The organism is Subtercola frigoramans, from assembly GCF_016907385.1.
Taxonomy (GTDB): domain Bacteria; phylum Actinomycetota; class Actinomycetes; order Actinomycetales; family Microbacteriaceae; genus Subtercola; species Subtercola frigoramans.
Genome location: NZ_JAFBBU010000001.1, coordinates 1,084,670 through 1,199,059, shown reverse-complemented (window position 1 = coordinate 1,199,059; position 114,390 = coordinate 1,084,670). Strand labels below are relative to the sequence as shown.

Here is a 114,390-nt window from a genome sequence, read left to right as displayed (position 1 = left end):
CTCAACCGTCGGGGGCTCACGACGAGCACACGCTTGTTCTGGCCGGTCAGTGAGCCGATCGCATTCACGATGGTCTGCGTGCCACCGGTCCCCGGCAGGGTCTTCACCACGAGCGAGTTTCCCGCAGAGATCTGTGCGATCACGTTCTCCTGCTCGGCATCGGCGTCGAGCAGGAGCGTGTCGGTCGACGGCGGCCGGGCATCCTGCGGCGTGGCGTCGACGGGGTGGTACGACTCCTGCACGGCGCGCCTGGCGGTCAACGACCCCGCCAGTGCATCGAGCACCGGATGATCGAGCTGCCGCGCATCGGAGACCATCGAATTGGCGACATCGGCGAACGACGACACGACGAGCCTCGGCTGAACACTGAACCACGGCAGGTGCGAGGTGAGGCCGCGCAGGTGGTCGATGACCGGCTGCGGTTTGAATACGCCGTTCGTGGCGGCGAGTGCGACCATCGCGTCGGCGTCGAGGGTGATCTGGAACTGTTCCTGTAGTGCACGGGCGAGTTCGGGATTGACGAACGGCAGGCCGCGGAGCTTGAGCTCGAAATCGCGGCCATAGCGGCGGATCAGCAGCGGGCGCAGCAGAACCGGTGCCGTGAAGTGCGTGTCGTTCTGCTCGGCGTCGGTGATCTTCCACTGGGCGAGACCGATGGCCAGGTGAACGGAGTCGATGCCCCGCACCGAACGGAGTTCGACGCCCTTGTCGGTGATTGCTCCCGCCGCGATGCGCGCGCTTCGGAGGGCGAGTTCGTCACGGATGAGGCTGGAGAGCAGGGTGGCGTTGCCGGTGATGAACTGGGCGAGGCCGCTCGGGTGGGTGGTGGTCAGGTCGACTCGCGACCGCGGGGCGTCGTCGAAGTGGAGGAGGGAGGAGACGCCGCCGAGCTCGCGGAGCTCTTCGCGCCAGCGTTCCCGTGAGGGCTCGACCAGATCATCGGGCGAGATGACCAGGCCCGATTTGCCGCCCTCGCCCGGCCCTGCACCTAGCCCTGAACTCGACCGGCCATGGACAGCATCAAAGTCGCCGCGTCGACCCCAGATCGTCGCAGCCCTTTCGTCGTCAGGCACAGTGCTGTCAGCCATTCTGCTGTCAGCCGCTGTCGGGTCTGACTCTCGTTTCTTATCGGCGCGCCACACACCGACACCCTATGCGGAGACTCGCCGTAAAGCCGGTAACCGTGCGGCGAGTTCTGCGGCTCGGCTGGGTTTATGTCACAGCGCTGGGTTTGTGTAACGGGGTTCCTGTGGTGCATGGCAAAATTGCGCTATGACCGAATCGGCGAACCCCACGCCACATTCTGCAGGAAACTCGGCGGATCACCCTTCGCCGCACTCCTTCGTGCCGCCCGCGCTGGTGGGCAACCGGGACAGCGGCGACGGGTGGGTCGAAGACGGTACAGGTCGCCGGTTCTGGGGCCGGTTCGGGGCAGCGGGCCTGCTCGCCCACGATGCGGAACGCGGCATCCTGTTGCAGCACCGGGCCAACTGGAGCCACTTCGGCGGCACCTGGGGGCTGCCCGGCGGCGCTCGCCATCACGACGAGACCTCGGTGCAGGGGGCCATCAGAGAGGCACACGAAGAGGCCGGCGTTCCCTCTGAGGCCCTCACCCTCCGGTTCACCTCGACCCTCGACCTCGGGTTCTGGAGCTACACGACGGTGGTCGTCGACGTGGTGACACCCTTTGACGCCGTCATCGCCGACGCCGAGAGCATCGAGGTGCGCTGGGTGCCCATCGACGAGGTGTCGACGCTGCCCCTGCACCCGGGTTTCGAATCGGCGTGGCCGGCGCTTCGAACAGGGTTGGAGCGCAGCACCGTTCTCATCGTCGATGCGGCGAATGTGGTCGGTTCCAAGCCCGACGGCTGGTGGAACGACAGGCTCGGCGCAACAGAACGCTTCGCCACCGAGTTGGCCGGCCTCGCCCTGCAGGGGTTTCCTGCGGAGGCACTCGGCATCACGCACGGCAGCGAACCGGGCAGCGAACCGGGCAGCGAACACGGCACCAAAAGTGGCAGCGAGCGTGGTAGCGAGCGCGGCAGCTCCACCTGGTGGCCCTCGATCCTGCTCGTCGTCGAGGGCCAGGCGAGGGGCACGGTCGTTGGAGACCCACTTCATCCCGGGCAGGCACCCGCCGATCCGGATGCCCGTCCCGGCGCACCCGCGAAGGCACACGACCTCGCCACTGCCCTCTCGATCGTTCGCGCCGAAGCTGACGGCGACCAGACGATCGTCGACACCGTCGAGCGACACCTGTCACCACGCCTGTCGCCACGCCTGTCACCAGGATCTCCCGGCACCCCGAGCCATCGGGTGCTGGTCGTGACTGCCGACCGCGAACTCCGGAGCAGGGTCGAATCTCTCGGGGCGGCCGTGCGCGGGCCCAACTGGTTGTGGCAGCTGCTCGAGTCGCCCGCGGGCCACTCAACCAGCGGCTGAGCGATCGCACCACTCGATCTACACTGGGCGCATGGGTATCCTCGCAACAGTCTTCGTCGCTCTCGCGGCTCTGCTGCACGTCTACATCTTCGTCATGGAGAGCATGCAGTGGCGCCGCCCGTCAATCTGGAAGCGCTTCGGGCTGACCAGCCAGGCTGACGCCGACACCACCGCGCCGCTGGCCTACAACCAGGGCTTCTACAATCTCTTTCTGGCTGTCGGAGCCGCCATCGGGCTCGTGCTGTACTGGATCCCCGACCTCCACCAGGCCGGGTTCACACTCGCACTCTTCACGATGGCGTCAATCGTGAGTGCCGCCCTCGTCCTGCTCTCGACCGGCCGAGAGCGGCTGCGCGCGGCAGCACTGCAGGGCACCCCTGCGGTGCTCGGGCTCGCCTTTCTGCTGATCGCGCGATGAGCAGGGCAGACGAGTCGGACACCCCCCTCCCCAACGTCGATGTGCCGGACACAGGCATGCCGGGCATAGGTGTGCCGGGCATCCACCTTCCCGATCGCCGCGGACGAACCGGCCTCGACCAGGCCGGCCGCGATCTCGCGGGAAACAGCAACGTGATCGTTCGAGACGTGACCCTGCTGTCGTCGAACTGGTTCGTTCTGCGCACGACGACGCTCGACTTTCGGCACCGCGACGGCCATTGGTCGACGGAACAGCGTGAGACGTACGATCGCGGCAACGGCGCGACGATCCTGCTCTTCAACGTCGAACGCCGCACGGTGTTGCTGACCAGGCAGTTCCGATTCCCGGCGTATGTCAATGGCCACCCCGACGGGTACCTCGTCGAGGCGCCCGCCGGTCTGCTCGACTCCGATGACGCCCTCACCGCGATCACCCGTGAGACAGCGGAGGAGACCGGGTTTGCGATCACCGACGCCCGCCACCTGTTCGACCTCTTCATGAGCCCCGGTTCGGTCACCGAGAAACTGCACTTCTACGCGGCGGAATACAGCTCCGACACGCAGGCCGGCGAGGGCGGTGGCCTGCACGATGAAGGCGAAGACATCGAGAACATCGAGCTCGACTTCGATGCAGCCCTCGGCCAGATCGGTAACGGAATCGTCGACGCGAAGACAGTGCTGTTGCTGCAGTGGGCTGCGATTTCAGGGCTATTCGGCGCCGGGCCATACAGCACAGGGCCATACAGCGCCGGGCCATCCAGCGCGGGGCCATCCAGCACAGGGCCGTTCGGCGCAGCTCATACCCCGTTGACATGACCCCACCGTTCCCGCGTCGGGCGACTACTGTGCTGCACATCTCCGCGACCATCGACGCGGTGGATGCTGTGCTCAACCTGCTCGATGAAGCTCAGGCCTCTCCTGCGACGGCCAGCACGCCTCGGCCGGAGGGCCCTGTCATCCTGATCGACGGCCGATCCGGCTCTGGTAAGACCGACTTTTCGAACGCGCTGGCTGAAGCGCTCACCGAACGATGGCACTCCCCTGTCACTCTCGTTCACTTGGACGACATCTACCCCGGCTGGAGCGGACTCGAGTCGGCCAGCCGGCACGTGCATGATTCGCTGCTCTCGCCCTGCGCCAACTCGACAAGCGATCATCCGGCTGCCCCGGGCTGGCGCCGTCACGACTGGGCAACCGGCCACGCGGCAGAGTGGGTCACCGTCGACCCGTCACTCCCCCTCCTCGTCGAAGGCACCGGCAGCCTCAGCCGCCAGAATGCGGCCCTGGCGACGCTCACCGTGTGGGTCGAACTCGACGACGCAACGAGGCGTGATCGTGCGCTCGCGCGAGACGGCGAAACGTATGAGCCCTACTGGGAGATGTGGGCTGAACAGGAGAACGACTTCATCGCGCGGGAGGGTCCACGCTCCCTGGCCGACGTGGTCATCGATCTCACCCGGTCCACTGCATAGGGCGCCCGCTCGCCTCACGCAGTACCGCTCACCTCACGCAATACCGCTCGCCCTCACGCAATACCGAGTGCCGTCACCGCCGCGATAGCCGCGTCCCTCCGCAGGTCGATGATCCGCCCGATGTCTCGCGCGATGCCGGGATTGGCGTCGATCAACTCATCGACGACACTGGTCGGGATGAGCAGAACGGTGGTGGTTCCCTTCGCCACGGCCGAGTTCGCATCGACCTGGCGGCTGAGCGCGAGCATCCCGAAGAACTCGCCCTGCTGAAGGGTCTGAAAGGCGACGTCGCCGAATTCTGTGGGAACCGAGAGGATGACCTCCCCCTCGATCACGAACCGGAACGCGTCGGGAATGGTGTGCGAGCGATGCAGGACTTCACCGTGCCCGTAGCGCTCAAGGCGAACCCTGGCAGCCAACCATCCGTAGTCCCCGGGAGCCAGGCGAAGTACCCGGATCATGGCAGCGACGGCCTCATCGCGACGCTCGGGCGTGGCAATCGGGTCTGTCGAATCGTTGTCGAGCGCAAGACCAGCGCGCCGGGCGGCATACCAGAGCCACGCCAGAAAGAGCGCCGTCGCGTTGCCTGCGTCGGCGGGCCCCACCACGGGGATCGAGATCGAATATGTCGCGCTTCCGGCATAGGACGCGTCAATCGATTCGCTGCGTTCGAGCATCGGCAGGGCGTTGGCCACGCTCTGCAGGAGCTCGAGAACCTGGTGCGGCGGATCATCCGTCGAGAATTTGACCGTCGCGGTCGCGCGAAAGGCACCGGGTGCCTGGCTCAGGTTCGTGAACGACGACCCTGCGAGAGACGCGTTCGGCATGATCTGGATTCCGTTGCCGGTGTCGATGTGAACGGCCCGCCAGTTGACCTCGACGACGCGCCCCTGTACACCGCCGGCATTCAGCCAGTCACCGATGCGGAACGGCTGCTCGAACAGCAAGAGCAGGCCTGAGATCACCGAGCCGACCGCGTTCTGCAGTGCCAGGCCGATCACGATCGATGTCACACCGAGGGCGGTGATCAAGCCGCCGACGTCGGCATCCCAGACCCAGGAAAACAGCAGCGCCAGGCCGACGAGAATCAGGCCGAGCCGGGCCAGGTCGATGAAGATCGACGGCAACCGCTCACGCCAGCTCCCGTCTGCCGGGTTGCCGAACAGCACCACGTTCACACTCGAGAGCAGCAGGAGAATGACCAGAAAGCCGAAGACCGTTGCCACTACGCGAACCCAGGTGATCTCCACCCGCGACGTGCTCGCCAGGCTCAGCAACGCCAGCAGTGCACCGACGGGCAGAACGAGGTTGCGCAGCAACCGCACAGGCTTGGCTGCCGGATGCTCGCGCCTCACCAGGTACGCGAGCAACTCGGTGAGAATCACCAGCACAATGGGCAACCCAATGGCGATGGCCAGCGCGAGGCCGAACCACGGTTCGCTCCAGATGTCAGCCATGAGCGGCAGCCCTACTGGATCTTCCAGACGGTCTGTTCACCGTCTGCGGTCTCGAGCGTGCCTGCTTCGACGAACACGACGGCGTCACGCATGCGGTCGCGAACGGACTGGCTCACGAAGATTCCCGCCGCACCCGAGACGCTCTGCACCCGGTTCGCAAGGTTCACTGCCTCTCCCCACATGTCGTAAGCGAGGCTCGACCGGCCGACCAGACCGCTGCTCACCGTGCCGGCATCGATTCCGATCCGAATGCTGAGCGACGTGGAGTGCTGGCCGTTGAACCGTTCGATGATCTTTCTGAGTTCGAGGGCAAAGTCAACCATGCGCCGAACGTTGTCGATACGGGGAACCACCAGGCCGCAGCTGGCCAGGTACCCCTCGCGCAGGGTTCGTACGGTCTCGACTCCCATTCGAGTGGCTGCCTCGTCGAAACTCGCCACGATTCCGTTGAGCAGGGACAACTCCTTCTCCGCTGGGAACGAGGCCGAGAAGTCGTTGTACCCAATGAGATCGGCGAAGAGAACCGAGACGTCCTGGTGAACGTCGGCAATCGTCTCCTGGCCCTCTTTGTATCTTCGAGCCACATCAGCGGGCATCAGCGTGTTCAGAAGTTTCTCGTTCTCGGCCGACTGCTCGTCGATCAGGGACTGTTTGATGCGCAGCGATCTGGCCATCTCGTTGAAGGCTGTGCCGAGGTCACCGAACTCGTCGCGGCCGCCCTGGGGCACCTCCACCGCAAGGTCACCTGCTGAGACTTGGCGCACGGCCCCCACCAGGCGGCGGACCGGCCGGGCGAAGACCTGAGCGAGAACCAGTGAGAGCAGCGAGACCACGATGATCAGCGCGACGATCGCGAGAATGAGGTTTCTGGTGAAATCGCTCACCGCGGAGAACGCCTCGCTGGTATTGATCTTGGCGACGATCACCCACTGCAGGCCTTTGATGTCGAGCGGAGCGTACGCCGACAGCGTTTCGGTCCCGAGGTAGCTGGTGCCCTGCACGAGGCCCGTCTGCCCGGCGAGTGCATCCTTCACTGGGGCGGTCCGAGCGGGCTGGATGAGAATGGTGCCCTTGACCGCGACAGCGCGTGCTGCGTCTTCAGGCGCGGTTCCCGCCGAGATGGCGTCCTTCTGGTACTGCTCGGGGTTCTCGATGAGCTCACGCGACACTGAGCGCATAAGCAGGTCGGGGCCCGCAAGATAGGTCTCGCCCGTCGCTCCAAGCCCGTCTTCAGCCCATCCGTTGTCTGCCGTCATGATGGCATTGATTTGCGAGATGGGCACCTGCAACGCCATCACGCCGCTGGTGACACCGTTCTCGCCCACCGGAGACATGATCCACGCGACGGGGGCACCGAGCGCAGGCTGGTATCGCTCGAAGTCGGTCAGCTTCACAAAATCGACCACATTCGAGTTCAGGGTCTCGGTGTACCCGCTGGCGAGGCTGGTCCCTTTGTACGGCCCCGTCAGAAGATTCGTGCCGAGATCGACATTCTTGTCTGCCGAATAGACGACATGACCTTCGGTATCAAGGAGCAGGGCATCCTCATAGCCGAAGCGGTCGATGATCTCGTGGAAGTAGTCGTGATACCGGGCATTCGCGGCAGACCACGCGCTCCCGTCTCCGGCATCGTCGACCGAGATGCTCTTGGTGGTGTCGAGCCCGGGGTCGGTGTAGGTGGCCTGCAGGTACCGCTCGGCCGGGTCTGTGGGTATGAATGCTGCAGCCGAGGTCTCCGAACCCGTGCGCTTCGCCAGTGCCGGCGCGAACGTCGAGGTGTAGAACTCGTCGAGTCCCGAACTCTGGTCGGCACTCAGCTGGCTGCCCTCGAGAGCCTTGTACCCCGCGGTGAAGTCGGTGACGGCGTTGATCGCCGTCGTGCCCCTCGTGTAGACGACGAGCGAATTCTCAGTGGTTGTGAAGAAATTGGTGATCTCCCGCGCCCGGGATTCGCGGGTCTCGGTCAGCTGCGCATAGGCGGCCTGCCTCAGCGAGTCAGAGCCTGAGACGTAGCCCACCAGCCCCACGACCACCGAAGAACCGATACTCACACCGAGCAACATGACCAGAAGCTTCGTCTGGATGCTGAACCCAGGTCGCCTCGAATCCGCAGACACCGTCATACCGAACCGGCTCGCCACTGTTTGCCTCTCCCCACGCCCCACCAAGACACGCCACGCTGATTCACGCCACGCTGATACATGCACGCTGATGCACACACACACACCGACACACGCCAAGCGTCGCGAGCGCACACCACCAGAAACGATTATGTCGTGGTCACTCGTCGGCGGGAAAGCTGGATCGGGTGAATCCGATTGTGAAACCGCGATTGCTCGTGCGGAAGTGACTGTTCTACGCGGACTGCAGATGGTCGAACCGGCGAAGAATGAGTCCTTCGCGAAGTGCCCACGGACAGATCTGCAGCGCATCGACCCCGAGCCCCGCCATGGCGGCTTCGGCCACGAGCGCTGCTGCCAGAAGCTGTTTCGCCCGAACATCCGATACGCCCGGCAGTTCTGCCCGGTCTTCGGCCGTCATCGCAGCGAGGCGGTTTGTCCAGAGAGTGAGGTCGTGCAGCAACAGCTCGCGCTTGACGTAGGGGCCGGCCGCCCGGGGAGCTGCGCCGGTGATGCGGGCCAGCGACCGGAACGACTTCGAGGTACCGGCGACGATCGTCGGCGTTCCGAGTTCGGCGAACGCGGCGATCGGTTCGGCAAGCACCTGCCGAATGTACTTGCGCGCCGCTTTCACGCTCTTGGCCGTCGGCGGGTCTGCGTCGAGGTGATCCCAGGTGAGACGACCGGCCCCCAGTGGCACCGACACAGCGAGCTCCGGATGCTCGTCGGCACCCATCGCGAGCTCGAACGATCCGCCGCCGATGTCGAGGTTCAGAATCGTGCCGGACCCCCAGCCGTACCAGCGCCGCACCGCGAGAAACGTCGAGGCCGCTTCATCGGCGCCGCTGAGTTCGGTGAGCACGATACCGGTCTCGACCCGCACGCGCTCGAGCACCTGCGGGCCGTTCGCCGATTCGCGAATGGCCGAGGTCGCGAAGGCCAGCAGGTCTTCGGCGTCGTTGCTGCGCGCGAACTCCGCCGCCTCGGTGATGAAATCGATGAGTTCGCGCTGACCCTGTTCGGAGATCGCGCCCGCCTCGTCGAGGAACGCCACGAGCTGAAGCGGCCTCTTGTGTGAGCCGAACGGTATCGGCCGTGCGCCCGGGTGAGCGTCGACAAGAAGCAGATGAACCGTGTTCGAACCGATGTCGAGTACTCCGAGCCGCATGGGGTCGAATCTATCGCAGTGCTACACCGCTGCGACGCACGCCAGTGCTCTACCCTGCTCCCGTGGGTCAGTGCGGGGCGCCCGCGCGCCGGGCATCCACCGCCTGAGCCATCTGCGCGAGAAAGAGGTCGCCCTCCGTGACTCAGATCGGCGCCCGTGACGCACAACCGAACGCCGTTACGCTTGAGCGATGGAGTACAGACGGCGCACGACGATGACGGCCGGGTCGGTGGTCGACTCATGACCAGCGTGCAGATGAAGGCAGTCGCGCTCTTGCTCCGAGCCACAAAGAGACCTGGGTCGACGACGATTGGGCAGGTGCAAGCCGCCCTCGCCAAGCAGAAGCCTCAATCGACACCGCCACAATCGCTGCGCACTCGCCACATCGTCATCGACCAACGATTCGGCGACTTCACGAACTACTCCGTCCGCCCGCGACGCGAGAATCCTGCTGCGAGCTCCGGAATGCATCCCGATGTGCAACCGCCCCAGCGCCGCGCCGTTCTCTACCTCCACGGCGGCGCATACGTCAACGGCATGGCTCCACAACACTGGTCGTTGGTCTCCCAGATGGTCGATGCCGGGCTTCGCGTCGACGTATCCGACTACGGGCTCGCGCCGCGATACACCCACCGCGACGCCTACCCGTTCGTGACCGAGGTCTATCGTGCACTACTCGACGAAGAAGGGTCACAGAACGTCACCATCGTCGGCGATTCTGCCGGTGGCGCACTGGCCCTCGGCCTGGCCCAGACCTTCAGGGCTACACCAGCACCCACACCCACACCCACACCCACACCCAGACCTGGCCAGGTGCCCGCCCGAGTCCACCCGCCGATGCCTCGGCAACTCCTCCTCATCTCCCCGTGGCTCGATCTGACCCTCACGAACCCCGAGATCGACGAATTCCACCGTCACGACCCCTGGCTCAGTGCCGTTGCGCTTCGGGAGGAAGGCCTCGCCTGGGCCGGAGGCGACGACCCGACAGACCCGCGGCTCAGCCCGATTTCCGGCAGCCTGCAAGGGCTGCCACCCACGCACATCTACATCGGCACGCGCGACATTCTCTACCCCGACGTCCAGGTGCTTCACGAGAGATCCGGGCGAGTCGACTGGCACGTGACCGTCGACGTGTGCCCGGGAGCGGTACACGTGTATCCGCTGGTCCCTGCGCCCGAAGGCAGGCGCGCAGCCAGGGACATCGTGGCCCGCTGCGTTCATGGATGATGCACTCACGTCGACGCCGGCCCCGAGTTTAGTCAGACCGGCACTGTCAGTCAGACCGGCACTGTCAGTCAGACCGGCAGAGCGAGCTCAGCCGTGAACTCCCTCACCCAGTCCGTTGCGCGACGAATCTCCCCGTCGATCAGTGGTCCACCGTACCCGTGAACGTGGAACGACTGGGGCTTGATGCGCACGTCGAAGCCGAGTGAGCGAAGCTCGTGGCGAGCACCCTTGGCGGCCGAACCTGGCAGGCGGGGAGCATCCACTCGCGTGTCAAAGGTGATGGCCGGCAGGCGCTGTTCAGAGAGATGGAGTTCGTCCGCAGGCAGCTGGGCGATCCATTCGCGGATACCCCGCTTCGGTGCCCTCGGCGCGCCGTTCTGTTTCACCGCTCCTTCGCGGGTGGCCTCCCGCGTCATGGAGAAGGCATGGGTCGGCCCTCCGACAACCAACAGGTCGTAGCCGTCGACAGTGGGCGGTGCCGCGTCGGAGTCGACCAGCTCGACGCTCATCGTCGACTCGAGCGCGCTTGCAATTGCTCGTGCGACCTGTTCGGTATTGCCCCACAGTGATTCATAGACGACCAGCGCTCGCATGATGACTCCCGTTCCCTCTTCTTTTATTCCCTGTCTATTCCATATCGTTGCCCGTTGCCCGTTGCCCGGGAAGAGTCGAAGGTCCCGCGGCTCTGCCGGGGATGGGTGGGCCAGCGTTGCTATGCGCGAGTGTCACGCGGGAGTGCCACGGGAGCGAGCGCTGCATCCTAGGATGAGCGCATGGCGATGCCTGTTCTGGCTACAAAGCTCTTCGTGCCGCGACCGCGACCCCAGGCGATCTCACGGCCCCGCCTCGTCGACCAGCTGGGCGCAGGCGTTCGGGCCGGGCGAAAGCTGACCCTCGTCTCAGCGCCGGCCGGGTTCGGAAAGACCACGCTCTTCGCCGAGTGGATCGACCACACGCGCCAGCGGGATCCGCGGGTGCGCATTGCGTGGCTGTCACTCGACGAGCGCGACAACGACCTCGCCCGGTTCCTCAGCTACCTGGCCGCAACCCTGCATCAGGCCGAGCCGGGCATCGGCATCGGCATCGGTGACGGCACGGGATCGGGCACGGGCACGGGAACAGGTGAGGTCGACCCCAGCGCATCTGCCGAAGCAACCCTGACCGCGCTCATCAACGCGATCTCTGACGGCACCGCCGTCTCCCACGGGAACGCCAGCACAAACCACAAGCCCAGCCCCCTGATCCTCTTTTTCGACGACTTCCACCTCATCGAAGACGCCAGGGTGCGTGACGCGGTCGTCTTTCTGCTCGATCATCTTCCCGCCACGATGCACGTCGCTCTGTCGAGTCGCTCCGATCCCCTCCTCCCGCTGGCACGGATGCGGGCGGGCGGCAACCTGACCGAAGTGCGCGCGGCCGATCTGCGATTCACCCCCGACGAGGCAGCCGCATTCCTCGCCCAGGTGACGGGTCTCTCGCTCACCCCCGAGAATGTCGTGGCCCTCGAGACGCGCACCGAGGGCTGGATCGCCGGGCTCCAGCTCGCCGCGCTCTCGTTGGGTTCGTTACGCGACAGCACCGATGCGCCTCGCATGATCGACACGTTCATCGACGCCTTCACCGGCAGCAACCGGTTCGTCATCGACTACCTCGCCGAAGAGGTGCTCCACCACGTTCCCGATGAGGTCCGCGAGTTCCTCGGCCAGACTGCCATCCTCGAGCGTCTCAGCGGCCCGCTCTGCGACGCCGTGACCGGGCACACCGACAGCGCCGCGATGCTCGAGTCGCTCGAACGGGCGAACCTCTTCATTGTGCCTCTGGATGACCGGCGGCAGTGGTATCGGTATCACCACCTCTTCACCGATGTGTTGCGCTCGAGGTTGCTCGCGAATACCCCCTCCCCGACCCATGCACCCGACGACCGCGAACTGCACGCACGCCAACCGGACGTCGGTGAACTGCACATTCGCGCCAGCACGTGGTTCGAGCTGAACGGATCACCCGAAGAGGCAATCAGGCATGCTTTCGAGGCACCCGATTTCGAACGAGCAGCTCGTCTGATCGAGCTGACCATCCCGGGCGTGCGGAAGAGCAGGCAGGATTCGACTCTCCTCGCTTGGTTGGCGCGGCTTCCCGACGAGACCAAGGAGCGCAGGCCCGTGCTGCTCGTGTTCTCCGCCTGGTCATCGCTGGTCGCCGGTGACATCGCTTCGGTCGAGCGTCAGCTGGTTCAAGCGGAACAGCTGCTCGCAAGCAATGCCGATGGCAATGGCGATGGCAATGGCGATGGCGACGCACACGCCCACAGCTCAGAACCCGGCGGGGAGCTGGAGACACTGCCGGTGACGATCGAGCTCTACCGGGCATCCATCGCGTTGGCAACCGGAGACCAGGCTGGTCTCACGCTGCACGCCCAGCGAGCCTTCGATGCGACGGGCCCCGACGATCACCTGGGCCGGGGCGCGTCGGCCGGCCTGCTGGGTATCGCTTCGTGGGCGAGCGGTGACCTCGAGGCGGGCGTGAACGCGTTCGGGGCGTCGGCGACCAGCTTGCGCCTGGCGGGAAACCTCACGGATGCCCTCAGCACGACCATGGTGATCGCCGACATGCTGCTTCCCCTCGGCCGACTGCGCGAAGCTGAGAGAAGGTACGAGGATGCACTGCAGCAGTCGATCGGACATGCTCATGGCAGGCAGGGCAACGGCAGGCGTGACAGCGGCGGGCAAGGCAACAGCGGGCATGGCACCAGCGGGCAGCCCACGGCCGACCTCCACGCGGGCCTCGCCGATGTGCTGCGCGAACGCAACGAACTCGCGCTGGCGAAACACCACCTGGCGGCGAGCACCGAGCTCGGCGACGCCGCCCTCTCGCACGAACACCGCTACCGCTGGTTCGTGGCCACGGCACGAGTCCACGAGGCCGAAGGTGACTACGGGCTGTCTCTCGATGCGCTGGTAGAGGCAGAGCAACACTACCGCCGCGGGTTCTTTCCCGACGTTCGCCCGATCGGCGGGATGCGCGCACGCATCCACCTCAGGCAGGGGCTCGTCCCCGAGGCCCGCGCGTGGGTCGAGGAACAGGGTCTGGATGTCACGGATGAACCGCACTATCTCCGCGAGTTCGGGCACGTCACCCTCGCCAGGCTTCTGCTGGCCGAGCACTGGTTGAACCCTCACGGCGACTCCCTCGACAGTGCGCGGGTGTTGCTCGCTCGACTGCTCAAAGCGGCTGAAGACGGCCATCGGCTGTGTGTAGCCAGCGAAATCCTCGTGCTTCAGGCCCTCTCTTTCCAGGCCCTCTCTTTCCAGGCCCCCGCGTTCCAGGCCCCCGCTTTCCAGGCCCCCGCGTTCCAGGCCCCCGCGTTCCAGGCCCCCGCTTTCCAGGCCCCCGCGTTCCAGGCCCCCGCGTTCCAGGCCCCCGCTTTCCAGGCCCCCGCGTTCCAGGCCCCCGCTTTCCAGGCCCCCGCGTTCCAGGCGCAAGGCGAAACCTCGCTCGCGCTCGAGTCGCTCGAACGCGCCCTCGCGCTCGCCGAACCCGAAGGTCACCTGCGCCTGTTCCTCGACGAGGGAGCCCCGATGCTGGCTCTGCTCCGCGTTGCGGCCGACGCAGGCATCCGGCCTGATTTTGTTCGCCAGCTCACCATGGCTCTGCGCGAAGGCCCGGCCGTCACGGGCAGTTCAGTCAGTTCCGTCAGTTCGGTCAGCTCAGTCCTTCCGCCTCCTTCCGGCCAGACTGCACTAAACGGGATGCAGCGTGGGATACAGAGTGGGGTAGAGAGTGGGGTAGAGAACCGGATACAGAACGGAATACTGAGCGAACGCGAGTTGCACGTCCTGCGACTGCTGGCCACCGAGCTCTCGGGCCCCGAGATCGCCCGCGAGCTCTACGTCTCGCTCAACACCATGCGCACCCACACGAAGCACATCTTCGTGAAGCTCGAGGTGAACAGCCGCGCTGAGGCCGTTCGCCGAGGCGCATCGCTGGGCCTCCTTTAGCGCCCTGCTACCGCCACTCCACGTTCCCCCCTATAAGTTTTCCACCCACGTTCCCCACACAGCAGTCACCACACCACAATCACCACATGAACTCCCGATGTGGTGATGCCCCGTCACCACACGCATCCGTATCTTTCGAGTGTGCCCAGGCAAACACGCCCCGGCCATCTCGACTGAAGGAGCGTCACCCATGAACATCACCCCGCCCGCGATCACCCCCTCAGGCAGCACCCCCACCGCCTCCCCTGAAGCCGCCACCGCCGCATCCTCCCCCCAGGGCGCCTCCCCCAAGCGCACCTCGCCCAACACCTCTCCCAAGCGCACCTCCCCCAAGGGCATCACCCCCGCCGCGCTCACCCGAGTCAGCGCCATCGCGGCCGCCCTCGCCGGGCTGATCTACATCGTCATCCAGTTCATCCACCCCGCCGATGTTGTTGCGTCTCTCTCCACACCGCAATGGATGATCGTGCACGTCCTCAGCTTCACCGAAGCCGTTCTCGCGCTCATCGGCATCACGGGCATCTACCTCAGCCACGTGCGAAAACTTGGCGTACTCGGGCTCATCGGCTACCTGATGTTCGCTTCATTCTTCATTCTTCAATCGGCATTCAATTTCGCTGAGGCGCTCATCGCACCGCTGTTCGTCACGGCCGCGCCGCAGGTTTCCGTCGACTTCGTCGGCCTCTTCGGCCGCTACCCCGCAGTCACCGACCTCGGTCCCTTGGCTGCACTCCCCCAGGTCGGAGCCGTGCTGTACGTCGGCGGTGCGCTGCTGTTCGGTATTGCGATCATCCGGGCCGGTGTGCTTTCCCGTGGTGCAGGCATCCTGCTCATTGCTGCTGCCGCCATCACCCCCGTGGCTGGCGCACTGCTCCCTCACACGCTGGAACGCATGGCCGCCGTTCCCATGGGCCTCGCACTGGTGTGGCTCGGCATTTCGCTCTTCTCGAACGTCACGAAGATGACTGCCCAGAACGCTGACCAGGTTCATCTCGACCTCACGGTGCGATGAAGCCCAGCGCAATGGACCACAGTGCAAGCAACCACAGCGCAACCCACCACAGTGCGATGAGCGCCTACGAGATTCGCCTCGAAGGGCAGCTTGATCCCCGATGGAGCGACTGGTTCGAGGGCTTCACACTCACGAACGGAGCAGACGGATGCACCACCCTCACGGGTACCGTCGTCGATCAGGCTGCCCTTCACGGGTTGCTCCGGCGCGTCCGCGATCTGGGCGTGACACTCCTCTCCGTCAACGCGTTGGCCGGCGAGGAGTTCGCGCAGCTGTGATCACTCAGTAGTGATCAACGAGTAGCGATCACTCAGTAATGATCAACGAGCAGCGATCACCGACCAGCAGTCGCGCTCCCACCTATCCACGACCATTCGCCTCGCAGAAGGAGAACGTACGATGCCCGTCAACACCACTCGCGGTACCACCCCCGGAACGACCCCCAACGCGGCCCAAGCAACTCAAACAGCCCGAACGCGTTCGTTCCAGGCATCCACACCGGCCTCCCGATGTTCGTGGCTCGCCCCCGCCGGGCTGATTCTACTCAGCCTCATCCCTTTAATCGCGGGCGCTGTGCGAGTCACCGAACTGAGCGGAGGTGCCGCTGAGACCGTCGCAAACTCACGGTTCATCGACTCGCCCATCCCCGTGTTCGTGCACATCGTGAGCGTCACAATCTTTAGCCTGCTCGGCGCGTTCCAGTTCGTTCCTGCACTGCGACTCGCTCCCACACTGCGACGCGCGGGGCACCGCTGGCACCGCGTGTCCGGCACCATCCTCATCCCGGCAGGGCTCCTGACGGCGCTCTCCGGAATGTGGATGGTCGTCTTCTACCCCCACCCGGTCGGCGACGGCCTCGCCCTCTCCGCCCTCAGGATCCTGTTCGGTTCCGCCATGGTGGCGGGCATCCTGCTCGGTATTCGTGCGATCACTAGACGAGACTTCGTCTCCCACGGCGACTGGATGACGCGTGCCTACGCCATCGGAATGGCCGCCGGCACCCAGGCCATCCTCCTCATCCCGGGCGCGCTCATGTTCGGCAAGACCCACGAACTCTCGCGGACGATTCTGATGGGCGCAGCCTGGGTCGTCAACCTCGCAGTGGCTGAGTTGATCATCCGTCGTCGCGCTCGCAGGGCGAGAGGCGTAGCGTTTACCCATGTGCCGGAACATCCATACACTGCATAATTTCGAGCCCGCCGCCACCGACGACGAAGTACACGCCGCTGCACTGCAGTACGTGCGCAAGATCAGCGGGGTCACGAAGCCGTCGAAGGCCAACACCGAGGCATTCGAACATGCTGTCGCCGAGATCGCTCACCTCTCGCGTCATCTGCTCGAGGATCTCGTGGCGACGACTCCGCCAAAGAACCGCGAGATTGAGGCTGAGAAAGCCAAGGCCCGATCGGCGAAGCGGTTTGCCACGGCGTGAGCAAACGCGTCACAGCGCTATCGCGTGCTCGCGCCTGTCACAGCTTCGTGCGTGTCACAACGTCCGCGTGCACGTCACTGCGTGGGCGTGCACGTGCGTGTGCACGTCAGAGCGTCAGAGCGTCAGCAGACGTTTGACGTAAATCAGACCTCGACGGCCAGCTCGTACACCTCGTGGGTAGGATGCCCGGCCTTCTCGTGCACGCGCATCACAGCCTCTTTGGAAGGGCCCGTCGAGAGGCAGAAGACCTTGCCCGACTTCGGGTCGAGCCATGCCTTCTCGAAGTGCACACCCTCCGCAGCTTCGACGTCGAGATCAGCCTGGTGAGCAGCGGCGAGCTGATCTTCTGTGACTCCGACGAACCCGTCGTGCACGTCCATGAACTGTGGCATCGTCGAACCTCCTTGTTCTGCGGCCCAGTGTTATGCGGCCCAGAATACTCCCGCCATTCCGCCGCCGCCAGCACCGATAACTGAGGCAAAAGATTCAATCCAGCACGTACATCCGAGCCTCTAGACTGTGCCGATGAAGGTGGCACCCGCTGTGCGACTGCGCCGTGAGGCGTAGGGGTTCGCAGCCGGATCACTGCTGTTCCTGCTGGGTGCGGTTCCGTTCTTCCAGCAGGCAGTCGGTGACATTGTCGTGAACGCAACCTTCTTCGCCGGGTCGCTCTTCTTCACGACAGCGGGTTTCATCCAATTGAGCCTCAGCGGAAAGCGGCCTCCCTCACGATCCGTGAACCGACCCGACACCTTCGACTGGTGGGCAGCCGCCGTGCAATTCGCTGGCAGCCTGCTGTTCAACGTCAGCACGGTCTCCGCGCTCATCGTCTCCGTGAACGCCGCATCACGCCTTCACGGAGGATGGCGCCCCGACGCATTCGGGTCAGTTGCCTTCCTCGTATCGAGTGCGCTGGCCGTCGTCGCAACAACAGAGCGCGATTCCCTCTGGGATCCCCAAGCCAGAGCGTGGCGATGCACCTGGCTGAACATGTCCGGCTCTGTGCTCTTCGGCCTGTCGGCCATCGGCGCGTACGTGCTCCCCTCTACCGATGACCTGCTGAGCCTGTTCTGAGCAAACGCCGGCACCTTCGCTGGCGCAGCATGCTTCTTCACCGCAGCCGTGCTGAGCCGACCAGGTCGGAGCTCAGCCGAATAATGGCATCACAGCTGCGTTCATCGTCATCGTCATTGTCATTGTCATTGTCGTGTTCGTCGCCCGGTGCAGGGTCGGGGTGTTTGTGTCCAGTCGATCTCGGGCGGCGGGATGATGTGCGGTGCGCCGGCGCGCATGACGAGTTTCCATCGGCTCTTATGCACGTTCGAGTGATGAAAATGACACAGCAGCACCCCATTGTCAGTATCTGTCCGGCCGGGTAAGTATCCCTTGTCGCGCCAGTCGACAACATGATGGGTTTCACACCACGACGGAGGTCTCCCGCAGCCCGGCCACACACACCCGCCGTCCCGGGCGGCGAGGGCCCGGTTCTGCGCCGGAGTGAACAACCGTTTCGTCTTCCCGTGCTGCAACACCCGCCCCTCACGCATCAGCGTCGCAATCACATCCCCGTGACACAACAGCTGCTCAACGGTTGATACCGGGACGGGCTGGTCAACACCGTCGACCCAGCCCACACCCCGACCCTCGACGATGTTCTCGAGGGTGACGTGCACGTTGACCGTCGGACGCGCCCCACACAACACCGGCATGTCGGGTAACCCCGCGACCCGGTCGATGTACGCCGTAAACCCATCAGCGAGCAACTGCTCACGACTACGAGTGTCCGCCAACACCGGGCTCACCTCATCGTTGGTGTCGTTGGTGTCGTCGGTGTCGTCGGCGTCGAAACGCGGGCCAGAAGATTCACCACTGCGCGAAGGAGCGCCACCGCCGCTAGGCGCACGATGGTCATTCGGAGCATCGCTGTCACAGTTCTTGTCATCGGGGCCGCCGAATCGAGGCAATCTCGGGCTCAGGATGGTTTGGGCGATGGCCTGCCACTTCGCACCCTGCACCGCCGTCAACAGACCACCGACCTTGAAACTCCCGTCAGCCTGCTGCCGCAACCACAAGCCGCGCTTGTCCTCCAACTCCTTCGCGGTCGGCTCGGCACCATCAGGATCCAGATGCCCCTGCCACTGCGCCACCATGATCGCCACCTGATCCGCCGACAACCCCAGACCCACATCTGTCGTCGGGTCAGCGGCGAGCACCACCATCCGTTCACACTCATGAAGATCCGCACCGAACCCCACCCGTTTTGCCGACTCCCCGAGCATGCGAGTGATGACGTGGGCACTGTCAACGCCGAGCCGGCCAGAACGCAGAGCCTCCTGAACGGAAGGGAAACTACTCTCATTCGGCAACCCCACCGCAGACATCGAGGACCTAACCGCCGTACCGAGTCGCACCCGGCCTGCCGCGGTCTTCTTCGACACTCCCGTCAAGCTACTGATCAGCGACACGACATCTGCGCACCCGTGCTTCACCGTCAACCTGTCATCACCGTGTTCATGTTTGGATCGTTCGGCAAGCTCCCCGGCCGCCTCGACAACGATCCCCTCCGCACATCGCATCAACGCCTCACCAGCCACCGCCCAGGCAAGGAGCTCCTCCCCGGCAAGCCCACACGGCGCGGCAGCCCCAAACCCACCAGACAACACCACCGCCTCCACCGCCGACCGCAACGCAGAAGCCCGAGGGTCATCCAAGCCCTCAGGCGACGACCCGGAAGATCCGGCAGCTGGTGTGTTCATACCCCCATTCGAACACCAGCCACTGACAATCCCTCACTAAACGACGGCCTCCACCAACACCAGTACACAACTACTTCCCCACCCCAAATGTGCAGGACAAGACTGCGTTTTCACAAGGTGAGCGCCACACTTCAGCTCCGCACGGCGTCACTCACTCCCGAAGGCCGACGCACGAGCCGCTTGAGAAGCGCCACCGCGAACGCCACGACCCAGCCCACAGCAAACAACAACACGACACCGACCGAGACCGCGAGATCCGGCGTGCTGTTCCACCAGCTCGGCTCAAAAAGCGATGCCCCGGTGCGCCCTGGCACCACGACCACGGCTATGAAGACAGTGGCAATCGTAACGAACCCTCCCACAAGGAGCGGCATCCACCTGCCGACACGCGACGGGCGAGGCCGTGCGAGAGCGAACACGAGCCACCCGAACATCAGTAGCTGAACAATCGGAAGCGCGACCATCAACAACGGCGCTGCCGAAGTGAGCGCGTCGACCGAAGCCGGCGAGTCGGTCGTGCCGACGATCTTGTGAAGCAGCGCCGTCGTGAAGCGCGACAGTTTGTCCTGGTCTGTACCGAGGGCGTAATTGCTCAACACAACAACGCCGAGGCCCATCGACGGCGCGAACGCCAGATACGACATCGACCGCTCCGTACTACCCGGGTGCTCCCACAACGTCGGCAGGCTGGGGTCCAGACCGTTCTCGTCATTGTCGTGCAACTCCCAGAAGGGGCGAACGTACCAGCCGCTCGCGTACTGGCTGTACTGGTCCACCCGGGTCAACGGCGTGCGAGACGCTTCGAGCGTCGACGCGTCGATTCCGGATGATGCACCCAGCTGTGCCTGCAAGACACGTGTGAGATCCGTCGCGGTCGAGGTGATGAACGCAGAGGGTGCACCCATCGGCCACCATGCTCCTGGGGTTGCGGTGCTGAATGCGCCGAACCACGGGTAGTACCCGTCAGCCAGCCCCCTTGATTGAGCGACACGTTCATCACTCGTGGTCGACGTCAACCGGAGAGGCACCACCACCAGAGTCTGGAGCGCGTCTTCGAAGGACAGTCCGGTGATGTGATCGATGATCGCGCCGAGAATCGTATAGTTGGCGTTTGAGTACTCGAAGTCAGCCCCCGCCGGCCCGACAGGTTGCGATTGCAGCACTCGTCGGGTCTCGTCGTCGATTGACGTTACCGACGGCCACGGGTTGAACTCTTCATCGCCCTCGTGCGTACTGATTCCTGAAGTGTGGCTGAGCAGCTGTGCAATGGTTACGCCCGCGAACGGACTGCTCCCGCCGCTCAGCTCGGGTAGGAGCGCGCCGACCGTGTCCACAAGAGTGACTCGGCGCTGCACGATCAGCTGCTGCACGGCCAGAGCAGTGAACTGTTTCGACGTCGACCCCAGCGCGAAGGGGGTGTTGATGGTGACCGGCCGACCGGCGGGCCCGGCGCTCCCATAGGCTCCCTCGAACATGACCACGTTCTTGGAGAGCACGACGACCGCGACACCCGGCAGACCGAGATCAGATCGTTGCTGCTGCACAAAACTGTCGAGCTCAGCAGCGGTCGCAGGTGACGTAGACCTATCCACTGCGAGGCTCGGCGCAGCGAACGACGTGAGAACCAGCCCCGCCAAGGCGGCAGCGAACACCCGGCGTCGAAGGCCTCGACGACGCGACACGTTGTGGCGGGCTGGCGACCGCATTCCACAACTGTAATCAATTGCCGCGGAATTCTCACCGTTTCGAACGAGTCGACCCTGCAAACACCAACCCCACCCATTCAGCCAGGGCAGAGATCCTGCTTCGTTACCGAGGCCGCGTCGTGTGATCGGCACGAGGGCAACGCCGTTGCTCTTTGGGGCGGGCAGGGCATTTAGCCCTAGCCACCCCAAAGAGCGGCGAATGAGTTCTACATTAGGGTGCTCAGGATCGTCGCCATTTCCGTGATTTCAGCAGACTGACTGGTGACAATCGAGCTGGCAAGGTTGATCGCGTCCGGGTTCTTGCCCTGATTGATTTCGGTTTTCGCCATGCTGATGGCACCTTGATGATGGGTTGTCATTTGAGTGAGGAACAGTTTCGCTGCGTCGGTGCCGGAGGATGCGTCGAGGGCAGCCATCTCGCTGTCAGACATCATGCCTGAGTCCATGCCCGACATGCCCGACATTGAATCCATCGGGCTTCCCCAGGTCGTAAGCCACGCAGTCATCTCGGTGATTTCCGGATCCTGTGCCGCTTTGATGCGGGTTGCGAGATCGGTTACCTTCGGATCGATTCCGCTCTTCCCGAGGATTGTGTCGGCCATATCGATGGCCTGCTTGTGATGAGGAATCATCCCCATCGCGAACGCGACATCGGCGTCGTTGAAGGCTCCTGTGTTCCCAACTGATACGGAGGGTGTGGACGAGGGTGTGTCCATCATCCCGCCGCTCATCGTCGTATTCGTTTCTGTCGTTGCGCAGGCGGATAGAGCAATCGTCGCGACGAGAACGCCGACGAGGGCGAGGCTTGAACGTACTTTTAGCATGAGTTGTTTTTCCAATCAGTAGAGGGGTGATTTTCAGCGCGCGGAAGTTCCCGGATTGCGGGCGTGCTGAATCAGGTCCTACTGATGGAAAGTGCGTTCAAATCTGGTGGCGGCATCCCGGCCACGGCGGTCGCGGCGAGAACGAGCCACCGACCGCGTAATCGTGTACGAAAACTCGACCATCGCCGGGACGTCGTGATCGCAAACATCAGTCCGGAGATGAGCAATGCGAGCACGCATGCCATACCCGCCATGGCGTGCGTCGGGTCGCACATTCCATCGCAATCAGTGGCTGTCATCGCCTGGGTGGGAGCGGCCATGCCGTGATCGATTGCGTGCGCACCTATGTCAGTGGACATGGGCACCGCAGTGTACATGTGCCCGTCGGAAGCCGACGAGAACGTGTGCATCGCCAACAAGCCAACGAGTATTGCACCGACGAAGGTCAGCAACATGAGTGTGCGTCGAATCGCAAGTCGATGGAGGGTGAGCTTTCTGAGACTGCTCAGCGTCATCAGCACCACAATCGACCACCGGCGCAGCGAGGGATCTCCGCCCTGGTCATACTCATCGTTACCCCACGACCAGGGTGTAACCCGCTTCGACGACAGCATCGCGAACCTGTTCGACTGGCACTGGGCGGTCGCTGACGACCATGATTCGGGAGGCCGCGCCCGCCTTCAGGTCAACGCTCACGCTCTCGACACCGTCGATGGCCGAAACCTCTTCCGTCACGCTTGCGACGCAGTGGCTGCAGGTCATGCCCTCGACGAGGTAGTGCTCACGCGTGACGTCGGTTCCGACCGGCGCGAGATGCGTACTGCTGGTTGCTGCAGCGTGAGAATCAGGGCCACACGCGCACTCGTGGTTCTTGTCGGTCAGACCAATGTCGTTGCTCATATGGCTGGTACTGCACATGATCGCTTCTCCTCATAGATGTTGGTTAGTGCTGGATGCTGTCAGGACCGCACCAGTCGTGCGATAGCGGCGGACGCTTCGCGAATCTTGTCGTCAGCGACCGTGCCGCCTTCGCGGGCAGCTTCCGCGACACAGTGCGCCAGGTGGTCGTCCAGTAGTGCCAACGCTACGGTTTCGAGCGCCTTGGTTGCAGCAGACACCTGGGTGAGAATATCGATGCAGTAGGTGTCTTCTTCCACCATCCGGTGGATGCCCCGCACCTGGCCCTCGGCCCGTCGAAGCCGCTTCAACAGATCCTCTTTGTTGTGCGCGTAGCCGACCATCCGAAACCTTTCAACATACCCCTATGGGGTATTCAATCTATGCTTGAGATAGTGACTTGTCAAACCGTGACTCGCGTCAGCCCGGACGCCCTGCACGCACTGGCTCTTCCTCTTGGTCATCCCTTCGTGAGGCCGGAGTCTGTTCGGCAAATACTTCACCTGCACTGATTTCAGGGCGGAGATCAAGACGTCGAAGAAGCTGAGCGTTCAGGGCAACGACCACAGTGGATGCTGACATGAGCAGGGCCCCGACAGCCATCGGGAGGATGAATCCGATCGGCGCGAGAACACCCGCAGCCAACGGCACCGCGATCATGTTGTAACCCGCCGCCCACCAGAGGTTCTGCTTCATCTTCCGATAGCTCTTTTGGGACAGTTCGATCACGGAGAGGACCGACCGGGGGTCGTCGCTGGCGAGGATGACACCGGCAGATGCGATGGCAACGTCGGTGCCAGCGCCGATCGCGATTCCGACATCCGCCTGGGCCAGTGCGGGCGCATCGTTCACCCCGTCGCCGACCATCGCGACTTTGCGGCCCTCTTTCTGCAGCTCGATGACTTTCGCGGCCTTGTCTTCGGGATGGACGCCTGCGAACACCCTGTCGATGCCGAGTTGGGCGGCGACGGACTGGGCGACAGCTTCAGCATCTCCGGTGATCATGACGACCTGGATACCCAGCGCGTGAAGCGCATTGACCGCCTGCCGCGATTCCGGTCTGATTTCATCGGCCAGCGCGATGGCGCCCACGACCTGGCCATCGCGAAGAACGTGCAGGATGATCTCCCCGTCGTTCTCCCACGCTGAGGTCGCCGCCATTGGTGCGGCAGCGTGGGAACCTAGCATGCTCGGCCCGCCAACGCTGATCTTCTTACCGTCGACGGTTCCCGTGACTCCGACCGCGGTCGAGGCTTGAAAGTCTGTGGCCCGAAGACTGGTGAGGTTGCTCGTCTTGGCCGCGGTGATGATTGCTTTGGCAAGCGGGTGTTCGCTGTCGCCCTCGACCGCGGCTGCCCAGGAGAGCAGTTCCTCTTCTGAGACTCCATCCACGACGGCGACCTTCGAAACGATGGGCTCGCCGCGGGTCAAGGTGCCTGTCTTGTCAAAGAGCACGGAATTCACCGTGCGCATACCCTCCAAAGCAAGCCGGTCCTTGATTAGCACTCCACCCTTGGCAGCGCGCTCCGTCGCAATCGACACAACCAAAGGGATGGCTAGACCCAGCGCATGCGGGCAGGCGATGACCAGGACTGTCACCGTGCGGATGACCGCGTCATCCGGTGCGCCAAGTGACGTCCAGACAATGGCTGTGATGGCGGCTGATCCGAGCGCAAACCAAAACAGCCATCCTGCAGCGGTGTCGGCCAGTCGCTGGGCCTTGGACGTGGAATTTTGGGCTTCGCTCACAAGATGTTGGATGCCCGCCAAAGCAGTATCGTCGCCGACAGCCGTCACGCGCACGCGCAGCGCATTGTCGGTCGCAACCGTGCCAGCAACGACATGTGAGCCGACGCTGCGACTAACAGCCCGCGACTCACCCGTGATCATCGATTCATCGACGTCAGCTGTGCCTTCGGTCACCTCACCGTCGGCAGGAACCCGCCCTCCTGGGCGCACCACCACCAGATCACCCACCACAAGCTCGGATGACGATACCGTGACGGTACTCTCGCCATCGACCCTCTCCGCTTCGTCCGGGAGAAGCGCAGCCAGCGATTCCAACGCAGTCGAGGTCTGGGCGAGGGAACGCATCTCGATCCAGTGCCCGAGAAGCATGATCACGATCAGGAGCGCCAGCTCCCACCAGAAGTCGAGCTGGTGATCCAGCAGCCCCAGGGTCGCACCCCACGAGGCAAGAAACGCAACCGTGATCGCCAGCGCGATGAGCAGCATCATTCCGGGCTTGCGAGCCTTCAACTCCGCGACCGCGCCCACCAGGAACGGGCGTCCGCCCCAGACGTACATCACCGTTCCGAAAACGGGCGAAATCCAAGCCACGAATGGGAAGTCGGGCAACTGATAGTTCAGGATCATCGCAAACATGCTGCTGAAAACAACAACGGGCACGGCAACGATGAGCATGACCCAGAACAGGCGCCGGAACTGACCGACGTGATCTCCGTGACCGGAGTGACCGCCATGACTCGAATGATCCATGCCGCCCTGACCGCTCATCTTGTGCTCTGCCATTGCTTCGTGGTGGTGAACCTCGGGCGCATCGATTGAGTGCTGGTTGTGTTGACTCATGCACTCACTGTATACCCCGTGGGGGTATCTGTGAAGAGCGGCAAACAGATCGCTAACATGCCTTTGCAGGTCAGGCGGAACCCAAATGCTTGACGCGTTCGAGGTACTCCTCGGTTGCGATGTCGCCCCTGGCGTAGCGCTCATCTAGAACCTGGCGCGGGGTCCGAGTACCCACAGGCGAAGGAGGGGCGGCCTCGGCGTGATGTGCCCGCCCGGGAACAAGCCGTACAACGACGATCACCGCAACGACGATCAGAACCACGAACGCTGCCCCGACGAGCCAGCCCCAGCCCATCATGTTGTATCCGTATCCCCACATGGCCACGTCTCCTCGTCTTCGCAAGCGTGTGCGTTTGCGAGCTTCTTCCAGGTTTCCAACCATCCAAAGACCGTGCCAGAGTCTTTGGTCCCGATCCATCGCGACTGCTACGGGTCGGGCGCTGATCGAGGTCCCCTTGCCTGACCGTTTCTCAGCCGAGCACTGCCTCGGCTATCGAAACACCCTGGTCAGGATGCGTTCTGAACAATGGGCAGAAGGGCGGCGGGCGGAGATTCTTCCCAACAATCGGTCCGCGAGACAGCACTGAAATGTTCCGGTCGACCTTCCGATCGCTATTCCGGTTAGTGCCCCTGGAGGGACTCGAACCCCCAACCTAATCCTTAGGACGGACTTGCTCTTCCATTGAGCTACAGAGGCTGACCGCATGAGTTTACAGCCCGCCGGCCCCGAGTCGAGAATCGGGGCCAGACCGGCCCGGGCATCCGGATGACACGGCAGCACCCCTCGGGTTGACGAAATGCCGCGGCACGCTCCCGCCTCTCACCCACGGGGATGTTAGACATGTGACTGGAGTTGCGGCTGTAATGCTGCGTGCCGAGCCCTAGAGGATCTATGAAGACACCATCCCGCAGAAGACCCACTCGTCTCACGCGACTCCGGAACACAACCGTCGGGGTCATGGTCATCGTTCTCACCGTCGTCAGCACGGTTCTCGGCGCCCCCGCTGCCTATGCGACCGACTACCCGAGCTGGGACGACGTGCAGGCCGCACGGGCAAGCGAATCGGCAAAACAGGGCGAAGTCGATGCGATCACCAAACTGATCGCCGACCTCCAGGCGAAGGCTCTGGCTGCACAGGCGCTCGTGGCACAGCGTACAGACGAAGACGACAAAGCACAGGCCGCCCTCAGCGCGGGCCAGAGCAAGGCAGACTCCCTTGCCGCGAGCGCCGCATCGTGGAAGACGAAAGCCGACACCTCTAGTCGCCAGGCCGCCCTCATTGCCGCCACCTTCGCGCGCTCGGGCGGCGGCAACAACATCACCAGCCTCCTGCTCGGCAGCGATGCGACCCAGGCCAGTGACCTGCTCTCGCAGCTCAGCTCGATGGGCAAGCTCAGTGAGACCATCTCGAACATTTACAACCAGGCCAAACAAGACGCGAACACGGCCCAGTCGATCAGCGAGCAGGCCACAGTGGCGAAGGATGCCCTTGCCGGCCTCGCAGCGGCAGCCCAGGCTGCGCTCGAGCAGGCTGGGCAGGCTCAGCGCGACATGATCGCCGCGCTCAACGAGCAGACGGCGCACGAGGGTGAGCTGCAGGCGCAGTTGGCTTCTCTCCAGTCGAACGTCGCGACCACAGAAGAGCAGTACCAGGCCGGCGTTGCAGCGGCAGCCGCCGCGGCGGCGGCCGCCGCTGCCGCTGCTGCAGCCGCCGCCGCTGCCGCCTATGAGAACGGTGGTGTCGTGAGCGTCGGCCCCGTCTCGGGCGACGCTCAGGCCCTGGCCGAAGAACTCATGGGCTATGTGAGCGCGGGCCGGTTCCACGGTTCGTACCCCGACCACATCTTCGAGATCGCGTGGATCGCACAGGGCAAGTCCGTGGCGAACTGCGGCATCGACGTGGTCATCCTCCAGGCGATGGTTACCGCCGTGCGAACGTTCGGCAGCGCAGGCGTGAGCGACATCAGCCGCCGCTGCACCGGTCAGATCGAGGGCGCTGGTACAGCATCCGCTCATTACCGCAACGGTGGCGGCCACGCCGTTGACTTCACTTCCGTCGGCGGGTCAGGCGTGACGGGTGCGAACAACGCATCGATCAACCTGATCAAAGCACTCGACCCGATCATGCCGTACGGCTCAGGCCTCGGGCAGCGCAATTGCCGCGTGAATGCGGGAACAGAGATCGGCTTCCGCAACTTCTCAGACTTCTACGATACCTGCGACCATTTGCACATCGACGACTTTTAGCCCGACACGCACCGCACGATATCCGGCCCGACCACAGGCTCGCTCACCGGCAAAAAAATACCGAGATACACGAAACGCCGGTGTGTTGCTACTGTTAACGCTGATGTTGGTGTTATAGGAGTTGCGAGTGTGACTTCTGTTACTCCTGTGACAGTTGTTACTAGTCTCGAGGCCCGATGAAGTCACCCGCCACACCGCCCACGATGAAGACCGTGGCGCCCTGGCGGGTTCTGCTCGTCGGTCTGGCCGTCACGGGTCTTGCCGTGGCGAGCAGCCTCACAGCCGGCAGCCCGGCATTCGCAACGAACTACCCGAGCTGGAGCGACGTCGTCGCAGCTCGTGACAACGAAGCCGCCAAGCAGGCGGAGATCGCGCAGCTGCAGTCGCTGATCTCGGGTCTTCAAACGCAGGTCGACGCAGCCCAGGCCGTGGCAGACCAACGCTGGTCAGAGAACCAGCAGGCGCACGATGCCCTCGCCGCGGGAACTCTCAAGGCAGATCAACTGAAGTTGCAGGCCACGGATGCCGCCACGAAGGCCGCGACCTCACACAAGCAGGCGGCCGCACTGACCGCCCAGTTCGCCCGATCGGCAGGCACCGACCTGTCGATGCAACTGCTGGTCTCCGGCGACAAGAGTGACAACTTGCTCTACCAGCTCGGTGCGATGAGCAAGCTCAGCGAGACGTCGAAGAAGATCTTCAGCCAGGCCACCCAGGACGCAAACTCTGCACAGTCCCTGAGCGACCAGGCCGACGCCGCAGAGCAGGCACTGACTGTGCTGGCGGATGCTGCACAAGCCTCTCTCGCGGACGCCGTCGCCGCCCAGCAGCAGGTCAAAGCCACCTTGCTCGAGCAGTACAACCACGAATCCGAGATGACAGTCCAGCTCGCCGCGCTCACCACCGGGGCGATCACCACCGAAGCGGACTACAACGCCGGGGTCGCCGCCGAGGAGCAGCGCAAAGTCGAAGCCGAACAGGCTGCGGCCGCCGCGGCCCAATCTGCCGCTGCCGCACAGGCAGCCCAGGCCGCGCAGAACCCGCCGAGCTCGAACACCGGTGGCTCCAGCGATTCGGCAGGCAGCTCCGGTGGCTCCAGCGGTGGATCGTCAGGCGGATCGTCAGGCGGCGGCTCCACGGCGCCCGTCACCGATGCCCCCACGCAGCCGTTCGACGGTAATGCCGTCGTCGCCTACGCAGAACAGTACGTCGGTGTCGTTCCCTACAGCGCGGGAGCCTCCCCCAGTGCTGGATTCGGTTGCGACGGCCTCACCCAGTGGGTGTACGGGCACTTCGGCATCTCCCTACCGAGACTGGTGAGCCGCCAGACCGCGATGGGTGTTCGCGTCTCCTCCTCTGAGGTTCGCGCGGGCGACCTGGTCGTGTGGCCAAACGCCCACATCGGCATCTACGACGGGCACGGCGGCGTGATCCATTCGCCCGATTGGGGGCGTTACGTCACGCACGCGCACGGCCTCTGGGGAAGCTACTTCTTCATTCGAATCGTGTAGGGCCGTGCATCCTGCAGTGCCGTGCATCTTGCAGCAACCGCGAACTCAGGCAACTGCGAACTCAGGCAGCTGAAGCTCAGGCAGCTGACTGCAGATAGCCTTCCCACTCCGGTAGCGCGCGTTCGACGCCACGCACGAACCAGCCGGCGTGGTGCGGCATTCTGGGCTGCGAGTTCATCGACCAGCCCATCTCTGCAGGCGTCTTGTCACTCTTGATGTTGTTGCAGCGCAGGCAGCAGGCGACCAGGTTCTCCCAGGTGTCTTTGCCCCCCCGCGAACGCGGCTGAACGTGGTCAACCGTGGTGGCGCCCTGGCCGCAGTACACACAGCGCTGGTTGTCGCGGCGAAGCACTCCGCGGCGACTCACCGGAACCTGCCGTGACGACGGGATCTTCACATAGCGCGTGAGGAGGATGACCGAGGGGCGCTCGTACGCACCCGACGCTGCCCACACCGGCGCGTCTTCGTCACTCTCAACGATTCGCGCCTTGTCATTCATGACGAGCACCAGCGCCCGGCGAAATGAAACGACCCCCAGCGGTTCGTAGCCCGCGTTCAGTACCAACGTTCGCATGTTCTCCCTTTCGAAAAGGCCTGGCCGGCTGCCAGACATTCGATGTTGCGAAGATCGTTCATCGGGGTCTACGGGGTGATGATGCGCGCCGAACGGGCACAAAAAAAGGCGCTGTCACAATGACAACGCCTTACCCACACGCACGGTGGCAGTGGTTTGTATCCGATGCTGAAGCACGCAGGTGAGTATTCGCGCGCGAAGAAGGCGGTCACCCGTGGTTGGGATGCTGCCTTGACCGTTCACGAACTCTCCCGTGGACTCGAGAAAATATCTTTGGCACAGGCTAACAAACAAATCGGTCGCTGCCGTACACATCGCGGGTTCTGTCGGCAAGCTGTAACCGCGTGTTCACGAACGGCCCATCGCACGGCTGGACGAAAAAACGCTGCCGTTGCCCGAGCAGAAGGTGCTCAGACCCCGCTCAGCTGCGCACCACGCGCACTGATGAAGTCGATGTGCAGGTGGCTGCACGAGTCAGCGAACTCCGAGATATTGACGAACCCCGAACCGGATGACCGGCACCCCGCCTGACCCACGTTGGTGTTTGCGGGCACCAGCGGGTCGAGCAGTCGCAGCAGCTTCATGGAATCCGAGTCTCCACCGGTGAGTGAGTGACCGTTGAGAATGTAGAAGTCCAGGGCATGACCACCGCCGGAGCGGTAGTGCGGGGAATTCGTGCCTGCACCCTCGATTTGACCGGTACACAATCTGTTGATGTCGCTCACCCCGACCTTGTCGAAGTTGTCGACGGCGACCTTGATTGTCTGCAGGACGCGGAAGTCCACACCGCAGTTCGCAACGGCCTGTCCGCTCGCGAGATAGCCGATCTCCTTGATGTGATCGGGCCGGGATCCGACGAGCTTTCCCGAGGCGACTGCCGCCATGAGGTATGAGGCGAGTGCCTGCACTTCGGGCGACACCACTGCTGGGTAGGCCGAAGCCGTGACGGCACCGGTCGACGAGAGTTGCAGGGTCGCGGCAAGCTTGGCGGCCGCTGCTGCAGCTTCGGCAGCCTTCTTCGCCTTGAGTTCTTCCTGGCTCGGCGCCTGGTAGTTGTCTCGGCTGATGATGAGTGAGCTGCCTGCGCCGCTCTCCATGCTCTGTTGGCCGGCGGTCAGGGATGCAGCGCCTTCGTACGGGTCGAAGGCGCCGTTGGTTGTGAAGGCGTAGGCCGGGAGTGACATCGTTGCGATAAGGGCAGCGGCAAACGTCATGACGACGGCGCTGACCAGCGAACGCTTCGTGACGGTAGGCCTCTTGATGCTGGGCTTCGTGACGCTGGGCCTCGTGACGCCGGACTTCGTGACGCTGACCTTGTTCGCGGTAACCCTCGCTGCTACAGGGGTGCTCGACGAGACATGGACGCTCGGGGAAACGGTCTCAGCCCGAGTGACTGGCACGCCCAGCCCGATGGGAGCAACGGTAGCGATCTGAACGACGGGAGCCGTTGGGACTACAACATGGTGTGCAACCACCGGCGTGTCTGTGGAGTCCGGCGTGGTGCTCAGAAGCTGACCCAGCGCGGCGGCGGCCGCCTCTGCCTCGCGCCGCTCGCGGCGCGTTGCGAATCCGTCAGTCACAGATCAACCATACGAGTGAGGGGACGGATGGCTCAGATACCCAGACGAACGAAGTAGTAGCTGCCCCACACCGGTCGGTACTCAACGAAGCGACCCCAGTCAGGCGAGTCGATCATCTTGCCGCCGCCTGCATAGATTCCCACGTGTCCGATCGAGTAGATCATGAGGTCGCCCGGCTGCGCATCTGCTGCCGAGATACGGGTTCCCGCAGCGGCCTGGTTGCTCACCGTGCGGGGAAGATTGATACCGAACTGCTTGAAGACGTACTGGGTGAGCCCATCGCAGCCGAAGCTCGTATCGGGGCTGGCGCCGGAGCCGTAGGGGACGACGCCGACGAACTGCATGGCGTACGCGACAACCGCAGCGCCACTGTAGGGGCCTGACGGCGGATTGAAGGCGACACCAGACGCCGTCGTCGCTGCGGTGCTGGTCGTCGACGAGACGGCAGCGACCTTGAGTGCGGCTGCCTGTGCCGCAGCAGCTGCCGCCGCGGCAGCAGCTGCTGCGTCTTTGGCGGCCTGGAGATCTTCTTTGGTGGGTGCCTGGTAGTTGTCGCGGTTCACCGCAGCGTCTGTCGCAGTGGCATCGACTTCGAGGGTCTGCTGGCCCGAAGCAAGAGCCGCCGTCTTGGCAGTCGAGGGGTCGAAGGCGCCGTTCATGCTGAACGCGTACGCGGGCAACGCCATCGTTGCGACGAGTGCCGCTGCGGCCGTCATGACCACAGTGCTGATGATCCCGCGCTTGGTCGGTTTGCCGATGCGGTGCTTCTGACGCGGCTGCACTGCGGCGATCTGCTGGGTCGAGCTAGCCGGCCTCGCAGCCATCGCTGAACCTGCAGGTTTTGGACCTGCAGGCGCTGAAAGGGCGGGTGCTGAAACGGCAGGTGTTGAGAGGGAGCGAGTCTCGGGGCGGTGCCCGTTCGTCTCGGCAGAGGCGGCTTCGCGAAGCGAGCGCCTGGTCTGCGGCAGACTGGCTGAGCTGGTACGTGGCTCAGGGTTTTTCGGGTTGTTCTTCTGCTCGTCTGAGCCAAGCTGGTCGCTCGAAAAAGTCAAAGTGTGTTCCTCCGGCACTATGCGGCATCTAGGTATGTCGCCTCGCCATGGCGGTGTCGCTCTTCGGGAAAAGAGCACCGCTTTCGGCTAGTTTTCTGTGTCTCGATAATGTCGTGTGACCGTTCTCACGGCCCTCCGGACTTGTTCGAGGATACGGGAGGCACCAGCGTTTGTCACCCCGAAACGGCGAATTGCAACAAATTGGTAACGAACACTTTTCGTTCAGATGCCGACGAAGATGTGGCTCGCCACTTCGTTCGGCAGCTCGAGGCCCTGCGAAAATCCTTCGACCTCGACAAGTACATAGGAGCCCGCGGCAGAGAACGCTGCGCGATTGCCCGGCACGACGCCCGACTGTTTCAGTTGCAGAAGCAACTCGGGGTCGACCTGAGCCGGTTCGCCCAGCCTCTTGATCGTCTTCGTCTGCGCGCCCACTGCGCCGTGGACGAGCGTCACGATGTTGACGACTCCCCGGGTGAAGGGCACAGCTTCGACGTCGCCGAGCTCTTCGAGGCCGGGAATCGGATTGCCGTATGGCGATTCGGTCGGATGATCGAGCATCTCCAGAATCCGTCGTTCAACCTGCTCGCTCATCACATGCTCCCACCGGCATGCCTCCTCGTGCACGAACTCCCATTCGAGCCCGATCACATCGCTCAGCAGCCTTTCGGCCAGGCGATGTTTGCGCATCACATGGATCGCCTTGCGTCGGCCGACGTCGGTCAGCTCCAGGTGGCGGTCTGTCGACACCACAACGAGTCCGTCGCGTTCCATTCGCCCAACGGTCTGCGACACCGTCGGACCGGAATGACCCAGGCGCTCTGAAATCCGGGCGCGCAGAGGATTGATGTTCTCCTCTTCGAGCTCAAGGATCGTGCGAAGGTACATCTCGGTGGTGTCGATCAGGTCTGCCAACGGCCGCTCCTTGCTCTACGTGGCGCGCAGAGTACAAGCCTACTGTCACGGTTGAATCCGAAGTGCCTGCGATCGGTAGACTTCGGGTCATGCCTGACGTGACCATTCCCTCTTCGCTCCTGCCCGCCGACGGTCGATTCGGCTGCGGCCCGTCGAAGATCCGCGCTGAACAACTTGCTGACTTCCAGGTTCGCGGGGCATCCATTCTCGGCACCTCTCATCGTCAGGCACCGGTCAAGAACCTCGTCGGCAGCGTTCGCTCGGGGCTCACGACTCTCTTCTCACTGCCTGACGGGTACGAAGTTGTGGTCGGCAACGGCGGCTCGACGGCGTTCTGGGACGCCGCGGCCTTCGGCCTCATCGACCAGCGCAGCGAGAACCTGACCTTCGGCGAGTTCGGTGCGAAGTTCGCGACCGCCGCGGCCGCACCGTTCCTCACAGCACCCCACGTGATCAAAGCCGAAGCCGGATCCCGCAGCGAGGTGGAGGTCATCGAGGGCGTCGATGTCTATGCCTGGCCGCACAACGAGACGAGCACGGGCGTGATGGCACCGGTCAAGCGGGTGCATGGTGATGAAGGCGCACTCACTGTCATCGACGCCACGAGCGCGGCCGGCGGCGTCGACTTCGACATCACCGAGGCAGACGTCTACTACTTCGCACCACAGAAGAACTTCGCGTCTGACGGCGGGCTGTGGTTCGGGCTCTTCTCCCCCGCCGCCATCGAGCGCGTCGAGCGGATCGCGGCCTCTGGCCGGTACATCCCCGAGTTCCTGAGCATCAAGAACGCCGTCGACAATTCTCGTCTCAACCAGACGCTCAACACTCCGGCTATCAGCACCCTCCTGTTGATGGACAACCAGGTGAGCTGGATCAACGACAACGGTGGACTGCCCTGGGCCTCGGCCCGCACGCTGGAGTCGTCGTCTGCGCTCTACGACTGGGCGACAGCGTCGACGTACGCGACGCCGTTCGTCGTCAACCCCGAGCACCGCTCGCAGGTCGTCGCCACGATCGACTTCGACGAGTCGATCGACGCTGCGGCTGTCGCGAAGGTGCTTCGTGCCAACGGGATCGTCGACACCGAGCCGTACCGCAAACTCGGTCGCAACCAACTGCGAGTTGCAACGTTCGTCGCCATCGATCCGGCCGATGTGAGGGCCCTGATCGCCAGCATCGAGTACGTGGTCGAGAATCTCTGAGCTGACCTGGTCCGAATAGAGAAAGAGCCTCCCGGAATTGCTTTCGGAAGGCTCTTTCTTCGTTTGCGTGCCTGAATCAGTACGTGCGGTCGAATTCCGTGTCTTCGTCAGGGCCTGTGCCGGTCTGGTCGTTGTCGGTGTCGCCATCGGGGCTCTCACCCGAATCGTCGAAAGCCCCGACCAGGCTGTCTTCGATCAGCTCAGCGGTGTCCTCGCGCGAGGCGACCAGTCGGCCCACGTCGAGCTCACCATCGTCGAGTCCGTCAATGTCTAGCCCCTCTTCGGCGATGGTGTCGATGTCGATTCCGTCTCGATCCCTGCGCAGGGCACGGGCCGCGATCTCGCTGGCGTCGATACCTTCATCGTCATCGTCATCGTCATCGTCATCGTCATCGTCATCGTCATCTACGTCGTCTTCGTCTTCGTCTTCGACATCGGTTTCCTCATCATCGGATGAACCCTCATCGCCATCATCGGATTCGGACTCGTCGTCGCGCTCTTCGTCGTCGTCATCGTCATCGTCGTCGAACTCGCTCTCCGAGTCGTCGACGATCGCGTCGGCCGTCAATCTGTCGGCCCACGGGACCCACTCCGGCGAGAGAATCGAAGTCTCACCCGGCAGCAACTCGACCTCGAGCACGGTCGGTTCGGTCTCGTCACCGACCCGCGACAGAGTAGCCGTCCAGTGCCAATCCGGATAGCCGGCGAGCTTCGAAGCGAAGAACAGGCTGAGCACGTGCTCACCCTCGACGTGGTGGCCGATGAATTCACCGATGGATGCGGCGGGGGTCACCTCTGCGAGCGCGCCGCGCGCCAGATCGACAGAAGCCAGCAAGACCGCATCCGGCTCGAAGACGCCAGGTTCATCGGCCGCAATCCGTTCTTCGGCAGCAATCGGTTCTTCGCCGCCAGCAGTGTTCTCGCCCACGGGGGCATCGCCCACCATCGGTGATTCTGGCGCTGGGCTCAGCGCTGAGGGTTCTTCCCCCGCGGCGATGCCGTCGGTTTGACTGACCTCTGTTCCGTCAGACACGAGCTAGGCGTCCAACTCGTCTGCGACCTTGCGAAGGAGCGCCGCGATCTTGCGGCTGTGAGCAGAATCGGGGTAACGACCACGCTTGAGGTTGGTGCCGATGCCATCGAGAACCTTGACAAGATCTTCGATGATGACGGCCATATCATCGGCCGGCTTGCGGCTGAGTTTGACCATGCTCGGCGGAGCTTCGAGAACACGCACCGAGAGCGCCTGCACCCCGCGCTTGCCGTCCGCGATACCGAATTCGAGCTTCGTACCCGCCTTGACAGTGGCCCCAGCGGGCAGGGCTGACGCGTGCAGAAAGACTTCCTGGCCATCATCTGAGCTGATGAAGCCAAAGCCCTTCTCTTCGTCATAGAACTTGACCTTGCCGGTAGGCATGTGTGGATCTCCTCGTGTGTTTTGTGCCGGAATATTGCGCTCCGGCCAGAGGTAAGCCTATTAGCTTGCTGCGGTGCCCGTATTGTTAGAGAGGTGACCAATCCAAATACCCCCGTGATTCACCGGGGTGAGCGCGCTCTCGCGTTCATGATCGCCGGTGTCGCCGGTCTTTCCATCATCTGCATGATCCTCGGCATCATCTCAGGGATTGCGCACTTCACGCTCGTGCCGGTTGTTCTCGTTTTTCCGCTGTTCGGCTTTCCGGTGACCATCGTGCTCATCATCGCCCTCGTCATCATGAATGCCGTCCGCCGATCCCGCGAGGCTCGTAGCTCCAGATGAGCGACACGCTCGCTCTGGCCGGCCGACTTCAGACGGAGAGCGACGATGCCCTCATCACTCTGCTGACGGCGCGCAACCTGAGCAAACGCGACCTCCGCGACTTCTTCGACCTGGCTGACGCGCTGCTCTCGCCTGATTCGGTCCACGAAGCGCTCTCCCACCTCGACCGTCACACCCTCGGCCAGATCGGCACCGGCTCCGTCGACACGGCGACGGCCACTCCGGCCCTTCGCGCCGCGTTCTCACTCATGCTGCTTGTCGAAGAAGACGGCCGCTTCGAGCCCTACGACGGCGTACGCAGCGTTCTCCTGGCCTGGCCCGAGCGGGGTCTGCCCTCCATCGATGAACTCGTCTCCGGGGTCGCACCCACCTCGGCGGCACCTCCCTCACTAGCGGCGGGCGCCAAGACCGACGAGATCGCCGCAGAGCGTGCCTTCGAGACGACCGTCGCCGTCACTGAACTCGCGACAGCCCTCCAGACTGCTCCGGCCCGCGAACTCGCCAAAGGCGGGCTCGCCGTGCCCGACGCGAAGAGGCTTGCCGCTGCAACGGGTCTTGCCCCAGAGGCCATGAATTCGATCCTCCGCGTGTCGACCATCGCGGGCCTGACCCACCGTGAGGGTGCATCGTGGTTCGGTTCTGCAACGGCAGGCGAATGGATGCTGCAACCATTGGCACGCCGCTGGGGCACCCTCGCCTCGGCCTGGCTCGACGCGCTGCCCCCTCAGATCGTCGACGTTCTGCGGTCCCGGTTGGACTCCGTCTGGGGTGAACCGCTGGCGGAGTACCTCCGGTGGCTGTACCCCGCAGGCGGCGACGAACTCGCAGAGCAGATCGACGAGTTCACGATCGATGCCGAACGACTGGGGATCGCCGGCCTCGGGCTGGCAAGTGCCGCCGGGGCCGCCCTGCTCCAGCACGGAGAAGAAGAGGCGACCGCAGCCCTGTCGCCCCTGCTACCCGCAGAAGTCTCGACCGTCTACCTGCAACACGACCTGACCGTGGTTGCTCCCGGGCCACTGCTGCCGGAGATCGACCGCTCCCTTCGCGCCATGGCCCACGTCGAGAGCCGGTCGATCGCGTCTACCTATCGCATCTCGTCGGGCTCGATTGCCAGGGCACTCGCTGCGGGGTACACCGCCGCGGGCATCCGGAGCTTTCTGCAGAGCATCTCTTCGAGCGGCATTCCCCAGCCTCTCGACTACCTGATCTCGGAGTCGAGCGCACGGTACGGTCTTCTGAGAGCGGGGTCGCTCGGCGACTCGGGGAGCTACGTGCGCTCCGACGACGGGCAACTGCTGCACACCATCGCCGTCGACCAGAGCCTCGGTTCGCTCGGGCTGGTCTTCTCGGGCGACAGCCGGCTCACGAGCCGGTTCAGCCTCGAGACGGTCTACTGGCTGCTGGTGGATGCCCGCTACCCGGTCATCGCCGAAGCAGAGTCCGGCGAGCCCCTCACTCTCACCCGGTTTCCGAACGCGCCGACACGCGTCGAGATCGCGTCCCGACCCGTCGACGAGCTCATCAACCGCCTGCGCGGAAGCGGAGTGCGGCCGGGCACCGATACGGCCGAAGCCTGGCTGGTGCGTCAGCTCGACGTCGCCGTGAAGGCGAAGTCGACGGTTCTGGTCACGGTCAAGGTTCCCAACGGTTCGGAGATGAGCTTCCTGGTCGTTCCGACAAGTCTCGGCAGTGGTCGCCTTCGGGCAACCGACCCGAAAGCCGGCGTCGAGCGCACGCTTCCTCTGGCGAGCATCACGCAGGTACAGGTCGTCAGCCCCGTCACGTAAACTTGACAGCTATGCCCGATGGCCCCCTGATCGTTCAAAGCGATCGCACCGTTCTGCTCGAAGTGGCACACCCCAACGCTGACACAGCCCGCCACGAGCTGGCCGTCTTCGCCGAGCTCGAACGGGCTCCCGAGCACATCCACACCTATCGCATCACGCGACTCGGCCTCTGGAACGCCCGCGCTGCCGGCCACACTGCCGAAGAGATCCTCGGCACCCTCGAGCGCTACTCGAAGTTCGCCATCCCCCAATCGGTGTCGATCGACATCGCCGAGACGGTTGCCCGGTATGGGCGCCTCGTCATCGAACGGCAGCCCGACGGCGTACTCACCCTCCGCTCCACCGATGAGGCAGTCCTTGCAGAGATCGTCAAGGGCAAGCGCATCTCGCCACTACTGCCATCCAAGCTAGCTTCAGACACCTACGTGATCGAGCCCTGGGCCAGGGGGCAGCTGAAGCAGGAGCTCACCAAGCTCGGGTGGCCGGCCGAAGACTTCGCCGGGTACACCCCCGGCACCCCCCACGAGATCTCGCTCGCCGAAGACGGCTGGCACCTGCGCGACTACCAGCAGAAGGCCATCGACAACTTCTTCGAGCGCGGGTCCGGCGTCGTGGTCCTTCCTTGTGGCGCCGGCAAGACGCTGGTCGGGGCCGGCGCCATGGCCACAGCGAAGACCAACACGCTCATCCTCGTGACGAACACGGTCTCTGCGCGCCAATGGCGTTCAGAACTACTCAAGCGCACCTCACTGACCGAAGACGAGATCGGCGAGTACTCCGGCCAGGTCAAAGAGGTCAAACCTGTGACCATCGCGACCTACCAGATTCTCACCGCCAAGCGGAAGGGCGCCTATGCGCACCTGGAGCTTCTCGATGCCCTCGACTGGGGGCTGGTCGTCTACGACGAGGTCCACCTCCTGCCTGCACCGGTGTTCAAGCTGACGGCCGAGCTGCAGGCCCGGCGCCGACTCGGCCTCACAGCCACCCTTGTCCGTGAAGACGGCCGGGAGGGCGACGTCTTCAGCCTGATCGGGCCGAAACGCTTTGACGCGCCCTGGAAGGAGATCGAGGCACAGGGATTCATCTCCCCTGCTGAGTGCTTCGAGGTGCGCATCGACCTGCCCCAGACCGACAGGCTGATCTACGCCGCCGCCTCCGATGATGAGCGGTACCGACTCGCCGCGACGGCACCCGCCAAACTCGACGTCGTGAAACAGCTCGTCGCGAAACACGACGGCGAGCGCATCCTCGTCATCGGCCAATACCTCGACCAGCTCGATACACTCGCCGCGGAACTCGGTGTGCCCGAACTCACCGGCTCGACGCCGATCGTCGAACGAGAGCGCCTCTACCAGGCCTTCCGAGACGGCGACGAGCCCATTCTCGTCGTCAGCAAGGTCGCCAACTTCTCGGTCGATCTGCCCGAGGCGACCGTGGCGATCCAGGTCTCCGGCTCATTCGGGTCGCGGCAGGAGGAGGCCCAGCGTCTCGGTCGACTGCTCCGACCGAAGGAGTCAGGGCTTTCTGCGAACTTCTACACGCTGGTGGCCCGCGACACCGTCGACCAGGATTTCGCCCAGAACCGCCAGCGGTTCCTCGCCGAACAGGGCTACAGCTACACGATTCTGGATGCCCAGCAACTGCTGACCGACGCTTGACCTGTCCGCGTCATGGCGGCGTCGATCGATTGACGATTCTCACAGGAAGCATTCAGCGTACCTGCAGATAATAGAGGCATGACCGGACCACGCATTCTCATTGTCGACGACGAGCCGAACATCCGCGACCTGCTCACCACCAGCCTGCGCTTCGCCGGCTTCGCGGTTCGAGCCGTCAGCAACGGAGCCCAGACCATTTCAGCAGTGCTCGAAGAAGAGCCAGACCTGATCATCCTCGACGTCATGCTGCCCGACATGAACGGCTTCGGCGTCACCAAACGCCTCCGTGCCGCCGGATACACCGCGCCCATTCTCTTTCTGACGGCCAAAGACGACACCGAAGACAAGATCACTGGTCTCACCGTGGGCGGCGACGACTACGTCACCAAGCCCTTCAGCCTCGACGAGATCGTGGCCCGCATCAAGGCGATTCTGCGTCGCACCATGCAGGCCGACGAAGATGCGATCATCCGTGCCGGTGAGCTCACCATGGACCAGGACACGCACGAGGTGTTCGTGGCCGACACCGCGATCGAGCTGAGCCCGACCGAGTTCAAGCTGCTGCGCTACCTCATGCTGAACCCCAACCGGGTGCTCTCGAAGGCCCAGATCCTCGACCACGTGTGGGAGTACGACTTCAACGGTGATGCCGGCATCGTCGAGTCGTACATCTCGTACCTTCGCCGCAAGCTCGACCAGTACTCCGAGGAGTCGTTGATCCAGACCAAGCGCGGTTTCGGCTACATGCTGAAGGTCAGCAAGGCCTGAGTTCATGCCGCGCCCGGTGGGCGCCGGGTTCGTGATGACTTCCCGACCAAGTGGTCTCCTGGCTCGTGCGTCACACGACTCGGCGGGACACAACAGGCGGGGCACATCATCTCCACAGCGACCACCGCGTAATCTGTTAGGCACTCATGGCCGTCACTCCCTCCACGTTCTGGAACTCGATCTCACTGCGCACCAAGATCACCGGTGTGACAGTGCTGATGCTGACGTTCGGGCTCATCATCGCCGGCATCGGAACGATGACCGTGCTGAGGTCGTACCTCCTGAACCAGGTGGATTCGCAGTTGCGCGGTGCCTACACCGACATCTCGCCCTTCCTCGGCTCCGGGGCGAGCGCCCTGCTGTTCAAGCTCGATGACGTCGAGTCGGCACCGAAGGAATACTACGTCGCCCTGATCGGGCCCAACGGCTCCGTCACCGTGAACAACTGGGGCTCGCAGCCCGCGTCGGAAGAGCCTTCTGTAACCGGTCTGCCCACGACACCATCCCTGGATGCCCAGGCACAGTCCCCCGTCTTCATCCTCTCGTCCACGGGCGGCAAGACCGAGTGGCACGCCGCCGTGCGCACAGTGGGCCTGCAGGACGGCAGCTACGGCACCCTCGTCATTGCTTCGTCGCTGGAGAAGACCGACAGCGTCACCACCACGTACCTCTCGATCTTTCTCGCCTTTGGGGTCGGCGTGGTCGTGCTCGGCGCCATGCTCACCCGGCTCCTGGTGAGCAGCACCTTCACTCCCCTGCGTGCCGTCGAGAAGACCGCCGCCGAGATCGCCAACGGAGACTTCAGCCAGCGTATGGCTGGTGACACCCCGAACACCGAGGTCGGCCGACTCAACCGTTCGCTCAACACCATGCTGAGCCGTATCGACACGGCCTTCACCGACAGGGCGAAGACCATCGACCAGATGAGGCGCTTCGTCGGCGATGCCAGCCATGAGCTGCGCACTCCCCTGGTGTCTGTTCGGGGGTATGCCGAGCTCTACCGCATGGGTGCGCTCCAGACCCCCGAAGAGGTCGCCAAGGCGATGGACCGCATCGAGAAGGAGGCGATCCGCATGGGCGCGCTCGTCGAAGACCTTCTCGAACTCGCCCGCCTCGACGAGACCCGGCCAATGAACCTCGAGCGCATCGACCTCGTACCGATCGCTGTCGACGCCGCGTTGGATGCCCGGGCCTCCAGCCCCGAACGTGTCGTGTCGATCATCCTGCCCCGTTCGTCGCAGCCGGTGAGCTTCGTGCCGGCGGTCGACTCTGCAACGAACCCACCGCTCGGTGATTCGGGCGACGCGGCACTCGCGGGGCCGAACTCACTGCCAGGCTCCGACGACAAGGCCAGCAACCTCACCGGGCCGATCGGATTCGCGGGCGCGACTCTTGCACGACTCAGGCGCCGGCCCCGCACCGGAGCGGTTGCGCCTGTCGACCCGAAGACGGGCGCTCCCGTCGAGCTGGTGCCCGCTGACGTCGCGCTCTCGAGCATCGATTCCGAGGACCGCGGCGGGGTCGCACCGATAGTCATGGCAGACGAGAACAAGATCCGGCAGGTCGTTGCGAATCTCATCGGCAACGCTCTGCGATTCACCCCGTCAGACAGCCCGATCGAGGTGTCGATCCAGGTCGACGAGGCTCGCCGCGTGGCCATTCTCGACGTCATCGACCACGGCGAGGGAATCCCGTCGCAGATTCGCGAGAAGATCTTCCAGCGCTTCTGGCGTGCGGACTCCTCCCGCACCCGCGAGACGGGAGGAAGCGGCCTCGGGCTCGCCATCGTGTCATCGATCATCGCGGCCCACCACGGCACCGTTGAGGCCGTCGAGACCACGGGAGGCGGCGCAACATTCCGCGTCACCCTGCCCCTGGCCCCGATCGTCGTCTCCTCTGCTCCGGGCACAGCAGCAGCTATCGCCTGAGCGAAACCCGGCCAGTGGGCCCGGCAACCGCCGATCCGACAGCACCCTGCCCCACTGACTGCCGAACCGTCGATCCGTCAGTGGAGCGTGCTGAACCGCGTCCGTCTTCGCCTGTAGAACGGTCTGCGACGATGACCCCGGCGTCGCGATAGGCCGCAGCTCGCCACGATGTCGCCGTGTCGTCGATCACGACTTCACCCACGACGCCACCCAGGGTCTCGTTCACCACCTCAGGCACGAAGAGCGCTCCCGCTGCCGAGAACGAGCGGTTGCCCGATCGGATCAGCGCAGCGCCCCAGACCTCGGGATGGGGTATGTCGGGGTGAACCAGCAGGCAGCGGAGCTCGACAGGATGCACGGCGAACGCCGGCCCCCACCACACGGCGCTGGCGACAATGGCGTCATCGAGCAACGCCAGCCACGTCCAATCGCGACGGAATTCACCCGTCGCCAGGCCGCGACCGTACGCTTCTGCGCTCATATGCGCTGAGCCATCTAGGCCGGTATGAAAAAATTGCAGTACCGACGAATCGTCAGCACGAAGAGATTGTCTGAACACGAGAAACTTCCTCCAGAAGAAATGTGAACGTTGGAGGCGCTTCCCAGTGCGACGATGGCCGCTAGTGTGCGGGCAGGTGTCCCAGGGGAAGCGCCGTGTGAGCTGCAGTCATAGCTGCTCGCTTCGCGATGTCTCTCTGTGCAATCATCGGGCTCACCTCCCCTTTCATTTCTGAATCTCTGTCAATCTGTACGGCAACTGCCGCGGTGCTCCAACCTACCCGCTCCCCCGCCCCCAGGCAAGCACCCCGCCACATTCCCCGATGCGGGGCGAGGTCGATTCGGATGCGGCGCAGAATGGAAGGCTGCAGAGCGAGGTCGAAAGGAAGCGGCGGCGTGTACGTCGCTTCCTTTGTCGCCCGGGGAAACAACGACGGAACCGCAAAGTTCTCCCAGCATGCGCCGCCGGGGCGGCGGCGCATAGAAAAGCGGGCCGGCCCGAAGGCCGACCCGCTTTTCGCAGCTAAATCAGAAGTCCATGCCACCGCTGGGGTCGCCGACCGGAGCGGGGTGACGCTCCGGCTTGTCAGCGACCACAACCTCTGTGGTCAGGAACAGACCGGCGATGGATGCAGCGTTCTGCAGGGCAGAGCGCGTCACCTTCACCGGGTCGTTGATTCCGGCAGCCAGCATGTCGACGTACTCGCCGGTTGCGGCGTTCAGGCCCCATCCGACGGGCAGGTTGCGTACCTTCTCGGCGACAACACCGGGCTCGAGGCCCGCGTTGACAGCGATCTGCTTGAGCGGGGCGTCGATCGCAACCTTCACGATGTTCGCGCCGGTCGCTTCGTCACCGGTCAGCGTGAGCTTCTCGAATGCGGTCTTGCCAGCCTGGATCAGGGCGACGCCACCACCGGCGACGATGCCCTCTTCGACGGCAGCCTTGGCGTTGCGCACTGCATCCTCGATGCGGTGTTTGCGCTCCTTGAGCTCGACCTCGGTCGCAGCTCCGGCCTTGATGACAGCAACGCCACCGGCGAGCTTCGCGAGACGCTCCTGGAGCTTCTCACGGTCGTAGTCGCTGTCGGTGTTCTCGATCTCGTTGCGGATCTGCTGCACGCGACCGGCGATGAGCTCGGCGTCGCCGGCACCTTCGACGATGGTGGTCTCATCTTTGGTGATGACGACCTTGCGTGCGCGGCCCAGGAGGTCGAGCGTGACGTTCTCGAGCTTCAGGCCGACCTCTTCTGAGATGACCTGTCCGCCGGTGAGGATGGCGATGTCCTGCAGCTGCGCCTTGCGACGGTCGCCGAAGCCGGGAGCCTTGACGGCAACCGACTTGAAGATGCCGCGGATCTTGTTGACGACGAGCGTGGCGAGTGCTTCGCCATCGACGTCTTCAGCGATGATGAGCAGCTGCTTGTTGGCCTGGATGACCTTGTCGACGATCGGCAGCAGGTCTTTGATCTGCGAGACCTTCGAGTTGACGATCAGGATGTAGGGGTCTTCGAAGACGGCTTCCTGGCGGTCGGGGTCGGTGACGAAGTACTGCGACAGGTAACCCTTGTCGAAGCGCATGCCCTCGGTCAGCTCGAGCTCGGTGCCGAACGTGTTCGACTCCTCGACGGTGACAACACCCTCTTTGCCGACCTTGTCGATCGCCTCAGCGATCAGTGCGCCGATCTCGGTGTCACCGGCAGAGATCGATGCGGTTGCCGCGATCTCTTCCTTGGTCTCGATCTCTTTGGCGTTCTTGACGAGCTCGGCGATGACGGCTGCAACAGCCTTCTCGATGCCCTTCTTCAGGCTGATCGGGTCTGCGCCGGCTGCGACGTTGCGCAGGCCTTCGCGAACCAGCGCCTGAGCGAGGACCGTGGCGGTCGTCGTTCCGTCGCCGGCAACGTCGTCAGTCTTCTTTGCGACCTCTTTGACCAGCTCGGCGCCGATCTTCTCGTAGGGGTCGTCAAGTTCGATCTCTTTGGCGATGGACACACCATCGTTCGTGATGGTGGGCGCACCCCACTTCTTCTCGAGGACGACGTTGCGACCGCGCGGGCCAAGCGTGACCTTGACGGCGTCAGCCAAAATGTTGAGTCCACGCTCGAGGCCGCGTCTGGCCTCTTCGTCGAAAGCAATAATCTTTGCCATGTGTGTTTCTCGTCCCTCCCGGGCGTCATGAAAGATTCATAAAGGTCTAGCACTCAGGTAGTGCGAGTGCTAAGACCAATACTGGCACTCGACAGGGCCGAGTGCAAGTGACACCCCAGAAGGACGACGGTTTCGATAGCGCTGTGCGCTACTCAACCAACGATCACGTGAGATTTCGAAGTCACGCCAGGCGTACCGACTCGGCCTGCGGACCCTTCGACCCCGTTCCCACTTCGAAGATCACCTGCTGGCCCTCTTCGAGAACCTTGTATCCCCCCATGTCGATCGCGGAGTAGTGAACGAACACATCCTGTCCGCCCCCTTCCACCGTGATAAAGCCGTAGCCTTTTTCAGCGTTGAACCACTTGACGGTTCCGTTCGCCATTGTTACTCCCAGTTGCTGTGTTGCTCACCATCATTTCGGGCGAAATGATCCGTTTCACAAGTAAAACGGTGCATTCGGCGAAATCGCGATCACGTGACGACAATTCAACAAGAATTAAACACGCACGAAATACGGCACCCCCGCAGAAGGGGTATCCGGGCTATTCGGTGTAGTCGGCGCCGAGAACAGCAGTGAGATCCGCGCCGGCAAACTGGTCGGACTGCGCCACAGCTATTCCACCAAGTGTTGCAGCCAGGCCCTTGGCCGCGCCCTCGTTCTCTGCCTTCGCGTAATAGACCGTCGACGTGGCCACATCGGAGGCGCTCGCGTTCGCCTCGGCTCCCACCGACCATCCATCGGCCGTCGCCCGCGTGCCGGCTCGCGTCGCGAGCCCTTCGACCCCTGCACCGTTCAGGATGGTCACCGTGAGCTTCGGGTCTATAGTGGGCGTCGCGGTGGGGGTGGGCACAGGCGTGTCGGCGGCGACAGTCGAGGAGCCGCCCGCACTGGTGCCACCGCTGGTGAACTGGATCCCGTTGTTCACAACGAACAGGCCGACGACCCCGAGGCCGACGAGCAGCCCGGTTGCCAGGGCGGCCCAGGCGAACGTCACCCATCCACGGCCCTTGGGCCGGGGTCCGCGGTGCACACCCCTGCGGATGCCGTCTGCAGGAATTCGGTCGAACGAATCGCGTGGTTCTGAAGCCATGGAAGGGTGGGGCTGCCGTTCTTATTCGCCAGGCGAGAGCAGGCGAGCCGACCGGGCTGCCATTCGGGTGTCTCTCACGCGCTGGAGTCGTTTGATGAGCATGGGATCAAAGGTCAGGGCTGCCGAAGAATCTGTGAGCGCCGCGACAATCTGGTAATAGCGGGTCGGTGAGAGACCGAATTCATCGCGAACGGCCTGCTCCTTCGCGCCGGAGTGCTGCCACCAGACTCGCTCGAATTCGAGAATCCGGCGGTCACGGTCACTGAGGATCGAATCCATAACCGCGCGCCACCTCTCTCGACTCGACTGGCTTGCGACTGCCTGCGATGGCTCATTCTAGAGCGCGGCCGCTTGGCATCCGGTGTGTACACGCCCAGCGAACGACCCGGCGGCCTCAGGAACCGGAGCGACCTGCCCGGTACATGGAGGTGTGCACGATTCCTGCTTCGTCGTAGTCTTCGCCGAATCGTTCGAAGCCGAAGCCTGCGTAGAGGGGCGCAATGTAACTCTGGGAGTGGAGCAACAGTGCCTCATGGCCGAACTGGCCGATCACATCGGTGAGCAGGCGCTGGGCGAGCCCCCGCCCGCGGAAGGCCGGCGCCACGACGACACGGCCGATGAGCCTCGTGGCGTCGAGGTACTCGGGAGTGGCGTCTTCGATCACCCGGAGGTAGGCGACGACCCTGTCGGCGTCGGCGATCCACACATGCTTGGTTGCGGGTTCCCTGTCCCGATCATCCAATTCTGATTCGTCGACCTTCTGTTCGACGTAGAAGACGTCGGTTCGAAGTCGCAGGATGGCGTACAACTCGTCGGTTGTGAGCTCGCTCCACGTCTTCTGGATGATGGAATGGTCAGGCACGCGCTCGAGTTTACTGTGATGATGGAAGGCGTTTGGAGAGGACACCATGACAGAGTACGAAGTTTCGAAGACGACCGATGAGTGGAAGAACGAGCTCAGTGCCGAGGAGTTCGCCGTGCTGCGGCAGGCGGCGACCGAGCGCCCGTGGACGGGTGAGTTGCTCGACGAGAAACGTGAAGGGGTCTACCGCTGCAAGGCGTGCGGGCAGGAGCTATTTCGAAGCGACACGAAGTTCGACTCGCACTGCGGATGGCCCAGCTTCTACGCACCGAAGGAATCCGACGCGGTCGAACTGATCGAAGACCGGAGCCTGGGAATGCTGCGCACAGAGGTTCGGTGCTCCAATTGCGGGTCACACCTCGGCCACCTCTTCGACGATGCCCCCCAGACGCCGACGGGAGACCGGTTCTGCATGAACTCGGTTTCGCTGTCGTTCGACGAGTCGGCCTGAGACCGGGCAGGATCCGCGGGTGTACGCAGGTGCACCGCGATCGAACGCAACAGCATTCAGCTACACGCCAAGTATGAAGAGGAGCGCGTCGATGTCGGCCTTCACCAGCATGAAGCAGCGACGCTCCTACTCGCGGGTCGGGGGGTCTGCCCCTGACCACGACGAGATATTACGCCTCGTCGAGGCAGCCGGGACCGTCGCCGACCACGGTTCGCTGCGGCCCTGGCGGTTCATCGAAATCCGTGGCGGTGCCCGGGCCCGTCTTGGCAGCGCTCTCGCCGAGGGTTCAGGGGCGTCCAGCGACCTCGAACGGGCCGGGTTCATCTCCAAGGCCGAGCGGGCGCCCCTGCTGATCGCCATTGTGGCGGCCCACAAGCAGAGCGAGAAGGTCACGACCTGGGAGCAGGATGCGGTGGCCGCCGGCGTCACGCACGCGCTTTCACTGCTGCTCGACGAAGCAGGGTGGGGTGTGATCTGGAGAACCGGCCCCTTCACCCGCACCGGGCCGGTGCGGCGCGTGCACGAGCTGCAGGCGAATGAAGAGCTGCTCGGCTGGCTCTATGTTGGTGAGAGACCCGTTGGTGAGAGACCCGTTGGTGAGAGACCCGTTGGTGAGAGGGGCGCTCGTCGAACCCTCATCGATGCGGCCGATCATGTGACGGTGCTCTCGTGACGCGCAGCGAGCAGAAGTCGAGTCCGAACGATCCCGGCACCGGTGCTCAAACGGGCCTGCATGTCGTCACGGCCACCCTCGCCGAGCTCGATGCGCTGGCAGTACTCTTCGACGCGTATCGGCAGTTCTACGGGCATCCTGCAAGCCTCGGAGCAGCACGCGACTACCTCGAGGCTCGAATTTGCGGTGACGAGTCCGTGGTGCTGCTCGCCGTGAATGGGGGCAGGCCGGTCGGCTTCAGCCAGCTCTACCCCTCGTTCTGCTCACTCGATCTCTCCCGCATCTTCGTGCTCTACGACCTCTTCGTCGACCCGTCAGCGCGTCGGCTCGGGGTTGCCCGTGCGCTCCTTGCCGCAGCAGAACGGCACGGCCGCGCGGCAGGCGCCAGCCGACTCGAGCTCTCCACTGCGTGGAGCAACACCGAGGCGCAGGCGCTCTACGAGGCCGATGGCTGGATGCCCGACTCGACGTACCGCCACTACGAACTCCCGCTCGTTCCGCCCGCCGTCTCGGAACGGTGACGTTCAGCTGGCCGCGCGCCGCGTTCAGCGACGTTCGTGCAGCCCGAGGGGATTCACCGGGTCGGGGCCGAGTGACCGGGACCGTTCGAGAAGCTCTGCGACGTGCGACGCCATGTACGCGCCGGCCCCCGTCAACGACCGCTCGGAGGCAACCCAGACACGAAGGCCCTGCTGGTCGCAGCCGTAGGTGTACACGCCGAAGAGTTCGTGATCGCCTTCGTGGTACCGACGGATCCAACCGATGCACCGGCCGTCGTGGGCCAGGAACCAGACGTCCGCGCTCCACGGTGTGGCGGCGTAGACAGAGTGGGGCTGTGTTGCGTCGATCGTCGTAGCGGCGGTGGCGTTCACAGCACGAGACTAAGCCGAGCCGCTGGCAAAACCCTGCAAGCCGGGCCGGTGTATGCCATCAGACAAGGGCCACGGCGTGCTGGGTCGCGAAATGCTTCACGGCTGCCGGATGGTAGTTGAGCCCGTTGGTGTGCGTGGTGAGCCAGTCCAGACCCACGACTGCCCCCTGGAATTCGAGTTTGACGAGCCACTTCGAGATCCAGTCCGCGAGCGAGACGTCGATGGCCGACAGGCTACGGCCGAGTAGGTCGCTCTCGCTCGCCTTCTCCGCGAGCGCCCGTGACGACCAGAACGGGACGGCCCTCTCGCCCCCGAGCGCCGAGACGAGAACTCCAGCGTCGTCGTGGAGCAACCAGACTGTTCCGGAGGATCTCACCCGCTCGGCGAACTGCGCACAGATCGGGTTGATCTGGTAGGCGGGGCGCACGACGTCTTGGGCGGGGAACCCAGCGGTACCAGGGTGCCCGCCGGTGTGCCCGCGAGGCACAAGTGTGAGGTGCCGCACCGGCAGACTGCTCTGTGCCGACCCATTCTTCTGGGCGACTCTCGAACCATCCATCACAGGACCCTTCCAAGACTCATCTTCTCACCAAGAAAACCGTCTCTGAATTGCTGGGCAGGAAATAGGGTCTTAAGTCCCGGTCCGGGAGGTGCTGGTGCTGGTGCTGGTGCTGGTGCTGGTGCTGGTGCTACTTGGTACCAGACCCGCCGGCAACAACATACGACCACAGTTCGCTGCTGACACCCACGTGGGCGGGTGCCGGCTGCCCCGTGCGCTCGGCCTCGCTGCGATGACCGTGTCCGAATGCGGGTGAACTCACCCAGGCCTGGAACGACTCCTCGTCGGACCACCGGGTGACGACGAGCCAGGTGTGGCGATCATCCACGGGCTTCAGGAGTTCGAAGCCCTCGAACCCCGCCTGGCCGTCAACGGCTCCGGCACGAGCAGCGAAGCGCTGGGCGAGTTCGTCGCCACTGTCGGCTTGCACGGTGATGGCGTTGATCTTGATTACAGTCACGGGAGAGTCCTTCTGTCTGGGGCGCGCATCGGCGCCCGGTCCCATCGTGCCACGACGGGCTGAATGAAAACCCTCAGAACACGTCCCACCAAACGTTAGGGAAGGGGATTAGCGACCTGGGTAGAGCAACCGGGAGCTACGGTCTTTTCGAAGGCTGCGGTCATGAACTTCTGAAGTGGTGACCCGTCGAAGACCAGATCAGCTGCTGCATCGGAGATAGCTTTCGCAGAGATCTCGCCCGGAATCGCGAGGTGAGAAGCGGGGCTCACGAGGGTCACGGGTCGCACTGCCTGAAGTTCGAGATGGCCAACCGTGCCGCCGGCCGGGCAGTAGACATCCGATGCGAGGCTGTCGTAGAGCGCGCGCGACATACAGTCTGCCGCTGCAGGCACCGAGACGTTCAGCTGTCCACGAGGAGCTGTGCAGTGGATGACGTCGTCGGCAGTGCCCTGGGCGATGAACAGCGGAACGGGCGCTCCATTGACGATCGGCGCCTTGGCGAAGGGGTTCGTCCCGAGAGGACCGGGCAGATTCCACCGCATCCACGCGCACCAGGATGAGAGGATGGCGTCGGTGGTCGCTCTGCAACTCGTGTCGAGACCACCCTTGAAATATTCACCAGTCGAATAGCTCGAGGGGAGGTTCCACACCGACGGGATCAACATCGGGTTTGTCTGTGCATCACTGTACTTCTCAACCTCGGCCTGAACCTGCTTCGCCTGCGCTCCCGTCAGGCAGAGTGCCTGCACGGCGGCGACCGTCTGCGCGCCTGGGTTCGGTGTCACAATCGCTGACAGCTCGAGAGCTGGGCCAGAGACAGGAAAGGCGGGAAACTGGGCGGTGGATGATGGGGCCCGGCCTGAGGCGAGCGAATTCCATGACCCGAAGATGTAGGAGAACAGAGCCGGGCCGATCTGCATCTGGAGTGACTTCACTGGCAGATCCAGGCCGACGTTCTTGTGCATCTCCCAGTCGGCCAATCCATCACCCGGCTGCACGCTGGGCTGGCCCGCAAGAGTGATGAAGTTGCTTGCGGGTGCCATCGCCGCAACACCGACAAGCGTGAGGGTAGGCGTGACCCGCGAAGGGTGAGTTGACGCGAGGTACGACTCAGCCAGCTGACCGGCCCAGAGCGCGGCGTGCCCACCCTGAGAATGGCCCCAAATCACAGAATCATATGCGGTCGGAGCGGCCGAGGCGAAGGTCTGGTCCATCAGTTGGGCGCCAGCCCTGGCAGCGTCGAGAACGGCAGACGCCTCCATCTTGCCGACGACGTAGGTTTCGCCTGGTTGATAGTCGGTCGCGGTGACGACCATGCCCTTGTTCAGCGCGTACTGCAGCAGCCCGCCCGCGGGATCTCCCTCATGCTTGCCAGCATCACTCCCCCACGCGATGGCATTGATGCCGCCTGGCATCTTGCCCCAGAAGAGGTTCGCCGGGTCGCTAGACGGCAGGCAGTCCTGAGCGAGGCCGACGGTGCCGTGCGACCAATCCAGCATTCTGCCGGTGCCACCGATCAACGCCGGGCCAGCGATCGGCGCAGCAACCATGCCACAGACCAGCTGGAGATCGTTCTCGTCGACGCCTGTGGTCACGTAGAGCATCCGCCAGACACTCGAAGCTGTCGGGAACCCGGGACTCTGGGAATCGGTTGGCGTGAGGTCGACTGCTGAGACAATGTCGCCGGGGCCAAGTCCTGTCGGCACGACACCACCCACACCATCGGCCCCGGTGCAGGGTGCGGTGTCGACCGACACCGGGTTCGCGGTCGCGGTCGGCGTCGGCATATCCGAGGACACGCAGGACGTGAAGCCGATGATGGCTGCGACGCCGATGGTGGCTGCGAGAATTATTCGCCGGCCTTTCGGCTGCGCCCCTGACCGGTTCATGGCCCTGAGACTATCGTCAGCCCGCTTGTCAGCGAGACCATCGTGCACTCAGAGTCGCGCGCTGGAGCTATGAAGGAGCATCCAGTGGATGCTCACCGCGACGCCAGCGCTGGCGAAGCAGCGCTTCGCGAGTACCAACGCTTCACGTCTGGATTGGGGCCGACGACGCGCGCTGGAGCTATGAGGGAGCATCCAGTGGATGCTCACCGCGACGCCAGCGCTGGCGAAGCAACGCTTCGCGAGTACCAACGCTTCACGGCTGGATTGGGGCCGACGACGCGCGCTGGAGCTATGAGGGAGCATCCAGTGGATGCTCACCGCGACGCCAGCGCTGGCGAAGCAGCGCTTCGCGAGTACCAACGCTTCACGTCTGGATTGGGGCCGACGACGGGACTTGAACCCGTAACCCCCGCTTTACAAGAGCGGTGCGCTACCAATTGCGCCACGTCGGCAGGTCGAACACCCCATTCTAGTCATGCGTAGGGCGGGGACGACGCACGAGGCACGGCCTGGACGGCGCAGTGTCGCCCGGACCCCAACACGAACGCGGGACCGCGCTACGAAGCCGGGGTCGGGGTTGGAGTAGCGCTCGACGACGACTGGCCGGAGACCTGCAGTACGAAGTTCGCAAACGCATTGGCGTCGGTCAGCGAGCCCTGGTACTGCTGGCCGTCGACGAGGACCGTCGGCGTACCCGTGACCTTTGCCAGAGTCGAGCCGGGAAGAGGCTCGGTTGTCGCCCGTGTGGTGGAGTCGGCGACCCAGCCCTTGAAGTCCTGGTTCGTGATGCACGAGTTGATGGTGTCTGTCGACCCCGCGCCAGACTGTTTCACGTAATCCTGGAGCTGGGCATCCGTGAGGCCCGAGGTGTTCTCGGCCGGTTGGTTCGTGAAGAGCAGCGAGTTGAAGTCGAAGAAGTTGTTCGGCGAGTAGTTGGCCACGCAGGCTGCAGCATTCGCTGCGCGGGTCGAGTACTTGGTACCGAGAGACGACCGGTCGAGCAACGAGAGAGGATGCACCTCGTATGTTGCTGCACCCTGAGTCAGCCACTTGCTGATCTGTTCGGTGTTCGTTGTCTCGAACTGACCGCAGTAGGGGCACATGTAGTCGATGTACACGCGGATGTCGAGCACACCGGTGGGGTTTGCCGCACTCGGGGTGGGCTGCTCACCGGCAGCGAGGGCCGGGGTTGTGACGGCGACGTTGCCGGTCGTGATCTTTATGCCGTCGCTTGCCATGTTGAGGGGGCCTGGGCCCGCGGTCTTGACGGAGCTGGCGACGATCAGAACGACGCAGACGATGATGGCTACAACGACGACGCCGATTCCGCTGAACAGGATCCACCTGTTGCGGAGGTCTTTCTTGCGCTGCTCTTCGCGGAGAACCTTCGCCTTCTCGCGGGCAGCCTCGCGACGCTGGTTCTTGCTCTGGCGACTGTCTTCGGGTCGGCCGTTGGTCATACGTGTTGCTCCGGAGTTCGAGAGGGAGGGAGAAAGAAGAAGTCGGGGTAGTGCGGCGCAATCGCTTGCAGCCACCAACCGATAGTAATGAATGACCCTGAGAATGCCCTAACCACGTCCTCCACAGGCGCCCAACCGAAGACGGTATCCAACTCCCCGGGATCCGGATGGCCGCCCGGGCAGCACCATGACATACTGAGGGGTGGGCCACCACTGACGCTGGCTCATAGTCCATCACAACGGATCGTCCGGCACGTACCTGCCGGTGAAGGAGTAGTACAACCATGGCATCAGTCACGTTTGATCACGCAACACGGCTCTACCCGGGCTCGACCCGCGCAGCAGTCGACCAGCTCAACCTCGAAACCGCCGACGGCGAGTTCCTGGTTCTCGTCGGCCCCTCGGGCTGCGGAAAGTCCACCTCGCTCCGCATGCTCGCCGGCCTCGAAGAGGTCAACTCGGGCAACATCTTCATCGGGGACCGAAACGTCACCGACGTTCCGCCGAAAGACCGCGATATCGCGATGGTCTTCCAGAACTACGCTCTCTACCCGCACATGACCGTCGCTGAGAACATGGGCTTCGCTCTCAAGATCGCCGGCGTCAACAAAGACGAACGTGCAACCCGCGTCCTCGAAGCCGCGAAGCTGCTCGACCTCGAGCCCTACCTCGGCCGCAAGCCCAAGGCGCTCTCCGGTGGCCAGCGCCAGCGTGTCGCGATGGGCCGGGCCATCGTGCGCCAGCCCCAGGTGTTCCTGATGGACGAGCCGCTGTCGAACCTCGACGCCAAGCTGCGCGTTCAGACCAGGACCCAGATCGCTTCGCTCGTTCGTCGCCTCGGCGTCACCACGGTCTACGTCACGCACGACCAGACCGAAGCCCTCACCATGGGCGACCGTATCGCTGTTCTGAAAGATGGACTGCTCCAGCAGGTCGGCACACCACGCGACCTGTACGAGAAGCCGTCCAACGTCTTCGTCGCCGGATTCATCGGCAGCCCGGCAATGAACCTGTTCGTCGCTGACGTGGTCGACGGCGGTGTGCAGTTCGGTACCTCGGTCATCCCGGTCGAGCGCGAGCTGCTCGCCTCAGTGAATGCCAAGACGGTCACGATCGGTGTGCGCCCCGAAGACATCGTCGTCGCTGAGACGTTCGGCGAGGGCCTCCCGGTCGACATCGACCTGATCGAAGAGCTTGGCGCTGACGGCTACCTCTATGGCCACGCCGACATCAACGGCAAGCGCACCGACCTCGTCACCCGTGTCGACGGCCGCGTGCACCCGAACGCCGGCGAGAAGGTCTATCTCACCGCCAAGCCCGGTCACCTTCACCTCTTCAACAACGAGAGCGGCGAGCGCATCGGCAACCGGCCAGTCGTCGCCGCGTAGCCAGAAGCATCCACCACACAGGCCGAGCCTGTCGGTTTTCGTCGCATCGAGGCGAATTCCGGCAGGCTCGTTCTGTTTCACCGCTCCAGTTAAGCTGGATCAACCGAGCTGAGGAGCTTTTGTGAGTGGCTCACTGAACATCACTGCCGCAACCGTCGATCCTGCACTTCTCGACCTGCCGTGGCATCTTCCGCTCGACCAGTGGCCGGTCGAGAACATCGCGCTGCTCCCCAAGGGCATTTCGCGTCACCTCGTTCGGTTCGCCCACCTCAGCGGCCATGTCATCGCAATCAAAGAGACCACCGACGAGATGGCCAAGCGCGAGTACGCCATGCTGCGCAACCTGCAGGCCCTCGACATCCCGTGCGTCGACCCGCTCGCCGTCATCACCAATCGCACCGACGGCAACGACATGCCCCTCAACTCTGTGCTCGTGACCCGTCACCTGAAGTTCTCGCTGCCGTATCGCGCACTCTTCTCCCAGACCCTCCGCCCCGACACGGCGACAAGGCTGGTGGATGCTCTGGCCGTGCTGCTCGTCCGCCTGCACATCATCGGCTTCTTCTGGGGCGACGTCTCCCTCTCGAACACCCTGTTCCGACGCGACGCCGGTGCTTTCGCTGCCTACCTGGTCGACGCGGAGACCGGCCAGCTCTATGGAGGCGGGCTCTCGAACGGCCAGCGCGAGAACGACCTCGAGATCGCCCGGGTCAACATCGCCGGCGAGCTCATGGACCTCGAGGCCGGCGGCCGTGTCGCCGACGAACTCGACCCCATTCGCATCAGCGACGGCATCGTGGCTGCCTACCGCTCACTCTGGAAGGAACTCACCGGCTCCGAGTCGTTCTCGACCTCGGAGCGGTGGCGCATCAGCGAGCGTGTCGACCGCCTCAATGAGCTCGGCTTCGACATTGAGGAACTGGCGATCAAGACCGACGAGTCCGGCACGACCGTGCGCATCCAGCCTAAGGTCGTGGATGCTGGCCATCACCAGCGCCGGTTGCTGAGGCTCACCGGGCTCGACACCGGCGAGAACCAGGCCAGGCGCCTGCTCAACGACCTCGATTCCTACACGCTTCGTTTCGGGCGCAAGGATTACGACGAAGAGATGCTGGCCCACGAATGGCTGGCCAAAGTGTTCGAGCCGGTGATGCGGGCCATCCCCCGGGATCTCAAGGGCAAGCTCGAGCCGGCCGAGGTCTTTCACCAACTGCTCGAACACCGCTGGTTCATGAGCCAGCAGGAGAGCCGCGATGTGCCGCTCGCAGAGGCTCTCACGTCGTACATCAACGACATTCTGCGCCACCGCCGCGATGAAGCGACAGTCGTCGGGCCGCCGACCGGCCTCATAACGCTGCCCATCACCGTGCAGGCGGGCGCGGTGAGCGACGAGGACGAAGACGACGAGGACGACCAGCTCGGCACCGACCCGGCCTCGCTCGAGGCGGAGCCGGACTGGCGCCTGAAGGTCTGACGGGCATCCTGAGCCCCCCGCGCGAGACGCGCCGCGCTAAGAGCGAGTGCCCGTTCAGGGCACCCGCCGCGCGAGACGCGCCGCGCTAAGAGCGAGTGCCCGTTCAGGGCACCCGCTGCGCTCGCCTTTAGTGCTTCAGCGCGCGAAGGCGCGAGATCTCGTAGAGCGTCACGCTCGCCGCGATGCCCGCGTTCAGCGATTCGGTCGACGCGCTGATCGGAATGGAGACCACAGCGTCGCACGTCTCGGTGACGAGCCGCGACAGGCCCTTGCCCTCGCTGCCCACCACAATGACGATCGGGCCGGTGGCGAAGTCGAGTTCGGGAAGCGAAGTGTCTCCCCCGCCGTCGAGGCCGATGACGAAGGCGCCCTTCTGCTTCAACGCCTTGAGCGTCTGGGTGAGGTTGGGGGCCATTGCCACGGGCGTACGTGCAGCCGCACCGGCAGAGGTCTTCCACGCCGAGGCGGTGAGCCCGACCGAGCGTCGCTGCGGAACGATGACGCCCTGGCCGCCGAACGCCGCCGTCGAGCGGATGATCGCCCCGAGGTTGCGCGGGTCGGTGATGCCGTCGAGCGCCACCAGCAGGGGCACTTCGCCGCGGGCGAGCACCTCGTCGTAGAGGTCGACCGGATGCGCGTAGACGTACGGCGGAACCTTGAGGGCAACGCCCTGATGCACAGCGTCGAAGCCGGCCAGGCGGTCGAGCTCTGGCCTCATGACCTCGAGAATCGGGATTCCTCTGCTCGTCGCGAGCTGCAGGAGCTCCTTGACGCGCTCGTCGTACTCGATGCGGGTAGCGATGTAGAGCGCCGTGGCAGGGATCTTCGCGCGGAGCGCTTCGACGACGGAGTTGCGGCCGGTCACGACCTCGCTCTCCTCATTTCCGCGCTGGGCGCGGCGTTGCTGGCGTGCCGGCTCCTGGGGAGCCCCGGCAGCGCTGCCCGTGCGGGCGGCAGGGCCGCCACGAGGGGCTGGGCCGCGCCCGGCGATGCGCGGCTGGGTGGGAGCGCCGGGCTTGCCCTTGCCTCCGGCAGCGGCATAGCGCTCTTTAGCTGCCTTGGCCTTGCCTGCGGGATGGTACGGGCGGTCTTCGGCTTTGGGCGTGGGCTTCTTGCCCTCGAGGGCCTGGCGACCCTGGCCACCTGAACCGACTTGCGGCCCCTTGCTGGTGCGCCGAACAGCGCCGGGACGCCCGGGCTTCTTGCCTGAACTAGCCATCAAAACTCCAATGTGCACCCGCCTGGGTGTCTTCAATAGTGATTCCCGCCTGGCCGAGCTCGTCGCGGATGCGATCGGCAGTGGTGAAATCTCGTGCTTTCCGTGCGGTTTCGCGATCCTCGAGCAGACGCTCAACCAGGCTGGCGAGTGCCGTTCCGGTTGAGCCCTCTGTGCCGGTCTCCCACATCTCATCGAGTGGGTTGATGCCGAGCACGCTCGTCATCGCAAAGACCTGGCCGAGCAGTCTCGCCGCCTCGCCGAAATCCTCTGAGTCGAGCGCTTGGTTGCCCGTGCGCACGGTTTCGTGCAGCACTCCGAGCGCCTGGGGAACGCTCAGATCGTCGTTCATCGCCTCGCGAAAGGCATCAGGAACCACTTCAACTGTAGACGATGCGAATCGGGTGCCCTCCAGCCGGCGTACCGCGCGGTCGAGAAACCCTTCGATGCGGCCGAGTGCGGCCTCTGCTTCGGCCAGCGCACCGTCGTGGAATTCGAGTGTCGAACGGTAGTGGGCCGCGCCGAGGTAGTACCTGATCACCAGAGGTTTCGCCTGGCCCAGCAGCTCTGCTGCAAACACCGAGTTGCCGAGCGATTTGCTCATCTTCTGGCCCGTCACCGAGACGAGACCGTTGTGCAGCCAGTAGTTCGCAAAACCATCACCGGCCGCCCGGGACTGCGCCAGCTCGTTCTCGTGGTGCGGGAACCGGAGGTCGAGCCCACCGCCATGGATGTCGAACTGTGGGCCGAGGTACCGCGTCGACATCGCCGAGCATTCGATGTGCCAGCCGGGGCGCCCTTCGCCCCACGGGCTCGACCACGAAGCCGAGAGCGGTTCGCCCTCTTTGTGGCCCTTCCAGAGCGCGAAATCCCTGATGTCGCGCTTGCCTCGAGGGTCGGAGTCGGTGGCCGCGGCCATGTCACCGGGCTTCTGGTGTGTCAGCTCGCCGTACTCGGGCCACGAGACCGTGTCGAAGTAGACATCGCCGGAACCGTCTTCTGCGGCGTAGGCGTGCCGGGCATCCACCAGCCGCTCGATGATGGCGATCATCTCGGAGATGCTCGCCGTGGCGCGCGGTTCATACGTGGGTGGCAGAACGCCGATCGCCTGGTACGCAGCGGTGAATTCGAGTTCGGTGCGATACGCGAGCGCCCACCACTGTTCGCCAGAGGCAGCAGCATTGACGAGGATCTTGTCGTCGATGTCTGTGACATTGCGAATGAAGGTGACGTCGAACCCGCTGTAGCTGAACCAGCGGCGCAGCTGGTCGTAGGCGAGAGCAGACCGCAGGTGACCGATGTGGGGCGAAGACTGCACCGTCGGGCCGCACACGTACACACCGACCCGGCCGGGAACCAGGGGAACAAAATCCACAAGGCTGGCGAGCTTGGTGTCATACAGGCGAAGAGTCACCGACCCAGTTTAGGGCTTGGGTGTCCACGGGTTACGAGGCTCGCTCCGTGCACTCCTCTTACTGGGCGAGGTGCGCCGCGCAGCTACTGGGCGGGGTGCACCACGCAGCTCGCAATCGCCAGGACACCCTCGTTCCGCCCGGTGAACCCGAGTCCGTCTGTCGTCGTGGCCGAAACGGTGACGGGCGCGCCAAGCTGGGCCGACAGAACGGCCTGCGCTTCGAGACGTCGCGGCGAGAACAGCGGGCGGTTCGTCACGAGCTGCACCGACACGTTCGCGATTCGGAATCCTGCGCCGGCGAGCAGGGCGGCAGTGTGGCGCAGGAAGACGTCGCCGTGGGCCCCTTCGAATCTCGGGTCCGCAGTGCCGAAGACACTGCCGAGGTCACCGAGACCCGAGGCGGAGAGCAGTGCGTCGCAGATCGCGTGGACCACCGCGTCGCCGTCGCTGTGGCCGACGAGCCCACGCTCCCCCGGCCAGAACAGGCCCGCGAGCCACAACTCCTCAGCGTGCTCCGGCACTGGTGCGGCCTCCGGCGTGCCGACGAACTCCGCATCGGCGTCGGCCTCGGGATGCCCGGGGCCGCCGGTCACGAAGGCATGAGCATCGAGGCCGACGCCGGTGCGCCACGCGCGGTGTTCGGGTGCCGGCGCGAGTTCCTGCTCGGCCCGACGCAGGTCCCACGCCGTCGTGATCTTGAACGCGAGCGGGTCTCCGTGGATGATGGCGACCTCGAACCCGGCGGCGGCAACCAGGGCGGCATCGTCGGTGAACTCGTCAGCCGCGAATTCGTAGGCCCGCTGCAGCTGCTGCCGCGGGAACCCCTGCGGCGTCTGCACCGCAGAGAGCTCGGAACGGTCGACGGTTGCGAGAGCGAGGCCGAATCCGTCCGTTCTCTTGATGGTGTCGCTCACCGGCAGCCCGGGGACGGCGCCCCTGCCGGCGCTCCGCACCTCGTCGATGACGGAGGCGAACTGGGCCGTCGGCGTGAGCGCGCGAGCCGCGTCGTGCACCAGGACGATGTCGACGGACTCGGCAAGGGCGGCAAGTCCGGCCTCGACAGAGGCCTGCCGACTCTCTCCGCCCACGACCACGGTCGCATACCCCACGGCGGCGCCTGCGACCTGGGCGACAATGTCACCTGCCTGCTCGACCCGGTCTGCCGGAACGACCACGACAACCTGCGTCTCGTCGTCGAGCGCGAAGATCGCGTCGAGCGACCGCGAGAGGATGGGCCTGCCGGCGAGGCTCACGAACGCCTTGGGCTGGCCGAGGCCCAGGCGTGTTCCGCTGCCGGCCGCGACAACGATGACGGCTACGGATGGTCGGAGAATCGCTGCAGGCACTGACCCAGTATGCACGGCCAGACAACCGGCGAGCCAGACGTCGACGTCAGTGGCAAGGTATGGCAGGCGTCAGGCCCACGCCGAGGGCGCTCCTCGTGCAGCCTCGAGCTGGGCGTACCGATAGGCTAATCTCGTTGTGCCAATTCTGGAGGGTTTTGTGAAAGCTCGGTTCGCCTCAAGTATTCTTGTCGCCGCTTTGATCGCGGTCGGCGCGTCGGGTTGCGCATTCATCACGCCCCAGGCCACCACCACCATCAAAGAGGCTGCAGACGGGGTCGAGGGCAATGTCAGCCCCGACATCGCCATGCGGAACACGACGCTCATCAGTGACGACGGCAAGGCCGCCAGCCTCATCGTGACTCTGGTCAACGTCGGGGAATCCGGTAACCAGGTCAACATCCAGTACGTCAACGCCGCTGGAACCCAGGTCACCGAAAACGCGTTCGTGAACGCACACAGCACGCTCACCCTCGGCGGCCTCACCGACAAGAAGATCACGTTCACCGGCCTCGACACCAAGGCTGGCGCCCTGTTCCCGGTCTTCTTCCAGTACGGCACCCAGACCGGCACCAAACTGCTGGTTCCGGTACTCACGAGCGACTGGCCCCAGTTCGCCGGGCTCGCCCCGAAGGTCACCTCGGGCAAGTAACGAACCCGCACTTTCGCCGATTGAGTAGCCCGACGCAGCCGTGCGTATCGAAATCCCCACGGAATCCGGTTTCGATACGCCCGGCCGGAAGCGTCCGGCCGGGCTACTCAACCAGCGAAACGGTCAGGCCTCGAAGCGGTACCCGAGGCCTCGCACCGTCACCAGGAGCACGGGCTCCGAGGGCGACTTCTCGATCTTCGACCGGATCCGCTTGATGTGTACGTCGAGCGTCTTGGTGTCACCGAAGTAGTCAGAACCCCAGACCCGGTCGATCAACTGGCCGCGGGTGAGTACCCGGCCAGCGTTTCGCAGCAGCAGCTCGAGAAGCTCGAACTCCTTCAGCGGCATCGGGGTGTCCCGACCATCCACTGCCACGGTGTGTCGCTCGACGTCCATCCGCACCGGCCCTGCCTCGAGCACGGGCTCGCCGAGCTCGCTGGCTTCGGTGTGGCGACGCATGACGGCGCGGATGCGTGCCAGCAGCTCCCGGGACGAATACGGCTTGGTCACATAGTCGTCTGCGCCCAGTTCCAACCCGACCACGATATCGACCTCTGAGTCCTTCGCGGTCAGCATGATGATGGGCACCTGCGAGGTGACCCGCACCTGCCGGCAGACTTCGTTGCCCGGGATTCCGGGGATCATCAGGTCGAGAAGGATCAGGTCGACGCCGCCCTGGCTGAATTCGGCGAGCGCCGAAGGGCCGTCAGCGGCAACGGTGACCTCGTAGCCTTCGCGCTTCAGAAGGTAGGCGAGGGGTTCGCTCAACGCGATCTCGTCTTCGACCAAGAGGATGTGGGTCACTGCTGTTCTCCTAACGGGGTCGCCGCGGCGTGGGACGCCTCTGGCAACCGGATGGTGAAGGTCGATCCGTGTGCGATCTGCGACCACACCCGAATGTCTCCACCGTGGTTTTCGACGATGTGTTTCACAATGCTGAGCCCGAGGCCCGTGCCTCCGGTGTTGCGCGAGCGAGCCTGGTCGACCCGGAAGAATCGTTCGAAGACGCGGCCGAGGTCTTCTTCGGGGATGCCCACACCCTGGTCGGTCACCGCAATCTCCACGATGCCCTCATGAACCCGAACGCCCACGCCGATTCGTGTGCCCTCCGGCGAATACTGCACCGCATTGGCGATCAGGTTGTGCAGCGCCAGGATCAGCAGGCCCTCGTCGCCGTAGACCTCGGCGCCGCGGTCACCGCCGCCCACGATCACCATGCGTTTGGCATCGACCTGAACGTGATTCTGGTCGATCGCGCTCGTGACCACGTGGTCCACGTCGACCAGTTCGGCGTCGGTGAGCACATCGGCGGCCTGCAGGCGCGAAAGTTCGATGATCTCGCGGGTGATGCGCCCGAGACGCACCGCTTCGGTTTCGAGCCGCTTGGCGAAGCGGCGGACTTGCTCCGGATCATCCGATGCCGGTTCGAGAGCCTCGGCGAGCAGCGAGATCGCCCCAATGGGCGTCTTGAGCTCATGCGAGATGTTGGCGATGAAGTCACGCCTGACCTCTTCGAGGCGGTGAGCCTCTGTGCGGTCGTCCGCCAGCAGGAGCAGGTACCGGGTGCCCAGCCTCGCCACACGCACCGAGAGATGGATGGTGGCCTCGCCGAAGGGCCCCCTGGCCAGACTCAGTTCCTTGCTGGCCGGAACTCCTGTGCGACGCACCGAGTCGACCATGGCGACGAGCTCCGGATGAACGAGACCCTGGTTCCACACGAGGCCGAACGCCAGCGCGGCGGGCGACGCCTTGACTACGTTGTTCGAGGCATCGAGCACCACACCGGCCGAATCGATGGCGTCGATCACCTGGTCGACGCCGTCGGGAACGGAGGGGTCGATGATGGTTGCTGCGTGGTCGCCACGCCGCGAGGCGGCGAACAGAACGAACACGAAGACAGTGCCCACTGCGAGGCCGAGTGCCACAGAGAGCAGCACCAACAAGCCTGAATCCATAGCGACTACACTAATGACTCCCGCCAGTCACGGACTGTGTTGGGCCCCTCGCAGGGCCCGGGTCGCACGATGTTCAGGTGTTCTGCACCTTCCGTTAACCTCGTACAGGGAAGATAGCGAAGCCGCTAGAGAGGATCACCACCACATGCGCGAGGTATTCCAGCAGGAACTCCGCGAAGTGCAAGAACGCCTGGTCGAGATCAGCCGCCTTGTTGTCATCGCCATCACGAACGCCACCACTGCCTTCAACGAATCGAACGTCTCCCTGGCCGAACAGGTCATCGCCGACGACCCGAAGATCGACACCCTGGCGTCAGACCTCGACGAACTCGCGATCAGCATCATGGCTCTTCAACAGCCCGTCGCGAGAGACCTGCGGATTGTGGTGAGTGCGCTGCGCATGAGCGCGTCGCTCGAGCGAATGGGCGACATCGCCCAGCACATCGCCCAGCTCGCCCGGTACCGCTACCCCGAGAAGGTGGCCAAAGAGAGCCTGCTCGGCACCTTCAACGAGATGGGCCGCCTCGACGTGCTGGTCGCCCAGAAGCTGAGCCTTCTGATAGAGACAGAAGACCTCGACCTGGCTGACGAGATCCGCGATGTCGACGACCGCATCGACGAGTTGCACCTCAGCGTGTTCGAGGCCGTGCTGAGCGAGAGCTGGGGCGGCACCTCGGTCAACACCGTCGACGTCACACTGGCGTCGCGGTACCACGAGCGTTTCGCTGACCACGCGGTGAGCATCGCGAAGAAGGTCAAGTACCTGGCGACCGGCGAGTGGACCGGCAGCGGCAACCGCTGACACCCCCTTACAGAGAGAAGCCCCGGGCCATCAGGCCCGGGGCTTCTCTCTCTCGCTCACTGAGCGCGCCGGCAGTGCCTCATGCCCGGTCATTGACGCGTCCCTGGTGCGCACAATCGTCCCGAAAAGCGGCGACTCAGGGACGTTTCGCCTCACCCACGACTCCGGGTGAGGTGGGCGCACGCCTCGCTACGCCGATTGAGTAGCGCGGTGAAGCAGCGTGTATCGAAATCCCTTCAGCGGGACTTATTTCTTGTTGCCCTGGGCGGCGACGGCAGCAGCACCGGCAGCAGCAGCCTCGGGGTCGAGGTACACGGCGGGCTTCGTCGGCACGAAGTTCTCGTCGAGCGTATAGACCAACGGGATGCCCGTGGGAATGTTGAGCTCGGCGATGTCTTCGTCGGAGATGCCGTCGAGGTGCTTGACCAGCGCGCGCAACGAATTGCCGTGGGCGGTGACGAGCACGGTCTTGCCTGCAGCGAGATCGACGGTGATGTCGGACTCCCAGTACGGCAGCATGCGGTCGACGACGTCCTTCAGGCATTCGGTGCGGGGCACAGCGTCACCGAGGTCTGTGTAGCGCGGGTCGCCCAGCTGCGAGTACTCGTCATCGTCGGCGATGGGGGGCGGCGGCACGTCGTACGAGCGGCGCCAGGTCTGGAACTGCTCTGGGCCGTATTCGGCGAGGGTCTGGGCCTTGTCTTTGCCCTGGAGCGCTCCATAGTGGCGCTCATTGAGCCGCCAGGAGCGCTTCACATCGATCCACAGTCTCCCGGCACCGGCGAGGGCGTAGTTCGCCGTGTCGATTGCGCGAACCAGCCGGGAGGTGTAGAGAATGTCGGGCGTGAGGCCCGAATCGGCGAGCAGCACGCCGGCGCGCTTGGCCTCACCGACCCCCTGCTCACTCAGGCCGACATCGACCCATCCGGTGAAGAGGTTCTTCTGGTTCCAGTCGCTGTTGCCGTGGCGCAACAGGATCAACGTGTAAGTCTCAGCCATGGTTTTAGTCTAGGACTATGCCCATCGGCGAGATCACCCGCGGAACCACGAACACGAACCGGCTGAGACGGGTCGACCGGTACCTGGCGACCCTTCCGATCCTGCTCACCGCCACCGACCCTGTCGTGGTCGACCTGGGTTTCGGGGCGAGCGCGGTGACCGCGCTCGAACTCCACCATCGCTTGGCGAAGGCCCGACCAGACGTCGAAGTCGTCGGAGTCGAGATCTCCCCCGAGCGCGTTCTGGCGGCACAGCGACAACTCGCCGAGGTCAGGGAGGGAGGCACCGTGTTTGCGGCTGATGCACGAGTGAGTTTCACGGTCGGAGGGTTCGAGACACCTCTTACCGGGCACTGTGGGGCAGCGATCATCCGAGCCTTCAATGTGCTCCGGCAGTACGACGAGAGTGACGTCGCAGGGGCCTGGGCGCTCATGGTGGGTCGGCTGCAGCCCGGCGGGGTTCTCGTTGAGGGTACGTGCGATGAGATCGGGCGCGTCTCGAGCTGGGTGACGGTCGACGCGGTGGGGCCCCGGTCGTTGACGATCTCGCTGCGACTGTCCGGGCTCGAACGCCCGTCGATCGTGGCGGAACGCCTGCCGAAGGTACTGATCCATCGCAACGTCGAGAGTGAGGGCATCCATCGCCTGCTGGTCGAACTCGACCGCGCGTGGCAGTACAACGCGCCGCTCTCGGTCTACGGGCCCCGCCAGCGGTGGGTCGCGAGTGTTCGTTCGCTTGCCGCCGCCGGGTGGCCTGTGCTGGGCACGGTTACGCGTTGGAAGCTCGGCGAACTCACCGTGGCATGGAGTGCAGTTACGCCGCTGACATAGCTACTCGGCCCGGTCAGCTCGGCCCCGGCCAGCTCGGCCCCGGCCTCAGGCGGGCAGGGCCTCAGGCCGGCAGGCTCGGCAGCGAAGCCCGGGCTTCGGCCGCCGAGAGCCCTGTGGCGGTCAGCAGGTCCATCACCAGAGGCCGCAGCTCGAGTACGACAGAGACCTCGACCATGGTGTTGTCGGGGAAGAGTTCGTCGGGGTCGAGCCTTACAGCAATCAGAATGAGATGCTGGCGAACCAGCGGGCGCACAAGTGGGTCGGTGAGGCTCTGCTCGAGCAGGCTCAGTGCGCCGACCAGACCGTCGAAGAGGTCGGCGAACTGTGGGCGCGGCTGGCCGTCGCGCATGACCACAGTGAGCCGCCTGATCACCACGCGCAGGTCGCGGATGGCCAGGTCGATGCCCGCCAGCATGACCTTCTGCCGATTCAACTCCGGCAGACGCCGGCGGAGGAACGGCGAGATCCGAGCGACCCCGAGTGCCGATTCGAGCGAGGTGCGCCACTGGTCGACCAGCGGCTGGGTGCGCCGGGCGCCTTCGAGCACACGATAGACATCGTTGTCGGGGCCGCGCCGCAGCTCGGCAACCAGATCGGTGACGAGGTCGGAGAACACCCGCAGCACGCGCCGCGCATCGGCCAGCTCGCCCCGGCGAGGGTCACGGGGAATCAACGCCGTCGCGGCGAGGGCGATCGCACCCCCGACCAACCCGTCGATGGTTCTTGTGAACGGGCCACCGACCACAACCGGAAGCATTGCGACGAGGGCAGACTGTACGCCGGCGATCACCGCGAACCCGGGTGCGGGCGAGAGAATGCGCGCGATGAACAAGGTGACCGCGACACTCAGCCCGAGCTGCCAGACGCCCTGCCCGAATGCCAACAGGATCACCTCGCTCAAGGTGATGCCGAGGGTGATGCCGATCGCCGTTTCGAGCACGCGAACTGGCCGCGCATCCCTAACGAAGCCGAGACTCGACAGGGTGACTGTCGCTGCGGTGATCGGAGCCGCGTGGCCGAGACCGAAGTGGGTGACCGAGTATGCCGCGACCACAGCGACCGAGAGCTGCAGGATGGCGGGTGCCGACGCACCCGCGCGGCGAACCCCTGCCCGCGTCGCTGAACCGAGCCAGCGGGAGAAGCCGGCCGCACGGTCGGCGGCCGCCGAGCCTGGCGCAGTGGCCGGCCCCTGTGGATTCGATGTCGGTGGCACGCGCACTCAGCCCTACCGGCGCTGGGCGCCCAGCCGCGGCAGGCGAGGAATGCGACCGACGGCGGCCCCCGCCTCCGGAGGTACGATGACTTCCTGCGAAGCCGGCACGAGGATCGACTCGCTGGCCACGGCGAGGAGAGTGTCGACCGGTGTCGACCGCTTCACCAGGGCCAGGGCGATCGGGCCGAGCTCGAAATGCAGGGCGCTCGAAGTGATGATGCCCACCGTGTTCTCGGGGTCATCGAGAATCACGACTGCATCTCCCGCCGCCGGCAGCACCGCGTCAGAGCCATCGAGATGCAACATCACCAGGCGCCGAGGCGGATGGCCCAGGTTGTGCACCTTCGCCACGGTCTCCTGACCCCGGTAGCAGCCCTTGTTGAGGTGCACGGCGGAGCGGATCCAGTCGACCTCGTGGGGTATCAGCTTCTCGTCGGCCTCAGAGCTGAGGCGCGGGCGCCAGGCGGCGATTCGCAGTGCTTCAGCGGCGAGCACGCCTGCAACCTCGATGTGCTGTTCCGAAGCCCGCTGAACGAGAGCGGGCAGATCGGCCCGCTCGACAAGTGTCTCCCTCCACGGGAAGTCCTCGCCGGGATGCTGCTCGACCGCGGCATACTGGTGGCCCCCGGCTGCCACAGCATTCCACGGATCGCTCCAGGTGAGGTTGATGCCTGCAGGAGCGGCGGCGAACGCTTCGATGATCGACGCACTGTCAATGCCGGCGCCCACGCCGCCGGCGCCCGACAGCGCAGGCTCCTGCGGTGGCATCCAACCGATCGTGGCGAACTCAGCGGTGCGGTCGACAACCTCGACCCGCAGCGTGAACCTCATTCGGTCGAGCCAGGTCACGAGTGCGACCGTCTCCGAGGCATCCACCAGCAGCCAGGCCGTCACCCCATCGTCGAAGACCCGGATGGCGTGTTCGACGTGACCGCTGGGGTCGAGCAGCAGAGTTTCGGTCGAACTGCCCGCAACAAGGCCCTTGAGCGCCTGGCTGGTGACAGAGTCGAGCCAGCCCAGGCGGTCGGGGCCGGAGACCGAGATGACCCCGCGGTTCGAGAGATCGACGATCGCACCGTCACGCAGGAGCCGTTGTTCACGCAGCGGGTTGCCGTAGTGCGCTGCGACTCCGGCGTCTTCACCGCCGGAGTCGACGGCACCGGGCAACGCGAGAAATGGTGACGTCATGTGTTCACTGTCAATCTGTTTTGGCGAGGCGGGCCGAGGCGTGCGTGCGCAGATCCTGCCCGAGCGCTGCGATGTCCCAGGCCCAGAGGAGATGCCCGGACACCAATCCATAGATGCGAGTCGCGGCAGAGTATTCCTTCGCCGAATGCGAACGCATCACAGCGTCTGTCGCGAGGTCGATGCGAGCGGCCTTGACCTGGCCGATGTAGAGCTCGTCGACACCGCCGGGGTGCAGCAACGACACCTCGATGTCGAATCCGCCCTCGGCGTTGCGGAGCCCCTCGACGGCATCAGTCGAGGCATAGGGGCGCGGGTCGGCACCCGGCAGCATTCCGGGCCCTGGGTCACCCTCGACCGAGGGCCGGCTGAGTCGCCAGTACCCCATCTCGGTGACGAGCGGCGTCTGCTTCTCGTCGAGCAACCATGAATACGAGCTGTAGTTCAGATACGGGAGGCCATCATGGCTGAAGCTGATGCGCTGGCCGAATTCGTGGCTGACCTTCTCGTCGCCGACGGCATAGTCGATGACACCGGTGCCTTCCCAGACGCCGAGCAGCCACGAGAGTGGCACGATCTCGGGAGGGAGCCCCGAAGGCAGGTCGATCATCCGGTGACCGCTGTCAGCAGAGATCAGCGCTGCCCACGGAACAGGCGCAGAAGGATGACGATGGAGGTGAAGGCGATGCCGACCCCGGCGAGACCGAGGAGCCCGAGGTAGAAGAGTTCAAGAGGCACGTATGACATGCCTCAATCTTAGAGGTTGCTCTGCTCACGTTTGGGCCCCTGTGCGAGAGTGGATGGCTCTCTCGCCAGCCGAAGTAGGTGTCTGGGCGTGCCTGGGGCTCAGGAGACCAGTGCAAGAACCGCTGTGGCCAGCCCCAGGATGACGAACGAACCGGCCACGCCCGCAGCGACCCTGTCGACGAAGCCCTCTGGATGCGTGAACGCCAGCTGCACAATGAACGTCACGATCACGAGTGCACCGAGCACCGCAGGGAGGTACACGAAGTACTGCGCCGGTGGCGAGAAGACGCCAACCAGCACCGCGCCCACGAGCGCGAGAAGCCACACCGGCACCACGCTCCTGGCCAGGAGGATGCCCTTTTGCTCGATAACCACAGCACCATTGTGCCCGATGCGAATGGGATTCTGGTCGGCGCGCTAGTATTGCGACAGGCAATATCTGGAGGATCTCTGTGGCGCAGTTGTTGATCCTGACCTCTGCGGTCGACAAAGAGGTGCTTCCCGCGCTCTCTTTGCTCAGTCACCGCACCAGGCAGATCCCTGCCGAAGCGGCACAGTTGGTGAACACTCCCAACTGCGACCTGATCTTCATCGACGCCCGTCGCGACCTCGCGAGCGCCCGGTCACTGTGCAAGATCCTGAAGACAACAGGCATCGGGGTGCCGATCGTGCTCATTCTCACCGAGGGTGGCCTGACCGCCGTCAGCGCCGAGTGGGGCGCGGCAGACGTGCTGCTCGAGTCGGCCGGCCCGGCAGAGGTCGACACGCGCATCCGGCTCGCCATCGGGCGGCAGGTGCAGGAGCAGTCCTCGTCGAAGATCCAGGCCTCGGGCGTCGTCATCGACGAAGCCAGCTACTCCGCGCGGGTTCACGGCCGGCCGCTCGACCTGACCTTCAAGGAGTTCGAACTCCTGCGCTTCTTCGCTTTGAACCCGTCACGCGTGTTCACCCGCGAGCAGTTGCTCAGCGAGGTCTGGGGGTACGACTACTTCGGTGGCACCCGCACGGTCGACGTGCACGTCAGGCGCCTGCGGGCCAAGCTCGGCGACCTCGAATCGCTCATCGGCACCGTTCGAAACGTCGGCTACCGCTTCAACTTCTTCGAAGACGAGAACGATCGCCTTGCTCAGGCTCGAAACGCCTGACCCGGCCGACCACTTCGCGTTCAGCGAAGCCGAGGCTCTGGCAGCTCGGGCAGCCAAATCCGACGGCCAGCCGCCCTTCAACGACCAGGCGATGCTGGATGCCCGTTCGGGCGCCATCCGCCTCCACACCGCTTTCGCGGGCGAGACCCTGGTCGCGGTGGCCGCTGTCAGCGACGACAGCCTCGAACTCGTCGTCGATCCGGCCTCTCGGCGACGCGGATACGGGACCGAACTCCTCGAGCGTGTGCTCACCGAAGCCACTCCCGCGTACGCGTGGGCGCACGGCGATCACCCCGCAAGCCGGCGACTCGCCGCGACGCACGGTTTCACCGCGATCCGCAACCTGCTACAGCTGCGCATGCCGCTGGATGCGCGCCGGTCGAACAACCTCGCGGATCGCGGCGGATCGAAACCCCCGCGTGTTACCGGTTTCGATCCGCACGGCAAAGCCGCGCTACTCAACCAGCAAGACGGCGAAGCGACGGCGCACATCGCTGCGTTCCGGCCCGGAGACGACGACGCCGAATGGGTTGAGCTGAACGCGCGAGTGTTCGCCGGGCATCCGGAACAGGGTCGACTGACCGTCGACGATCTGCACGCCCGAATGGACGAACCCTGGTTCGAGGCGGACGACTTTCTCGTCGCCCGTTCTGCCGAAGCAGTGATGATCGGGTACAACTGGCTGAAGATCGACCCCGAAGACCCGGCCGTCGGAGAGATCTACGTGATCGGGGTCGACTCCGCCGAAGCCGGCAGAGGGCTCGGGCGCCGGCTGATGTACGCCGGGCTCGAACGCCTGCGCGATCGCGGGTGCACCGTCGCCGCACTCTACGTCGACGAAGAGAATCCTTCTGCCGTGGCCCTCTATCGCAGCCTTGGATTCACCGACTTCACCGTGGATGTGCAGTACCGCCGCACGGTCTGACCACCGTCTCGCCGGCCCCCATCGGGAGTCGTTCACAGGCCGTTTACTCTCACGGTTTGCCTGCGAGTGACATGATGATGGGATGGACGGCGACAACATCACCCTCGACGCAGGTGTGGGCAGCGATTACCTGGACGACGACTTCGAAATCATCGAAGACCCCGACGACCCGGCATTGCCGGAAGGTCGGTACCTCGACCGCGAGCTGAGCTGGCTCGCGTTCAACAGGCGCGTGCTCGAACTCGCCGAAGACGAGTCGATCCCGGTGCTCGAACGCTCGAACTTTCTCGCGATCTTCGCCAGCAACCTCGACGAATTCTTCATGGTCCGGGTCGCCGGTCTCAAGCGCCGCATCGTCACCGGCCTCGCCGTGCCGACCAACATCGGCCGCACCCCGCAAGACGTGCTCGACGACATCTCCCTTGTCGTGCATGAGCTGCAGGAGCGCCACGCCAAGGCCTACCAGGCCCTCGTGAAGCCCGCTCTCGACGAGGCGGGCGTGCACATCGTCACATGGGACTCACTCGACCAGGCCGAGAGAGATCGCTTGACCGAGGTCTTCAGCGACGAGATCTTTCCGGTGCTGATGCCGCTCGCCGTCGACCCCGCACACCCGTTCCCCTACATCTCCGGGCTTTCACTCAACCTGTCGGTGCGCGTGCGCAACCCGAAATCCGAGAGGCAGGAGTTCGCTCGTCTCAAGGTGCCGCAGGTGCTGCCGCGGTTCGTGCGTGTCGACACCCGGGAGCGCACGAAGAACGTGCGGTTCATCAGCCTCGAAGACCTGATCGCCAATCACCTGAGCCACCTCTTCCCCGGCATGGAGGTGCTCGAGCACCACGTCTTCAGAGTCACCCGCAACGAAGACGTCGAAATCGAAGAGGACGACACAGAGAATCTCATCCAGGCGCTCGAGAAGGAGCTCCTGAAGCGCCGCTTCGGCCCACCCATCCGCCTCGAGATCACCGAAGACATGGATGATGTGACCCTCGGTCTGATCGTGCGTGAACTCGATGTCACCGAACAGGAGGTCTATCGTCTGCCGGCCCCCCTCGACCTCGGCGGCCTGTTCGAACTGAGCAAGATCGAACGCCCCGACCTCAAGTACCCCAAGCACGTGCCGACGACGAACGTCTTCCTGCTGCCGCCGGAGCCGAATGCTCGTCCCGACATCTTCAAGGCCATCGCCCGCCAGGACATCCTGGTGCACCACCCGTACGAATCGTTCGCCACGAGCGTGCAGGCCTTCCTGGAGCAGGCCGCGGCCGACCCCGACGTCCTCGCCATCAAGCAGACGCTGTATCGAACCAGCGGTGACAGCCCGATCGTCGAAGCCCTGATCGATGCCGCTGAGTCGGGAAAGCAGGTGCTCGCCCTCGTCGAGATCAAGGCCCGCTTCGACGAACAGGCGAACATCTCGTGGGCACGCAAGCTCGAGAAGGCCGGCGTTCACGTGGTCTACGGGCTCGTCGGCCTCAAGACGCACTGCAAACTCGCGCTCGTGGTCCGCCGCGAGAAGGGCAAGCTCAAGCACTACAGCCACATCGGCACCGGCAACTACAACCCCAAGACCTCCCGCATCTACGAGGACTTCGGGCTGTTCACGATGGATGACCAGGTCGGCAAAGACCTGACCCGCCTGTTCAACGAACTCTCGGGCTATGCAATCGAGAAGAAGTTCAAACGCCTTCTCGTGGCCCCGCTGCACCTGCGGAAGGGATTGCTGAAGCGCATCGCCCAGGAGGCGACCAACGCCTCGCTCGGCCTGCCCTCTGGCATCCAGATCAAACTGAACTCCATCGTCGACGAGGCGATCATCGACGCCCTCTATCGTGCAAGCCAGGCCGGAGTGCCGATCGACATCTGGGTGCGCGGAATCTGCGGCATCAAACCGGGGGTCCCGGAGCTCAGCGAGAACATCAGGGTTCGGTCGATCCTGGGCAGGTACCTCGAACACTCCCGCATCTTCTCGTTCGCGAACAATGGTGACCCTCAGGTGTTCATCGGGAGTTCGGACATGATGCACCGCAACCTCGACCGCCGCATCGAGGCGCTCGTGCGCTTGGTCGCACCCGACCACCTCAAGGAGATCCACTCGCTCTTCGAACTGGCAATGTCAGACACCGTCACCTCGTGGTGGCTCGACAGTGATGGTGAGTGGACCAGACACACGACGAGTGAATCGGGAGAACCCCTCATCGACCTCCAGGATCGCCTGATGCACCTCACTTCGCGCCGCAAGCGGCCGGGAATTCTGCGTTGAGCCGGATCGTACTGGCGGGTGACGCGAAATGACGATCTACGCGGCAGGGGCGGTCTGTTGGCGATTCGACAGCGGCAAGCTCCGGATCCTGGTGATCCATCGCGGCCAGCGCAATGACGTCTCCCTGCCCAAGGGCAAGGTCGAGGCCGGTGAGACGTTGCCCGAAACCGCAGTCCGTGAGGTTCTCGAAGAGACCGGCCTGACTGTCGACCTCGGCGTTCCCCTCGGTGTCACCAGCTACACGATGCCCAACAACCGCGACAAGGTCGTCTACTACTGGGCAGCAGAAGTCAGCCCCGAAGCGCACGCATCGTCGACGTTCACGCCCGGCGTCGAGGTCGCGGGGTGCGAGTGGATGTCCCTGCGCAAGGCGAAGAAGGCCCTGACCTACGAACGTGACGTCGAAGTACTGGAGCGTTTCCAGCTGCTCATCGACCAGGGAGTCTCGCGCACCTTCGCGATCATCGCGCTGAGGCACGCCAAGACCATTCCCGGGTCGGATTTCGATGGCCCGGATTCCCTCAGGCCACTGACGCATCGGGGGCGCACAGAGGCGAACGTGATCGTTCCCGCGCTTCGGGCCTTCGGCCCCGGCGTGGTTGTCAGCAGTACCGCGAGACGCTGTATCGAAACCGTCACGCCGTTCTCGGAGTCGACCGAGATCCGCGTGCGGAAGACGAACCTCATCAGCCAGGACGCCTTCGAAGAAGGCACCAGCGACGTGCGTCACATCGTTGCGAAACGGGTGCGCAAGCTCACGAGCGCGATCGTGTGCGCACACGGGCCGGTGCTCCCGGAGATCGTTCGCGAAGTCGGCCTGGCTGCAGGCGGCACACGCCAGGCCTCGCTCACCCGGGCCGGTGATCTGCCCGTTGCCGGGTTCAGCGTGCTGCACCTCTCCGTCGACAAACCCGGCTCCGGCATCATCGCGATCGAGACACACGTGCCGCAACTGGCCTGACGATGGATGCCCGTCCCAGGCCCTCCGCAGACCATTTCGTCGCCCGCCGTTAACCTTCCGTTCACCTCCCGGGAGGAACGTGGTCACGCCTTCGGCGTACCTTCGCTAAGGGCCTGCACCGGCCCCGTCGGCTGCCGCTCCCGATCACTTGCGGCCAGCGATGGACTACCCCCAATTGAAGGGAACACAGTGAAGTTCAAGAATGTGGCCGCGACAGGAGCTGTCTTCATGGCAGCCGCCCTCGCGCTCTCCGCGTGCTCATCGTCTGGTACGACAAGCGGATCGAGCACCACCTCGCCCAGCAGCTCCGCTTCAGCAGGAGTTGCCGGCCCCACGCTCGACACCACGCTCAAAGGCACCGTCACGGCCGGCGGGTCGAGCGCCCAGGCCAACGCCGAGAACGCCTGGGTCACCGCCTACAACGCCCAGGTCGCCGGCGTCACGGTCAACTACGACAAGTCGCAGGGCTCCGGCGGTGGCGTCACCAACTTCCTCGCCGGAAGCTACGACTTCGCCGGATCCGACTCGCCCCTCAAGGCAGACCAGCAGACCAGCTCGCAGACCATCTGTGGCCCCGGCGGCGCTGTGAACCTCCCCGTCTACCTCGACGGCGTGGCGATCATCTACAACCTCCCCGGCGTGACCAACCTGAACCTGTCGACCGAGACGCTCGCCAAGATCTTCTCGCTCGCCATCACGACCTGGAACGACCCCGCGATCGTCGCCGACAACCCCGGCGCGACACTTCCGGCAACGGCCATCACGACCGTCGCCCGTTCAGACGGTTCGGGTACCACCCAGAACTTCACGAACTTCCTCAGCCAGAACGCTCCCACGGTCTGGACGTTCCCGGCCAGCAACGCGTGGCCCGTGACCGGTAACGTCTCCGCCCAGAAGGGTGGTTCTGGCGTCGTCCAGGCCGTCGGCGCTGGCTCAGGTACGATCGGTTACGCCGACCACAGTGCGATCGGCGCTGCCACAGCTGCGACGATCAACAAGGTCGCCTTCAGCCAGGAAGCCGCCACTGCCGCGTTCTCGGCCGCCGCCACGACTGTACCGACCACGACCGGCGACCTGTCGCAGAAGATCGACTACACCAAGCTGACCGGCATGACCGATGCATACCCGATCCCGCTGGTCTCGTACCAGATCCTCTGCACAGTCTTCAAGGACCCTGCCCAGGCCACACTGACCAAGTCGTTTATCGGCTTCGTCGCTTCATCGGTAGGCCAGAAGGTCGCGGCCAAGAACGCCGGCTCGGCTCCCATCCCCGATGACATGCTGACGCAGATCCAGACCACCTTGGCCACCGTCAAGTAATACTCTGAGACATCCGGTCTGATCACCGCCCGCCCGTCGGCACGAACTCTCAAGAAAGAACGCTGTGAGCAACAGAACCTCAGTGCACTCTGCTCCTGAAAGCCCGTCCGGCAGGTCGGCACAGACCACCAGCTCCACCCCGCCCGATGGCGGTAGCGATCGACACGACGCTGCCGCCATCGGGCGCTCCACCCGCATCAGGCCCGGAGACTTCATCTTTCGGTTCCTGAGCACCGGCTCCGCCGTGCTCATCATGATCATCCTCGCCGGGGTGGCCCTGTTCCTCATCATCTCGGCCATTCCCGCAATCGTCGCCGACTGGCAGACCGACCCCCAGCTCAACACCGGGCCCACCGCCGGGTTCCCCAATTTCTGGTCCTACGTCGGCCCGCTGATCTGGGGAACACTCTGGTCGGCCGCAATCGCCCTGCTGTTCGGCGCACCGGTCGGCATCGGCATCGCCCTGTTCATCTCCCACTATGCGCCGCGGCGGCTGGCGAGCATCCTCGGCTACCTGGTCGATCTGCTCGCTGCAGTGCCATCGATCGTCTTCGGCCTGTGGGGCATCATCGTGATCCGCCCCTTCCTGCTGCCGTTGTCTGACTGGCTGAGCGCGAACCTCGGCTGGATCCCCCTCTTCGGCGGCCCGGTCACCACGACAGGATCGACCATTCTTGCGGGCGCGCTGGTGCTGGCCGTCATGATCCTGCCGATCATCACCTCGATCTCGCGCGAGATCTTCCTGCAGACGCCGCGCCTGCACGAAGAAGCCGCCCTTGCGCTCGGTGCAACGCGCTGGGAGATGATCCGCCTCTCGGTGTTCCCCTACGCCAAGTCGGGCATCGTGAGTGCCACCCTGCTCGGCCTCGGCCGGGCCCTGGGTGAGACCATGGCGATCGCCCTCATCATCTCGCCCGCCATTCTCGTCTCGGTCCGCCTCATCACCGAGGGCCAGAACTCGCAGACCATCGCCGCCAACATCGCCCTGAACTTCCCCATCGCCACGACCCTGCAGCGCGACGCGCTCATCGGTACCGGCCTCATGCTGTTCGTCATCTCGCTGGCCGTCAACTCGATCGCCCGGGTGATCGTCAGCGGCAAGCGGGGCAAACGGAAGAAGGGCAAGGCGGCACCACTCACGCCAGGCCCCCTCAGTCGCGTTCCGGCGGGCGATTTCGCCTCGGCCACCGCCATCGACGTGGTAGCCGGACCAGGGCGCGTGGGAATCATCGACGATGAAGGCCCGACGCCCGAAGAAGACATCGAAGGAGCGAGATATTGACCGCCCTCAGCCCGCGCGTGAAGCCATCAGGGCCCGTCGGCAACTCGCTGACCACGGGCCAGCTTCCGCGCTTCGTCGAACTGTACGTTCTCGGTGCCGCTGCCCTCGTCAGTGCACTGCTCCTGCTGCTGATCGGCTTCAACGTTGTCAGCTGGCTCGTGCTGACTGCCATCGTGTATCTCGTTGCGTTGGGCATCCTGTCGGTCGTCGTCGAGAACCGGCGCAAGGCGACCGACCGCCTGGTTCGGGGTCTTGTCACGGTGGCCTTCCTGCTGGCGCTCATTCCGCTGGTCTCCACACTGGCCACCGTCGTCGCGCAGGGAATCGGGCAGCTCAGCTGGAGTTTCATCACCCAGACAGGCACGTCGAGCTTCAACCCGGACACACTCGAGGTGACGCAGACCCCCGGTGCCCTGCAGGCCATCGTCGGAACTCTGATCATCACCGGGATCGCGGCGCTCATCTCGATTCCGATCGGACTGTTCACCTCGATCTACCTCGTCGAGTACGCGCTTCCGAAACAGTGGCTCGCCCGGACAGTGACCTTTCTGGTCGACGTGATGACGGGCATCCCCTCGATCGTGGCCGGCCTGTTCGCGTTCTCTCTGTTCTCGATCATCGTCGGGCCCAAAGCCTTCAGCGGCTTCTCGGCATCGGTAGCCCTGTCCGTGCTGATGATTCCGACGGTCGTTCGTGCGTGCGAGGAGATGCTGCGACTCGTGCCGGGCGACCTGCGCGAAGCCTCGTACGCGCTCGGGGTGTCGAAGTTCTCGACCATCGTGAAGATCGTGCTTCCGACCGCCATCGCCGGCCTGATCACGGGCATCATGCTCGCCGTCGCGCGGGTCATCGGCGAGACAGCACCCATCTTCCTTGCGGCAAGCTTCACCGACAACTTCAACGCGAACCCGTTCGACGGCCCGATGCAGACCCTGCCGGTGCTCGCCTACACGGGCTACGCGTTCCCCGGCAAAGACATCGCCGCGTCGAACGCCTCTGCATGGGGTGCCGCTTTGTTGCTCGTTCTGCTGGTGGTCATCCTGAACCTCATCGCCCGCGTGGTCGCGAAGATCTTCGCCCCCAAGGGCATGCGGTGACCCCCGCCCGCAAGCCGGCTCGCTCGGGCACCCCTGCCATTTCTCTGCTCCCCGAATACCTGTAGAAGGAACACTGTGTCGAAGCGAATCGAAGTCAACGATCTCAACGTCTACTACAGCGACTTTCTCGCTGTCGAAGGAGTGACGATCACCATCGAACCCCGCACGGTCACGGCCTTCATCGGGCCCTCCGGCTGCGGCAAGTCGACCTTCCTGCGCACGCTCAATCGCATGCACGAAGTGATTCCGGGTGCCCACGTCAAAGGTGAGGTTCTGATCGACGGCAACAACCTCTACGACCCCGGGGTCGACCCGGTGATGGTTCGCCGGCAGGTCGGAATGGTGTTCCAGCGCGCGAACCCGTTCCCGACGATGTCGATTCGCGACAACGTGCTCGCCGGCCTCAAGCTGAACAACAAACGCCTCACCAAGGCAGACGGCGATGATCTCGTCGAGAAGGGCCTTCGCGGCGCCAACCTCTGGAACGAGGTCAAAGACCGCCTGAACCTCCCCGGCGGCGGGCTCTCGGGCGGGCAGCAGCAGCGCCTGTGCATCGCCCGTGCCATCACCGTCTCCCCCGACGTGCTGCTGATGGACGAGCCCTGCTCGGCCCTCGACCCCATTTCGACCCTGGCGATCGAAGACCTCATCACCGAGCTCAAAGAGGACTACACGATCGTGATCGTGACCCACAACATGCAGCAGGCGAGCCGCGTCTCCGACCGCACCGCGTTCTTCAACATCGCGGGTACCGGCAAACCAGGCAAGCTCATCGAGTACAACGACACGACCACCATCTTCGGCAGCCCGTCGATGAAGGAGACCGAGGACTACGTCAGCGGCCGCTTCGGCTAAGCCCGGGCATCCATCGCCCCACGAAAGAACCGGTGCTCCGGATGCGCCGGTTCTTTCGTTTTCCGAAGCGGTGCGTTGCTCAGCTGCTGGAGACGGAGATGATCGGAGTCGTCGTTGGGGCCTGTGAGCCGCCGGCCGGTTCGACGGTGACGCCCACGGTGTCTCCGGGAGCCATCTTGCCGCTGAGCACGTGCCAGGTGGTGTTGTCGCCGCCGGGTGTGAACGTGCCGGCCGGGGTGACCGTGGAACCGTTGATGTACCACGCCTCATAGGTCTTCGACGACGGAAGCGAAGCGAGGCCCTGCGCGATCACCGCAGACTTCGCCAGGCGGCTCGACCACATGACGGTGGCTTCTCCCCCGCCCTCGATGGTGCTGTGGGCGCTCTGCACGTCGGAGGCTGCGTAGAGCTCGGCCAGTGCGCTGGCCGAGGCATCCTGCGAGCTGTTACTGCCGCTCTGGGTCAGTGCTGTGCCGACGAAGCCACCGCCGACGAAGAGCGCGACGGCCGCAGCCGCGGCGACCAGGATTCCGGCGGGCCGGGTGAACCAGCGTGAGCGGGCCTTCAGTGCTGCAGGTGATTCGGTGGTCGACAAACCGGCTGCCGGATGCCCGGCGATGGCCGAAATCGCAGCAACACTCGTATCGGGCGTGGCCCCGTGGCGGATCGACGATTCCTGGCGCGAATCCTGGGGCGTGGTGGCAAGCTGCGCCATCACTGACGCCTTCAGCGACGCGGGGGGCTGTACCGGCACCGCCGAGAGGGCAAGCAGAGCTGCAGTCGCAGCGAGCTCATCGGCTTCGAGTGCAAGCTCGGGCGATTCGGCCAGAGCCGTCTCGAAAACCGCCTTCTCTTCAAGGCTCAGGGCGTCGAGGGCGTACGCGCCCGACAGGAGGTAGAACTCATCGTGGGTCATTTTGCCACGCCCATCTCGTCGCGGAGGCGGATCATTCCGTCGCGCAGCCGCGTCTTCACAGTGCCCACCGGTACGTGCAGCAACTCCGCAACCTCACTGTGACTGTAGCCGCCATAGTAGGCGAGGGAGATGGCCTGACGCTGCAGTTCTGTCAACTGGCCCATGGCCTTCTTCACCCTTTCATGTTCGATTCGGATCTCGACGGTTTCAGAGACCTGGTCGTATTCGCGTTCAATGTCCCTGATGCCGATCTTCAGGTCGCGATCGTGCCCCGACTGCGAAGCTCGCACCCGGTCCACGGCACGTCGGTGGGTCATCGTGAGGATCCACGACATCGCCGCGCCACGATCAGTGTCGAATCTGTTCGCGGTCTTCCAGATCTCCAGGAAGATCTCCTGGGTCACCTCTTCTGACTGCGCCGGATCCACCAGCAATCGCCTGACCAAACCCATCACCCGGGGGGATACCCGGTCGTACAACTCAGAGAACGCTCGCTGGTCTGCTGTTGCAATCCTCTCCAGCAGAGTGTCGAGACTCGTCTCCTGGACAGGATCATCGTCTTCGCTCTGGTGGGTCACAAGCTTAAGCATGTCAGGTTTGCGCCTCACGAGATGTTTAATGGGTGTTGCTCTTGACAACTATCATTCGGAGCCACGGTTCACGCGGATTGGTAGGTGTCCGTTCGAGCTACGTGCGGGGCCGACCCGTGACAGCGATGATCGAGCCACTGAACAGCACCAGGAACTGGGCGGCGGCAGAGACCGCCTTCTCCGTGGTCCATGAGCTCATGGGCACCATCGGCAGCCCGAATGGCAGGTGCACGGGCATCCATACCGATGCCACGAGTATGGCGAGACCGGCGAGCGCGACCAGGATCGCGAAGACGGCGGTCCACACCCGCGGCCTCACAACGAGCAGAATCGCCGCAAGCACATTGACGGCCGCTTCGATCAGATAGAGCGTGCTGAGGCTCATCAGCGCACCCTCGACGGTCGAGACGCCGGGCGCGAGAGTGAAGTGGATGTAGGCGTTCAGTGCGAGCGCGAGAACAGCCCAGAAGATGGCGGCGAAACGGAACACGTTCACCGAGCGCCGCCAGCTGGAGATACCGGGCCGCAGAAACGCCTCTCGGCGCGAGGCCGCTCTGGGCGGCTAAATTTGGAGCCCGGGGTTACTGCGGCCCGGCTGAAACAGTTTATCAAGTGATCAGCCATGGGCGCTCACAGTGCGCGGTGAGCGAACATCAGTCGAGGCTCCCGCTTCGCCAGAGCCGCGCGCAGGCGGTGAGTTCGGCCGCGATCGAGTGGAATCGCAGCGCTCTCGTCGTCAATGCAGTCGCCCGCTCCTCCGACGTCGTTTCGGCGTCGTCGGCGAGGCTCGCGCAGCCGCTCGACATCAACCGGCAGAATGCCGCAGCGCGATCGAGCGCCACAGCGAAGTCGCCTTCGAACAACCCGCGCAGAATCTGGTCGGCCAACGCGGTGATCTCTTCGGGACCCGTCGGATTCGGTGCGCCGGCGACGACCGGGTCGATCGTGCGTGAGAGGTCTGCACCCCGCTGGTAGATGAAGCTCGACTGCTCGGGGTCTTGCCTCGTCAGCGCCCTGAGCAGGTAGATGCGCCACAGCGCTCCTGGCAGGCTGCGGGCGGATGATCGACTCCACAGTTCGGCGATGGCATCGATGCCGTTCACATCGGTGTAGGCGATCAGCCTGTCGATGACACCGGCGTCAGGGTCTGCGCGCACCCGACTGAGCAGCGCCGCAGCCGTGTCGTGGGCGAGGCGGCTGATGTGGGCGGGGTCTTCGCCACCCTGGAACGCTTCAAAAGTCGAACCGGCGAACAACGTCGGCTTGTGAAAGTCGTCGGCCAACCAGCGCCCCTTTCGTGATGGTGCAATTCTCGCGCCTTCCAAAGTTACTTCAGAATCAGCCGAGCAATTCGTGAGCGGGCCAACAGTAGGCAAATGCGCAGCCGCGGGCGTGCGGCCACCGGCCAATTTAGAACTCCGACGCGAACCCGGTAGATTAGAGCGCAAGGGCCTCTAGCTCAGTTGGTAGAGCATCGGACTTTTAATCCGTGGGTCGTCGGTTCGAGCCCGACGGGGCCCACCCTCAAACCTCCGAATATGAATGTGCAGAACGAGCGAATCTGAGGCTTGTACGGAGAAATGCCGGCGTGTACTCAGTCTCGACAAGATTGCGTACATGCTCCGATCCAGATGCCCGACAATACATCGAGTACACGACTCCGCTCAGTGGCGGGCATTTCTCCGCTGAAGGCACTCGCGAAGAGCCAGGCACGGGCTTGCGCTAGAGTCCGAGAACCAGACGGATCCCTGCGCTGATCTCGGCGAGCAGGTAGGCGGGGATATGGCCTGCCGGATACGGGTCGAGATACTCACGGCTGACTGGTCCGACCTGGGAGACGACCGCTACCGAATTCTTTTCGAGCCCCGACGCTTCGGCGGGGAGCAGGACGTTACCCGGAAATGCCTCGAGACCAGCATTCGATGTCAACGGAACAACCTGCACGGTGGCGATGTTCGTCGCCGACAGCCAGTCTTCCTGAACTACAACTGCCGGTCGAACCTTCGCTGGCTCCGACCCGCGCGGTGAACCAAAGTCGACCCAGACCACATCACCGCGGGCCGTCACCATTCGGTTCCTTCCTGCATTACGCGCTCGGACTCACGCACGAACTCGCCATCCCCCGAAGGTTGACCTGTTTGCGCCAGCACTGCGTTCGCGATCGCCGTCAACTCCGACGCACCCTCGAGCTCGTCAGCGAGCCGCTGACCAGCGAGTCGGTAGAACTCCGACCGGTTCATGCCGTGTTTGACGGCCACGCGTTCGAATCGCTCGAAGTCGCCGTTGGGAAGCGAGATTGCCGTCTTCATCCTCCAAGTATAACCATTCATACCAGCCGCTGCCAACGAAGGATGTCGTGCCCGTGAAGTGCGCACGAACGCCAGAGATCGAGGCACTCTTCACGTGATCACAGGAGGCTGCGCGTAGATGCTGCGGATCCAGATGCCCGACAGCACATCGAGCACGTGACCCTGCTCGACACCAGGTGTTTCTCCGCTGAAAGCGGCGGCGAGCACGCGCTCGTTCATCAGGTTGAGCGCAGCGGCGAGCTCGTGGGCGTCGATGCCCGCCGGTGCGGCGCCCCGAGCCCGCTCGGCCAGGATGACCTCGGTCGAATAGCCGACCCAGGTCTGCATGGATTTCGACCAGAGCTCGTGCACCTCGGCGTTGCGCAGGCGTGCGGTGATAGCGGCAGCGGCGACTGCTCGGTGCTGAGTGAAGACGTCGACGAAGACACCGATCGAGCGCCGCCAGGCAGCTGCGGGGTCGGTGTCGAAGTCCCGGGGCAGAGCGGCGACGCGGTGCCGTACCTGGCCGATCACCTGATCGAGCAGAGCCAGCAGGACCTCGTCTTTCGACGAGAAATAGAAGTAGAAGCTAGGCCGCGAGATGCCGGCGCCGGCAGCGAGGTCTTCGATCGAGATGTCGTCGAGCGAACGCACCCCCAAAAGCTTTTCGGCGGTACTGAGAATCGCCGCTTGGCGATCGTCGCCCGAGGGCCGGGATGATCTGCGTCCGCGTTCAGCCATGAGCCAATGGTACCGAGTCGGGTCGACACGATGTTGGATTAATCAACACGGTGTCGATAAACTCGCTGAATGACTGAACACGTGGATGTGTTGATTGTTGGTGCTGGGCTGAGCGGGATCGGGGCAGCCAGCCACCTCAAGCGCGATTGCCCCGGCAAGTCGTTCGTGATTCTCGAGTCGCGCGGCACGGTCGGTGGCACGTGGGATCTCTTCCGTTACCCTGGCATCCGCTCAGATTCCGACATGTACACCCTGGGGTACTCCTTCAGGCCGTGGACTGACGCGAAGGCCATCGCCGACGGCGACTCCATTCGCGACTACATCAACGACACCATTGCCGACGAGGGTCTCTCGTCTCGCCTGCGCCTGAACCACCGTGTGATCAGCGCCGAGTGGTCGAGCGAAACCGCCCTGTGGACTGTCACGGCGCTGCGCACCTCGAATGCTGAGTATCAGGCCGATGTTCCGGATGCTCGGCTCACCGAGACCGTCACCTTCACCTGCTCGTTCCTCTCGGTGTGCTCGGGCTACTACCGCTACGACGAAGGATTCACCCCGACGATTCCCGGCGCCGATTCGTTCGGCGGCACGATCGTGCATCCGCAGCACTGGCCGGCAGACCTCGACTACGCCGGTAAGCGCGTCGTGGTGGTGGGCAGCGGGGCTACCGCCGTCACCCTCGTGCCTTCGCTGGCGAAGACCGCCGAGCACGTCACCATGCTGCAGCGCTCGCCCACCTACATAGCGCCCGTGCCGTTGCGCGACCACTTCGCAGATCGCCTGCGCGGAAAATTGCCCGCTCAACTCGCGTACACCCTCGTACGAGTGAAGAACATCGGTTATTCGATGTTCACCTACCAGCTCAGCCGCCGCCGGCCCGAGACGATGAAGGCGATCCTGCGTAAGTCGGCGGTCGCGAAGCTCCCAGCAGGCTTCGACGTCGACACACACCTCGCCCCGAGTTACGAACCCTGGGACCAGCGCCTCTGCGCCATCCCGAACGGTGATCTGTACCGCGCCATCAGCGCAGGGAACGCCGACATCGTCACCGATCGCATCGAGAAGATCACGCCGACGGGTATCGATCTCGTTTCGGGCGCAACGCTCGATGCCGACATCATCGTCACCGCCACCGGCCTCAATCTGCTGGTCATGGGCGGCATGAACCTCACGGTCGACGGTCGACCCGTCGACGTCTCGAAGTCGCTCACCTACAAGGGCATGATGCTCGCCGGCGTGCCGAACTTCTCGCTGACCATCGGCTACACGAACGCATCGTGGACCCTCAAGGCCGACCTCGTGGCCCGCTACGTCTGCCGCCTGCTGCGCTACCTGGACAGACACGGCTACGATTTCGTCACGCCGAAAGCACCAGCGGCGGTCACCGCGGGCGATCTCGTTCCCCTGATCGACCTGCAGGCCGGCTACATTCTGCGCGATGTGGATGCCCTGCCGAAGCAGGGCGAGAAGTCACCGTGGCGGCTGCACCAGAACTACGTGCGCGACTTTCGGCTGCTGCGCGCCGGCCGCATCACCGACGATGTGCGGTTCGGCCGCCGCGGCGAACGCGCTTCGACAGGGCTCACCGAGTCGGCCCTCGACCTGCCCGGCACGGCGATGATCACGGTGAACGGCACTCGGTTACGGTACCGCGAGACCGGCGACGCCAACAACAGTCCGATCCTGCTCATCCACGGCATCGGCCAGAGCCTCGACGACTTCACCGAGCAACACGCTCTGCTCGAGGATCGATACCGGGTCATCAGCCTCGATCTGCCGGGGTTCGCCTACTCCGCACGCCTGCCCGGCACCGCCACTCTCGACAAGCTGGCCAGCATCCTGCCCGGCTTTCTCGACACCCTCGGTATCGCCGAACCGGTGCCCGTGGTCGGCAACTCGCTGGGCGGGGCAGTGGCGATGACCTTCGCCGTGGCGAATCCGGAGCGGGTGTCGGCTCTTGTACTGGCCGACAGTGCCGGCTTCGGCCCTGAGGTGACGATGGTGCTGCGGATGCTCGCGGTGAAGCCCCTCGCCACACTGCTGATGCGGCCCAACGCACAGAACTCGGCGCGCACAGTGCAGTCGCTGTTCTACGACAAGAGCCTGGCGACGGACGCGCGCATCGCGCACGCGTTCGCGATCTCCAGACGGCGCTCCCATGCAGCGACCACACTCGACCTCGCCCACGATCTGGGAACCTTGCGCGGCGTGCGGCCCGAGTGGCGGCAGTCGTTGGTGGCTGGCGTTCGGAGGCTCGACATTCCCACGCTCGTGGTGTGGGGGGATCACGATCACGTGCTGCCGTTCATCCACCTGGCGGCGGCCGCCGAAGCCCTGCCGAAGGCTGAAACGCACGTCTTCGACAACACCGGGCACATGCCTCAGATCGAACGGGCAGACGAATTCGCCGTGCTGCTTCACGACTTTCTGAGCCGCCGACTGTCTGCTCGGGATGCATTCGCCCTCCCGGCCCGATGATCGCGGGGGAGGATGATGGAAGCGATGTTCACTCCTACCCGCGCCGCCGCACTCGACGCCCTTGAAGGGTTTCTTCCGCACGCTGGGCGCGACTACGCTCGCGATCGCAACCACGACAACGGGTTCGAGCGCACGAATGTCTCGCACCTGTCTCCGTACCTGAGGCACCGGCTCCTGACAGAGCGTGAGGTCGTGGCCGCTGTGCTCGCACGGCATCGTCTGCCGGATTGCGAGAAGTTTGTCCAGGAGGTGTTCTGGCGCACCTACTGGAAGGGGTGGCTCGAGCAGAACCCCGAGGTGTGGCGCCGGTACCGCCGCGAGGTGGGTGAGTTCTGGCTCGACGATGATGCAGTGTCGGCTGACTACCACCACGCCGTCGGGGGGCGCAGCGGCATCGAGGCGATGGATGCGTGGGTAACCGAACTCGTCGACACCGGATACCTGCACAACCACACGCGCATGTGGTTCGCCAGCATCTGGATCTTCACCCTGCGCCTGCCGTGGCAGCTCGGGGCCGATTTCTTCTACCGCCACCTCCTCGACGGCGACGCCGCGTCAAACACCCTCTCCTGGCGATGGGTCGCCGGGCTGCAGACTGCCGGCAAGACGTACCTGGCGACGGCAGAGAACATCTCGCGCTACACCGACGGCAGATTCGCACCCACCGGCCTGGCCACATCGACTCGGGCGCTCACCGAAGATCCTCTGCCATCGCGGAGCACGATCCCCGTCGCAGACCAGTTACCGCCGGTTCATCGTGTCGGCCTGCTGCTGCACGAGGAGGATCTGGATGCAGCGAGCCTCGGCCACGATCATCCATGGTTCGACTCGGAGGTTCACGAATTGAAAACTGGGCACTCGGCGGTTGACGTGGTCGCAACTGCCGCGTACGCCGACCCGGCCGACCGTTCCCCGGCGCGAGTGTCGGACACCGTGCGCGCCTTCACCGAAGGGGCCCTCGAGGATGCCGCATCCCGGGCTGGCGTCTCGGCCGCGCGCCCCGCGACAGTGCTGCCAGACGCCCTCGCCTCGACGGTACTGCGATGGGCAGAGACAGAACGCCTCGACGCCGTCGTCGTGCCGGCAGCCCCGGTCGGCCCCGTTCAGGAGCGGCTGGCGACGCTCCGCAGCGCCCTCGCTTCAGAAGGGCTCACCATGACGACGCTCACGCGCCGCTGGGACGCCCTCGCCTGGCCGCACGCATCTCGGGGCTTCTTCGCCTTCCGCGAGCGCATCCCCGCCCTTCTCAACCAGCAGGGCCTCTGACACCCAGTCGCCGTCCTGCTGGTCGCCTCTGCTGGTCGACCGCGATCGTGGCTGGCCTGCCGTGCGAAAACGCGCTGGCGGCCGGGCAGCGGTCAGCCTCAGAGATACGCAATTCCGCGGCAGCGGCACGATAATCAGAGGATGACCGACGCACTCACTCGCGACGACCCGCGGCCGCGGCCAGCAAGCGTCTTCGACGTAGCAAAGCTCGCGGGCGTGTCGCACCAGACCGTGTCACGGGTTCTGAACGAGCATCCGAGCCTGCGGGCATCCACTCGCCAGAAGGTGCTCGATGCCATGCGCGAGCTGAACTACCGGCCGAATGCAGCCGCGCGGGCGCTCTCCTCGAGCAGGTCACGGATGATCGGAATCCTCTCGACCTCGAGCGGCGAGTACGGCCCCGCGACGATCGTCACCGCCATCGAGGCAGCCGCGCGCAGCAGGGGGTACAGCGTCTCCATCGCCAACGCGGACGGCCTGGACCTCAGGTCGATCGACGAAGCCGTCAGTCACCTCGCGGAACTCTCGGCCGAAGGGCTCGTGGTTGTCGCCCCGCAGCTTCAGGTTCTGGATGCCCTCTCCAGGCTCACCATCACGATTCCGTTCATCACGCTGCAGGCGGTCTCGAGCGACGGGTCGGGCGGCGGCCCGCTCGACCAGGTGGTCGGGGCCCGGCTGGCGACCGCCCACCTCATCGCGCTCGGCCACACCCGCATCGGGCACATCGCCGGCCCCGCGGACTGGCTCGATGCCAACCTGCGGCTCACGGGCTTTCGCGACGAAACCGCCTGCCATGGCCTCGACCAGACTCTCGTCGTGGCCGGCGACTGGAGTGCGGCATCGGGTCACAGGGCTGCACTCGAGCTCCTTGACCGGGGCGTGACGGCCATCTTCGCCGGAAACGACCAGATGGCCCTCGGTGCGCTGAGCGCCGCAGCGGCTGCCGGGGTCGACGTACCCGGGCACCTCAGTGTCGTGGGTTTCGATGACCTTCCCGAGGCCGCGTTCTACCTCCCCGCACTCACGACAGTCCGCCAGGATCTTGCCGAGGCCGGTCGCCAGTCGGTCGCGCTCCTTCTGGGCGAGACCGATGCGCTTCCGTCCGTGCATCCGGAACTCATCGTACGTTCATCCACGGCCGAGTTCCGCTCGGGAAACCACCGACCGAACGGGCACCCGATGTCGTACACTGCTTAGACAGGCCCTAATGTGATCGATCACATCAGTGCCGCTCCGACCACCGACACCTGCAGAGCCGAAGGCGTTCCTCCCATGACCGAGTCCTCCATCTCCACCGTCTCGGGAGCAGACCCCAGCGCCGACACGATCCGCGATGCCATCGCAAGCGGGCGAACCTCGCTCGGCATCGAGTTGGGTTCGACGCGTATCAAGGCGTGCCTGGTCGGTGACGACGCCTCCGTCGTGCTCGCTGTCGGCAGCCACGAATGGGAGAACGAGTTCGTCGACCGCGTGTGGACGTACTCGCTCGAGAACGTGTGGTCGGGCATCCAGTCGGCCTACGCAGACCTGGTCGAGGATGTTCGTCGCCAGTACGGCGTGCAACCCCAGGGTTTCGGAGCCATCGGGGTCTCGGCCATGATGCACGGCTATCTCGTCTTCGATGAGAACGACGAGCTGCTCGTGCCCTTCAGAACCTGGCGCAACACCACAACCGGCCCTGCCGCGGCCGAGCTCACCGACGCCTTCGGGCTGAACATTCCGCTGCGCTGGTCTGTCGCGCACCTGCACCAGGCCGTGCTCGACGCCGAACCGCACATCGGCCAGGTGCGTCACATCACGACACTGGCCGGCTACGTGCACAGCAAGCTCACCGACCGAACGGTGCTCGGAATCGGCGACGCCTCGGGCATGTTCCCCATCGACTCGCAGACGAAGAACTACGACTCGGGCCTCCTGGCGCGCTACGACGATCTCGTCGCCGAAAAGGCCCCGGGCCTGAAGCTCGCCGAGCTGCTGCCGGTGGTGCTGGTCGCCGGGCAGCCGGCCGGTTCACTCACCTCAGCGGGCGCCGCGCTGCTCGACCCGACGGGCGTACTCCTGCCCGGCGCGGTGTTCTGCCCGCCTGAGGGCGACGCTGGCACCGGCATGGTCGCCACCTGCTCTGTCGCTCCCCGCACGGGCAATGTCAGCGCCGGCACCAGCATCTTCGCAATGGTCGTGCTGGAGCGCCCCCTCCTGCAGGTGCATCACGAACTCGACCTGGTCACCACACCGATGGGTGACGCCGTCGCGATGGTGCACTGCAACAACGGTGCGAGCGAACTCGCGGCGTGGGCTGGCCTCTTCGGCCGCTTCGCCACCGCGGCAGGCACACCGCTCGCCACCGACGCCGTCTATGAGACGCTGTTCAGCGAGGCACTCGAGGGCGCGGCCGACGCGGGCGGCCTGCTGGCCTACAACTATCTCGCCGGTGAACCGATCGCCGGCCTCAGCGAGGGCCGGCCGCTTGTCGTTCGCAGCCCCGACAGCCAGTTCACCCTCGCCAACTTCATGCGGGCGCAGCTCTACGGGGTCTTCGGCACGCTCAGCCTCGGCATGCGCGTTCTGGACAGCGAGGGAGTGGCCCTCGACGAGATGTTCGCGCACGGTGGCATGTTCCGGACCCTCGGCGTGGCCCAGAGATTCCTCGCCGGCGCGCTCGACGCACAGGTCACCGTCACCGAGACCGCGTCAGAGGGTGGCGCCTGGGGAATGGCGATCCTGGCCTCCTATGTCGCAGTCGCCCCCTCGGGCCAGGGCCTCCACGGCTATCTGCGCGACCGGGTCTTCGCCGATGCAGCCTTCCAGACGGTCATCCCTGACCCAGGCGATGTCGCCGGTTTCGCCAGCTATCTCGACCGCTATGAAGCGGGTCTCGACGTGGAGCGATCAGCTGTCGACGCCCTCTCACACCACTGACGCACTTCTCCAGACCAGACCAGACAGGATCCCCCATGAGCACACTCGAATCATCCCTCGCCCCGTACGAGATCTGGTTCTTCACCGGCAGCCAGAACCTCTACGGCGAGGAGACCCTCCGCCAGGTCGCGGAACAGTCGCAGCAGATCGTCCAGACCCTCGGCGGCACCGACACCATTCCGGTGAAGATCGTCTGGAAGCCGGTACTGAAAGACGCGGAGTCCATCCGCCGCGCCGCTCTCGACGTCAACGCCGACGACACGGTCATCGGCGTCATCGCCTGGATGCACACCTTCAGCCCGGCGAAGATGTGGATCGGCGGGCTCGAAGCGCTTCAGAAACCACTGTTGCACCTGCACACGCAGGCCAACGTCGAGTTGCCCTACGCCGACATCGACTTCGACTTCATGAACCTCAACCAGGCGGCCCACGGCGACCGTGAGTTCGGGTACATCCAGACCCGTCTCGGTGTTGCGCGCAAGACGGTCGTCGGCCACGCCTCTCACCCCCGCGTGCAGGCCCAGATCGCGGACTGGTCGCGAGCCGCCGCCGGGTGGCAGGCCGTCAAGACCCTCAAGCTCGCTCGATTCGGCGACAACATGCGCTACGTCGCCGTCACCGAGGGCGACAAGACGGAGGCGGAGATCCGCTTCGGCGTTCAGGTCAACACCTGGGGTGTGAACGATCTTGCCGCCGCCGTCGATGCAGCCAGTGACGCCGCCGTCGACGCCCTCGTCGCCGAGTTCGAAGAGCTCTACGACGTTGTTCCGGAACTGCGCACGGGCGGCGACCGTCACCAGTCACTGCGAGACGGTGCCGCGATCGAGATCGGCCTGCGCTCCTTCCTCGAAGAAGGCGGTTTCGGCGCATTCACCACGAGTTTCGAAGACCTCGGCTCGCTCAAACAGCTGCCAGGCCTTGCCGTGCAGCGTCTGATGGCCGAGGGCTATGGCTTCGGTGCAGAGGGTGACTGGAAGACCGCGATCCTCGTTCGTGCAGCGAACGTCATGGGCGCCGGCCTTCCCGGCGGCGCGAGCCTCATGGAGGACTACACCTACGACCTCGTCGAGGGCGCTGAAACGATTCTCGGAGCACACATGCTCGAGGTCAGCCCCTCCCTCACCTCTGCGAAGCCGACCCTCGAGATCCACCCGCTCGGCATCGGTGGCAAAGACGACCCGGTGCGCCTGGTATTCACCGCCGACCCCGGGCCGGCGGTCGTCGTCGCCATGAGTGACATGCGTGACCGCTTTCGCCTGGTCGCCAACGTCGTCGAGGTCGTCGAGCCGCGCGCACCCCTGCCGAACCTGCCCGTCGGCCGTGCCGTCTGGCGCCCGGCACCCGACTTCGCAACGTCTGCTGCAGCGTGGCTCACCGCTGGCGCGGCTCACCACACGGTGATGTCGACGGCGATCGGCATCGAGGTGTTCGAGGATTTCGCCGCCATCGCGAAGACCGAACTACTCACCATCGACAAGGACACCACCCTCAAGGCCTTCTCCAACGAGGTTCGCTGGAACCAGGCCTACTACCGTCTCGCGCAGGGGCTCTAGACACCTCCATCCACACTCCCGGATTCGGCACTCTCCTCGCATCTTCCGACCGCTGCATTACGCACGGTTGCCGATCGAGGGTGCCGAATTCGTCATTACGGGACAGCGAACTAGCATTGGAGAGATGTGGCCCCGGGCCAACCGCTCCTCTCACGAGCGGAGCAGGCTGGGGTGCAGAGCGTGCAAAGGTGTGACATGAGCAGCAGGGCGGCACGAACCGTTCGCGGGCTCATTGCCGCCTGTGTCGCTACGTTCGTCGCCGCCTTCTCGCATGTCGCCGTCGGCGGTTCAGCTCCCGGCATCGTCGGGCTCGCCCTTGGACTGGCATTCGCCACGCTCGTCTGCGTTGCGCTGGCGGGCCGGTCGCTGTCGACGCTGCGGCTGAGTATTGCTGTCGGCCTCAGCCAGCTCGGCTTTCACCTCGTGTTCAGCCTGGGCGCATCATCAGATCTGTCTCTGACCCAGCGGGGCCACCACGGCATGCTCTCGGTCGCAAGTGATTCCGGTGCTGCAGGCATTGCCAGCAGTTCTCAGGGCGCCGCTGATGCCCTCATGCAAGGATGCTCGTGGATGTGGGCGGCGCACGCCATCGCTGCCGTGATCACTGTGATCGCGCTCGCCCGGGGCGAATCTGCCATTCGCGTTCTGTGGTCCACCGCCGCACTCCGCCTGCGCGCGGTGACGACACTCCCCTTCCTGCAACCTGTCCCAGCAGTGTCACCGTACGTCGCCGGAGCCGAGCCTGACTCGTCGCACCTGCGCGATCTCGGTATCTATCTCGGTTCGCTGCGCCACAGGGGTCCGCCCGCTCCCTTCTTCGCGGCTCAGTAGAACGCGTCGTCGTTCCTGGCAACCCCAGCCGGGAGCACCACGACCCGAGCTTCTCGATGGAGTCGCGCACGCGAGCTTGGGCTGCGCACTGACCCCACCGCAGGTGGTGGTTCCGTGATGCCTGCAGCCCACGTCCCGACCCACCCACTCCCCCCTCGATCCCCGTGTGCCTGTCGGCGCTCGCTCAAGCGCGACGACTCACACAGCAAGGAACATCATGAACAACAGCACTTTCCGTCGCGCCGGCCTTGCCGTCTGCCTGACCGCCTTTCTCGCCCTCGCGACCCCGCTTGCAGCGAGCGCCCACGTGCACGTCGACCCCGGCCAGGCAACGGCGGGCGACTACTCCACTCTCACCTTCAAGGTGCCCAATGAATCAGCAACAGCGAGCACGACGAAGCTCGAGATCGACCTGCCCACCGACACCCCGTTCGGCAGTGTCTCCTACCAGCCGGTACCCGGATGGAGCACCGAGGTGGTGCAGAGCACGCTTGCGACACCGGTGAAGACCGACGACGGTACCGTCACCGAGGCCCCGACGAAAATCACCTGGACGGCCGATGCCGGAGCGGGAATCGCGCCCGGCCAGTTCCAGCTTTTCGCCATCTCCGTCGGTCCGATCCCCGACACCGGCAGCATCGTGTTGCCGACGCACCAGACGTACTCTGACGGCACCCTCTCGAACTGGGTGAACCCGACGCCTGCTTCAGGCGCCGAGCCGGAAGACCCCGCGCCGACGCTCTACGTGAACGACGCGCCACCAGTCGAAGCTGGTGCCACCGGAACCACGGTCTCTGCAACCCAGACGGCCGACTCGGCGGCGACGTCGAGCTCCGAATCGAATTCAGGGTCGACATCACTGGCGGTCGGACTCGGTCTTGGCGCGCTCGCCCTCGGTGCAGTCGCCCTGGTGATCTCGGTGCTGGCTTTCACCCGCAGGAATGGTTCGACAAAGAACTAGACCGAGGGGCCCACATAAAGCAGGGAAAGCAAGTGGGGCCGGTCGTCGCACGAGAGCGACCCGGCCCCACCCAGCGGAACATGACCGCCCTCATCGATGCTTCAATCAGTACCGGAATCGGTCGGCAACCCGGCCTGCACCCAGGCCGCCGTGCCACCGGCGATATTCGTCGCTGTCACCCCGGCTCCACTCAGGTACTCGGTCGCCTTGGCGCTCCGGCCACCCAGCTGGCAGATCACGTAGAGCTCGCCCTCGGGGAGCTTCGCGTCGGCAATCGTGCCCAGCGGAATGTTGATCGCACCCGGTACGCGCACTGCGGCGTACTCGTCGGGTTCACGCACGTCGATCAGGGTCACGCCCTGAAGCTCTGAGAGTTGAGTCACCGTTATCTCGTTCATGAGCCCACCTTAGCGAGCCGCACGCTGCAGCAGGTCGGCGTGGTGGATTTCGACCACGTTCGGGTGTGCGCGCAGGCGATACCGCAGCGCATTCTCCCCGTAGGTCTCGAGAATCGGGCTGTCGTTCGGGTCGACCGAGAGGCCCCGGGCCTCGGCGGCGAGTTCGGCCGGCAGTTCGAGCCTCGGCATCACCGTGTCAAGCGCGGGGTTGAAGAAGAACGGGATCGAAATCCGCTCCGACCCGACCTTCGGCGACTCGACCCGGTGCAGTGTGGCCTTGAGGTAACCGCCCGTTGCGAGCTCCAGCATCTCGCCAATGTTGACCACGAACGCACCCGGCATAGGGGGCGCCTCGATCCACTCTCCATCGTGCTCGACCTGCAGGCCGCCCTTGCCCGGTTCGACCATCAACAGGGTGAGCACTCCCCCATCACGATGCGAGCCGACACCCTGTTTGGGCGTATCCGTCGACTCGCCGGGGTAGCGCACGATCTTCAGCAAGGAGAATGGATGATCGGCAAACGCTTCGTCGAAAACGCTCTCGGGCGAACCCAGCGCGAGCGCCCACGCACGCATGAGTCGCATCGCGACGGCGTTGAGCTCGCTTGTCCAGCGGTCGACCACCTCGCGGAGCTCGGGCAGCTGCTCGGGCCACAGGTTCGGGCCCTCCAGGCGCCAGTAGTCGTCCGCAGCGGGATCTGTGACCGCCTCGCGATCGATGCCGATGTCGATCTGCTCCCGCCAGTCGACCCCACCGGCGGTCAGTTCGCCGCCCACCCTCGTGTAGCCGCGGAATTGGGGGCTGTGTACGTTCTCGATGGCGAGCTTCTGCTCCTCTGGAAGGTCGAAGAAACGTCGCGAGACCGCAATCAGTTCGTCGATCAGGGCCGAGGGTACCCCGTGGCCGGTGAGATAGAAGAAGCCGACAGTGTGTGTCACCTCCCGCAGCTCATCGCGAAAGGCCTGCGCTTCAGCAGGGCCTTGGTCTAGTCGGGAGAGGTCGAGAACGGGTAAGGAGATCACACGACAATTCTTTCAGGCTCTGGGCGGCTGAATCCCCTTGTTACGAAATCGGCAGCGCCCCGGGCATCCGGATCTGTGACAGGAAATTCGCTGTCTACTGCAGCGAGGACGTCAGGCGGGCCAGATTGTCGCTGATCTTCTGGCCCAGGGGCCGCTTCAGCCACGTTTCGAGGTCGAGTCGGTCGCTGTTGGCACGGTAGTCGTCTTCAACGGCGCGCAGGCGATCCACGAACTCGCGGCCCTGCACGAGCACCGAGACCTCCATGTTGAGGCTGAACGACCGGATGTCCATGTTGCTCGAGCCCACGACCGCCACATCGTCGTCGATGGAGAAGTGCTTCGAGTGAAGAACGGTTGGTGCGCGATACAGGTAGATCGAGACTCCGGCGCGAAGCAGGGCTTCGTAGTACGAGCGCTGGGCGTGGTAGACGAGCGTCTGGTCTCCGATCGCCGAGACGAAGAGTTCGACCTCGAGCCCTCTCGACGCCGCGGTGATCATGGCCAGGAGGGTCGACTCCTCCGGAACGAAGTAGGGGCTCGTGATGCTCACACGCTTGCGGGCATTCTGGATGAGGAGCACATAGAGCTTGAGGTTGTTGTCGTTCTCGAAACTGGGGCCGCTCGGCAGCACCTGGGCGTCGAGAAGGTCAGGGGCCGCACCGAGGATGACCGGGCTTGTGTCGAGTGCGAGCAACTCGTCGGTCTCGCTGTACCAATCGGAGACGAAGACGGCGTCGAGCTCACGCACGGCCGGGCCTTCGAGGCTCATCATCAGCTCATGCCAGTGCAGGCCCCTGGCGATGTTCTTCTTCTTCAGGTATGTCGAATCGATGAGATTCTGCGAGCCGGTGAAACCAATCCTGCCGTCGACCACGACCAGCTTGCGGTGGTTGCGGAGGTCGGGTCGTTGCCATTGCCCCTTCAGCGGCCGAAGCGGCAGCATCGCCCTCCATTCGGCGCCCATGTCGCTGAACGCGGCAAGGGTCTCCTTGCGGCGCGGCAGCAGGAAACCGGAGACGTGGTCGGAGAGAACGCGCACGACGACTCCTCGCGCGCGTGCTCGGCGAAGCGCGGCGAAGAACGAGGCCGTCGTGTCGTCGAGCACCAGGATGTAGAACTGCACGTGCACGTACTCGGTCGCGGTGTCGATGGCTTTGATCATCCGGTCGATCGAGCCCTGGTAGTCGGGCAGCAGCTCTGCACGATTGCCGCCGACCATCGGCAGGGCACCAAGGTTGAGGTTCAGCCGTGCGGCAGACTCCAGCCACTCGGGCCACTCGTTTCGGTGACTGAGCTGCGAGAGCCCCACGGTGCGCGCAAGCATGAGTTCGTTCACCTCACGCTGCTTCGCCCGGCGGCCAGCGGGCAGGCGCCCGAACCCGATGAGGAAGAACACGAACGCGCCCGCGAAGGGGATGAAGATGATGGTGAGCACCCAGGCGATGGCAGCAGAGGGCCTGCGGTTCGCCGACACCAGAACAGTGGCTGTGAACCCGATGACGACGTGCGCCAGCACCAGGAGCAGGGTGACGGTCTCGACTTCTTGCATCGTTTCGCCTAACGGGTGTTCTGGGCCGGTACGACGACCTTCTTCATGATGAGCAACAGCGAGGCACTCACCGGGCACGCGATGAGCGCGCCGATCAGGCCGAGCAGGGTTCCGCCGATGAGCGCGCCGATCAGCACGAGTGAGCCCGGAATGCTGATGGCCTTGCCGACGATGCGTGGAGTGAGAACGTACGACTCGACCTGCACGTAGACGAGCATCACGAGAAAGACGATGAGGGCGGCACCCGGGGAGGTGAACAACGACACGAAGGTGATGAGAATGAGGTTGATAACTGGGCCGACGAGCGGAATCAGGGTGATGGGGAATGCGAGCGCTGCGAGCACAGGGGCATAGGCGACTCCGCACGCCGTCAGCAGAATGAAGGTGAAGACCGCGTTCATCGCCGCCAGGATGACCATGCCGCCGAGATACTTGCCGACCGACGCTGCGATCGTCTCCGAGAGGTCGATGAACCCGTCGCGCTTCGACGCCGGGACCAGCGAGTAGGCCGCCGCCTTGATCGTCTCGAGGCTCGCCACGAAGTAGAGCGTGAGCACCACGACGAACACGGTGCCGAACACTCCGTTCAGGATGCCCGCTCCCACGCGAAGCGCCCCGCCCCCGACAGCGAGCCAGACATTCGGGTCGGCGACAGCCTGGGTCAGCCAGTCGATGCCCGGTGTGAGGGAGCCGCCGAAAGCCCCATTCACGCTCTCGAACCACGCCTGGTGCTCGATCTGGTCGATGCCGCTGGGCAGATAGGTCACGAGCTTCGTGGCCTGCTCCACCACGATCGGCAGGATCAGCCAGGCGAGCAGGCCGACGATGACGACGAAGGCGCCGAGAACGGTGAAGACCGCGCCCGTCCGCGAGAACTTTCGCCTCTCGAGCTTCTGCACCACTGGGTAGAGCCCGAGACAGACGAAGAGCGAGAGGAAGATCAGCGTGAACGCCGTGCTCAGCGAGACGGCGGCCGAACCCAGCAGCAGCGCGAGGAGGACACCGAGAGTTGCAACGAACGCCGTCTTGAACGGGCCCTGGGAGAAGAGCCGCGATTCAGTCACTCGGAGGCCGCGCGGGTCGGTGCGAAGTTCAGCGCGAAGTCGATGAGCAGCCGAGTTCCGAAACCGGTCGCGCCCTGGGTGCGCCAGGAATCGTCGGCCTCAGCCATCATCGTGCCGGCGATGTCGAGGTGGGCCCACGCTGTGTCCCCGACGAACTCGTTCAGGAAGAGCGCAGCGGTCGTCGCCCCGGCGTACTTGCCGCCGAGGTTCGACAGGTCGGCGACCTCAGACTTGAGTTGCGACAGGTACCGGTGTTCGAGCGGGAGTTGCCAGACGGACTCATCGGTCGCCCGCGATGAAGCGAGTGCCTGGTCGACCAGCGCCTGGTCGTTACCGAGCACCGCGGCAGTGTGCGTACCGAGTGCCGCAACAGCGGCTCCCGTGAGGGTGGCGATGTCGACGATGGCGTCAGGCGACTCCTCCGTCGCGAGCACCAGGGCGTCGGACATCACGAGCCGCCCCTCTGCATCGGTGTTCTTCACCTCGACGGTCTTGCCGCCGCGGATGGTGAGAACGTCACCGAGTTTCATGGCCGAACCCGAGGGCATGTTGTCGGTGCACATCAGGAAGGCGGTGACGGCAGCCGGGCATCCGAGGGTCTCGAGCGCCGTCATCGCGCCCAACACCGCCGCGGCTCCCGCCATGTCCATCTTCATGAGGAAGTGCATCGGGTCGGAGGGCTTCAGCGAGATTCCGCCGGAGTCGTACATGATGCCCTTGCCGACGAAGGCGAGGTGCGGGGTCCTGGGTGCCCCCGCTGCCGCGTCAGCAACCTCGCCGCCGTCTGTGGGCTTCGCCGTGTAGGTCAGTTTGATGATGCGCGGCTCCTCAATGCTGCCGGCATTCACGCCCAGCAGTCCGCCGCAGCCCATCTCGATGATCTGCTGCTTGTCGAAGAGCTCCACGCCGATACCGTATTCGGCGCCGAGTTCACCAGCGACCTCGCCGAAATCGGTCGCCGTGAGGTGGCTGGGCGGGGTGTTCGCCAGATCGCGAGCGATGCAGGCCGCTCTGGCGAAGACCTCGCCGCGATGCACGCCGCTGAGGACCTCATCGGCGACAATGGGCGCCACCATGATGTCGAGCGAGACGAGCGGAACGTGTTTGGTCTCGGTCTTCAGAGTCACGTAGCGATATCTCGCGAGCAGAACGCCTTCAGAGATCATCTGCCCCACGACGGCCGGGTCCAGGTCGAAGGTGTCGCCGAGGTGTATACCGATCTGGGCATACTTGTGAGCAGCGCGGGCGAACGCTGCGGCGGCGTCGCGAAGAGACGCGGGAGTCTGGCCATCGGGGTCTCCGGCCCCGACCACGATGAACTGGGGGCCCTGCAGTTGAGGGAGCGCCAGACTCGCACCGGCCTTGCCGTCGAAGCCCGAACGCTCAAGCGCCTCCCGGTCGAGCCCGATCTCGTCTGGCACGTCGCCACTGGTACCCACGAGGAAGCCGATGGCCTCAAGACCAGCCGAGACCTCGCCGACGACCCGGATGCCCGGCGTCGCCCCCGGCGCCTGGGACGGAATGGGGCTGAAGTCGCTGGCAATGAGCTTGTACGTTCCGAGTGCCATGAGCGGTGGTGTCCTTACTGGTGGTGGGTCAGGCGGACGGACTGTGGATTCTGGGGCGGTCTCGGGGTGACGGAGAACGAGGTCGCGTGACAGGCGGAGTCGAATTCGATTGCGCGCTCATCGTCAAGAGTCCCTCACGATCTAAGTAGCGCATTAACTGAAACACTAGTGGCCCTGCGACGCAGATACCGCAGAATCCGGCATCAATGACCCTCGCTAGACTTCTGAGGAAGTCATAGCTTTATCCCGTGATTCTTCTTGCACGCACCACCCGAACGGAGTCCCCGATGGCACAGTTAGCTAGAATGGTTGCACTGGCTGCGGCCGCCCTCGCCGCGATCAGCCTCGCCGGGTGTGCAAGCTCGAATACGGGCAGCGCGGGCAGCAGTACGCCGGCCCCCACCGCGTCATCGACCTCGTCCATCCACCCCGGAAGCCTCGTGGGCGTCTGGACCCTCGGCCAGAAGGTCGATGCGCCCGAGCAGCCGTTCGTCGCCTTCGTCCAGGACAACACCTGGCTCGCCTCTGACGGCTGCAACCGTGTGCGCGGCACGTGGAACGTCGACGCCGACGGCACATTGACCACGACGTCAGGCCCCCAGACCATGATGGCCTGCGACGGAGCCCAGATTCCCCTCGCGGTGACCGAGGGCACCCACGTCTCAGTCAACGGCGACTACCTCACAATCACGAGCGCCCACGGCGCAGCAGAGACCCAACTGGTCAGGTCGACCGACTCGACCGTCGGTCCATCTGGCCGGCCGATCGGGTACTGGACCGAGACCCGCACCTCGACGTCGCCCTTCCTCTCGATCTCGACAGATGGCACCTATTCCGGCAGTGACGGGTGCAACCGGTTGGCGGGCTCCTGGACCTCGAACGCCGACGACTCGATCACCTTCAGCCAGGGAATCTCCACCCTGATGGCGTGCGAGGGTGTCGACACGTGGTTGAGCGGCGCAGCATCCGGAACCGTGCGATCGGGCGTCATGACGATCCAGGGCGCTGACGGAACGATGCTCGGCCAGCTCACGGCACTCTGACCCCCGGGCGGGTGTCGAGGCACACGGGCTCTTCGATCGATATCTGGGAGAACGTGCACTCGCACCCCTTACGCGGCACCCAGAGCAGCCTTTACGCTGAGAACCGAACGCGCGTGACGCGCGACTGATGTAACGGAAAGAGCAGGGAAGCTATGACCGACAACCCCACCTACAAGGCAGAGCTGATTGGGCCGACAACGCTCGGCAACAACGAGATCATCGAGTTGCCCTTCATCGATGGTGCGTACCAGGATCTCGTCGAACTGAGGTTCGAGGCGGGCGACACCACATCGGTGCGCACCTGGGCACTCGGTGAGGGCACCGTCGAGCCGATCCCCTACAATTTCGTGGGCGAAGTCGACTCGGCTCCACCGACAGTGGAGAACTGACCGAGCTTCAGTGCTGAATACGACAGTCCCGGTGGCCACGAAGGCACCGGGACTGTCGTATTTCGTGCGTCGTGGCCGGGTCGAGGTCAGGAGGCGCGGTGGCGGATGCCCCAGCGGAGCTCCCAGGCCTCGCCTGGGGCGAGCCAGCGCAGCCCTTCGCCGGTATTGAGCGCGTTGGCCGGGGCAGTCATCGGTTCAATGGCAACGGCATAACCTGCGCCGGATTCACGCGGAAAGGCGGATGGCGTGAACACCTGCACAAACGCGAAGTTCTCGTCTGCCCACAGTTCGGTTGCCGAGCCGTCCGGTGCCGAAACGGAGTGGAGCGACACCCCGCCGTGCACTCCCACCCCGCCGTAGCCGTGGTCGATCGAGAGTGTTCCGATGACGCGGCCAGCGCGCAGGTCGAAGTCGGAGTCGTCGACGGCGACCTCCGCAGTCGGGATGGCCCGGGCATCCACTTCGAACATGGTCGAGGCATCGACGGTGAGCACCAGCTCGTGGACCGGAACATCACCGACCCTCAGGTAGGGATGCGAACCCACGGCAACAGGAGCGGGCGCGCCCGATTCGTTCTCTATGCGGTGGATCACGGTGAGGCCGTCGTCGTCGAGCGTATACTGCACCTCGGTCGCAAGCCGGAACGGGTAACCGTGCTGCGGAAAGACCATGGCGCCGAGCGTTACCGAGTTCTCGGTGCGCTCGACGAGGCGGTACGCGGTGTTGCGCAGCAGGCCGTGGATGGCGTTGCCGGTCACCGGCTCGGTGATGTCGAGCTGTTGAGGGGCACCGTCGAGGCTCCAGGCGCCACCGGCTACCCTGTTGGGCCACGGCACGAGCACGATACCCGAGGCCATCGGAGGCAGGGACGCTTCGCTGTGCGATTCGACCGATTCGACTCCGTCGAGGATCAGCTCACGCAGCGCCGCCGCCACTTCGGTGACGATGGCTGTCGAGGAGCCCCCGCGGCCAGTGAACGACAGCGCGAACTGTTCGCCCGTCGGCGGCAGCACCGTATTCACGGCCGGGCCGTCGATCACCAGTTCTCGAGCCCGTCGTACAGGGGGAATCCGTCTGTCAGCGTGAGAACCCGAGCCCGGAGCGCCTCGATATCGGGAGAAGGCTTCAGCGCACTGGCGATGATTTCGGCGACCTCGGAGAACTCTTCGCTGTCGAACCCGCGGGTGGCGAGCGCCGAGGTGCCGATGCGCAGTCCCGAGGTCACCATCGGGGGGCGAGGGTCGAACGGAATGGAGTTGCGGTTCACGGTGATTCCGACCTCGTGCAGGAGGTCTTCTGCCTGCTTGCCGTCAATGGGGGCGTTGCGAAGGTCGACGAGCACGAGGTGAACGTCGGTACCGCCGGTGAGCACGCTGACGCCGGCCGCGACCGTATCAGCTGCCATGAGGCGCTCGGCGATGATCTTGGCGCCGTCGAGCGTGCGCTGCTGGCGGTCTCGGAATTCCGGCTCTCCGGCGAGCTTGAAGGCTGTCGCCTTCGCCGCGATCACGTGCATCAGAGGGCCGCCCTGCTGGCCAGGAAAGACAGCGGAGTCGACCTTCTTCGCGTATTCGGCCGTGCTCAACACCACGCCGCTGCGGGGGCCGGCGAGGGTCTTGTGCACCGTCGACGTGACGACGTCGGCGAAGGGCACGGGCGAGGGGTGCAGGCCTGCGGCGACGAGACCGGCGAAGTGGGCCATGTCGACCCAGAGTTTGGCGCCGACCTCGTCGGCGATGGCGCGGAATGCCGAGAAGTCGAGCTGGCGGGGGTAGGCAGACCATCCGGCGATCAATACCGTCGGGCGGTGTTCGAGCGCCTTCTCGCGAACGACGTCCATGTCGACCAGGTAGCTCTGCGGGTCGACACCGTAGGAGGTCGCCTGGTAGTTCTTGCCCGAGAAGTTGAGCTTCATACCGTGGGTCAGGTGGCCACCGTGAGAGAGTTCCTGGCCGAGGATGGTGTCGCCGATCGTGGCGAGCGCCATCAGCGCTGCCGCATTCGCCTGCGCCCCGGCGTGGGGCTGTACATTGGCGTGCTCAGCCCCGAAGAGCGCCTTGGCGCGGTCCCGAGCCAGGTTCTCTGCAACGTCGACGAATTCGCAACCGCCGTAGTAACGACGGCCGGGATACCCCTCGGCATACTTGTTCGTCAGCACAGAGCCCTGTGCCTGCAGCACAGCCCTCGGCACGAAGTTCTCGCTGGCGATCATCTCGAGAGTGCCACGCTGGCGACCCAGCTCACTCTGCAGTACTGCCGCGATCTCCGGATCGACGGTGGCCAGCGGATCGTTGAAAGTCGAGGGCAATGAACTGCGAACGGGCGCGGGACTGGTAGACATCAGGACTCCTTCAGGGCAACGCGGACAGAGTGGTGCAGTGGTGCGTAGCGACCCAGGCGAGCGGCCGAATCCGTGTCAGTCGCTTCCCGATGGTGACCATCTGAACGCCAGTTGCGACCCAGTCAGCATAGCAGCGTTGCTATTCTCACCTCGCCTGAGTATTATTCAGCTTGCACGGTGAAGTGAGCGATTTTCAGCAGGGGCAGATGATTGGTGTGAGCAGCGTGGTCAGTTCAAGCCCGGTCGGGGCGCATGCGATACCCGACGCAGACAACGGACCCTCAGACCTCGACCTTGTCGAGCGGACTCGACGCGGCGATTCCCGCGCCTACGCCGAGCTGTGGAACAGGCACTCCCGAGCCGGCCGAACCGTTGCCCGCAGCTATTCGTCTCCCGACGCTGACGACATCGTCTCCGAGAGTTTTGCCAAGGTGCTCCAGGCCATCAAGAACGGCGGTGGGCCGACGACAGCATTCCGACCGTACCTCTTCAGCACCATCCGCAACGTGGCCATGCAGTGGAAGCGGGGCAGCATCGTCGATGCAAGCGATGAACTGGATGCACTGGCCGACCCTCATTCCGAAGAGAACGAGACGCTGCTCGCCCTCGACAAGAGCCTGACCGCCCAGGCCTTCCGCAGCCTGCCGACCCGCTGGCAGGAGGCGTTGTGGTACAGCGAGGTCGAGCAGCTCTCCGCGTCTGAGATGTCTCCCCTCCTCGGCATGTCTCCCAACGCGATCTCTGCCCTCACGTTCCGGGCTCGCGAGGGCCTGCGCCAGGCCTGGATCCAGGCCCACCTCGTGCGGGCAGCCGACAGCGAGTGTGCGTCGGTGATCGAGAAGCTCGGGTCGTACACACGCGGGAGTCTCGGGCAACGGGAGGCACGAAAGATCCGCGAACACCTGGGCACCTGCGCGTCGTGCAGCATCGTCGATGACGAAGCTCGTGAAGTGGGATCACGCTTGACCCTCGTACTCCTGCCTCTTGTCGCCGGAATCTCTGGCGCCCTGGCCTACACCGTCTGGCTGCAGGGGGGCAGCAGCGCTTCGGCCGCCGAGGCCGTGCCTGACCCTTCCGACGCAGTGTCGGCCACGGGTTCCCCCGCGCATGCCGGCACACCGGGGGTCCGGCCGCTGAACGGTGTCCACTCCTTGCCTCCGTCGGTCGACGGTGTTGGCTCGGCCGGGTTTCGAGGCGTCAGGACGTGGGGTGGGGTTGCCCTGGCAACGGCTGCTGCCGTGGCAGCCATCGTCGTGCTCGTGCCCCTCTTCTCGCCAACGGCAACCAGCACCACCGACTCCGCACCGAATTCCGAACACGGCGCCCCTTCGGCGAAGGGGTCTCCTGGCACATTCTCCCTGCTCGCTCATTCGAGATCCGAGGCGGTCGCTGGCCGGCAGGCCGGCACCGGTGTGGCTGCCTCGCCCGGAACTCCACCAGTGAGTGCTGGCGAGCCTCTGCCCGCGCCGACACCTGCGATTCGCCCGGTCTCCCCCGTGCGGCCCGTTATGCCCGCTGTCGGCATCGTCGATCCGGTGCCTGGTTCGCCCACGCCGAGCCCTGTGCCCACCTCCCCCGCCACCATTCCTCCGGTTCCGCCCGTGATCGCTGCGATACCCACGTTTAGTTTCGTGGTGGACCCTGCCGGACTCGTGTTCCCGCTGCTCACCGGGGTCGCCGAGCCCGGCGCGCAGGTCGACGTCGTCGACACCGGGCTCCCTGGCGGAGCCGTCGTTGCCAGTGCCACCGCAGATCCGATAACGGGTGCCTACGCCGTCTCCGACTACCCGGCCCTTGGATTCGGGCCGCATCAGCTTGCCGTGCGGCAGACCACCTCTGGCGTGACCTCGCAACTCAGCGCCAGCACTGCTGTCACACTCGCCACGATCACGCTGAATTCCCCCACCTCTGGCAGTTCGATCATGCCGAGCTATTTCGTCGAGGCCTCAGGAATCCCCGACGGGTTCTTCGAAGAACTGTTCAACGGCGTCGCCGACCCAGTCACCTACGCGATCGGCAGCGATGGGCACTTCCTGAGCCAATTCACCGCCCCGCCGCTTCCCGACCTGTCACCCGCGACAGTCGGTGTGCGCTACATCGACCCCGATACGGGCCAGCATGGCCCACTGTCATCGGCCGCTGTGATCGTCACACTGACGCCGTAGAAGCGGCTTCGAGGCGAGCCCGACGCGCAGAAGCGATTGCGAAAGCGAGCAGCCCTCCCGCGACGAACAGCAGCGCCAGGTACGCGTACGGAAGCGACTCGACACCGAATCCCGGCAGTAGCATTCCACCGAAGAGCGCTCCCACAGCGATGCCGACGTTGAACGAGCTGGAGAAGAAGGCATTCGCTGTGTCGCGGATCTGAGGTGCCGCCGTGTGGAGCAGCCGAACCTGCATGAGCGGAGGGATCAGGCCGAAGGCAGCGCCCCACAGGGCGAACGCGACGGTCGCGACGATCGCATTTGCGGAGAAGACCGCCATCACCGCGACGGCAATCGCTGTGACCGTGATACCCACGGCCAATCCAAGCGACGGTCGCCGCCCGAACACGAAGCCCGCAAGAAGCAACCCGATCGCACCGGCTGCACCATAGAGAAGGAGCAGCGCACCGATTCCGCCTGGTGCGACGTGCAGTTCTGCGACCAGATAGGGCGTGATGTAGGTATAGATGGCGTAATGGCCGACCATGATGACGGCAACCGTGACGCACACCATCACCACGCCGGGGATGGAAGGATCGAATCGCGCGGGGCGGGGTGAACCGGTGGCTCGATCATCCATAGCGCGCCTCACCGGATTCGGCACGCGGGGAAGCTTCATGAAGATCAGCACCGAGGCACACACCGCGAGAACGGCGATCGCGGCAAACGGCACACGCCACCCGAACGACTGCCCGATCACCGTGGCGAGCGGCACGCCGAGCACGAAGGCCAGCGTTCCGCCCCCGGTGGTGATGGCGACAGCACGCCCCAGGTGGCGTTTCGGCACGAGGTGCCCCGAATATGCCCCGACCACGGCCCAGAACAGCCCGTGCGCCATTCCGCCAAGCACCCGCGCCACTGCGAGGAACTCATAGCTCGGGGCCACTGCGGCGAGCACACTCGAGGCACTCACCGCCAGCAACACCACAACGATCAGCGAGTGGCGCGCAAACCGGCGTGTGATGGCAGCGAGGGGAACGCTCGTTACGACGACGGCGAGCGCGAAGAGTGTGACCAGCATGCCGATCTGGGACTCGGTGACTCCGAGTTCAGCGCTCATCTCGGGTAGCAGGCCTGTCGGCACCATCTCTGCCGTCACAGACATGAAGACGGCGGTGGCCAGAACGATGAGCCCGGCCCACGGAAATGGCGACTCGACAACGGCGGACGGAGGGGATTTGACGATAGTCGTCACGAGAAAAGACCACTTCTCACAGGCGTATTTGGCAGGCCAAATCTCAAACGTTCGTGCCCGGGGCTGAAGCGATACCCGCCAGCCAAGATCAATTGTACCCTGCGTTCTGAGGAGAACGCCCGGTATCGCCAGTACCGTTCCGTGCGTCGGCGGGTCACAGTGCGGCAGTAGCATTGCAGGCGTGAATACCGAACCTTCAGGGCCAGTTCGCATCGGGCCGAACGATATTCTGCGGCTGTTGCTCGAACTCTTCGCGTTCTTCTCGATCGGATTGTGGGGATTCCTCGCGTGGCCTCCTCCCGTGTTCAACTGGGTATTCGGTATCGGTGCTCCCCTGTTCGCGATCGTGCTCTGGGGCCTGTTCCGCTCACCCCGAGCTGTATTCAGCCTCGATCCGTTCGGCAAGGCCCTCGTTGAGATCGTCATCATGGGTTCTGGCGCGCTGGCGTGGCTGGTCATGGGCCAGTGGCTCGTCGCCCTCGTCTTCGGTCTGGTGGCTGTGGTGAGTGGCGTCATCTCCGGCCGCAAGGAATTCGCATGACCGTCGTCATCCACAGCGCCACCAAGGTCGACGCCGATGGGCAACTCGAGGACTTCTGGGTGGCCTTCACGGGAACCACGATTGCGGCCGCCGGTGTCGGCACTGGCTGGCATGGCTGGGCGACGGCTGCGAACGCTGAAGTGGTCAATGCACGCGGCAGATGGCTGACACCGGGATTCATCGATGTGCACAGCCACGGGGGCGGAGGCCACGCCTTCGATCGCGACGCCGACGGAATCTCGGCAGCTCTAGCGGTGCACCGCGCCCAAGGAACGACCCGGTCCGTTGTGAGTCTCGTGTCGAACACCAGCGAATCGCTGGCCGTCAACCTCGCGCTCATCGCCACGCTGGCCGAGTCAGACCCGCTGGTTCTCGGGTCGCACCTCGAAGGCCCGTATCTGGCGCCCTCGCGACGCGGTGCGCACAACGCAGAGTTCCTCACAACACCTGACCGCGACGAGGTCGCAGGTCTTGTGGATGCGGCGAGAGGGAACCTCAGGCAAGTCACGATCGCACCCGAATTGCCTGGTGCGCTGGAGGTCATCGACCAGCTGGTCGATGCCGACGTGGTCGTGGCAATCGGTCACACCGAAGCCGATTTCGACCTCGCCCGCGAGGCATTCGATCATGGTGCCAGCCTCCTCACGCATGCATTCGACGCGATGCCGGGCATCGGGCACCGGGAACCGGGACCAGTGACGGCGGCACTCGTCGACCCGAGGGTTGCACTCGAACTCGTACTCGACGGGGTACACGTCCACGCCGAGGTCGCACGGATCGCCTTCTACGCCGCCCCCCAGAGAATCGTGCTGGTCACCGACGCGATGTCGACACCCGGTTCTTCGCTCACGCAGGACGCGGCACTGCGATCGGCGATCTTCGACTCTGGTGTCGACCCGGTACTCGCCGTTCGCGCGGTTACAGCGTCTCCGGCCAGGGCGCTGAAGCTCGACGACACGCTCGGCTATCTTGCCCCCGGCTTCGCTGCAGACGCGGTGCTGCTCGATGCTGGATGGAATGTGGAACAGGTCTGGGCGGCCGGCTCCATGGTCTGAGCAACCTCCGATCAACGGAGAACGGCACCCCACCTCGACGAGAGGAAGGATGCCGTTCTCTGAACCCGGCCCGACTGATTCGGGTCGATCAGACGATCACGCCAAGCGCGTCTTCAGGTTCTCTGTCAGAGTCGCGAGGAACTCCTCGGTGGTCTGGTACGGCTGCTCAGGGCCGACCAACAGGGCGAGGTCCTTGGTCATTGCGCCAGACTCGACGGTTTTGATCACGACGTCTTCCAGCGTGTCGGCGAACGCGATGAGCTCCGCATTGCTGTCGAGTTTTCCGCGGTGGGCGAGCCCACGGGTCCACGCGTAGATCGACGCGATCGGGTTGGTGGAGGTGGGCTTGCCGGCCTGGTGCTGGCGATAGTGACGCGTGACAGTGCCGTGCGCAGCCTCTGCCTCGACGGTCTTTCCGTCTGGCGTGAACAGAACGCTCGTCATGAGGCCCAATGAACCGAAGCCCTGTGCCACGGTGTCGCTCTGCACATCGCCGTCGTAGTTCTTGGCTGCCCAGACGTAGCCACCCTCCCACTTGAGAGCGGCGGCGACCATGTCATCGATCAACCGGTGCTCGTAGGTGATTCCGGCCTCGGCAAAGGCCGCTGCGAACTCCTCGTCGAAAACCTCCTGGAAGAGATCCTTGAACCGGCCGTCGTAGGCCTTCAGGATCGTGTTCTTGGTCGACAGGTACACAGGATACTTGCGGTTCAGGCCGTAGCTCAATGACGCGCGGGCGAAGTCACGGATCGAGTCATCCAGGTTGTACATCGCCATGGCGACACCAGACCCGGGAGACTGGAACACCTCGAAGGACTGGGCTTCGGCATCGCTGCCTTCCTCAGGCTGGAAGGAGATGGTCAGCGTACCCTTGCCCTCGAACCGGAAGTCGGTGGCCTTGTACTGGTCGCCGAACGCGTGGCGGCCGACGATGATCGGTTTGTTCCAGCCAGGTACGAGACGGGGGATGTTCGAAATGATGATGGGCTCACGGAAGATGGTTCCACCCAGGATGTTTCGGATCGTGCCGTTCGGGCTCTTCCACATCTTCTTGAGGCCGAATTCCTCCACGCGGGCTTCATCGGGAGTGATCGTGGCGCACTTCACGCCGACGCCGTGTTTCTGAATCGCGTGGGCAGCATCGATGGTGACCTGGTCGTTGGTCTCGTCGCGGTGTTCGATGCCGAGGTCGTAGTATTCCAGGTTGATGTCGAGGTAGGGATAAATCAGCGTGTCTTTGATCGACTGCCAGATGATCCTCGTCATCTCGTCGCCATCGAGTTCGACGACCGTACCCTCTACATGAATCTTGGACATTCAAACTCCTTACCCGCATGGTCAGCCTGTGCTGACGAAACTAAGCCAAGGAACAGCCTACCCGGTTTCAGATGTATCTCGATGTCGAGACAGTTTGGCCCACGATTCCCGCAGAAACGCAGGGGCCTGCCGGGCACGTCTGGCGCGTCGATGCGCATCCCGTTAGCCTTGCACCATGAGTGACTTGAGACTTGAAGAGCTGTCTGCGACCAATATCGTCGCCGCAAACACACTGACGCTCAAGCCCGGGCAGGAACAGTTCGTGGCTCCGGTCTCGCATTCCATCGCCGAAGCGTACGTCAATCCGTCGACGGCGTGGCCCCGGGTCGTTCTCGACGGTGACGAAGTCGTCGGATTCATCATGGGCAACTTCGATCCCGACAGCCCACACGATGAATTCCGCGGCTGCATCTGGCGAATGAACGTGGCCGCAAGCGCTCAGGGTCGTGGTATTGGCCGCTTCGCCGTCGTCGCGCTGGCCGAGGAGGCGCGCTCGAGGGGATTCGACAGGCTGACCGTCATGTTCGAGCCCGGCGAAGACGGCCCGGAGGCGTTCTTTCTCGCCGTAGGCTTCGAACCGATCGGCGAGACCCAGTTCGGCGAGACCATCGCCGCCCTCACGCTGTAACAGTCGTTCGCTCAAACGCTTCAGCTACGCTGTGGCAGAGTGACGCTGCACTACGAAGCGCCACTGGACCCCCTCTCACCACTTAGACAATCGACGGAGAAGCTGTGAAGCGTCGTATTCTCATCGCCGCGCCGATCCTTGCAGTGAGCGCACTCCTGCTCTCTGCGTGCTCGGTGGCGCAGGTCGTCGCGCCACCATTTGCCGGCGCGATCTATGCCACTCCGGCCGATGCCTCCGGTGCACCCTCGAACGTGGCGCTGCCCGACTGGGTGCCGGCTGATGCCACCCTGATCCGGATCAAGACGGACGAGACCAAGCACGCGAGCATCATGACCTTCACGGTGACGACGCCGGCCCCTATCGGTGAACCCTGCAGCGCGGACATGAGCGCGCAGTTGCCCCAGCTCATCGAATCGTGGTGGCCTCCCACCGTGCCTGCCGAGGGTGTCACCTGCTCGGGCGCCTGGCACATCTTCACTCCAGCGAACTACGTCTACGCCTGGACTCCCTAGTTCTCTGCCTTCGCGGGCTCAACGCACCGCTCTAGACGAGAGACTCGCGCCACGAGGCGTGCAGCTGGGAGAAGCGCCCGGTGCCCGCGATCAAGTCTGCCGGTGTGCCGTCTTCGACAATTCGACCATGTTCCATGACGAGCACACGGTCGGCGATCGCAACCGTCGAGAGCCGGTGGGCGATGATGATGGCCGTGCGGTCTGCGAGGAGCGTCTGCAGGGCATCCTGAACCAGGCGCTCACTGGGGATGTCGAGTGAAGCAGTCGCCTCGTCGAGAATCAGTACGGCAGGGTCCGCGAGGAAAGCCCTCGCAAACGAGATGAGCTGCCGCTGACCGGCTGAGACCCGTCCTCCTCGCTTGTTCACATCGGTCTCGTATCCGTTCGGCAGACCAGTGATGAAGGTGTCGGCACCGACGGCTTCAGCCGCCCGCACGATCTCGTCGCGGCTCGCACCTGGTTTTCCGATGGCGATGTTCTCTGCAACACTCCCCGAGAAGAGGTAGGCCTCCTGGGTCACCATGACGATGGCACGCCTGAGGTCTTTCGGGTGCACTTCGCGCAGGTCGATTCCGTCGAGAGCGAGGATTCCCGCTGTCGGGTCATAGAACCTCGAAATCAGCTTCGCCAGGGTCGACTTTCCGGCCCCCGTCGATCCGACCAGCGCAATGGTCTGGCCCGCGGGGATGTGCAGGGTGAACCGGGGCAGGACGACCCGCCCGGTGTCATAGGAGAACTCCACCCCGACGAAGTCGATCTCGCCCTTCGATTCCCAGAGGTCGACGGGTGAAACGGGGTCGGCCACGCTCGGCGTCTCGTCGAGCACACCCGAGATCTTCTCCAGCGCCGCGGCCGCGGACTGGTACGAATTGTAGAACATCGCCATTTCTTCCATCGGGTCGAAGAATCGGCGCGTGTACAGCACAGCAGCCAGCAGAACCCCGATGGCGACCTGCCCGTCGATGACGCGGAACGCACCCACCAGGAGCACGACAGCGACGGTGACGTTGCCGATGAGCACGAGCCCTGGATCGAAGATGCCGAAGAGCCGGATGACCCGGGCATTGGATTCCCGATATTCCTCGACGAGTCCGCCGAATTCACGCTCATTGCTCTTCTCTGTGCGAAATGCTTTGACCGCCCGGATTCCGGTCATCGTCTCGACGAATTTGACGATCAACTTGGCGCTGGCGACGCGCGTGAGACGAAACATCTTCTGCGACCGCACCTGGAACCAGCGGGTCAGAATTGCGAGCGGCAGGAGCGAGCAGACCAGGATGATGCCGCTGGTCCAGTCGAGCGAGAACAGGGCGACCCCGATGAAGAGCATGTACAGCAGGCCCTGCACCAGCTGGTTGATTCCCGAATCGAGCAGCTCGCGGATCGCGTCGAGATCGCTGGTCTGGCGCGAGATGATGCGCCCTGACGTGTAGCTCTCGTGAAATTCCAGGCTCAGCCGCTGTGTCTGCGCGAAGACCCTCTTTCTCAGATCCAGCAGGATCGACTGGGAGATTCGCGCCGTCAACACCGTGAACCACGAGATCAGCAGCGCGCCACTGACCCCCGTCAGGATGTAGGCGGCCCCGGCGAGGCCGATGGGCATCCAGTCATTCGCCAGAAGAGCTGGCAGCCCGCTGTCGATTCCGTATGCGATGAGCGCGGGACCGGCCACCTGGGCCGCGGTACTGACCACGACGACGATGAGACCCAGCAGGAGCCTCGGGCGTTCAGGGCGCAGAAGAGAACCGAGGAGGCGCAGCGACCGTTGGCGGATCTGCTGGCTCTCGACTTTCGTGAAGTCGTTGCGCTCTTCGCCGCCGACTCCGGAGATGCTCGCGGTGGCGCTCATCTGCCCTCCTCCGTGTTCGCCAGTTCGATCGACAGGTCACCCGAGGTACCGGAGGTCATGGGGAGCACCGTGGGAGCCTCGTCGAAACTTGAGATGACAAACCTGTAGTGCTCACTGCGTGCGAGCAGCTCTGAGTGAGTGCCCACGGCCGAGATCCTGCCACGCTCCAACAGCGCAACCCGATCAGCCAGGGCCACCGTCGACGGTCGGTGTGCCACGATCAGGGCCGTCGTCGTCGCCAGCACCCGTCTGAGTGCAGCCTCGACGAGTGCCTCGGTGTCGACGTCAAGCGCTGAGAGGGGGTCGTCGAGCACCAGGACGTGAGGCCGCGCGGCTATAGCTCTGGCCAGTGCCAGACGTTGGCGCTGGCCTCCGGAGAGGCTCAGCCCCTCTTCGCCGACACGCGTCTGCAGACCCAGTGGGAGATCGTAGACAAAGCTGGCCTGAGCGATCTGGATGGCCTCCGCCACGTCGGCGTCGTTGGCGTCAGGGCGCCCGAGAACGATGTTCTCCCGCACAGAGGCACTGAAGAGCGTCGCATCTTCGAATGCCATGGCGATGTTCGTGCGCAGCTCGGCACGGGTCAGCGCCCTGATATCGACACCATCGAGCAGCACGGCTCCGCCTGTCGTGTCGTAGAGCCGGGTCGTCAGTGCCGTCAGTGTGCTCTTGCCCGAACCGGTCAGGCCCACCAGCGCCATCGTCTCGCCCGACTCGATGCGCAGGTCGACGCCGTCGATGAGGTCGCGAACCTCCGCCGGGGAATCCTGGTAGCGGAAGTGCACGTTCTCGAAAGTCAACTGGCCCCGGGGGTTCGGGATGATCGTCGGTTCCTCCGGGTCGGTGATGGAGTTCTCCGAATCGAGCACGTCGAAGAATCGTGCTGTCGCCGTCTTGGCGTCGAGCGTCATCGCCAGAAAGTAGCCCATCGATTCGACGGGGAACAACAACACCGTGCCCGTGGCGAAGAATGCCACCAGCTGCCCGACCGATGATGCCCCCGTCGACGCCAGCCATACTCCGACAACGAGGCAGACCGCGAACGCCACATCGGGAATGAGCAACAACCACAACCAGATACTGGCGACCGCTTTGGCCTTCTCGATCTCGGTGCCGCGCAGTTCTTCGGCCTGGCGCTCGAACTTCTTGAGCGCGAAACCACCGCGGCCGAATGCCTTGAGCACGCGGATCCCGTGCACAGACTCCTCCACCGAGGTTGCAAGGTCCCCGACCTGGTCCTGGCTGCGCCTCGCCGCTTCGGAATAACGCCCTTCGAACACATAGCTGTACGCCAGCACCGGGATCGAGGCGACCACGAAGATCAGCCCGAGCACCCAGTTGATACTGATGAGCACGGCGAACCCGATCACAATGGTCAGTACGTTGACGACCAGGATCACGATGCCGAATGAGAGCCACCGGCGAATCAGGTTCAGGTCACTGACGGCACGGGAGAGCAATTGGCCGCTCGGCCACCGGTCGTGAAACGACACCGGGAGATCCTGCAGGTGCGAATAGAGGCTGTTCCGCATGCTCGCCTCGACGTGGGTACCCGGAGTGAGCACGAGCACCCGGCGCAGGGCGATCAGAACCGCCTCCAACACACCGAGGCCGAGAATCAACAACACGACCGGCCAGATCTCTGAGGGATCACCGTCGGAGAGTGGCCCATCGATCAGAACCTGCAGCACCTGCGGAATGACGAGTGCCACGATGCTTGCCGTCAGCGACACGACCATGGCCGTGTAGATGCGCGGCATGGCGGGCCGTGCGTACTCGTGGAGTCTCAGGAGGGTGCGGAAAGTCGACTGTCCTTGTGAGGCAGGCATGAACGGGTTGTCCTCGGTGTGGTGTGGTGGTGACGACAGGCTGCTTCGCCATTGTGGGGCGCAGAGGATTCTGGGCAGCCTTGCAGGCTACCTAATCTTCTGGCCTCCTGCAAGCTCACCGTCGGCTCACGCTCGCGGGCTTCGCCGCTTTCCGAGGTGGGTCGCGTCAGCGAACTCGCACCGAAAGGCAGGTCACGCAGCCCTCCAGCTTCTCGTACTCGCTGATGTCGACGGAGATGACCCGATAGCCGAGGTTCTCGATGAGCTCAGCACTCTTCGGCGCCGAAGCCGACATCAGCACGGTGTCTTCCGAGAGCTTCACGACGTGCGCGCCGCCCTCCTCCGGCATACTCAGGAAGCGGTCGAAGATCTGCGGGTCATCCACCAGCGGAAGGTAGCCGATCACCGTGCCGTCAGGCAGGGCCGTCACCGCGCTCTTCAGGTGCAGCACTTTGGTCAGCGGAACGGCGACCACCGAGTAGCCCAACGAGGCGACGATGTGGCGCAATTGGTGAATACCCTCAGCGTTGGTACGGCCGCTCCGGCCCACGTACACCGTCGTGCCGACCTTGAGCACGTCGCCGCCGTCGAGCGTGCCCGGCTGCGCTATTCTCGCGACTTTGAGGCCGAGCTCCCTGACCGTGACTTCGGCCGCGTCGGTCTCTTCGACCCGGTGCTCACTCCCCGGGCTAGTGATGACAGCGACATCACCGAAGACCACGACCGCGTCTTCGATGAACACCGAGTCTGCAAGGTGATCGGCCTGATCGACCTCGACGGTGACCCAGCCGGCACCCTCGAGCGCAGACAC

At 64.4% G+C, this 114,390-nt stretch carries 110 protein-coding genes, 3 tRNA genes and 1 riboswitch (2 of these 114 only partly in view); of the genes, 50 read left to right on the top strand and 63 right to left on the bottom strand.

Annotated features, from left to right (window positions below; translation table 11 throughout):
- Window positions 1–1,088, bottom strand: the 5' end (the start) of a protein-coding gene (locus JOE66_RS05795; RefSeq protein ID WP_239518238.1) for an AAA family ATPase. It extends 2,701 nt beyond the left edge of the window; only the first 1,088 of its 3,789 coding nucleotides appear in the window; the start codon lies at window positions 1,086–1,088; its stop codon lies off the left edge, out of view.
- A gap of 184 nt (window positions 1,089–1,272) precedes the next feature.
- Here JOE66_RS05795 and JOE66_RS05790 point away from each other — a divergent pair, with 184 nt between their 5' ends.
- From JOE66_RS05790 to JOE66_RS05775, 4 genes are read left to right on the top strand one after another with little or no spacing between them, the layout of a single operon-like run.
- Entirely contained in the window at window positions 1,273–2,442 is a 1,170-nt protein-coding gene (locus tag JOE66_RS05790) for an NUDIX domain-containing protein (RefSeq protein WP_205107584.1), read from the top strand.
- A gap of 31 nt (window positions 2,443–2,473) precedes the next feature.
- On the top strand, window positions 2,474–2,860 hold the full coding sequence (locus JOE66_RS05785; protein WP_205107582.1) for a DUF1304 domain-containing protein: 387 nt from the start codon (window positions 2,474–2,476) through the stop codon (window positions 2,858–2,860).
- Window positions 2,857–3,675: an NUDIX domain-containing protein gene (locus tag JOE66_RS05780; protein ID WP_307827069.1), complete on the top strand. Its 819-nt coding sequence runs from the start codon at window positions 2,857–2,859 to the stop codon at window positions 3,673–3,675. The genes JOE66_RS05785 and JOE66_RS05780 overlap by 4 nt, the downstream gene beginning before the upstream one ends.
- A complete protein-coding gene (locus JOE66_RS05775; RefSeq protein ID WP_205107580.1) occupies window positions 3,672–4,331 on the top strand; it encodes a nucleoside/nucleotide kinase family protein in 660 nt (219 codons plus the stop codon). Before JOE66_RS05780 ends, JOE66_RS05775 begins: the two co-directional genes overlap by 4 nt.
- A gap of 53 nt (window positions 4,332–4,384) precedes the next feature.
- Here the strand turns inward: JOE66_RS05775 and JOE66_RS05770 are convergent, their stop codons facing one another.
- The 3 genes from JOE66_RS05770 to JOE66_RS05760 all read right to left on the bottom strand — a co-directional run bounded on the left by JOE66_RS05770 (window position 4,385) and on the right by JOE66_RS05760 (window position 9,076).
- Window positions 4,385–5,788, bottom strand: a complete 1,404-nt coding sequence (locus JOE66_RS05770; RefSeq protein ID WP_205107578.1) for a mechanosensitive ion channel domain-containing protein — start codon at window positions 5,786–5,788, stop codon at window positions 4,385–4,387.
- Window positions 5,789–5,799: 11 nt separating this feature from the next.
- Entirely contained in the window at window positions 5,800–7,911 is a 2,112-nt protein-coding gene (locus JOE66_RS05765; protein ID WP_205107575.1) for an adenylate/guanylate cyclase domain-containing protein, read from the bottom strand.
- A gap of 232 nt (window positions 7,912–8,143) precedes the next feature.
- Entirely contained in the window at window positions 8,144–9,076 is a 933-nt protein-coding gene (locus tag JOE66_RS05760; protein WP_205107573.1) for a Ppx/GppA family phosphatase, read from the bottom strand.
- A gap of 183 nt (window positions 9,077–9,259) precedes the next feature.
- On the opposite strand from JOE66_RS05760, the gene JOE66_RS05755 reads away from it, so the two are divergent.
- Window positions 9,260–10,303 (top strand): alpha/beta hydrolase fold domain-containing protein, encoded by a 1,044-nt coding sequence (locus tag JOE66_RS05755; protein ID WP_205107571.1) that lies wholly within the window; start codon window positions 9,260–9,262, stop codon window positions 10,301–10,303.
- 68 nt (window positions 10,304–10,371) lie between these two features.
- On the opposite strand, the gene JOE66_RS05750 is transcribed toward JOE66_RS05755, so the two are convergent.
- Window positions 10,372–10,896: a flavodoxin family protein gene (locus JOE66_RS05750; protein WP_205107569.1), complete on the bottom strand. Its 525-nt coding sequence runs from the start codon at window positions 10,894–10,896 to the stop codon at window positions 10,372–10,374.
- Between the two features lie 180 nt (window positions 10,897–11,076).
- Between JOE66_RS05750 and JOE66_RS05745 the strand changes: the two genes are divergently transcribed.
- From JOE66_RS05745 to JOE66_RS05725, 5 genes are all read left to right on the top strand, one after another.
- Window positions 11,077–14,298 (top strand): winged helix-turn-helix domain-containing protein, encoded by a 3,222-nt coding sequence (locus tag JOE66_RS05745; RefSeq protein WP_205107567.1) that lies wholly within the window; start codon window positions 11,077–11,079, stop codon window positions 14,296–14,298.
- 190 nt (window positions 14,299–14,488) lie between these two features.
- The gene (locus JOE66_RS05740; RefSeq protein ID WP_205107565.1) at window positions 14,489–15,310 is read left to right on the top strand and encodes a hypothetical protein; all 822 of its coding nucleotides are present in this window, start codon (window positions 14,489–14,491) and stop codon (window positions 15,308–15,310) included.
- Entirely contained in the window at window positions 15,307–15,588 is a 282-nt protein-coding gene (locus JOE66_RS05735) for a DUF8691 family protein (RefSeq protein ID WP_205107563.1), read from the top strand. Before JOE66_RS05740 ends, JOE66_RS05735 begins: the two co-directional genes overlap by 4 nt.
- Before the next feature lie 121 nt (window positions 15,589–15,709).
- On the top strand, window positions 15,710–16,498 hold the full coding sequence (locus tag JOE66_RS05730) for a DUF2306 domain-containing protein (protein ID WP_205107561.1): 789 nt from the start codon (window positions 15,710–15,712) through the stop codon (window positions 16,496–16,498).
- Window positions 16,470–16,742, top strand: a complete 273-nt coding sequence (locus JOE66_RS05725) for a DUF2277 domain-containing protein (protein WP_205107559.1) — start codon at window positions 16,470–16,472, stop codon at window positions 16,740–16,742. The genes JOE66_RS05730 and JOE66_RS05725 overlap by 29 nt, the downstream gene beginning before the upstream one ends.
- Window positions 16,743–16,885: 143 nt before the next feature.
- On the opposite strand, the gene JOE66_RS05720 is transcribed toward JOE66_RS05725, so the two are convergent.
- Entirely contained in the window at window positions 16,886–17,134 is a 249-nt protein-coding gene (locus JOE66_RS05720) for an SCO4226 family nickel-binding protein (protein WP_205107558.1), read from the bottom strand.
- Between the two features lie 120 nt (window positions 17,135–17,254).
- Window positions 17,255–17,437 carry a hypothetical protein gene (locus tag JOE66_RS17130; protein ID WP_239518237.1) on the bottom strand — a complete coding sequence of 61 codons (183 nt, stop codon included), beginning with the start codon at window positions 17,435–17,437 and terminating at the stop codon, window positions 17,255–17,257.
- Between the two features lie 40 nt (window positions 17,438–17,477).
- Here JOE66_RS17130 and JOE66_RS17125 point away from each other — a divergent pair, with 40 nt between their 5' ends.
- Window positions 17,478–17,816, top strand: a complete 339-nt coding sequence (locus JOE66_RS17125) for a hypothetical protein (protein WP_239518236.1) — start codon at window positions 17,478–17,480, stop codon at window positions 17,814–17,816.
- Window positions 17,817–17,941: 125 nt separating this feature from the next.
- Here JOE66_RS17125 and JOE66_RS05710 read toward each other — a convergent pair whose 3' ends face one another.
- From JOE66_RS05710 to JOE66_RS05670, 9 genes are all read right to left on the bottom strand, one after another.
- Window positions 17,942–19,498: an HNH endonuclease signature motif containing protein gene (locus tag JOE66_RS05710; protein ID WP_205107556.1), complete on the bottom strand. Its 1,557-nt coding sequence runs from the start codon at window positions 19,496–19,498 to the stop codon at window positions 17,942–17,944.
- Window positions 19,499–19,629: 131 nt separating this feature from the next.
- The gene (locus tag JOE66_RS05705) at window positions 19,630–21,204 is read right to left on the bottom strand and encodes a serine hydrolase domain-containing protein (protein ID WP_205107554.1); all 1,575 of its coding nucleotides are present in this window, start codon (window positions 21,202–21,204) and stop codon (window positions 19,630–19,632) included.
- A 206-nt stretch (window positions 21,205–21,410) separates the two neighbouring features.
- Complete coding sequence (locus JOE66_RS05700) at window positions 21,411–22,043, bottom strand: DUF305 domain-containing protein (RefSeq protein ID WP_239518235.1); 633 nt, start codon at window positions 22,041–22,043, stop codon at window positions 21,411–21,413.
- Between the two features lie 56 nt (window positions 22,044–22,099).
- Entirely contained in the window at window positions 22,100–22,642 is a 543-nt protein-coding gene (locus JOE66_RS05695) for a DUF6153 family protein (RefSeq protein WP_205107552.1), read from the bottom strand.
- Window positions 22,602–22,928 carry a heavy-metal-associated domain-containing protein gene (locus JOE66_RS05690; RefSeq protein WP_205107550.1) on the bottom strand — a complete coding sequence of 109 codons (327 nt, stop codon included), beginning with the start codon at window positions 22,926–22,928 and terminating at the stop codon, window positions 22,602–22,604. The genes JOE66_RS05695 and JOE66_RS05690 overlap by 41 nt, the downstream gene beginning before the upstream one ends.
- Before the next feature lie 59 nt (window positions 22,929–22,987).
- Window positions 22,988–23,269 (bottom strand): metal-sensitive transcriptional regulator, encoded by a 282-nt coding sequence (locus JOE66_RS05685; RefSeq protein ID WP_205107548.1) that lies wholly within the window; start codon window positions 23,267–23,269, stop codon window positions 22,988–22,990.
- Window positions 23,270–23,345: 76 nt separating this feature from the next.
- The gene (locus JOE66_RS05680; protein WP_372435477.1) at window positions 23,346–25,514 is read right to left on the bottom strand and encodes a heavy metal translocating P-type ATPase; all 2,169 of its coding nucleotides are present in this window, start codon (window positions 25,512–25,514) and stop codon (window positions 23,346–23,348) included.
- A gap of 70 nt (window positions 25,515–25,584) precedes the next feature.
- A complete protein-coding gene (locus JOE66_RS05675) occupies window positions 25,585–25,833 on the bottom strand; it encodes an SHOCT domain-containing protein (protein WP_205107546.1) in 249 nt (82 codons plus the stop codon).
- A gap of 306 nt (window positions 25,834–26,139) precedes the next feature.
- Window positions 26,140–26,211: transfer RNA gene (locus JOE66_RS05670), tRNA-Arg, on the bottom strand.
- 195 nt (window positions 26,212–26,406) lie between these two features.
- On the opposite strand from JOE66_RS05670, the gene JOE66_RS05665 reads away from it, so the two are divergent.
- Both JOE66_RS05665 and JOE66_RS05660 read left to right on the top strand, forming a co-directional pair.
- Window positions 26,407–27,762 carry a coiled-coil domain-containing protein gene (locus JOE66_RS05665; RefSeq protein WP_205107544.1) on the top strand — a complete coding sequence of 452 codons (1,356 nt, stop codon included), beginning with the start codon at window positions 26,407–26,409 and terminating at the stop codon, window positions 27,760–27,762.
- A gap of 176 nt (window positions 27,763–27,938) precedes the next feature.
- Window positions 27,939–29,273, top strand: a complete 1,335-nt coding sequence (locus tag JOE66_RS05660) for a C40 family peptidase (protein ID WP_205107542.1) — start codon at window positions 27,939–27,941, stop codon at window positions 29,271–29,273.
- 76 nt (window positions 29,274–29,349) lie between these two features.
- Here JOE66_RS05660 and JOE66_RS05655 read toward each other — a convergent pair whose 3' ends face one another.
- The 4 genes from JOE66_RS05655 to JOE66_RS05640 form a co-directional block, all read right to left on the bottom strand.
- A complete protein-coding gene (locus JOE66_RS05655) occupies window positions 29,350–29,847 on the bottom strand; it encodes an HNH endonuclease (protein WP_205107540.1) in 498 nt (165 codons plus the stop codon).
- A gap of 410 nt (window positions 29,848–30,257) precedes the next feature.
- Window positions 30,258–31,427: a hypothetical protein gene (locus tag JOE66_RS05650; RefSeq protein ID WP_205107538.1), complete on the bottom strand. Its 1,170-nt coding sequence runs from the start codon at window positions 31,425–31,427 to the stop codon at window positions 30,258–30,260.
- Window positions 31,428–31,459: 32 nt separating this feature from the next.
- The gene (locus JOE66_RS05645) at window positions 31,460–32,251 is read right to left on the bottom strand and encodes a C40 family peptidase (RefSeq protein ID WP_205107536.1); all 792 of its coding nucleotides are present in this window, start codon (window positions 32,249–32,251) and stop codon (window positions 31,460–31,462) included.
- 450 nt (window positions 32,252–32,701) lie between these two features.
- Window positions 32,702–33,394 (bottom strand): iron-dependent transcriptional repressor DtxR, encoded by a 693-nt coding sequence (locus JOE66_RS05640; protein ID WP_205107534.1) that lies wholly within the window; start codon window positions 33,392–33,394, stop codon window positions 32,702–32,704.
- 89 nt (window positions 33,395–33,483) lie between these two features.
- Between JOE66_RS05640 and serC the strand changes: the two genes are divergently transcribed.
- Window positions 33,484–34,596: a phosphoserine transaminase gene (serC, locus tag JOE66_RS05635; protein ID WP_205107531.1), complete on the top strand. Its 1,113-nt coding sequence runs from the start codon at window positions 33,484–33,486 to the stop codon at window positions 34,594–34,596.
- A 76-nt stretch (window positions 34,597–34,672) separates the two neighbouring features.
- On the opposite strand, the gene JOE66_RS05630 is transcribed toward serC, so the two are convergent.
- Window positions 34,673–35,629, bottom strand: coding sequence for a DUF3027 domain-containing protein (locus JOE66_RS05630; protein WP_307827068.1), 957 nt, complete (start codon window positions 35,627–35,629; stop codon window positions 34,673–34,675).
- Between the two features lie 3 nt (window positions 35,630–35,632).
- Complete coding sequence (locus JOE66_RS05625) at window positions 35,633–36,013, bottom strand: cold-shock protein (protein WP_205107530.1); 381 nt, start codon at window positions 36,011–36,013, stop codon at window positions 35,633–35,635.
- A gap of 93 nt (window positions 36,014–36,106) precedes the next feature.
- Here JOE66_RS05625 and JOE66_RS05620 point away from each other — a divergent pair, with 93 nt between their 5' ends.
- From JOE66_RS05620 to JOE66_RS05600, 5 genes are all read left to right on the top strand, one after another.
- Entirely contained in the window at window positions 36,107–36,355 is a 249-nt protein-coding gene (locus JOE66_RS05620; protein ID WP_205107528.1) for a hypothetical protein, read from the top strand.
- On the top strand, window positions 36,352–38,145 hold the full coding sequence (locus tag JOE66_RS05615) for a helicase-associated domain-containing protein (RefSeq protein WP_205107526.1): 1,794 nt from the start codon (window positions 36,352–36,354) through the stop codon (window positions 38,143–38,145). The genes JOE66_RS05620 and JOE66_RS05615 overlap by 4 nt, the downstream gene beginning before the upstream one ends.
- Before the next feature lie 11 nt (window positions 38,146–38,156).
- Window positions 38,157–39,803 carry a DNA repair helicase XPB gene (locus JOE66_RS05610; protein WP_205107524.1) on the top strand — a complete coding sequence of 549 codons (1,647 nt, stop codon included), beginning with the start codon at window positions 38,157–38,159 and terminating at the stop codon, window positions 39,801–39,803.
- A gap of 78 nt (window positions 39,804–39,881) precedes the next feature.
- A complete protein-coding gene (locus JOE66_RS05605; RefSeq protein WP_116419165.1) occupies window positions 39,882–40,571 on the top strand; it encodes a response regulator transcription factor in 690 nt (229 codons plus the stop codon).
- Between the two features lie 146 nt (window positions 40,572–40,717).
- Window positions 40,718–42,499: a HAMP domain-containing sensor histidine kinase gene (locus JOE66_RS05600; protein WP_205107522.1), complete on the top strand. Its 1,782-nt coding sequence runs from the start codon at window positions 40,718–40,720 to the stop codon at window positions 42,497–42,499.
- Here JOE66_RS05600 and JOE66_RS05595 read toward each other — a convergent pair.
- From JOE66_RS05595 to JOE66_RS05570, 6 genes are all read right to left on the bottom strand, one after another.
- Window positions 42,489–42,980: a hypothetical protein gene (locus JOE66_RS05595; protein ID WP_205107520.1), complete on the bottom strand. Its 492-nt coding sequence runs from the start codon at window positions 42,978–42,980 to the stop codon at window positions 42,489–42,491. The genes JOE66_RS05600 and JOE66_RS05595 overlap by 11 nt on opposite strands.
- A gap of 545 nt (window positions 42,981–43,525) precedes the next feature.
- On the bottom strand, window positions 43,526–45,145 hold the full coding sequence (gene groL / locus JOE66_RS05590; RefSeq protein ID WP_205107518.1) for a chaperonin GroEL: 1,620 nt from the start codon (window positions 45,143–45,145) through the stop codon (window positions 43,526–43,528).
- Window positions 45,146–45,326: 181 nt separating this feature from the next.
- Window positions 45,327–45,530 (bottom strand): cold-shock protein, encoded by a 204-nt coding sequence (locus tag JOE66_RS05585; protein WP_104242705.1) that lies wholly within the window; start codon window positions 45,528–45,530, stop codon window positions 45,327–45,329.
- A 160-nt stretch (window positions 45,531–45,690) separates the two neighbouring features.
- Window positions 45,691–46,239: a LytR C-terminal domain-containing protein gene (locus JOE66_RS05580; protein ID WP_205107516.1), complete on the bottom strand. Its 549-nt coding sequence runs from the start codon at window positions 46,237–46,239 to the stop codon at window positions 45,691–45,693.
- Between the two features lie 21 nt (window positions 46,240–46,260).
- The gene (locus JOE66_RS05575; RefSeq protein ID WP_205107514.1) at window positions 46,261–46,518 is read right to left on the bottom strand and encodes a DUF3263 domain-containing protein; all 258 of its coding nucleotides are present in this window, start codon (window positions 46,516–46,518) and stop codon (window positions 46,261–46,263) included.
- 115 nt (window positions 46,519–46,633) lie between these two features.
- The gene (locus JOE66_RS05570) at window positions 46,634–47,101 is read right to left on the bottom strand and encodes a GNAT family N-acetyltransferase (RefSeq protein WP_307827067.1); all 468 of its coding nucleotides are present in this window, start codon (window positions 47,099–47,101) and stop codon (window positions 46,634–46,636) included.
- A 46-nt stretch (window positions 47,102–47,147) separates the two neighbouring features.
- Here JOE66_RS05570 and msrB point away from each other — a divergent pair, with 46 nt between their 5' ends.
- The 3 genes from msrB to JOE66_RS05555 all read left to right on the top strand — a co-directional run bounded on the left by msrB (window position 47,148) and on the right by JOE66_RS05555 (window position 48,746).
- Window positions 47,148–47,552, top strand: a complete 405-nt coding sequence (gene msrB / locus JOE66_RS05565) for a peptide-methionine (R)-S-oxide reductase MsrB (RefSeq protein WP_205107512.1) — start codon at window positions 47,148–47,150, stop codon at window positions 47,550–47,552.
- A 91-nt stretch (window positions 47,553–47,643) separates the two neighbouring features.
- Window positions 47,644–48,225, top strand: a complete 582-nt coding sequence (locus JOE66_RS05560; protein ID WP_205107510.1) for a nitroreductase family protein — start codon at window positions 47,644–47,646, stop codon at window positions 48,223–48,225.
- Window positions 48,222–48,746 (top strand): GNAT family N-acetyltransferase, encoded by a 525-nt coding sequence (locus JOE66_RS05555; RefSeq protein WP_307827066.1) that lies wholly within the window; start codon window positions 48,222–48,224, stop codon window positions 48,744–48,746. The genes JOE66_RS05560 and JOE66_RS05555 overlap by 4 nt, the downstream gene beginning before the upstream one ends.
- A 24-nt stretch (window positions 48,747–48,770) precedes the next feature.
- On the opposite strand, the gene JOE66_RS05550 is transcribed toward JOE66_RS05555, so the two are convergent.
- The 6 genes from JOE66_RS05550 to JOE66_RS05525 all read right to left on the bottom strand — a co-directional run bounded on the left by JOE66_RS05550 (window position 48,771) and on the right by JOE66_RS05525 (window position 53,465).
- Window positions 48,771–49,097 (bottom strand): hypothetical protein, encoded by a 327-nt coding sequence (locus tag JOE66_RS05550; RefSeq protein WP_205107508.1) that lies wholly within the window; start codon window positions 49,095–49,097, stop codon window positions 48,771–48,773.
- A 58-nt stretch (window positions 49,098–49,155) separates the two neighbouring features.
- Window positions 49,156–49,656 (bottom strand): DUF2750 domain-containing protein, encoded by a 501-nt coding sequence (locus tag JOE66_RS05545; RefSeq protein ID WP_205107506.1) that lies wholly within the window; start codon window positions 49,654–49,656, stop codon window positions 49,156–49,158.
- Window positions 49,657–49,786: 130 nt separating this feature from the next.
- Complete coding sequence (locus tag JOE66_RS05540) at window positions 49,787–50,116, bottom strand: antibiotic biosynthesis monooxygenase family protein (RefSeq protein WP_205107504.1); 330 nt, start codon at window positions 50,114–50,116, stop codon at window positions 49,787–49,789.
- A gap of 95 nt (window positions 50,117–50,211) precedes the next feature.
- Window positions 50,212–52,005, bottom strand: coding sequence for a lipase family protein (locus JOE66_RS05535; RefSeq protein ID WP_205107502.1), 1,794 nt, complete (start codon window positions 52,003–52,005; stop codon window positions 50,212–50,214).
- A 376-nt stretch (window positions 52,006–52,381) separates the two neighbouring features.
- Window positions 52,382–52,457: transfer RNA gene (locus JOE66_RS05530), tRNA-Thr, on the bottom strand.
- Between the two features lie 105 nt (window positions 52,458–52,562).
- Entirely contained in the window at window positions 52,563–53,465 is a 903-nt protein-coding gene (locus JOE66_RS05525) for a DsbA family protein (RefSeq protein ID WP_205107500.1), read from the bottom strand.
- Window positions 53,466–53,749: 284 nt separating this feature from the next.
- Here JOE66_RS05525 and JOE66_RS05520 point away from each other — a divergent pair, with 284 nt between their 5' ends.
- Window positions 53,750–54,853 (top strand): ABC transporter ATP-binding protein, encoded by a 1,104-nt coding sequence (locus tag JOE66_RS05520; RefSeq protein ID WP_205107498.1) that lies wholly within the window; start codon window positions 53,750–53,752, stop codon window positions 54,851–54,853.
- A 121-nt stretch (window positions 54,854–54,974) separates the two neighbouring features.
- Window positions 54,975–56,327, top strand: a complete 1,353-nt coding sequence (locus JOE66_RS05515; protein WP_205107496.1) for a DUF4032 domain-containing protein — start codon at window positions 54,975–54,977, stop codon at window positions 56,325–56,327.
- A 127-nt stretch (window positions 56,328–56,454) separates the two neighbouring features.
- Here the strand turns inward: JOE66_RS05515 and rlmB are convergent, their stop codons facing one another.
- The 3 genes from rlmB to ispD all read right to left on the bottom strand — a co-directional run bounded on the left by rlmB (window position 56,455) and on the right by ispD (window position 60,303).
- Entirely contained in the window at window positions 56,455–57,546 is a 1,092-nt protein-coding gene (rlmB, locus tag JOE66_RS05510; RefSeq protein WP_205107494.1) for a 23S rRNA (guanosine(2251)-2'-O)-methyltransferase RlmB, read from the bottom strand.
- Window positions 57,539–58,957 (bottom strand): cysteine--tRNA ligase, encoded by a 1,419-nt coding sequence (cysS, locus tag JOE66_RS05505; protein ID WP_205107492.1) that lies wholly within the window; start codon window positions 58,955–58,957, stop codon window positions 57,539–57,541. The genes rlmB and cysS overlap by 8 nt, the downstream gene beginning before the upstream one ends.
- 83 nt (window positions 58,958–59,040) lie before the next feature.
- Window positions 59,041–60,303 (bottom strand): 2-C-methyl-D-erythritol 4-phosphate cytidylyltransferase, encoded by a 1,263-nt coding sequence (gene ispD / locus JOE66_RS05500; RefSeq protein WP_307827065.1) that lies wholly within the window; start codon window positions 60,301–60,303, stop codon window positions 59,041–59,043.
- Between the two features lie 136 nt (window positions 60,304–60,439).
- Between ispD and JOE66_RS05495 the strand changes: the two genes are divergently transcribed.
- On the top strand, window positions 60,440–60,952 hold the full coding sequence (locus JOE66_RS05495; protein WP_205107490.1) for a hypothetical protein: 513 nt from the start codon (window positions 60,440–60,442) through the stop codon (window positions 60,950–60,952).
- Between the two features lie 123 nt (window positions 60,953–61,075).
- Here JOE66_RS05495 and JOE66_RS05490 read toward each other — a convergent pair whose 3' ends face one another.
- On the bottom strand, window positions 61,076–61,756 hold the full coding sequence (locus JOE66_RS05490; protein WP_205107488.1) for a winged helix-turn-helix domain-containing protein: 681 nt from the start codon (window positions 61,754–61,756) through the stop codon (window positions 61,076–61,078).
- Complete coding sequence (locus JOE66_RS05485; RefSeq protein WP_205107487.1) at window positions 61,753–62,907, bottom strand: sensor histidine kinase; 1,155 nt, start codon at window positions 62,905–62,907, stop codon at window positions 61,753–61,755. Before JOE66_RS05485 ends, JOE66_RS05490 begins: the two co-directional genes overlap by 4 nt.
- 145 nt (window positions 62,908–63,052) lie before the next feature.
- Here JOE66_RS05485 and phoU point away from each other — a divergent pair, with 145 nt between their 5' ends.
- On the top strand, window positions 63,053–63,709 hold the full coding sequence (gene phoU / locus JOE66_RS05480; protein ID WP_205107485.1) for a phosphate signaling complex protein PhoU: 657 nt from the start codon (window positions 63,053–63,055) through the stop codon (window positions 63,707–63,709).
- A 246-nt stretch (window positions 63,710–63,955) separates the two neighbouring features.
- Here the strand turns inward: phoU and JOE66_RS05475 are convergent, their stop codons facing one another.
- Complete coding sequence (locus tag JOE66_RS05475) at window positions 63,956–64,708, bottom strand: phosphoglyceromutase (protein WP_205107483.1); 753 nt, start codon at window positions 64,706–64,708, stop codon at window positions 63,956–63,958.
- 17 nt (window positions 64,709–64,725) lie between these two features.
- Between JOE66_RS05475 and JOE66_RS05470 the strand changes: the two genes are divergently transcribed.
- Entirely contained in the window at window positions 64,726–65,538 is an 813-nt protein-coding gene (locus JOE66_RS05470; RefSeq protein WP_205107480.1) for a class I SAM-dependent methyltransferase, read from the top strand.
- A 61-nt stretch (window positions 65,539–65,599) separates the two neighbouring features.
- Here the strand turns inward: JOE66_RS05470 and JOE66_RS05465 are convergent, their stop codons facing one another.
- From JOE66_RS05465 to JOE66_RS05450, 4 genes are all read right to left on the bottom strand, one after another.
- Complete coding sequence (locus JOE66_RS05465; RefSeq protein WP_205107478.1) at window positions 65,600–66,751, bottom strand: FUSC family protein; 1,152 nt, start codon at window positions 66,749–66,751, stop codon at window positions 65,600–65,602.
- Window positions 66,752–66,763: 12 nt separating this feature from the next.
- Window positions 66,764–67,939 carry a CAF17-like 4Fe-4S cluster assembly/insertion protein YgfZ gene (gene ygfZ, locus JOE66_RS05460; RefSeq protein WP_205107476.1) on the bottom strand — a complete coding sequence of 392 codons (1,176 nt, stop codon included), beginning with the start codon at window positions 67,937–67,939 and terminating at the stop codon, window positions 66,764–66,766.
- Window positions 67,940–67,949: 10 nt separating this feature from the next.
- Window positions 67,950–68,546 (bottom strand): heme-binding beta-barrel domain-containing protein, encoded by a 597-nt coding sequence (locus JOE66_RS05455; RefSeq protein ID WP_205107474.1) that lies wholly within the window; start codon window positions 68,544–68,546, stop codon window positions 67,950–67,952.
- A 236-nt stretch (window positions 68,547–68,782) separates the two neighbouring features.
- A complete protein-coding gene (locus JOE66_RS05450; protein ID WP_205107472.1) occupies window positions 68,783–69,058 on the bottom strand; it encodes a hypothetical protein in 276 nt (91 codons plus the stop codon).
- 77 nt (window positions 69,059–69,135) lie between these two features.
- Between JOE66_RS05450 and JOE66_RS05445 the strand changes: the two genes are divergently transcribed.
- From JOE66_RS05445 to pstB, 8 genes are all read left to right on the top strand, one after another.
- A complete protein-coding gene (locus tag JOE66_RS05445; protein WP_205107470.1) occupies window positions 69,136–69,828 on the top strand; it encodes a winged helix-turn-helix transcriptional regulator in 693 nt (230 codons plus the stop codon).
- Window positions 69,806–70,753 carry a GNAT family N-acetyltransferase gene (locus JOE66_RS05440; RefSeq protein WP_205107468.1) on the top strand — a complete coding sequence of 316 codons (948 nt, stop codon included), beginning with the start codon at window positions 69,806–69,808 and terminating at the stop codon, window positions 70,751–70,753. Before JOE66_RS05445 ends, JOE66_RS05440 begins: the two co-directional genes overlap by 23 nt.
- Before the next feature lie 82 nt (window positions 70,754–70,835).
- Window positions 70,836–73,016 (top strand): RNA degradosome polyphosphate kinase, encoded by a 2,181-nt coding sequence (locus JOE66_RS05435; RefSeq protein ID WP_205107466.1) that lies wholly within the window; start codon window positions 70,836–70,838, stop codon window positions 73,014–73,016.
- A 28-nt stretch (window positions 73,017–73,044) separates the two neighbouring features.
- Complete coding sequence (locus tag JOE66_RS05430; RefSeq protein WP_205107464.1) at window positions 73,045–73,977, top strand: NUDIX hydrolase; 933 nt, start codon at window positions 73,045–73,047, stop codon at window positions 73,975–73,977.
- A 189-nt stretch (window positions 73,978–74,166) separates the two neighbouring features.
- The gene (locus JOE66_RS05425; protein WP_205107462.1) at window positions 74,167–75,297 is read left to right on the top strand and encodes a phosphate ABC transporter substrate-binding protein PstS; all 1,131 of its coding nucleotides are present in this window, start codon (window positions 74,167–74,169) and stop codon (window positions 75,295–75,297) included.
- 178 nt (window positions 75,298–75,475) lie between these two features.
- On the top strand, window positions 75,476–76,579 hold the full coding sequence (gene pstC / locus JOE66_RS05420; protein WP_372435506.1) for a phosphate ABC transporter permease subunit PstC: 1,104 nt from the start codon (window positions 75,476–75,478) through the stop codon (window positions 76,577–76,579).
- A complete protein-coding gene (gene pstA / locus JOE66_RS05415; protein ID WP_205107458.1) occupies window positions 76,576–77,676 on the top strand; it encodes a phosphate ABC transporter permease PstA in 1,101 nt (366 codons plus the stop codon). Before pstC ends, pstA begins: the two co-directional genes overlap by 4 nt.
- A gap of 75 nt (window positions 77,677–77,751) precedes the next feature.
- Window positions 77,752–78,531: a phosphate ABC transporter ATP-binding protein PstB gene (gene pstB, locus JOE66_RS05410; protein WP_205107456.1), complete on the top strand. Its 780-nt coding sequence runs from the start codon at window positions 77,752–77,754 to the stop codon at window positions 78,529–78,531.
- Between the two features lie 79 nt (window positions 78,532–78,610).
- Here pstB and JOE66_RS05405 read toward each other — a convergent pair whose 3' ends face one another.
- The 4 genes from JOE66_RS05405 to JOE66_RS05390 all read right to left on the bottom strand — a co-directional run bounded on the left by JOE66_RS05405 (window position 78,611) and on the right by JOE66_RS05390 (window position 81,320).
- Window positions 78,611–79,447, bottom strand: a complete 837-nt coding sequence (locus tag JOE66_RS05405) for an anti-sigma factor (protein WP_205107454.1) — start codon at window positions 79,445–79,447, stop codon at window positions 78,611–78,613.
- Complete coding sequence (locus tag JOE66_RS05400; RefSeq protein ID WP_205107452.1) at window positions 79,444–80,037, bottom strand: sigma-70 family RNA polymerase sigma factor; 594 nt, start codon at window positions 80,035–80,037, stop codon at window positions 79,444–79,446. Before JOE66_RS05400 ends, JOE66_RS05405 begins: the two co-directional genes overlap by 4 nt.
- A 97-nt stretch (window positions 80,038–80,134) precedes the next feature.
- The gene (locus JOE66_RS05395; protein WP_205107450.1) at window positions 80,135–80,533 is read right to left on the bottom strand and encodes a hypothetical protein; all 399 of its coding nucleotides are present in this window, start codon (window positions 80,531–80,533) and stop codon (window positions 80,135–80,137) included.
- Between the two features lie 157 nt (window positions 80,534–80,690).
- Window positions 80,691–81,320, bottom strand: a complete 630-nt coding sequence (locus tag JOE66_RS05390; RefSeq protein WP_205107448.1) for a DNA-directed RNA polymerase subunit beta — start codon at window positions 81,318–81,320, stop codon at window positions 80,691–80,693.
- 165 nt (window positions 81,321–81,485) lie between these two features.
- Between JOE66_RS05390 and JOE66_RS05385 the strand changes: the two genes are divergently transcribed.
- Window positions 81,486–81,558: transfer RNA gene (locus JOE66_RS05385), tRNA-Lys, on the top strand.
- Window positions 81,559–81,759: 201 nt separating this feature from the next.
- Here JOE66_RS05385 and JOE66_RS05380 read toward each other — a convergent pair.
- The 3 genes from JOE66_RS05380 to JOE66_RS05370 all read right to left on the bottom strand — a co-directional run bounded on the left by JOE66_RS05380 (window position 81,760) and on the right by JOE66_RS05370 (window position 83,066).
- A complete protein-coding gene (locus JOE66_RS05380) occupies window positions 81,760–82,107 on the bottom strand; it encodes a type II toxin-antitoxin system PemK/MazF family toxin (RefSeq protein ID WP_205107446.1) in 348 nt (115 codons plus the stop codon).
- On the bottom strand, window positions 82,101–82,346 hold the full coding sequence (locus JOE66_RS05375; RefSeq protein ID WP_205107444.1) for a CopG family transcriptional regulator: 246 nt from the start codon (window positions 82,344–82,346) through the stop codon (window positions 82,101–82,103). The genes JOE66_RS05380 and JOE66_RS05375 overlap by 7 nt, the downstream gene beginning before the upstream one ends.
- 90 nt (window positions 82,347–82,436) lie before the next feature.
- On the bottom strand, window positions 82,437–83,066 hold the full coding sequence (locus JOE66_RS05370) for a TetR/AcrR family transcriptional regulator (RefSeq protein WP_205107442.1): 630 nt from the start codon (window positions 83,064–83,066) through the stop codon (window positions 82,437–82,439).
- Window positions 83,067–83,135: 69 nt separating this feature from the next.
- Between JOE66_RS05370 and JOE66_RS17120 the strand changes: the two genes are divergently transcribed.
- From JOE66_RS17120 to JOE66_RS05330, 7 genes are all read left to right on the top strand, one after another.
- On the top strand, window positions 83,136–85,544 hold the full coding sequence (locus JOE66_RS17120) for an alpha/beta fold hydrolase (RefSeq protein ID WP_239518233.1): 2,409 nt from the start codon (window positions 83,136–83,138) through the stop codon (window positions 85,542–85,544).
- A 24-nt stretch (window positions 85,545–85,568) separates the two neighbouring features.
- Window positions 85,569–86,810, top strand: coding sequence for an FAD-binding domain-containing protein (locus tag JOE66_RS05355; protein ID WP_205107440.1), 1,242 nt, complete (start codon window positions 85,569–85,571; stop codon window positions 86,808–86,810).
- A gap of 141 nt (window positions 86,811–86,951) precedes the next feature.
- Entirely contained in the window at window positions 86,952–88,007 is a 1,056-nt protein-coding gene (locus JOE66_RS05350) for a LacI family DNA-binding transcriptional regulator (protein WP_205107439.1), read from the top strand.
- Between the two features lie 75 nt (window positions 88,008–88,082).
- Window positions 88,083–89,729 (top strand): xylulokinase, encoded by a 1,647-nt coding sequence (locus JOE66_RS05345; protein WP_205107437.1) that lies wholly within the window; start codon window positions 88,083–88,085, stop codon window positions 89,727–89,729.
- Between the two features lie 35 nt (window positions 89,730–89,764).
- Window positions 89,765–91,282, top strand: coding sequence for an L-arabinose isomerase (gene araA, locus JOE66_RS05340; RefSeq protein WP_205107435.1), 1,518 nt, complete (start codon window positions 89,765–89,767; stop codon window positions 91,280–91,282).
- 195 nt (window positions 91,283–91,477) lie between these two features.
- A complete protein-coding gene (locus tag JOE66_RS05335; RefSeq protein ID WP_205107433.1) occupies window positions 91,478–92,113 on the top strand; it encodes a hypothetical protein in 636 nt (211 codons plus the stop codon).
- A 217-nt stretch (window positions 92,114–92,330) separates the two neighbouring features.
- On the top strand, window positions 92,331–93,074 hold the full coding sequence (locus tag JOE66_RS05330; protein ID WP_205107431.1) for a YcnI family copper-binding membrane protein: 744 nt from the start codon (window positions 92,331–92,333) through the stop codon (window positions 93,072–93,074).
- A 101-nt stretch (window positions 93,075–93,175) separates the two neighbouring features.
- On the opposite strand, the gene JOE66_RS05325 is transcribed toward JOE66_RS05330, so the two are convergent.
- The 5 genes from JOE66_RS05325 to JOE66_RS05305 form a co-directional block, all read right to left on the bottom strand.
- Window positions 93,176–93,472 carry a rhodanese-like domain-containing protein gene (locus JOE66_RS05325; protein WP_205107429.1) on the bottom strand — a complete coding sequence of 99 codons (297 nt, stop codon included), beginning with the start codon at window positions 93,470–93,472 and terminating at the stop codon, window positions 93,176–93,178.
- Between the two features lie 9 nt (window positions 93,473–93,481).
- Complete coding sequence (locus tag JOE66_RS05320) at window positions 93,482–94,495, bottom strand: isopenicillin N synthase family dioxygenase (protein WP_205107427.1); 1,014 nt, start codon at window positions 94,493–94,495, stop codon at window positions 93,482–93,484.
- A gap of 94 nt (window positions 94,496–94,589) precedes the next feature.
- Complete coding sequence (gene cls / locus JOE66_RS05315) at window positions 94,590–96,044, bottom strand: cardiolipin synthase (RefSeq protein WP_205107425.1); 1,455 nt, start codon at window positions 96,042–96,044, stop codon at window positions 94,590–94,592.
- Between the two features lie 8 nt (window positions 96,045–96,052).
- Window positions 96,053–97,108, bottom strand: a complete 1,056-nt coding sequence (locus tag JOE66_RS05310; RefSeq protein ID WP_205107423.1) for an AI-2E family transporter — start codon at window positions 97,106–97,108, stop codon at window positions 96,053–96,055.
- Window positions 97,105–98,676 carry a leucyl aminopeptidase gene (locus tag JOE66_RS05305; RefSeq protein WP_205107421.1) on the bottom strand — a complete coding sequence of 524 codons (1,572 nt, stop codon included), beginning with the start codon at window positions 98,674–98,676 and terminating at the stop codon, window positions 97,105–97,107. Before JOE66_RS05305 ends, JOE66_RS05310 begins: the two co-directional genes overlap by 4 nt.
- Before the next feature lie 287 nt (window positions 98,677–98,963).
- Here JOE66_RS05305 and JOE66_RS05300 point away from each other — a divergent pair, with 287 nt between their 5' ends.
- Both JOE66_RS05300 and JOE66_RS05295 read left to right on the top strand, forming a co-directional pair.
- The gene (locus JOE66_RS05300) at window positions 98,964–99,719 is read left to right on the top strand and encodes an META domain-containing protein (protein ID WP_205107419.1); all 756 of its coding nucleotides are present in this window, start codon (window positions 98,964–98,966) and stop codon (window positions 99,717–99,719) included.
- Between the two features lie 152 nt (window positions 99,720–99,871).
- Window positions 99,872–100,108 carry a hypothetical protein gene (locus JOE66_RS05295; protein WP_205107417.1) on the top strand — a complete coding sequence of 79 codons (237 nt, stop codon included), beginning with the start codon at window positions 99,872–99,874 and terminating at the stop codon, window positions 100,106–100,108.
- An 86-nt stretch (window positions 100,109–100,194) separates the two neighbouring features.
- Here JOE66_RS05295 and JOE66_RS05290 read toward each other — a convergent pair whose 3' ends face one another.
- Both JOE66_RS05290 and glyA read right to left on the bottom strand, forming a co-directional pair.
- Complete coding sequence (locus JOE66_RS05290; protein ID WP_307827063.1) at window positions 100,195–101,148, bottom strand: aldose 1-epimerase family protein; 954 nt, start codon at window positions 101,146–101,148, stop codon at window positions 100,195–100,197.
- Window positions 101,145–102,449, bottom strand: a complete 1,305-nt coding sequence (gene glyA, locus JOE66_RS05285) for a serine hydroxymethyltransferase (protein ID WP_205107415.1) — start codon at window positions 102,447–102,449, stop codon at window positions 101,145–101,147. The genes JOE66_RS05290 and glyA overlap by 4 nt, the downstream gene beginning before the upstream one ends.
- Window positions 102,450–102,492: 43 nt before the next feature.
- A riboswitch (ZMP/ZTP riboswitch) is annotated at window positions 102,493–102,574 on the bottom strand.
- Between the two features lie 90 nt (window positions 102,575–102,664).
- Between glyA and JOE66_RS05280 the strand changes: the two genes are divergently transcribed.
- Window positions 102,665–104,614, top strand: a complete 1,950-nt coding sequence (locus JOE66_RS05280) for a sigma-70 family RNA polymerase sigma factor (RefSeq protein ID WP_205107413.1) — start codon at window positions 102,665–102,667, stop codon at window positions 104,612–104,614.
- On the opposite strand, the gene JOE66_RS05275 is transcribed toward JOE66_RS05280, so the two are convergent.
- The gene (locus JOE66_RS05275) at window positions 104,598–105,848 is read right to left on the bottom strand and encodes an MFS transporter (RefSeq protein WP_307827062.1); all 1,251 of its coding nucleotides are present in this window, start codon (window positions 105,846–105,848) and stop codon (window positions 104,598–104,600) included. The two genes, JOE66_RS05280 and JOE66_RS05275, sit on opposite strands and share 17 nt — an antisense overlap.
- A gap of 181 nt (window positions 105,849–106,029) precedes the next feature.
- Here JOE66_RS05275 and JOE66_RS05270 point away from each other — a divergent pair, with 181 nt between their 5' ends.
- Both JOE66_RS05270 and JOE66_RS05265 read left to right on the top strand, forming a co-directional pair.
- On the top strand, window positions 106,030–106,389 hold the full coding sequence (locus JOE66_RS05270) for a YrdB family protein (protein ID WP_307827061.1): 360 nt from the start codon (window positions 106,030–106,032) through the stop codon (window positions 106,387–106,389).
- Entirely contained in the window at window positions 106,386–107,444 is a 1,059-nt protein-coding gene (locus JOE66_RS05265; RefSeq protein WP_205107410.1) for an N-acetylglucosamine-6-phosphate deacetylase, read from the top strand. The genes JOE66_RS05270 and JOE66_RS05265 overlap by 4 nt, the downstream gene beginning before the upstream one ends.
- A gap of 96 nt (window positions 107,445–107,540) precedes the next feature.
- Here the strand turns inward: JOE66_RS05265 and JOE66_RS05260 are convergent, their stop codons facing one another.
- Window positions 107,541–108,761 carry an NADP-dependent isocitrate dehydrogenase gene (locus JOE66_RS05260; RefSeq protein WP_205107408.1) on the bottom strand — a complete coding sequence of 407 codons (1,221 nt, stop codon included), beginning with the start codon at window positions 108,759–108,761 and terminating at the stop codon, window positions 107,541–107,543.
- A 175-nt stretch (window positions 108,762–108,936) separates the two neighbouring features.
- Between JOE66_RS05260 and JOE66_RS05255 the strand changes: the two genes are divergently transcribed.
- Entirely contained in the window at window positions 108,937–109,389 is a 453-nt protein-coding gene (locus JOE66_RS05255; RefSeq protein WP_205107406.1) for a GNAT family N-acetyltransferase, read from the top strand.
- A gap of 104 nt (window positions 109,390–109,493) precedes the next feature.
- Entirely contained in the window at window positions 109,494–109,901 is a 408-nt protein-coding gene (locus JOE66_RS05250) for a hypothetical protein (protein ID WP_205107403.1), read from the top strand.
- A 31-nt stretch (window positions 109,902–109,932) separates the two neighbouring features.
- Here JOE66_RS05250 and JOE66_RS05245 read toward each other — a convergent pair whose 3' ends face one another.
- The 3 genes from JOE66_RS05245 to ddaH all read right to left on the bottom strand — a co-directional run.
- Window positions 109,933–111,750, bottom strand: a complete 1,818-nt coding sequence (locus JOE66_RS05245; RefSeq protein ID WP_205107401.1) for an ABC transporter ATP-binding protein — start codon at window positions 111,748–111,750, stop codon at window positions 109,933–109,935.
- Window positions 111,747–113,579 carry an ABC transporter ATP-binding protein gene (locus tag JOE66_RS05240; RefSeq protein ID WP_205107398.1) on the bottom strand — a complete coding sequence of 611 codons (1,833 nt, stop codon included), beginning with the start codon at window positions 113,577–113,579 and terminating at the stop codon, window positions 111,747–111,749. Before JOE66_RS05240 ends, JOE66_RS05245 begins: the two co-directional genes overlap by 4 nt.
- Before the next feature lie 166 nt (window positions 113,580–113,745).
- Window positions 113,746–114,390: the 3' portion of a dimethylargininase gene (gene ddaH / locus JOE66_RS05235; protein ID WP_205107396.1), read on the bottom strand. It continues 573 nt past the right edge of the window; only the last 645 of its 1,218 coding nucleotides appear in the window; its start codon lies beyond the right edge, outside the window; it ends in the stop codon at window positions 113,746–113,748.

Bases quoted from the DNA above. Each gene is read 5' to 3' on its own strand.
- JOE66_RS05790 (WP_205107584.1), top strand. From the start codon at position 1,273: ATGACCGAATCGGCGAACCCCACGCCACATTCTGCAGGAAACTCGGCG.
- JOE66_RS05785 (WP_205107582.1), top strand. From the start codon at position 2,474: ATGGGTATCCTCGCAACAGTCTTCGTCGCTCTCGCGGCTCTGCTGCAC.
- JOE66_RS05780 (WP_307827069.1), top strand. From the start codon at position 2,857: ATGAGCAGGGCAGACGAGTCGGACACCCCCCTCCCCAACGTCGATGTG.
- JOE66_RS05775 (WP_205107580.1), top strand. From the start codon at position 3,672: ATGACCCCACCGTTCCCGCGTCGGGCGACTACTGTGCTGCACATCTCC.
- JOE66_RS05770 (WP_205107578.1), bottom strand. From the start codon at position 5,788: ATGGCTGACATCTGGAGCGAACCGTGGTTCGGCCTCGCGCTGGCCATC.
- JOE66_RS05765 (WP_205107575.1), bottom strand. From the start codon at position 7,911: ATGACGGTGTCTGCGGATTCGAGGCGACCTGGGTTCAGCATCCAGACG.
- JOE66_RS05760 (WP_205107573.1), bottom strand. From the start codon at position 9,076: ATGCGGCTCGGAGTACTCGACATCGGTTCGAACACGGTTCATCTGCTT.
- JOE66_RS05750 (WP_205107569.1), bottom strand. From the start codon at position 10,896: ATGCGAGCGCTGGTCGTCTATGAATCACTGTGGGGCAATACCGAACAG.
- JOE66_RS05745 (WP_205107567.1), top strand. From the start codon at position 11,077: ATGGCGATGCCTGTTCTGGCTACAAAGCTCTTCGTGCCGCGACCGCGA.
- JOE66_RS05740 (WP_205107565.1), top strand. From the start codon at position 14,489: ATGAACATCACCCCGCCCGCGATCACCCCCTCAGGCAGCACCCCCACC.
- JOE66_RS05735 (WP_205107563.1), top strand. From the start codon at position 15,307: ATGAAGCCCAGCGCAATGGACCACAGTGCAAGCAACCACAGCGCAACC.
- JOE66_RS05730 (WP_205107561.1), top strand. From the start codon at position 15,710: ATGCCCGTCAACACCACTCGCGGTACCACCCCCGGAACGACCCCCAAC.
- JOE66_RS05725 (WP_205107559.1), top strand. From the start codon at position 16,470: ATGTGCCGGAACATCCATACACTGCATAATTTCGAGCCCGCCGCCACC.
- JOE66_RS05720 (WP_205107558.1), bottom strand. From the start codon at position 17,134: ATGCCACAGTTCATGGACGTGCACGACGGGTTCGTCGGAGTCACAGAA.
- JOE66_RS17130 (WP_239518237.1), bottom strand. From the start codon at position 17,437: ATGAAACCCGCTGTCGTGAAGAAGAGCGACCCGGCGAAGAAGGTTGCG.
- JOE66_RS05710 (WP_205107556.1), bottom strand. From the start codon at position 19,498: ATGAACACACCAGCTGCCGGATCTTCCGGGTCGTCGCCTGAGGGCTTG.
- JOE66_RS05705 (WP_205107554.1), bottom strand. From the start codon at position 21,204: ATGCGGTCGCCAGCCCGCCACAACGTGTCGCGTCGTCGAGGCCTTCGA.
- JOE66_RS05695 (WP_205107552.1), bottom strand. From the start codon at position 22,642: ATGCTGTCGTCGAAGCGGGTTACACCCTGGTCGTGGGGTAACGATGAG.
- JOE66_RS05690 (WP_205107550.1), bottom strand. From the start codon at position 22,928: ATGAGCAACGACATTGGTCTGACCGACAAGAACCACGAGTGCGCGTGT.
- JOE66_RS05685 (WP_205107548.1), bottom strand. From the start codon at position 23,269: ATGGTCGGCTACGCGCACAACAAAGAGGATCTGTTGAAGCGGCTTCGA.
- JOE66_RS05680 (WP_372435477.1), bottom strand. From the start codon at position 25,514: ATGAGTCAACACAACCAGCACTCAATCGATGCGCCCGAGGTTCACCAC.
- JOE66_RS05675 (WP_205107546.1), bottom strand. From the start codon at position 25,833: ATGTGGGGATACGGATACAACATGATGGGCTGGGGCTGGCTCGTCGGG.
- JOE66_RS05665 (WP_205107544.1), top strand. From the start codon at position 26,407: ATGAAGACACCATCCCGCAGAAGACCCACTCGTCTCACGCGACTCCGG.
- JOE66_RS05660 (WP_205107542.1), top strand. From the start codon at position 27,939: ATGAAGTCACCCGCCACACCGCCCACGATGAAGACCGTGGCGCCCTGG.
- JOE66_RS05655 (WP_205107540.1), bottom strand. From the start codon at position 29,847: ATGCGAACGTTGGTACTGAACGCGGGCTACGAACCGCTGGGGGTCGTT.
- JOE66_RS05645 (WP_205107536.1), bottom strand. From the start codon at position 32,251: ATGGCTGCGAGGCCGGCTAGCTCGACCCAGCAGATCGCCGCAGTGCAG.
- serC (WP_205107531.1), top strand. From the start codon at position 33,484: ATGCCTGACGTGACCATTCCCTCTTCGCTCCTGCCCGCCGACGGTCGA.
- JOE66_RS05625 (WP_205107530.1), bottom strand. From the start codon at position 36,013: ATGCCTACCGGCAAGGTCAAGTTCTATGACGAAGAGAAGGGCTTTGGC.
- JOE66_RS05615 (WP_205107526.1), top strand. From the start codon at position 36,352: ATGAGCGACACGCTCGCTCTGGCCGGCCGACTTCAGACGGAGAGCGAC.
- JOE66_RS05610 (WP_205107524.1), top strand. From the start codon at position 38,157: ATGCCCGATGGCCCCCTGATCGTTCAAAGCGATCGCACCGTTCTGCTC.
- JOE66_RS05605 (WP_116419165.1), top strand. From the start codon at position 39,882: ATGACCGGACCACGCATTCTCATTGTCGACGACGAGCCGAACATCCGC.
- JOE66_RS05600 (WP_205107522.1), top strand. From the start codon at position 40,718: ATGGCCGTCACTCCCTCCACGTTCTGGAACTCGATCTCACTGCGCACC.
- JOE66_RS05595 (WP_205107520.1), bottom strand. From the start codon at position 42,980: ATGAGCGCAGAAGCGTACGGTCGCGGCCTGGCGACGGGTGAATTCCGT.
- groL (WP_205107518.1), bottom strand. From the start codon at position 45,145: ATGGCAAAGATTATTGCTTTCGACGAAGAGGCCAGACGCGGCCTCGAG.
- JOE66_RS05585 (WP_104242705.1), bottom strand. From the start codon at position 45,530: ATGGCGAACGGAACCGTCAAGTGGTTCAACGCTGAAAAAGGCTACGGC.
- JOE66_RS05580 (WP_205107516.1), bottom strand. From the start codon at position 46,239: ATGGCTTCAGAACCACGCGATTCGTTCGACCGAATTCCTGCAGACGGC.
- JOE66_RS05575 (WP_205107514.1), bottom strand. From the start codon at position 46,518: ATGGATTCGATCCTCAGTGACCGTGACCGCCGGATTCTCGAATTCGAG.
- msrB (WP_205107512.1), top strand. From the start codon at position 47,148: ATGACAGAGTACGAAGTTTCGAAGACGACCGATGAGTGGAAGAACGAG.
- JOE66_RS05560 (WP_205107510.1), top strand. From the start codon at position 47,644: ATGTCGGCCTTCACCAGCATGAAGCAGCGACGCTCCTACTCGCGGGTC.
- JOE66_RS05545 (WP_205107506.1), bottom strand. From the start codon at position 49,656: ATGGATGGTTCGAGAGTCGCCCAGAAGAATGGGTCGGCACAGAGCAGT.
- JOE66_RS05535 (WP_205107502.1), bottom strand. From the start codon at position 52,005: ATGAACCGGTCAGGGGCGCAGCCGAAAGGCCGGCGAATAATTCTCGCA.
- JOE66_RS05525 (WP_205107500.1), bottom strand. From the start codon at position 53,465: ATGACCAACGGCCGACCCGAAGACAGTCGCCAGAGCAAGAACCAGCGT.
- JOE66_RS05520 (WP_205107498.1), top strand. From the start codon at position 53,750: ATGGCATCAGTCACGTTTGATCACGCAACACGGCTCTACCCGGGCTCG.
- rlmB (WP_205107494.1), bottom strand. From the start codon at position 57,546: ATGGCTAGTTCAGGCAAGAAGCCCGGGCGTCCCGGCGCTGTTCGGCGC.
- JOE66_RS05485 (WP_205107487.1), bottom strand. From the start codon at position 62,907: ATGGATTCAGGCTTGTTGGTGCTGCTCTCTGTGGCACTCGGCCTCGCA.
- phoU (WP_205107485.1), top strand. From the start codon at position 63,053: ATGCGCGAGGTATTCCAGCAGGAACTCCGCGAAGTGCAAGAACGCCTG.
- JOE66_RS05475 (WP_205107483.1), bottom strand. From the start codon at position 64,708: ATGGCTGAGACTTACACGTTGATCCTGTTGCGCCACGGCAACAGCGAC.
- JOE66_RS05470 (WP_205107480.1), top strand. From the start codon at position 64,726: ATGCCCATCGGCGAGATCACCCGCGGAACCACGAACACGAACCGGCTG.
- ygfZ (WP_205107476.1), bottom strand. From the start codon at position 67,939: ATGACGTCACCATTTCTCGCGTTGCCCGGTGCCGTCGACTCCGGCGGT.
- JOE66_RS05455 (WP_205107474.1), bottom strand. From the start codon at position 68,546: ATGATCGACCTGCCTTCGGGGCTCCCTCCCGAGATCGTGCCACTCTCG.
- JOE66_RS05435 (WP_205107466.1), top strand. From the start codon at position 70,836: ATGGACGGCGACAACATCACCCTCGACGCAGGTGTGGGCAGCGATTAC.
- JOE66_RS05430 (WP_205107464.1), top strand. From the start codon at position 73,045: ATGACGATCTACGCGGCAGGGGCGGTCTGTTGGCGATTCGACAGCGGC.
- JOE66_RS05405 (WP_205107454.1), bottom strand. From the start codon at position 79,447: ATGACCCACGATGAGTTCTACCTCCTGTCGGGCGCGTACGCCCTCGAC.
- JOE66_RS05400 (WP_205107452.1), bottom strand. From the start codon at position 80,037: ATGCTTAAGCTTGTGACCCACCAGAGCGAAGACGATGATCCTGTCCAG.
- JOE66_RS05380 (WP_205107446.1), bottom strand. From the start codon at position 82,107: ATGGTGACGGCCCGCGGTGATGTGGTCTGGGTCGACTTTGGTTCACCG.
- JOE66_RS05375 (WP_205107444.1), bottom strand. From the start codon at position 82,346: ATGAAGACGGCAATCTCGCTTCCCAACGGCGACTTCGAGCGATTCGAA.
- JOE66_RS05370 (WP_205107442.1), bottom strand. From the start codon at position 83,066: ATGGCTGAACGCGGACGCAGATCATCCCGGCCCTCGGGCGACGATCGC.
- JOE66_RS17120 (WP_239518233.1), top strand. From the start codon at position 83,136: ATGACTGAACACGTGGATGTGTTGATTGTTGGTGCTGGGCTGAGCGGG.
- JOE66_RS05355 (WP_205107440.1), top strand. From the start codon at position 85,569: ATGTTCACTCCTACCCGCGCCGCCGCACTCGACGCCCTTGAAGGGTTT.
- JOE66_RS05350 (WP_205107439.1), top strand. From the start codon at position 86,952: ATGACCGACGCACTCACTCGCGACGACCCGCGGCCGCGGCCAGCAAGC.
- JOE66_RS05345 (WP_205107437.1), top strand. From the start codon at position 88,083: ATGACCGAGTCCTCCATCTCCACCGTCTCGGGAGCAGACCCCAGCGCC.
- araA (WP_205107435.1), top strand. From the start codon at position 89,765: ATGAGCACACTCGAATCATCCCTCGCCCCGTACGAGATCTGGTTCTTC.
- JOE66_RS05335 (WP_205107433.1), top strand. From the start codon at position 91,478: ATGAGCAGCAGGGCGGCACGAACCGTTCGCGGGCTCATTGCCGCCTGT.
- JOE66_RS05330 (WP_205107431.1), top strand. From the start codon at position 92,331: ATGAACAACAGCACTTTCCGTCGCGCCGGCCTTGCCGTCTGCCTGACC.
- JOE66_RS05325 (WP_205107429.1), bottom strand. From the start codon at position 93,472: ATGAACGAGATAACGGTGACTCAACTCTCAGAGCTTCAGGGCGTGACC.
- cls (WP_205107425.1), bottom strand. From the start codon at position 96,044: ATGCAAGAAGTCGAGACCGTCACCCTGCTCCTGGTGCTGGCGCACGTC.
- JOE66_RS05305 (WP_205107421.1), bottom strand. From the start codon at position 98,676: ATGGCACTCGGAACGTACAAGCTCATTGCCAGCGACTTCAGCCCCATT.
- JOE66_RS05300 (WP_205107419.1), top strand. From the start codon at position 98,964: ATGGCACAGTTAGCTAGAATGGTTGCACTGGCTGCGGCCGCCCTCGCC.
- JOE66_RS05295 (WP_205107417.1), top strand. From the start codon at position 99,872: ATGACCGACAACCCCACCTACAAGGCAGAGCTGATTGGGCCGACAACG.
- glyA (WP_205107415.1), bottom strand. From the start codon at position 102,449: ATGTCTACCAGTCCCGCGCCCGTTCGCAGTTCATTGCCCTCGACTTTC.
- JOE66_RS05265 (WP_205107410.1), top strand. From the start codon at position 106,386: ATGACCGTCGTCATCCACAGCGCCACCAAGGTCGACGCCGATGGGCAA.
- JOE66_RS05260 (WP_205107408.1), bottom strand. From the start codon at position 108,761: ATGTCCAAGATTCATGTAGAGGGTACGGTCGTCGAACTCGATGGCGAC.
- JOE66_RS05255 (WP_205107406.1), top strand. From the start codon at position 108,937: ATGAGTGACTTGAGACTTGAAGAGCTGTCTGCGACCAATATCGTCGCC.
- JOE66_RS05245 (WP_205107401.1), bottom strand. From the start codon at position 111,750: ATGAGCGCCACCGCGAGCATCTCCGGAGTCGGCGGCGAAGAGCGCAAC.
- JOE66_RS05240 (WP_205107398.1), bottom strand. From the start codon at position 113,579: ATGCCTGCCTCACAAGGACAGTCGACTTTCCGCACCCTCCTGAGACTC.